The sequence below is a fragment of the Rhizobium sp. 25PS6 genome (genome assembly GCF_032464655.1).
GTDB lineage: Bacteria > Pseudomonadota > Alphaproteobacteria > Rhizobiales > Rhizobiaceae > Rhizobium > Rhizobium laguerreae.
The window spans coordinates 1-104,210 of sequence record NZ_JAWDIV010000027.1 but is presented as its reverse complement, the minus strand read 5'-3'; the positions used below and the strand labels follow the sequence as shown (position 1 = coordinate 104,210).

General features: G+C 61.5%; 105 protein-coding genes, 2 tRNA genes and 1 pseudogene. 56 read left to right on the top strand and 52 right to left on the bottom strand.

Going from position 1 to position 104,210, the window contains the following annotated elements; all coding sequences use genetic code 11:
• From RWK44_RS30740 to RWK44_RS30710, 7 genes are all read left to right on the top strand, one after another.
• The coding region (locus RWK44_RS30740) for an aminotransferase class I/II-fold pyridoxal phosphate-dependent enzyme (protein ID WP_316029537.1) at positions 1 to 388 on the top strand (388 nt) is incomplete at its 5' end.
• Between the two features lie 360 nt (positions 389 to 748).
• Entirely contained in the window at positions 749 to 1,711 is a 963-nt protein-coding gene (locus RWK44_RS30735; RefSeq protein WP_168344750.1) for a LacI family DNA-binding transcriptional regulator, read from the top strand.
• A gap of 69 nt (positions 1,712 to 1,780) precedes the next feature.
• The gene (locus tag RWK44_RS30730) at positions 1,781 to 3,019 is read left to right on the top strand and encodes an ABC transporter substrate-binding protein (RefSeq protein WP_017962338.1); all 1,239 of its coding nucleotides are present in this window, start codon (positions 1,781 to 1,783) and stop codon (positions 3,017 to 3,019) included.
• A 75-nt stretch (positions 3,020 to 3,094) separates the two neighbouring features.
• Positions 3,095 to 4,012, top strand: coding sequence for a carbohydrate ABC transporter permease (locus RWK44_RS30725; protein ID WP_316029889.1), 918 nt, complete (start codon positions 3,095 to 3,097; stop codon positions 4,010 to 4,012).
• Positions 4,009 to 4,872: a carbohydrate ABC transporter permease gene (locus RWK44_RS30720; RefSeq protein ID WP_072640387.1), complete on the top strand. Its 864-nt coding sequence runs from the start codon at positions 4,009 to 4,011 to the stop codon at positions 4,870 to 4,872. The genes RWK44_RS30725 and RWK44_RS30720 overlap by 4 nt, the downstream gene beginning before the upstream one ends.
• 20 nt (positions 4,873 to 4,892) lie before the next feature.
• Positions 4,893 to 6,815 carry a glycoside hydrolase family 127 protein gene (locus tag RWK44_RS30715; protein WP_316029888.1) on the top strand — a complete coding sequence of 641 codons (1,923 nt, stop codon included), beginning with the start codon at positions 4,893 to 4,895 and terminating at the stop codon, positions 6,813 to 6,815.
• A gap of 24 nt (positions 6,816 to 6,839) precedes the next feature.
• Positions 6,840 to 7,913: an ABC transporter ATP-binding protein gene (locus RWK44_RS30710; RefSeq protein ID WP_206111596.1), complete on the top strand. Its 1,074-nt coding sequence runs from the start codon at positions 6,840 to 6,842 to the stop codon at positions 7,911 to 7,913.
• Positions 7,914 to 7,965: 52 nt separating this feature from the next.
• Here the strand turns inward: RWK44_RS30710 and dxr are convergent, their stop codons facing one another.
• Positions 7,966 to 9,156: a 1-deoxy-D-xylulose-5-phosphate reductoisomerase gene (gene dxr / locus RWK44_RS30705; protein WP_132611283.1), complete on the bottom strand. Its 1,191-nt coding sequence runs from the start codon at positions 9,154 to 9,156 to the stop codon at positions 7,966 to 7,968.
• 318 nt (positions 9,157 to 9,474) lie between these two features.
• Here dxr and RWK44_RS30700 point away from each other — a divergent pair.
• Together RWK44_RS30700 and RWK44_RS30695 are read left to right on the top strand one after the other, a co-directional pair.
• Positions 9,475 to 10,186, top strand: a pseudogene (locus RWK44_RS30700) (hypothetical protein).
• Positions 10,187 to 10,249: 63 nt separating this feature from the next.
• A complete protein-coding gene (locus tag RWK44_RS30695; RefSeq protein ID WP_131661267.1) occupies positions 10,250 to 10,540 on the top strand; it encodes a BON domain-containing protein in 291 nt (96 codons plus the stop codon).
• A 75-nt stretch (positions 10,541 to 10,615) separates the two neighbouring features.
• Here the strand turns inward: RWK44_RS30695 and RWK44_RS30690 are convergent, their stop codons facing one another.
• Positions 10,616 to 10,768, bottom strand: coding sequence for a hypothetical protein (locus RWK44_RS30690; RefSeq protein WP_165503786.1), 153 nt, complete (start codon positions 10,766 to 10,768; stop codon positions 10,616 to 10,618).
• Between the two features lie 118 nt (positions 10,769 to 10,886).
• Positions 10,887 to 11,129 (bottom strand): hypothetical protein, encoded by a 243-nt coding sequence (locus RWK44_RS30685; RefSeq protein WP_168255896.1) that lies wholly within the window; start codon positions 11,127 to 11,129, stop codon positions 10,887 to 10,889.
• 143 nt (positions 11,130 to 11,272) lie between these two features.
• Here RWK44_RS30685 and RWK44_RS30680 point away from each other — a divergent pair, with 143 nt between their 5' ends.
• Positions 11,273 to 11,791 carry a DUF2937 family protein gene (locus RWK44_RS30680; protein WP_316029887.1) on the top strand — a complete coding sequence of 173 codons (519 nt, stop codon included), beginning with the start codon at positions 11,273 to 11,275 and terminating at the stop codon, positions 11,789 to 11,791.
• Between the two features lie 161 nt (positions 11,792 to 11,952).
• On the opposite strand, the gene eat is transcribed toward RWK44_RS30680, so the two are convergent.
• The 5 genes from eat to RWK44_RS30655 all read right to left on the bottom strand — a co-directional run bounded on the left by eat (position 11,953) and on the right by RWK44_RS30655 (position 17,399).
• Complete coding sequence (gene eat / locus RWK44_RS30675; protein WP_020051930.1) at positions 11,953 to 13,317, bottom strand: ethanolamine permease; 1,365 nt, start codon at positions 13,315 to 13,317, stop codon at positions 11,953 to 11,955.
• Positions 13,318 to 13,347: 30 nt separating this feature from the next.
• The gene (gene eutC, locus RWK44_RS30670; protein WP_316029886.1) at positions 13,348 to 14,094 is read right to left on the bottom strand and encodes an ethanolamine ammonia-lyase subunit EutC; all 747 of its coding nucleotides are present in this window, start codon (positions 14,092 to 14,094) and stop codon (positions 13,348 to 13,350) included.
• A complete protein-coding gene (locus tag RWK44_RS30665) occupies positions 14,091 to 15,488 on the bottom strand; it encodes an ethanolamine ammonia-lyase subunit EutB (RefSeq protein ID WP_131663255.1) in 1,398 nt (465 codons plus the stop codon). The genes eutC and RWK44_RS30665 overlap by 4 nt, the downstream gene beginning before the upstream one ends.
• Before the next feature lie 616 nt (positions 15,489 to 16,104).
• Positions 16,105 to 16,181: transfer RNA gene (locus RWK44_RS30660), tRNA-Arg, on the bottom strand.
• 54 nt (positions 16,182 to 16,235) lie between these two features.
• Positions 16,236 to 17,399 (bottom strand): M20 aminoacylase family protein, encoded by a 1,164-nt coding sequence (locus tag RWK44_RS30655; protein WP_316029885.1) that lies wholly within the window; start codon positions 17,397 to 17,399, stop codon positions 16,236 to 16,238.
• 157 nt (positions 17,400 to 17,556) lie between these two features.
• On the opposite strand from RWK44_RS30655, the gene RWK44_RS30650 reads away from it, so the two are divergent.
• A complete protein-coding gene (locus RWK44_RS30650; protein WP_316029884.1) occupies positions 17,557 to 18,690 on the top strand; it encodes a D-alanyl-D-alanine carboxypeptidase family protein in 1,134 nt (377 codons plus the stop codon).
• Positions 18,691 to 18,709: 19 nt separating this feature from the next.
• On the top strand, positions 18,710 to 19,900 hold the full coding sequence (locus RWK44_RS30645) for a CobW family GTP-binding protein (RefSeq protein ID WP_316029883.1): 1,191 nt from the start codon (positions 18,710 to 18,712) through the stop codon (positions 19,898 to 19,900).
• A 31-nt stretch (positions 19,901 to 19,931) separates the two neighbouring features.
• Here the strand turns inward: RWK44_RS30645 and RWK44_RS30640 are convergent, their stop codons facing one another.
• From RWK44_RS30640 to RWK44_RS30600, 9 genes are all read right to left on the bottom strand, one after another.
• The gene (locus RWK44_RS30640) at positions 19,932 to 20,705 is read right to left on the bottom strand and encodes a FadR/GntR family transcriptional regulator (protein WP_316029882.1); all 774 of its coding nucleotides are present in this window, start codon (positions 20,703 to 20,705) and stop codon (positions 19,932 to 19,934) included.
• 9 nt (positions 20,706 to 20,714) lie between these two features.
• Entirely contained in the window at positions 20,715 to 21,995 is a 1,281-nt protein-coding gene (locus RWK44_RS30635) for a TRAP transporter large permease (RefSeq protein ID WP_131663260.1), read from the bottom strand.
• A gap of 4 nt (positions 21,996 to 21,999) precedes the next feature.
• Positions 22,000 to 22,578 carry a TRAP transporter small permease gene (locus RWK44_RS30630; protein WP_221959435.1) on the bottom strand — a complete coding sequence of 193 codons (579 nt, stop codon included), beginning with the start codon at positions 22,576 to 22,578 and terminating at the stop codon, positions 22,000 to 22,002.
• A 148-nt stretch (positions 22,579 to 22,726) separates the two neighbouring features.
• Entirely contained in the window at positions 22,727 to 23,704 is a 978-nt protein-coding gene (locus tag RWK44_RS30625) for a TRAP transporter substrate-binding protein (protein WP_221947887.1), read from the bottom strand.
• Between the two features lie 608 nt (positions 23,705 to 24,312).
• Positions 24,313 to 24,537: a sulfurtransferase TusA family protein gene (locus RWK44_RS30620; RefSeq protein WP_017989572.1), complete on the bottom strand. Its 225-nt coding sequence runs from the start codon at positions 24,535 to 24,537 to the stop codon at positions 24,313 to 24,315.
• A gap of 5 nt (positions 24,538 to 24,542) precedes the next feature.
• Positions 24,543 to 25,769 (bottom strand): L,D-transpeptidase family protein, encoded by a 1,227-nt coding sequence (locus tag RWK44_RS30615; protein ID WP_221947886.1) that lies wholly within the window; start codon positions 25,767 to 25,769, stop codon positions 24,543 to 24,545.
• Between the two features lie 196 nt (positions 25,770 to 25,965).
• A complete protein-coding gene (locus RWK44_RS30610; RefSeq protein WP_017962320.1) occupies positions 25,966 to 26,919 on the bottom strand; it encodes an acetyl-CoA carboxylase carboxyltransferase subunit alpha in 954 nt (317 codons plus the stop codon).
• A 62-nt stretch (positions 26,920 to 26,981) separates the two neighbouring features.
• Complete coding sequence (xerD, locus tag RWK44_RS30605) at positions 26,982 to 27,935, bottom strand: site-specific tyrosine recombinase XerD (protein ID WP_316029881.1); 954 nt, start codon at positions 27,933 to 27,935, stop codon at positions 26,982 to 26,984.
• A 5-nt stretch (positions 27,936 to 27,940) separates the two neighbouring features.
• The gene (locus RWK44_RS30600) at positions 27,941 to 28,117 is read right to left on the bottom strand and encodes a hypothetical protein (protein WP_020051854.1); all 177 of its coding nucleotides are present in this window, start codon (positions 28,115 to 28,117) and stop codon (positions 27,941 to 27,943) included.
• A gap of 148 nt (positions 28,118 to 28,265) precedes the next feature.
• Between RWK44_RS30600 and RWK44_RS30595 the strand changes: the two genes are divergently transcribed.
• Genes RWK44_RS30595 through RWK44_RS30585 form a run of 3 tightly spaced genes read left to right on the top strand, consistent with a single transcriptional unit; the run spans position 28,266 to position 31,293 of the window.
• Positions 28,266 to 28,856 (top strand): shikimate kinase, encoded by a 591-nt coding sequence (locus RWK44_RS30595; protein WP_020051853.1) that lies wholly within the window; start codon positions 28,266 to 28,268, stop codon positions 28,854 to 28,856.
• On the top strand, positions 28,853 to 29,983 hold the full coding sequence (aroB, locus tag RWK44_RS30590; RefSeq protein WP_222062709.1) for a 3-dehydroquinate synthase: 1,131 nt from the start codon (positions 28,853 to 28,855) through the stop codon (positions 29,981 to 29,983). Before RWK44_RS30595 ends, aroB begins: the two co-directional genes overlap by 4 nt.
• Entirely contained in the window at positions 29,983 to 31,293 is a 1,311-nt protein-coding gene (locus tag RWK44_RS30585) for an HlyC/CorC family transporter (protein ID WP_222062710.1), read from the top strand. Before aroB ends, RWK44_RS30585 begins: the two co-directional genes overlap by 1 nt.
• 48 nt (positions 31,294 to 31,341) lie before the next feature.
• Here RWK44_RS30585 and RWK44_RS30580 read toward each other — a convergent pair whose 3' ends face one another.
• Entirely contained in the window at positions 31,342 to 31,626 is a 285-nt protein-coding gene (locus tag RWK44_RS30580; RefSeq protein WP_017962315.1) for a BolA family protein, read from the bottom strand.
• Between the two features lie 102 nt (positions 31,627 to 31,728).
• On the opposite strand from RWK44_RS30580, the gene RWK44_RS30575 reads away from it, so the two are divergent.
• The 5 genes from RWK44_RS30575 to RWK44_RS30555 all read left to right on the top strand — a co-directional run bounded on the left by RWK44_RS30575 (position 31,729) and on the right by RWK44_RS30555 (position 37,305).
• The gene (locus RWK44_RS30575) at positions 31,729 to 32,346 is read left to right on the top strand and encodes a J domain-containing protein (protein ID WP_011653732.1); all 618 of its coding nucleotides are present in this window, start codon (positions 31,729 to 31,731) and stop codon (positions 32,344 to 32,346) included.
• A 310-nt stretch (positions 32,347 to 32,656) separates the two neighbouring features.
• On the top strand, positions 32,657 to 33,649 hold the full coding sequence (gene cobS / locus RWK44_RS30570) for a cobaltochelatase subunit CobS (protein ID WP_003543345.1): 993 nt from the start codon (positions 32,657 to 32,659) through the stop codon (positions 33,647 to 33,649).
• Positions 33,650 to 33,661: 12 nt separating this feature from the next.
• Complete coding sequence (gene cobT, locus RWK44_RS30565) at positions 33,662 to 35,563, top strand: cobaltochelatase subunit CobT (RefSeq protein WP_003543344.1); 1,902 nt, start codon at positions 33,662 to 33,664, stop codon at positions 35,561 to 35,563.
• 13 nt (positions 35,564 to 35,576) lie between these two features.
• Entirely contained in the window at positions 35,577 to 36,608 is a 1,032-nt protein-coding gene (locus RWK44_RS30560; protein WP_221947884.1) for an esterase-like activity of phytase family protein, read from the top strand.
• Between the two features lie 130 nt (positions 36,609 to 36,738).
• Positions 36,739 to 37,305, top strand: a complete 567-nt coding sequence (locus tag RWK44_RS30555) for an ATP-binding protein (protein ID WP_168284972.1) — start codon at positions 36,739 to 36,741, stop codon at positions 37,303 to 37,305.
• Positions 37,306 to 37,311: 6 nt separating this feature from the next.
• Here RWK44_RS30555 and RWK44_RS30550 read toward each other — a convergent pair whose 3' ends face one another.
• Together RWK44_RS30550 and rpmB are read right to left on the bottom strand one after the other, a co-directional pair.
• Positions 37,312 to 37,947 carry a VUT family protein gene (locus RWK44_RS30550; protein ID WP_077977777.1) on the bottom strand — a complete coding sequence of 212 codons (636 nt, stop codon included), beginning with the start codon at positions 37,945 to 37,947 and terminating at the stop codon, positions 37,312 to 37,314.
• 112 nt (positions 37,948 to 38,059) lie between these two features.
• Positions 38,060 to 38,359: a 50S ribosomal protein L28 gene (rpmB, locus tag RWK44_RS30545; protein WP_027666808.1), complete on the bottom strand. Its 300-nt coding sequence runs from the start codon at positions 38,357 to 38,359 to the stop codon at positions 38,060 to 38,062.
• A 242-nt stretch (positions 38,360 to 38,601) separates the two neighbouring features.
• Between rpmB and RWK44_RS30540 the strand changes: the two genes are divergently transcribed.
• Complete coding sequence (locus RWK44_RS30540) at positions 38,602 to 39,384, top strand: DUF3108 domain-containing protein (RefSeq protein WP_020051844.1); 783 nt, start codon at positions 38,602 to 38,604, stop codon at positions 39,382 to 39,384.
• Between the two features lie 30 nt (positions 39,385 to 39,414).
• Positions 39,415 to 40,305 (top strand): aromatic amino acid exporter YddG, encoded by an 891-nt coding sequence (yddG, locus tag RWK44_RS30535; RefSeq protein WP_131663271.1) that lies wholly within the window; start codon positions 39,415 to 39,417, stop codon positions 40,303 to 40,305.
• A 3-nt stretch (positions 40,306 to 40,308) separates the two neighbouring features.
• Here yddG and RWK44_RS30530 read toward each other — a convergent pair whose 3' ends face one another.
• Both RWK44_RS30530 and gloB read right to left on the bottom strand, forming a co-directional pair.
• Complete coding sequence (locus RWK44_RS30530; RefSeq protein WP_131663272.1) at positions 40,309 to 40,731, bottom strand: cupin domain-containing protein; 423 nt, start codon at positions 40,729 to 40,731, stop codon at positions 40,309 to 40,311.
• Positions 40,731 to 41,501 carry a hydroxyacylglutathione hydrolase gene (gene gloB / locus RWK44_RS30525; protein ID WP_316029880.1) on the bottom strand — a complete coding sequence of 257 codons (771 nt, stop codon included), beginning with the start codon at positions 41,499 to 41,501 and terminating at the stop codon, positions 40,731 to 40,733. Before gloB ends, RWK44_RS30530 begins: the two co-directional genes overlap by 1 nt.
• 53 nt (positions 41,502 to 41,554) lie before the next feature.
• Here gloB and RWK44_RS30520 point away from each other — a divergent pair, with 53 nt between their 5' ends.
• The 4 genes from RWK44_RS30520 (at position 41,555) to RWK44_RS30505 (ending at position 45,015) form a co-directional block, all read left to right on the top strand.
• Positions 41,555 to 42,346, top strand: coding sequence for a class I SAM-dependent methyltransferase (locus tag RWK44_RS30520; protein ID WP_131663274.1), 792 nt, complete (start codon positions 41,555 to 41,557; stop codon positions 42,344 to 42,346).
• A gap of 223 nt (positions 42,347 to 42,569) precedes the next feature.
• On the top strand, positions 42,570 to 43,667 hold the full coding sequence (gene hisC, locus RWK44_RS30515) for a histidinol-phosphate transaminase (RefSeq protein ID WP_316029879.1): 1,098 nt from the start codon (positions 42,570 to 42,572) through the stop codon (positions 43,665 to 43,667).
• Positions 43,664 to 44,587: a prephenate/arogenate dehydrogenase family protein gene (locus RWK44_RS30510; RefSeq protein ID WP_168284969.1), complete on the top strand. Its 924-nt coding sequence runs from the start codon at positions 43,664 to 43,666 to the stop codon at positions 44,585 to 44,587. The genes hisC and RWK44_RS30510 overlap by 4 nt, the downstream gene beginning before the upstream one ends.
• Positions 44,588 to 44,595: 8 nt before the next feature.
• Positions 44,596 to 45,015 (top strand): GNAT family N-acetyltransferase, encoded by a 420-nt coding sequence (locus tag RWK44_RS30505; RefSeq protein ID WP_131663277.1) that lies wholly within the window; start codon positions 44,596 to 44,598, stop codon positions 45,013 to 45,015.
• A 10-nt stretch (positions 45,016 to 45,025) separates the two neighbouring features.
• Here RWK44_RS30505 and RWK44_RS30500 read toward each other — a convergent pair whose 3' ends face one another.
• A complete protein-coding gene (locus RWK44_RS30500; RefSeq protein WP_131663278.1) occupies positions 45,026 to 46,042 on the bottom strand; it encodes a DUF2125 domain-containing protein in 1,017 nt (338 codons plus the stop codon).
• Positions 46,043 to 46,092: 50 nt separating this feature from the next.
• Here RWK44_RS30500 and RWK44_RS30495 point away from each other — a divergent pair, with 50 nt between their 5' ends.
• Entirely contained in the window at positions 46,093 to 46,623 is a 531-nt protein-coding gene (locus RWK44_RS30495) for a gamma-glutamylcyclotransferase (RefSeq protein ID WP_131663279.1), read from the top strand.
• 2 nt (positions 46,624 to 46,625) lie between these two features.
• On the opposite strand, the gene RWK44_RS30490 is transcribed toward RWK44_RS30495, so the two are convergent.
• From RWK44_RS30490 to ftsE, 4 genes are all read right to left on the bottom strand, one after another.
• Positions 46,626 to 47,423 (bottom strand): lysophospholipid acyltransferase family protein, encoded by a 798-nt coding sequence (locus RWK44_RS30490; RefSeq protein ID WP_131663280.1) that lies wholly within the window; start codon positions 47,421 to 47,423, stop codon positions 46,626 to 46,628.
• A gap of 87 nt (positions 47,424 to 47,510) precedes the next feature.
• Positions 47,511 to 48,221, bottom strand: coding sequence for a YdcF family protein (locus tag RWK44_RS30485; protein ID WP_131663281.1), 711 nt, complete (start codon positions 48,219 to 48,221; stop codon positions 47,511 to 47,513).
• A gap of 73 nt (positions 48,222 to 48,294) precedes the next feature.
• Entirely contained in the window at positions 48,295 to 49,308 is a 1,014-nt protein-coding gene (locus tag RWK44_RS30480) for a cell division protein FtsX (RefSeq protein WP_131663282.1), read from the bottom strand.
• Positions 49,301 to 49,960, bottom strand: a complete 660-nt coding sequence (gene ftsE / locus RWK44_RS30475; protein WP_020051831.1) for a cell division ATP-binding protein FtsE — start codon at positions 49,958 to 49,960, stop codon at positions 49,301 to 49,303. Before ftsE ends, RWK44_RS30480 begins: the two co-directional genes overlap by 8 nt.
• A gap of 206 nt (positions 49,961 to 50,166) precedes the next feature.
• Between ftsE and RWK44_RS30470 the strand changes: the two genes are divergently transcribed.
• The 3 genes from RWK44_RS30470 to RWK44_RS30460 all read left to right on the top strand — a co-directional run bounded on the left by RWK44_RS30470 (position 50,167) and on the right by RWK44_RS30460 (position 52,074).
• Positions 50,167 to 50,826, top strand: coding sequence for a hypothetical protein (locus RWK44_RS30470; protein ID WP_131663283.1), 660 nt, complete (start codon positions 50,167 to 50,169; stop codon positions 50,824 to 50,826).
• Between the two features lie 127 nt (positions 50,827 to 50,953).
• Positions 50,954 to 51,496, top strand: coding sequence for a hypoxanthine phosphoribosyltransferase (gene hpt / locus RWK44_RS30465; RefSeq protein WP_003543314.1), 543 nt, complete (start codon positions 50,954 to 50,956; stop codon positions 51,494 to 51,496).
• 218 nt (positions 51,497 to 51,714) lie between these two features.
• Positions 51,715 to 52,074 (top strand): response regulator, encoded by a 360-nt coding sequence (locus RWK44_RS30460; protein ID WP_316029878.1) that lies wholly within the window; start codon positions 51,715 to 51,717, stop codon positions 52,072 to 52,074.
• A 137-nt stretch (positions 52,075 to 52,211) separates the two neighbouring features.
• Here the strand turns inward: RWK44_RS30460 and RWK44_RS30455 are convergent, their stop codons facing one another.
• The 4 genes from RWK44_RS30455 to argH form a co-directional block, all read right to left on the bottom strand.
• Positions 52,212 to 54,860, bottom strand: coding sequence for a TIGR02302 family protein (locus RWK44_RS30455; RefSeq protein WP_316029877.1), 2,649 nt, complete (start codon positions 54,858 to 54,860; stop codon positions 52,212 to 52,214).
• Positions 54,861 to 55,025: 165 nt separating this feature from the next.
• Positions 55,026 to 56,294: a diaminopimelate decarboxylase gene (gene lysA, locus RWK44_RS30450; protein WP_131663285.1), complete on the bottom strand. Its 1,269-nt coding sequence runs from the start codon at positions 56,292 to 56,294 to the stop codon at positions 55,026 to 55,028.
• Positions 56,295 to 56,305: 11 nt separating this feature from the next.
• Complete coding sequence (lptM, locus tag RWK44_RS30445) at positions 56,306 to 56,500, bottom strand: LPS translocon maturation chaperone LptM (RefSeq protein ID WP_026265471.1); 195 nt, start codon at positions 56,498 to 56,500, stop codon at positions 56,306 to 56,308.
• 155 nt (positions 56,501 to 56,655) lie between these two features.
• A complete protein-coding gene (gene argH, locus RWK44_RS30440; RefSeq protein WP_131663286.1) occupies positions 56,656 to 58,059 on the bottom strand; it encodes an argininosuccinate lyase in 1,404 nt (467 codons plus the stop codon).
• A gap of 40 nt (positions 58,060 to 58,099) precedes the next feature.
• On the opposite strand from argH, the gene tlpA reads away from it, so the two are divergent.
• Positions 58,100 to 58,762: a thiol:disulfide interchange protein TlpA gene (tlpA, locus tag RWK44_RS30435; RefSeq protein WP_316029876.1), complete on the top strand. Its 663-nt coding sequence runs from the start codon at positions 58,100 to 58,102 to the stop codon at positions 58,760 to 58,762.
• Between the two features lie 178 nt (positions 58,763 to 58,940).
• Here the strand turns inward: tlpA and RWK44_RS30430 are convergent, their stop codons facing one another.
• The 7 genes from RWK44_RS30430 to RWK44_RS30400 form a co-directional block, all read right to left on the bottom strand.
• Entirely contained in the window at positions 58,941 to 59,822 is an 882-nt protein-coding gene (locus RWK44_RS30430; protein WP_017966357.1) for a 3-hydroxybutyryl-CoA dehydrogenase, read from the bottom strand.
• A 148-nt stretch (positions 59,823 to 59,970) separates the two neighbouring features.
• Positions 59,971 to 60,912, bottom strand: coding sequence for an electron transfer flavoprotein subunit alpha/FixB family protein (locus RWK44_RS30425; RefSeq protein ID WP_316029875.1), 942 nt, complete (start codon positions 60,910 to 60,912; stop codon positions 59,971 to 59,973).
• Positions 60,913 to 60,937: 25 nt separating this feature from the next.
• Positions 60,938 to 61,687 (bottom strand): electron transfer flavoprotein subunit beta/FixA family protein, encoded by a 750-nt coding sequence (locus RWK44_RS30420; RefSeq protein WP_316029874.1) that lies wholly within the window; start codon positions 61,685 to 61,687, stop codon positions 60,938 to 60,940.
• A 188-nt stretch (positions 61,688 to 61,875) separates the two neighbouring features.
• Entirely contained in the window at positions 61,876 to 62,661 is a 786-nt protein-coding gene (locus RWK44_RS30415) for a rhomboid family intramembrane serine protease (RefSeq protein WP_221947939.1), read from the bottom strand.
• Between the two features lie 33 nt (positions 62,662 to 62,694).
• Complete coding sequence (locus RWK44_RS30410) at positions 62,695 to 63,273, bottom strand: cob(I)yrinic acid a,c-diamide adenosyltransferase (protein WP_131663291.1); 579 nt, start codon at positions 63,271 to 63,273, stop codon at positions 62,695 to 62,697.
• A gap of 21 nt (positions 63,274 to 63,294) precedes the next feature.
• Positions 63,295 to 63,498, bottom strand: coding sequence for a twin transmembrane helix small protein (locus RWK44_RS30405; RefSeq protein ID WP_020051818.1), 204 nt, complete (start codon positions 63,496 to 63,498; stop codon positions 63,295 to 63,297).
• 18 nt (positions 63,499 to 63,516) lie between these two features.
• Positions 63,517 to 64,350: an SDR family oxidoreductase gene (locus RWK44_RS30400; RefSeq protein ID WP_131663292.1), complete on the bottom strand. Its 834-nt coding sequence runs from the start codon at positions 64,348 to 64,350 to the stop codon at positions 63,517 to 63,519.
• A gap of 76 nt (positions 64,351 to 64,426) precedes the next feature.
• Between RWK44_RS30400 and RWK44_RS30395 the strand changes: the two genes are divergently transcribed.
• Positions 64,427 to 65,350, top strand: coding sequence for a YihY/virulence factor BrkB family protein (locus RWK44_RS30395; RefSeq protein WP_020051816.1), 924 nt, complete (start codon positions 64,427 to 64,429; stop codon positions 65,348 to 65,350).
• Here RWK44_RS30395 and gluQRS read toward each other — a convergent pair.
• Complete coding sequence (gluQRS, locus tag RWK44_RS30390) at positions 65,315 to 66,196, bottom strand: tRNA glutamyl-Q(34) synthetase GluQRS (protein WP_131663293.1); 882 nt, start codon at positions 66,194 to 66,196, stop codon at positions 65,315 to 65,317. The two genes, RWK44_RS30395 and gluQRS, sit on opposite strands and share 36 nt — an antisense overlap.
• Between gluQRS and RWK44_RS30385 the strand changes: the two genes are divergently transcribed.
• A complete protein-coding gene (locus RWK44_RS30385) occupies positions 66,195 to 66,887 on the top strand; it encodes a DNA-3-methyladenine glycosylase family protein (RefSeq protein WP_131663316.1) in 693 nt (230 codons plus the stop codon). The genes gluQRS and RWK44_RS30385 overlap by 2 nt on opposite strands.
• A 111-nt stretch (positions 66,888 to 66,998) precedes the next feature.
• Positions 66,999 to 67,556 (top strand): HNH endonuclease, encoded by a 558-nt coding sequence (locus RWK44_RS30380; protein WP_020051813.1) that lies wholly within the window; start codon positions 66,999 to 67,001, stop codon positions 67,554 to 67,556.
• Between the two features lie 75 nt (positions 67,557 to 67,631).
• On the opposite strand, the gene RWK44_RS30375 is transcribed toward RWK44_RS30380, so the two are convergent.
• Positions 67,632 to 68,147: a disulfide bond formation protein B gene (locus tag RWK44_RS30375; protein ID WP_316029873.1), complete on the bottom strand. Its 516-nt coding sequence runs from the start codon at positions 68,145 to 68,147 to the stop codon at positions 67,632 to 67,634.
• Between the two features lie 76 nt (positions 68,148 to 68,223).
• Complete coding sequence (locus RWK44_RS30370) at positions 68,224 to 68,814, bottom strand: YqaA family protein (protein WP_065281419.1); 591 nt, start codon at positions 68,812 to 68,814, stop codon at positions 68,224 to 68,226.
• A gap of 197 nt (positions 68,815 to 69,011) precedes the next feature.
• On the opposite strand from RWK44_RS30370, the gene RWK44_RS30365 reads away from it, so the two are divergent.
• On the top strand, positions 69,012 to 69,302 hold the full coding sequence (locus RWK44_RS30365; protein WP_077977752.1) for a hypothetical protein: 291 nt from the start codon (positions 69,012 to 69,014) through the stop codon (positions 69,300 to 69,302).
• 117 nt (positions 69,303 to 69,419) lie between these two features.
• Positions 69,420 to 69,749, top strand: coding sequence for a hypothetical protein (locus RWK44_RS30360; protein ID WP_077977751.1), 330 nt, complete (start codon positions 69,420 to 69,422; stop codon positions 69,747 to 69,749).
• Positions 69,750 to 69,800: 51 nt separating this feature from the next.
• Here the strand turns inward: RWK44_RS30360 and RWK44_RS30355 are convergent, their stop codons facing one another.
• Positions 69,801 to 71,549 carry a cation:proton antiporter domain-containing protein gene (locus RWK44_RS30355; RefSeq protein WP_316029872.1) on the bottom strand — a complete coding sequence of 583 codons (1,749 nt, stop codon included), beginning with the start codon at positions 71,547 to 71,549 and terminating at the stop codon, positions 69,801 to 69,803.
• Positions 71,550 to 71,763: 214 nt separating this feature from the next.
• Here RWK44_RS30355 and RWK44_RS30350 point away from each other — a divergent pair, with 214 nt between their 5' ends.
• Together RWK44_RS30350 and RWK44_RS30345 are read left to right on the top strand one after the other, a co-directional pair.
• A complete protein-coding gene (locus tag RWK44_RS30350) occupies positions 71,764 to 72,048 on the top strand; it encodes a hypothetical protein (RefSeq protein WP_077977750.1) in 285 nt (94 codons plus the stop codon).
• A gap of 169 nt (positions 72,049 to 72,217) precedes the next feature.
• Entirely contained in the window at positions 72,218 to 72,505 is a 288-nt protein-coding gene (locus RWK44_RS30345) for a hypothetical protein (protein WP_003543268.1), read from the top strand.
• A gap of 183 nt (positions 72,506 to 72,688) precedes the next feature.
• On the opposite strand, the gene RWK44_RS30340 is transcribed toward RWK44_RS30345, so the two are convergent.
• Positions 72,689 to 72,773: transfer RNA gene (locus RWK44_RS30340), tRNA-Leu, on the bottom strand.
• 124 nt (positions 72,774 to 72,897) lie between these two features.
• Positions 72,898 to 74,193, bottom strand: coding sequence for an MFS transporter (locus RWK44_RS30335; RefSeq protein ID WP_062941157.1), 1,296 nt, complete (start codon positions 74,191 to 74,193; stop codon positions 72,898 to 72,900).
• Positions 74,194 to 74,321: 128 nt separating this feature from the next.
• Here RWK44_RS30335 and RWK44_RS30330 point away from each other — a divergent pair, with 128 nt between their 5' ends.
• Positions 74,322 to 74,900 (top strand): TetR/AcrR family transcriptional regulator, encoded by a 579-nt coding sequence (locus tag RWK44_RS30330; protein WP_011653696.1) that lies wholly within the window; start codon positions 74,322 to 74,324, stop codon positions 74,898 to 74,900.
• 90 nt (positions 74,901 to 74,990) lie between these two features.
• Here the strand turns inward: RWK44_RS30330 and RWK44_RS30325 are convergent, their stop codons facing one another.
• Positions 74,991 to 75,971: an aldo/keto reductase gene (locus tag RWK44_RS30325; protein ID WP_316029871.1), complete on the bottom strand. Its 981-nt coding sequence runs from the start codon at positions 75,969 to 75,971 to the stop codon at positions 74,991 to 74,993.
• Between the two features lie 216 nt (positions 75,972 to 76,187).
• On the opposite strand from RWK44_RS30325, the gene RWK44_RS30320 reads away from it, so the two are divergent.
• A complete protein-coding gene (locus RWK44_RS30320) occupies positions 76,188 to 77,819 on the top strand; it encodes an AMP-binding protein (RefSeq protein WP_221947933.1) in 1,632 nt (543 codons plus the stop codon).
• A 26-nt stretch (positions 77,820 to 77,845) separates the two neighbouring features.
• On the opposite strand, the gene RWK44_RS30315 is transcribed toward RWK44_RS30320, so the two are convergent.
• From RWK44_RS30315 to secA, 3 genes are all read right to left on the bottom strand, one after another.
• Positions 77,846 to 79,123, bottom strand: a complete 1,278-nt coding sequence (locus RWK44_RS30315) for a GNAT family N-acetyltransferase (protein ID WP_131663297.1) — start codon at positions 79,121 to 79,123, stop codon at positions 77,846 to 77,848.
• Complete coding sequence (locus RWK44_RS30310; RefSeq protein WP_222062735.1) at positions 79,124 to 80,533, bottom strand: oligosaccharide flippase family protein; 1,410 nt, start codon at positions 80,531 to 80,533, stop codon at positions 79,124 to 79,126. It lies immediately after the preceding gene.
• 181 nt (positions 80,534 to 80,714) lie between these two features.
• Entirely contained in the window at positions 80,715 to 83,432 is a 2,718-nt protein-coding gene (gene secA / locus RWK44_RS30305) for a preprotein translocase subunit SecA (RefSeq protein WP_221947930.1), read from the bottom strand.
• Between the two features lie 246 nt (positions 83,433 to 83,678).
• Between secA and RWK44_RS30300 the strand changes: the two genes are divergently transcribed.
• The 6 genes from RWK44_RS30300 to RWK44_RS30275 all read left to right on the top strand — a co-directional run bounded on the left by RWK44_RS30300 (position 83,679) and on the right by RWK44_RS30275 (position 87,797).
• Entirely contained in the window at positions 83,679 to 84,560 is an 882-nt protein-coding gene (locus RWK44_RS30300) for a peptidylprolyl isomerase (protein WP_131663300.1), read from the top strand.
• Between the two features lie 112 nt (positions 84,561 to 84,672).
• Positions 84,673 to 85,914 (top strand): bifunctional glutamate N-acetyltransferase/amino-acid acetyltransferase ArgJ, encoded by a 1,242-nt coding sequence (argJ, locus tag RWK44_RS30295; RefSeq protein WP_077978064.1) that lies wholly within the window; start codon positions 84,673 to 84,675, stop codon positions 85,912 to 85,914.
• The gene (locus RWK44_RS30290; protein WP_316029870.1) at positions 85,895 to 86,701 is read left to right on the top strand and encodes a GNAT family N-acetyltransferase; all 807 of its coding nucleotides are present in this window, start codon (positions 85,895 to 85,897) and stop codon (positions 86,699 to 86,701) included. Before argJ ends, RWK44_RS30290 begins: the two co-directional genes overlap by 20 nt.
• On the top strand, positions 86,698 to 87,111 hold the full coding sequence (mutT, locus tag RWK44_RS30285; protein ID WP_131663301.1) for an 8-oxo-dGTP diphosphatase MutT: 414 nt from the start codon (positions 86,698 to 86,700) through the stop codon (positions 87,109 to 87,111). Before RWK44_RS30290 ends, mutT begins: the two co-directional genes overlap by 4 nt.
• A gap of 126 nt (positions 87,112 to 87,237) precedes the next feature.
• Positions 87,238 to 87,555, top strand: coding sequence for a hypothetical protein (locus RWK44_RS30280; protein WP_003543245.1), 318 nt, complete (start codon positions 87,238 to 87,240; stop codon positions 87,553 to 87,555).
• Positions 87,556 to 87,629: 74 nt separating this feature from the next.
• Positions 87,630 to 87,797 carry a Flp family type IVb pilin gene (locus RWK44_RS30275; RefSeq protein ID WP_026158900.1) on the top strand — a complete coding sequence of 56 codons (168 nt, stop codon included), beginning with the start codon at positions 87,630 to 87,632 and terminating at the stop codon, positions 87,795 to 87,797.
• A gap of 15 nt (positions 87,798 to 87,812) precedes the next feature.
• On the opposite strand, the gene RWK44_RS30270 is transcribed toward RWK44_RS30275, so the two are convergent.
• Complete coding sequence (locus tag RWK44_RS30270) at positions 87,813 to 88,697, bottom strand: methyltransferase domain-containing protein (protein ID WP_222000723.1); 885 nt, start codon at positions 88,695 to 88,697, stop codon at positions 87,813 to 87,815.
• Between the two features lie 77 nt (positions 88,698 to 88,774).
• Between RWK44_RS30270 and RWK44_RS30265 the strand changes: the two genes are divergently transcribed.
• From RWK44_RS30265 to RWK44_RS30250, 4 genes are read left to right on the top strand one after another with little or no spacing between them, the layout of a single operon-like run.
• Positions 88,775 to 89,551 carry a ComF family protein gene (locus RWK44_RS30265; protein WP_017962259.1) on the top strand — a complete coding sequence of 259 codons (777 nt, stop codon included), beginning with the start codon at positions 88,775 to 88,777 and terminating at the stop codon, positions 89,549 to 89,551.
• Positions 89,552 to 89,582: 31 nt separating this feature from the next.
• A complete protein-coding gene (gene grxC / locus RWK44_RS30260; protein WP_011653683.1) occupies positions 89,583 to 89,840 on the top strand; it encodes a glutaredoxin 3 in 258 nt (85 codons plus the stop codon).
• Between the two features lie 10 nt (positions 89,841 to 89,850).
• Complete coding sequence (locus RWK44_RS30255; RefSeq protein ID WP_151519858.1) at positions 89,851 to 90,708, top strand: carbon-nitrogen hydrolase family protein; 858 nt, start codon at positions 89,851 to 89,853, stop codon at positions 90,706 to 90,708.
• Entirely contained in the window at positions 90,705 to 91,133 is a 429-nt protein-coding gene (locus RWK44_RS30250; protein WP_017962257.1) for a DUF1178 family protein, read from the top strand. Before RWK44_RS30255 ends, RWK44_RS30250 begins: the two co-directional genes overlap by 4 nt.
• Positions 91,134 to 91,218: 85 nt before the next feature.
• Here RWK44_RS30250 and ubiG read toward each other — a convergent pair whose 3' ends face one another.
• Positions 91,219 to 91,965, bottom strand: coding sequence for a bifunctional 2-polyprenyl-6-hydroxyphenol methylase/3-demethylubiquinol 3-O-methyltransferase UbiG (ubiG, locus tag RWK44_RS30245; protein WP_316029869.1), 747 nt, complete (start codon positions 91,963 to 91,965; stop codon positions 91,219 to 91,221).
• 298 nt (positions 91,966 to 92,263) lie between these two features.
• Here ubiG and RWK44_RS30240 point away from each other — a divergent pair, with 298 nt between their 5' ends.
• From RWK44_RS30240 to clpB, 6 genes are all read left to right on the top strand, one after another.
• The gene (locus RWK44_RS30240) at positions 92,264 to 93,538 is read left to right on the top strand and encodes an aspartate kinase (protein ID WP_011653679.1); all 1,275 of its coding nucleotides are present in this window, start codon (positions 92,264 to 92,266) and stop codon (positions 93,536 to 93,538) included.
• 88 nt (positions 93,539 to 93,626) lie between these two features.
• The gene (gene ptsP, locus RWK44_RS30235; RefSeq protein WP_316029868.1) at positions 93,627 to 95,894 is read left to right on the top strand and encodes a phosphoenolpyruvate--protein phosphotransferase; all 2,268 of its coding nucleotides are present in this window, start codon (positions 93,627 to 93,629) and stop codon (positions 95,892 to 95,894) included.
• A gap of 28 nt (positions 95,895 to 95,922) precedes the next feature.
• Positions 95,923 to 97,002, top strand: coding sequence for a peptide chain release factor 1 (gene prfA, locus RWK44_RS30230; RefSeq protein ID WP_221947926.1), 1,080 nt, complete (start codon positions 95,923 to 95,925; stop codon positions 97,000 to 97,002).
• The gene (gene prmC, locus RWK44_RS30225) at positions 96,999 to 97,859 is read left to right on the top strand and encodes a peptide chain release factor N(5)-glutamine methyltransferase (protein WP_221947925.1); all 861 of its coding nucleotides are present in this window, start codon (positions 96,999 to 97,001) and stop codon (positions 97,857 to 97,859) included. Before prfA ends, prmC begins: the two co-directional genes overlap by 4 nt.
• A gap of 342 nt (positions 97,860 to 98,201) precedes the next feature.
• Positions 98,202 to 98,963, top strand: coding sequence for a DUF4167 domain-containing protein (locus RWK44_RS30220; protein ID WP_132611461.1), 762 nt, complete (start codon positions 98,202 to 98,204; stop codon positions 98,961 to 98,963).
• 251 nt (positions 98,964 to 99,214) lie between these two features.
• Positions 99,215 to 101,815, top strand: coding sequence for an ATP-dependent chaperone ClpB (clpB, locus tag RWK44_RS30215; protein ID WP_132611463.1), 2,601 nt, complete (start codon positions 99,215 to 99,217; stop codon positions 101,813 to 101,815).
• Positions 101,816 to 101,916: 101 nt separating this feature from the next.
• Here the strand turns inward: clpB and RWK44_RS30210 are convergent, their stop codons facing one another.
• Complete coding sequence (locus tag RWK44_RS30210) at positions 101,917 to 103,857, bottom strand: M23 family metallopeptidase (protein WP_316029867.1); 1,941 nt, start codon at positions 103,855 to 103,857, stop codon at positions 101,917 to 101,919.
• A gap of 143 nt (positions 103,858 to 104,000) precedes the next feature.
• Positions 104,001 to 104,210 (bottom strand): hypothetical protein (locus tag RWK44_RS30205; protein WP_316029866.1); only part of this gene is annotated, 210 nt, incomplete at its 5' end.

Genomic DNA, 104,210 nt, shown 5'->3' with positions numbered 1-104,210 from the left:
CACGGCGCTGCCGCCGGCACTTGCTGCCGGCGCGGTTGCCTCGATCCAGCACCTGAAGGTCAGCCAGTTCGAGCGCGCCCGCCATCAGGACCGTGTCCGCAAGCTGAGAGCACTGCTCGACCAGCGTGGCATTCCGCATATGCCCAATCCGAGCCATATCGTGCCGGTGCTGGTCGGCGATGCGGCCAAGTGCAAGTGGATCTCCGATCTGCTGCTCGACAATTGCGGCGTCTACGTTCAGCCGATCAACTATCCGACAGTGCCGAAGAAGACGGAGCGCCTGCGCATCACGCCGACGCCGCTGCATTCCGACGCCGATATCGCCCATCTGGTCGAGGCGCTGCATTCGCTCTGGTCGCGTTGCGCGCTCGCAAGACACGTCGCCTGATTTTTCGATGATCGCTCGGTTCGAACCGTAATTCAGGGCCTCCACTGGAGGCTCTGACAGCGATCGGTCTTGCTCCCGCAAGACGCCGCAGCAGACCTCCCTTGCCCGTCCAAGATCATCCGCTCCACGCTTGGTCTCAACACCGATGGCACATCGCAATCGGCCTGACCGATGCGCATCGATCTTTCCCCGCGCTTGCCCCTCCCGCAAACTGCGTTGACGATCCGAGCCTTGGGGTCGCGTGAGAAAACCTTTTCTCACTTGACATAGAGATTGGTAAAAGCTTTTCTCAGATCACTTCAGAAGGAGGACGTTCTGAACATATCGGGAGGAAAAAGAGGCAGGATCACCATCCACGAGGTGGCGGCGGCTGCCGCGGTGAGCATCTCGACGGCGTCGAAGGCTCTCAATGATACGGGTCGGATGGGGTCGGAAACGCGCGAACGGGTGAAACGGATAGCCGCCGAGATCGGATACCGGCCGAACGCGCTGGCGAGAGGTCTTCTCAGCAAGCGCAGCTTCACCATCGGGCTGCTGACGAACGATACTTACGGCCGTTTCACGCTGCCTGTCATGGCGGGTATCTCGGATGCTCTCGTCGATCACGGCGTTTCGGTCTTCCTGTGCGCCATCGAAGACGATCCGGCGCTCGCCCAGATCCATGTCGATGCGATGCTGGACAAACAGGTCGACGGCATTATCGCAACTGGAAAACGCCTGGATCGGCGCCTGCCTGTCGATCTGTCGAATTTGCATGTGCCTGTCGTCTACGCATTTACGGAGGGGGCGCAGAACAGTGTCACCTTCCGGTCGGACGACGAACAGGGTGCGAGACTGGCGGTGGAATGGCTCGTGAAGATCGGACGGCGGCGGATTGCGCACATCACCGGGCCGGAGGAGTTCTTCTCGGTGCGGGAGCGTGCCGGCGCCTATCACGAGGTGGCCGGTCACCGCGAGCCGGTGCTCTACGGCGTCTGGTCGGAAAGCTGGGGGCATGAGGCGGTCGAGCAGCTTTGGAAGAGACCGGGAGAAAAACCGGATGCGCTCTTCTGCGGCAATGACCAGATCGCCCGCGGCGCGGTGGATGCGTTGCGCGAGCGCGGCGTCAAGGTGCCGCAGGACGTCTCGGTCATCGGCTTCGACAATTGGGAGATTGTCGCGGCCCAGACGCGGCCGCCGCTGACGACGGTGGACATGGAACTGAAGGAACTCGGGCGGCAAGCCGGTTTGACGGTGCTCGCGCTTGCGGAAGGACGGCCTGTCGAACCGGGAGTGAGGAAATTGCCGTGCCGGCTGATCGTCCGGCAGTCATGCGGGGGGTAAAGCCCCCGGGGATGAGAACAAGAGAATGAGCAAAGGCGCGAGGAGATGCGCCATATCGGGAGGAGTGTCATGATCAAGCGTCTTTTGGCGGCGACCAGCATCGCTACCTTATGTCTGGTGTCGGCCGCGTCGGCTGCCGAAAATGTCGAAATGTGGGTTCGCTCGGGGATCGGCGACGCCTTCAAGAAGGTCGTCGAAGCCTATAATTCCGGTCACGAGAACAAGGTCGTGATGACCGAGGTGCCGTTCTCCGAGCTCGTGCAGAAATATGCGACGGCGATCGCCGGCGGACAGGCGCCGGACGCGCTGTCGATGGATCTCATCTATAACCCTGCCTTTGCCGCGGCCGGCCAGCTGGAAGACCTGACGGACTGGGCAAAGTCTCTGCCCTATTTCAACTCGCTTTCGCCATCGCATGTTCGCCTCGGCACCTATCAGGATCGGATTTACGGCCTGCCGCTTTCAGTCGAGACCTCCGTCTTTGCCTGGAACAAGGATCTCTACAAGAAGGCCGGTCTCGACCCGGAAAAGGCACCGGCGAATTGGGACGAAATTACCGCCAATGCCGAGAAGATCCGGGCGCTGGGTGACGATACCTACGGCTTCTATTTCTCCGGCGGCGGCTGCGGCGGCTGCATGATCTTCACCTTCACGCCGCTGGTCTGGGGTGCGGGCGCGGATATCCTGTCGGCCGACAGCAAGACGGCGACTCTCGATACGCCTCAGATGCGCAAGGCCGTCGATATCTACCGCAACATGATCAAGAAGGACCTCGTGCCGGCGGGAGCCGCCAGCGACAACGGCGCCAACTTCCTGACCTTCACCAACGGCAAGATCGGCCAGCAGAGCCTTGGCGCCTTTGCCATCGGCACGCTGGTGACCGAGCATCCCGATATCAACTTTGGCGTGACCCTCATTCCTGGCGTCGACGGGAAGCCTTCGTCCTTTGCCGGCGGCGACAACTTCGTCATCACCAAGGGCACGAAGAAGATCGACGCGGTGAAGGAGTTCCTCGAATATGTGTATTCGATGGACGGCCAGAAGATCATGGCGAAGTATGGCAGCCTGCCAACGCGCGGCGATATCGCCGACAAGGTGCTTGAGGGCCTCGATCCACGCATGCAGGTCGGCCTGAAGGCAATCGGTGTGGCCAAGACCCCCTATACGTTGCAGTTCAACGACCTGATCAACAGCGCTAACGGGCCATGGGCCAGCTTCACCAACGCCGCGATCTTCGGCGACGACGTCGACGGCGCGTTTTCGAGTGCGCAATCGGAAATGCAATCGATCATCGATAGCGGCCAGTAAACTCTCCCTCGGCCGCGGCCGGGGAGCGGTGGCAGCTTCCCGGCCAATTTCACTCGACAGATACGGAGCGTTTTGATGACCGGTTCCGGTTCAGAGATTCTATTGCCTCGACGCAGGCGACGGCGCAGATCGAACTGGCGCGGCCTCGTCTACATCGCGCCGGCCATGGCGCTGGTCATCGTCTTCTTCATCATGCCGGTTCTCTTCACCGGATGGATGAGCCTGCATAACTGGCCGCTGATGGGGGGGTCACGCTGGATCGGTTTCAACAATTATTTTCGCATGGCCAACGACACCCGTTTCATGACGGCGCTGAATTTCACGGCCTATTATACCGTGATCGTCACCATCGCGATCTTCGCGATCGCCTTTCCGCTGGCGATCTTCGTCGAAAAGGAACGGCAGTTCGTCGGCGCCTACCGCACGATCATCTTCCTGCCCGTCGTGGTCGGCCTTGCCACAGCCTCGCTGCTCTGGGTCTGGCTTGCCAATGTCGATAGCGGCTTCATCGGCCCGGCCTTGAAGGCGCTCGGCCTTGTCGAAAAGAGCCCCAATCTGCTTGCAACTTTCGACACCGCCTTTCTGACGATCGTGGTGATGGTCGTCTGGAAGATCGCCGGCTTCACCATGATCATTCTCCTGACCGGGCTTCAGGCCATTCCGTCCGAGCTGACGGAGGCCGCCCGCATCGACGGCGCCGGCCGCTGGCAGTGTTTCCGGCATCTGACGCTGCCGCTGATGCGCAAGACGATCGCGCTGGCGCTGATCGTCTCCGTCACCGGTTCGATCCTCGCCTTCGACCAGTTCTACATCATGACGTCAGGCGGACCGCAGAACAAGATGATCTCGGTGGTCTACTACATCTTCAATCAGTCCTTCGTGTCGTTCAATCTCGGCTATGGCGCAGCACTGTCGATCGTGCTTCTCGCCATCCTGGTGGCGATCAGCATCGTGCAGCTCTGGCTGCTTCGCGTCGGGGAGGAGCGCTCATGACCACGTCAAGGGAACGCCGCGCCCGCAAGGCCATTCGGACAAAGTCGGCCTATCATCTGACCGGCATCGCTATCTCGATCTTCTTTCTCGCCCCCTTCGTGATCACGCTGTTGTCGTCCTTCCGGCATGGCACGGAGGCCAGCCTGCCACCCTTGCCGCCGTGGCCGACCTCAGGCGTAAGCATCGATTCTTACGCGCTGCTCGATACGTTCGGCGCCGGCATCTGGCGGCACATGATCAATTCGCTGTTCGTTTCGGTCGCCACCGTGGTGCTGACCGTCGCCGTCAGCCTGCTCGCCGGCTACGGTTTCTCGCGCTACCGGTTCCCGATGAAGAATGCGCTTTTCGTGCTGATCATCGCGACGCTGATGATCCCGTTCCAATCGATCCTGACGCCGCTCTTCATCATCCTTGCAAAGCTCGGCCTCAACAATTCGCTGCTTGGGCTGACGCTCGTCTATGTAACGCTGCAACTGCCCTTCTCGGTGTTCATGATGCGCAACGCCTTCGACGCCGTGCCGAAGGAGATCGAAGAGGCCGCGCGCATCGACGGGGCGCGTGACCTCAGGCTTCTGGTGCGGGTTCTTCTGCCGCTGGTGCTTCCCGGTGTGGCGACGGTGGCGATCTTTGCCTTCCTCAATGCCTGGAACGAGTTTCTCGCCGCACTCGTGCTGCTCTCCAGCAATGAGAAATACACCCTGCCGGTGCTGATGACGGCGGTTCGCGCCGGACGGCTCGGCGCCATCAATTGGGGAGCGGTCCAGGCCGGTGTCGTCGTCATGACGATCCCCTGCCTGATCGTCTTCCTGCTCCTGCAACGCTACTACATGCGCGGGCTGATGGCCGGCGCGGTGAAATGATCTTAGAGAAAGTGGAACCCATGAACAAACCAAGCAACGACCGCCAGTTTCGTCCCGTCGCCGTTCCCGATGTGGAGCTCGGCGGCTTCTGGGGCAAATGGCAGGACGCTGTCTGCAATTCCACTGCCGAGACCCTGCTCGACCGCTGCGTCGAGGCCGGCATGCTCAAGGCGATCGATGTCAGTCAGCCGAGCCCCGGGGTCGTCATTCCCATTCAGCCATGGGGCGGCACGACGCAGATGTTCTGGGATTCCGACCTCGGCAAGTCGATCGAAACGATCGCCTATTCGCTCTATCGCCGGCCGAACCCGAAGCTCGAGGCGCGCGCCGACGAGATCATCGACATGTATGAGAAGCTGCAGGACGAGGACGGTTATCTGAACGCTTGGTTCCAGCGCGTCGAGCCGAACCGCCGCTGGACCAATCTGCGCGACCATCACGAACTCTATTGCGCCGGCCATCTCATGGAAGCCGCGGTCGCCTATTATCAGGCGACCGGCAAACGCAAGCTGCTCGACATCATGTGCCGCTATGCCGATTACATGATCAAGATTTTCGGTCACGGCGAAGGCCAGATACCAGGCTATTGCGGCCATGAGGAAGTTGAGCTGGCGCTGGTCAAGCTCGCCCGCGTGACGGGAGAGAAGAAATATCTCGAGCTATCGAAATACTTCATCGACGAACGCGGCACCGAACCGCATTTCTTCACCGCCGAGGCAAGCCGCGATGGGCGCGATGTCTCCGAGTACCACCAGAAAACCTATGAATATGCGCAGGCGCACCAGCCGGTGCGCGCGCAGGCAAAGGTCGTCGGTCACGCCGTGCGCGCCATGTACCTCTATTCGGGCATGGCCGACATCGCCACCGAATACAAGGACGACAGCCTGACGGCAGCGCTGGAAACGCTTTGGGGCGATCTGACGACCAAGCAGATGTATATCACCGGCGGTATCGGGCCGGCGGCGTCCAACGAAGGTTTCACCGATTATTTCGATCTGCCGAACGATACCGCCTATGCGGAGACCTGCGCCTCGGTCGGCCTGGTGTTCTGGGCAAGCCGCATGCTCGGCCGCGGTCCGGATCGACGCTATGCCGACATCATGGAGCAGGCGCTTTACAATGGCGCGCTGCCGGGGCTTTCGACCGACGGCAAGACATTCTTCTACGACAATCCGCTCGAAAGTGCCGGCAAGCACCACCGGTGGAAGTGGCACCATTGCCCCTGCTGCCCGCCGAACATCGCCCGGCTGGTGACCTCGATCGGCTCCTACATGTACGCCGTTTCCGACAACGAGATCGCCGTGCACCTCTATGGCGAAAGCACCGCGCGGCTGAAGCTGGCCAACGGCGCCGAGGTCGAACTCGAGCAGACCACCAATTATCCGTGGGAAGGTGCCGTCGCCTTTACCACCAGGCTGGAAAAACCGGCGCGCTTTGCGCTGTCGCTGCGCATTCCCGACTGGGCCGAAGGCGCAACCCTCAGCGTCAATGGAGAGATGCTGGATCTCAACGCCAATATGCGGGACGGATATGCCAGAATCGATCGCGAGTGGGCCGCGGGTGATCGTGTCGCTCTCTACCTGCCGCTGGCGCTTCGGCCGCAATATGCCAACCCGAAGGTGCGCCAGGATGCCGGTCGCGTCGCATTGATGCGCGGCCCGCTGGTCTATTGTCTGGAAACCACGGACAACGGCGAAGACCTCAACGCGATCGTCCTGCCCCGCGAACTCCCGGCGGCCGAAACCGTCGTGCTGAAGGATCTCAATGATGCCGTCGCCCTCGATCTCAAGGTCGAGCGCGAGGAAACATCGAACTGGGGAACAGCGCTTTACCGCAAGGCGCCGGCCGAAAGGCAGGTCGCCACCGCACGTTTCGTGCCCTATCATCTCTGGGACAACCGCGCGCCCGGAGAGATGCTCGTCTGGGTCCAGTCGGACAGATAGGTCTTTTTGGGGATGACGAACGGTATGGGTAACAAGAGCGTCGTGCTCCAGGACGTGCGAAAAAGCTATGGCAATCTGCAGGTGGTCCACGGGATCGACCTGACGATCGCGGAGGGCGAATTCGTCGTCTTCGTCGGCCCTTCCGGCTGCGGAAAATCGACGCTTCTGCGCATGATAGCCGGCCTGGAAGACGTGACCGACGGGGAGGTCGAGATCAAGGGACGTATCGTCACCGATCTCGATCCGTCCGAGCGCGGCATCGCCATGGTCTTCCAGTCCTACGCGCTCTATCCGCATATGAGCGTGCGCGACAACCTGGCCTTCGGCTTGAAGATGGCGCGCACGAATGCTGCGGAGATAGAGACGCGCGTCAAGGCCGCCTCCGCGATCCTGAAGATCGACCATCTTCTCGACCGGCGGCCGGGACAGCTTTCCGGTGGCCAGCGGCAGCGCGTGGCGATCGGCCGGGCGATTGTGCGCAAGCCGGATGTCTTCCTGTTCGACGAGCCGCTGTCCAATCTCGATGCGGAACTGCGCGTTTCGATGCGCATCGAGATCGCCCGCCTTCACCGCGAACTCGGCAACACGATGATCTATGTCACGCACGACCAGACGGAGGCGATGACACTCGCCGACAAGATCGTCGTGCTGCGCGACGGCCGCGTCGAACAGGCCGGAACGCCCCGAGAAATCTATGAAAATCCCTCGAATACCTTCGTGGCCGGCTTTATCGGCTCGCCCAGGATGAACCTCCTAAACGCCCGCTGGGGTGAGGGCGGCCTGGTCGAGGTCGCCGGCCGGCAGATCGAAAGCGGCCTGACGCCGGCGGACAGGCCGGTTGGTGGCGCGGTGACGCTCGGCCTGCGGCCGGAGCATCTGATGGTGGCCTCCGATCTATCGGGCAGCCTGACGGCGAGGGTGGATTTTTCGGAGTATCTCGGGGGAACGCAATATCTCTATTGCCAGCTTGCCGATGGCCAGTCACTGACCGTCGAGCATCGGTCACCGATCAGTATCGCGGCGGGCGAGCAAGTGAGCCTGCTGTTTGAACCGTCGGATTGCCGGTTGTTCGACGAGGGTGGGAACCGGTTGCGCTAATCGCGGCAGTCACGGTCACAAGCGGACGACCACTCGGCCGCCCGTGCGAACTTCACTCAGCAATCGCTAGTGTCATGAGCTCCGCCGCCCTTTGCCGGGCTTCCCTGTCGGCGGCGAAGACATCATCCATGCCGGAAGCCGGCGGCAGGCCGGCCAGATCGTCCATGACCCTCTCGGTGACCTCGGCCATGGCGAGGAAGGAGAGCCGCCCTTCGATGAAGGCTTCGAGCGCCACTTCCTTGGCGCCGTTCAGCACCGCGCCCTGAACACCGCCGCGCGTCATCGCCAGGCGCGCGAGCCGCAGCGCCGGAAACCGCACCTCATCCGGCGCCTCGAAATCCAGCCTGGCGAGCTTGGCGAAATCCAGCCGCTCGACCGGCAGGTTCGACCGGCGCGGAAAGGATAGGGCATAACCGATGGCGGTGCGCATATCGGGCGCGCCGAGCTGCGCCAGCACCGATCCATCGGTATAGCCGACCATGGAGTGGATAATCGATTGCGGATGAAAAATGACCTCGATCTGTTCGGGCCTGAGGCCGAAAAGGTGCCGGGCTTCGATCATCTCCAGCGCCTTGTTGAACATCGAGGCACTGTCGATCGAAATCTTCAAGCCCATCGACCAGTTCGGGTGGGCGCGCGCGGTTTCCACCGTCACATCCGCCATGTCACGCAGCGAGGCGGTGCGGAAGGGGCCACCCGACGCCGTCAGGATGACCCGCTCGACGGCGTGGCGCTGGTTCTCTTCCAGCACCTGGAAAATCGCGTTGTGCTCGCTATCGACCGGAAGCAGTCTGCCGCCGCCCGCCCGGATCGCTGCGATGAAGAGATCGCCGGCCGATACCAGGCATTCCTTGTTGGCAAGGGCGATATCGGCGCCGCGGCGGGCCGCGGCAAGCGTCGGCGCTAGGCCGGCAGTACCGACGATTGCCGCCATCACCCAGTCAGCTTCGCGGTCGGCGGCTTCCATCAGCCCGGATTTTCCCGAAGCGACCGCGATGCCGGTGCCGGAAAGTGCGCTCTTCAGTGATTCGTAATGCTGGTCGTTTGCCGTCACCGCCAGCCGCGCGCCGGATGATTTCGCCTGCCGGGCCAACAATTCGACATTGCCGCTGCCGGTCAGCACGGAGATTTCGAAGTTCTCCCGTCCGCCCAGATGATCGACGACATTGAGTGTATTCTGGCCGATCGAACCCGTCGAACCGAAGATGCTGAGGCGCCGCGGCGCGCTTTTGCCGGTCATCATGTAGAATTTCGCGAAAATTTCTCTCGTAGGCTCAGGCTCTACTAGGCTTTGGAGGGGGCGGCAAGTGTGCGGTGCAGCAGATTTCAACCCTTGAGGGGTTTACAGAGCGGCGGCCGGATGTGATCCTTATAACATTGCTGGCGGAATCGCTTCCGCCGCGGCCGGTCACGGTCGCATGGCAAGTCGGGCGCTGTGGCGTCCATCGAAGAACAGGCACCCGGTGCCGCCGGCCTTTGGGCCATACATTAAATCGAGGATGAAACCGGGATGGACGGCTTGGCCGTGATCCCTCATTGCGTTCGTCGCGAACGCTTTCATATGCGCTGCTGCGTCCACTCCGCGCCGCAGCCCTGTGACAGGTCAAAACGTTCTGAACTTCATGACGACATTCAAATTAGTATGCATCTTTTTCGCCATCCTACCCTCGCTCACAGCCGCAGCGAAGGCGGACGACCTGCTGATCTGGTCGCCAGCCAAGCTTTCGGACCGGTCCTACAAGGCGACGGTGGGTTTCCGCCTGCCGGCGGAATGGGAAACGAGCGCTGGCGCCGACATCGCGCTGGCCTCGACCAAAGGCGGAGCGCTGCTGCCCGATTCCGAACAGGCAATGCTTTGGGGCAGGATCACCAGGACGAGCGTTACCCCGGCAGGCCGGTCAGAGCGGGGTGCCAGCGTCAGCGTCGATACGCTGCGCGGCAGCGGCGCGCTAACCCTCAGCCGCTCGCGCAGCTGGATCCTGTCCGATTCGCTCGACATGCAATCGAGCCGATCCATCAGCGTGCAATATGACGCGGTCGAGGCCCGGCAGGCTTCGGTAACGGCAACGCAGGCGCTGAAGCTGATCCATCCCTGGACGGGAACCGCGCTTTCGGCAGGGACAGGCGTCAGCAATGCGAGCGGCGACTTCTCGAGCACGGTTGGGGTCAGCCAGGCCATTCTGCCGAACCTCAATTTCGATGCTTCGGTCAGCAATCCATTTTCAGGAGGTGAGGCGGGCAGCGTCAATCTCCGCTATCGCGTCAACTGGTAGCGGGTGCTGAACCAAACTCCGCCGATCAGCGTTTCCTACGAGGTTTTCACGGAGGAACGGATCATGGTTTTCAAGGAGCAGACATTTCACGGGCTCGAACCCGAGATTGAAATAGAGATCGCCAATCGTGCAGCGGTCGAGGCGGCCGTTGCCAATGCGCTGGCGATCGCCGGCGGCATCGATGCCTCCGATGTCGAGGTGACGATGGAGAACGACCAGATCGTGTTGAGCGGCACCGTCGGCACGGTCGGCGAAATCGAACGGGCAACTGCGGTCGCCAAGGCGGTCGAGGGTGTGCATGCGGTGCAGAACCGAATCCTGCTCGGCGGATCGTCGCTCGACGGTACGCATTAACCAGCGGCGGGCCGCTCCGAGCCCGGAGCTTGCCGGGCGAGAACTGTTTCCACATTGTCGCCTATAAGCCGCCGATCAACCGGCGAAGCGTTCGACGAGGAAGGACGAGCCGGCCAGACGATCCGTTTTCTGCGCGGCGCCCGACCCCTGCGGCTGGTAGGCGATGGCGAGCAGCAGGACACTGACGGCGACATAGGCGATTGTCAAAAGAGTCATCTTGATACGCATGATGAATACTCCTGTTTCGCGATAAACGCGGCTGATATGGCGAAGTTCCTCATCGGCGAAATCAGAAAGAAAAGCCCGGCCGGGGAGGATCGGCCGGGCTTTTCCTGCATGGATTGCCTTATCGGCAAATCCGGGTTTCCTTGACGAGCGTATGGCCGTGACGGCGGATTTTTTCGGTCCTGGTGAAGCAATCCTGGGAGACGTGGCGCGGCCTCATATGATGACGGTAATAGGGCCGTTCGGCATGACGGTAAGTAGGCCGCGCATCATCCGTGGTGATGGTCACACTTGCCGCCTGGGACGGCATTGCGGAAAAGATGGACGCAGCAGCGAGCGTGCAGGCAAGGACAAACCGTTTCATGACGAGCGCCTCTCTTTTCTGAGTTGGTCACGGCATCAACCCGCCGGAAGCCGTCGGTTCAATCACATAGGGTTACCGTGTCGAAGGCAGAAACCTTTGACGCGCCGGATCGTTAGCGCTGGGGATAGCCGGAGGCATCGAGCATGGGACCGATTGCAAGGATCATCACCATCGTCGCCGGGCTTGCCGGCGGCACGGTGTTTTCGCAGGCGCCGGAATTTGCGCAGCAATACCGCCAGCGGATCGGCGGGGCGATCGACGAATTGCGCGTCATCGTCGAGGATTTCAATACTCAGGCCGCCGAGCACCATCTCGATCGCCAGCAGGCGCTGAACACCTATGCGCAATCGTCCGACGATTTCCTGCGCGACCGCGGCGTCTCGATGCAGAGCACGATCACGCGCTACGAAACGCTGCTGTCGCAGCAGCTCCACCTCGGCACCGCCGCACCCGTCGCCAAGCCCTTTGTTCTGCTGGGGAATGCCGATGACGTCGTTTTCGCCAATACCTGGCGCGACTTCGTGCCCGGCGTCCCCGTCAGCTTTGCCGGTCTTGTCTGGGGCTCGATCGGCTTTGTCGGAGGTTGGGTCGTGGCGGCGCTGCTGGGATTGGGGGCGCGGCGGGTCGCGAGGACACGGCGCGTCCATCGTCAGGTGCGGTGAACCAATCGGTGGCGAACGTGGCACTGGCCCCGGAACATGATGATAAGATCAATCAAGCTTTGCGCTGGAATGACCCCCGCCACACTTTGGCGGGGGTCATTGATATTAATCGGAACCCGTTCGTCCGGTTGTCTTCCCGGTGATTGGGCCAGAGAGCCTTGTTACGTGGACGCTGCCGCTTCCTTGATGATGCCACCTGAAAGCAAACGCCAAATGCCGAATGCCACCACGCCCATCGCGAGGAAGATCACAAAGATCATGAAGTTGTAGTAGATCATCGCCGCCAGCGCGACGAGGGCGAGTCCGAGGGCAATGGCTGGCACCACGGGATAACCCCAGGCCCTGAAGGGTCGGGCGAGTTCAGGTTCGGCCTGACGTAGTTTAAACAGCGACGCCATCGAGACGATGTACATGATGATCGCGCCGAACACCGACATGGTGACAATATTGGCGGTCAGCGGCAAACCGCCGATCTGGATCAGGCTGTCGGAAAAGATGGCTGCGATGCCGACGGCGCCACCTGCAAGGACTGCGAGATAAGGCGTGCGGAATTTCGGATGGATTTTTGCAAGGACTTCCGGGAGGTAGCCGGCGCGGCCCAGCGCAAAAATCTGCCTGGAATAGCCCATGATGATGCCGTGAAAGGAAGCAATCAGGCCGAACAGGCCGATCCAGACCAGCATATGCAGCCAACCGGAGGATTCGCCCACGACCGCCTTCATCGCCTGCGGTAGCGGATCGTTGATGTTGGACAGCGCACGCCAGTCGCCGACGCCACCGGCGAAGATCATGGTGCCGAAGGCGAGGAAGACGAGTGTCAGAATACCCGCAATATAGGCAATGGGAACGGTGCGGGTGGGGTTCTTGGTCTCCTCAGCCGCCATCGCCGCGCCTTCGATCGCCAGGAAAAACCAGATGGCAAATGGAATGGCGGCAAAGATGCCTCCAATGGCACCGACCGAGAATTCAGGGGCGCCAGCCCAGCCATTGGCCGCGAAATTGGCAAAAGAGAAGCCCGGCGCGACGACACCCATAAAGATCAGCAGTTCGGCGATCGCCAGAATGGTGATAAGGAGTTCGAAGGTTGCCGCGATGGTAACTCCGACGATATTGAGCGCCATGAAAATGATATAGGCGCCGACAGCCGCCATTTTCGGATCGAGCCCCGGGAACTGCACATTGAGATAGGCGCCGATGGCGAGCGCGATGGCCGGAGGGGCGAAGACGAATTCAACCAATGTCGCAAAGCCCGCAACGAAGCCGCCGAGTGGGCCGAAAGCCCTGAGCGCATATGCAAAAGGGCCGCCGGCATGCGGAATGGCCGTCGTCAATTCCGTGAAGGAAAAGATAAAGGTGGTGTACATCACGGCGATCAGGATCGTGGTGATCAAGAAGCCGAGTGTGCCGGCGGCCGCCCAGCCATAGCTCCAGCCGAAATATTCGCCGGAAATGACCAGGCCGACGGCAAGTCCCCACAAATGCAGCCCGGTCAGGCTCTTGGCGAGCGTCGGTTGAGAATTTGACATGATTGTTCCCCTTTTTTGTAGCTTGAACTTTTATGCTTCTTGGTGTGGCAGCGCTTCTATGGCGCCTTCGGCGTTTTCCTTGAGATCGACGCCGGTCAGCTGCAAGCGAAGCGCCTCCCGGACGATCCAAACAATCTTGTCGGCTGCGACCTCGTAGCCGAGCCCGTCGGCATGAATATTCGAAATGCAGTTGCGCTCGCTGTCGCGCCGTCCCGATTGCGGGCGGAACGTGATGTAGGCACCGAGACTGTCAGGCACGCTGAGCCCCGGCCTCTCGCCGATCAGCACAATGGCAACTTCCGCACCAAACGCCGCCGCTGCCTCATCACCAAATGCCACACGCGCCTGTTCGCCCAATATCACCGGGGCGACGCTGAAGTCGCCGAGACGCTTCATGCAAGCCTTGAACAGCGGCACGGCGTGGTGCTCGACCGCCGAGGCTGAAAGCCCATCTGCAATGACGAAGGCGATATCATAACGATCGCCTGGGCTCGGGAGATCGGCTGCATGGGTCTGACGGCCGAGATCCGGGCGCGCCAGATAGATCGTACGGTCTTTGGCGCGAGACCGGATATGGACCGTGGCCACGGGCGCAAGTTCCTTGGCAAGGGCGACAAAATCCACTTGACCATGCACGGCATCCCGCGCCCGGGCATGGGCAAGCTGGAAGTCGAGAATTGCCGATGTCGGCAAGGCGTCGCCTGCTCTTCCAAGCCCAATCCGGGCGCGTGTGGCGTTGCGGAACCGCGCAAATGGATCTCGTTCGATGGAACTCATGCCGATGCCCTGTAGCTCAAGAGATTGCGAGAGAAAGTGCCCGAGGCGCTGGCCGGTGCAAGGCGACCCGTGTGGTCAAGCATGCCCATACGATGAAGCCAGGCTTCGAATTCCGGGGCGGGAGGACGATTGAACTGGTGCCTGAGGCCGACAATATCGTGGTAGGAAAGGCTCTGATAATTGAGCATGACGTCATCGGCGCCGGGCACCGCGATGAGAAAACTGACGCCCGCGACAGTCAGCAACACCATCAGATTGTCCATATCGTCCTGGTCTGCTTCCGCATGGTTCGTGTAGCAGACGTCGACCCCCATCGGCACGCCAAGCAGTTTGCCGCAGAAGTGATCTTCGAGCCCGGCGCGGATAATTTGCTTGGCGTCGAAAAGATATTCGGGGCCAATGAAGCCGACCACCGTATTGACGAGCAGCGGATTGAGTTCACGTGCAACGGCATAGGCCCGCGTCTCGATCGTCTGTTCGTCGACACCGTGATGGGCGTCCGCCGAGAGCGCGCTGCCCTGGCCGGTCTCCAGATACATGACATTGTTTCCGACCGTGCCGCGCTTCATGGAAAGGGCTGCCTGCTGGCCTTCCCTGAGGACGGCGAGATCGACGCCGAAACCCTTGTTGGCGGCCTCAGAGCCGGCGATTGACTGGAACACCAGATCGAGCGGCGCTCCGGCCTCGATTGCTTTGATTGACGTGGTGACATGGGTCAACACGCAGGATTGCGTAGGGATCTCGAACCGTTCGCGCAGCCGGTCGAAAAGAACCATCAATCTTGTGCAGGCCTCAAGATTGTCGGTCGCCGGGTTGATGCCGATCACCGCATCGCCGATCCCATAGAGAAGTCCATCAAGCGTCGAGCCGGCGACGCCTTCAGGATCATCAGTGGGATGATTGGGCTGAAGACGGCTCGATAGTCGGCCGGGCAGACCGATCGTGGAACGAAAGGCAGTGACCACGCTGCATTTGCCGGCGACGGTGATCAGATCATGGTTGCGCATGATCTTGGAGACCGCCGCCACCATTTCGGGGGTGAGGCCTGGTGCAATGGCAAGCAGTTTTTCGGAGGTCGCGTCATAAGAAAGAAGCCAATTGCGAAACTCACCGACCGTCATATGAGATACCGACGCGAATGCCATCCAATCATGGCGGTCGACGATCAACCGACTGACCTCGTCGGTCTCGTATGGGATGACGAGGTCTTCCAGGAAAGTGTTGAGAGGCATATCCGCGAGCAGGTAGCGGGCGGCCACCCGCCGCTCGTTGCTGGATGCTGCGATCCCGGCCAGCACGTCACCGGATTTCAGCGGCGAAGCGCAAGCCAATACCGATTTCAGATCCTGAAAGACATGGCGTTCGCGTCCTAGAACGATCGAATATGTTGTCATCTGCTCCTGGCCGTCGGCCGGCCTATTCTCGATGCCCGAGAACTCGTCCGATTTTTGTGGGCATTCGCGGGCTTCCGCCGAGCATGTTTGCTCGGCCCTACACTAAGCAAGGCAAGAAGCGTGCCATTCTTGTTGGCTAAGATACCGAGGCCGCCGTGCCGAAGGCTTCGCATGGCTGGACCATGACCGCTTACGCTGGCGTGGCTATCGCAGAGACTGTTTTCAATTTAGGGCGGTTAATTCGCTAGGGTGGTTGTATCCACTTTACGATAACGTGCTCCGATGTGCGCAGATTTGCGCCCGGCTCGACACCGATTGCGCAAATATTCGTTGATCGTCCTGATCCAGTGGTTCTGGCTCGAGTGCTTTTTCGGTGGGGCGGTCTGCACTGAGACGCGATCGTCCATTTTGAGCGAACTGACCGTGGATCGACGCCGATGTTGAAAAACTAGCCAGTTGAACGAGTCTAATCGATCGCCAATTTCTTCGTCCCAAGAACTCGGTCGTGCGGCCTCGCCACTACCGGTCAAAGGCCGGTTCTCATGAGATCATAATTGCATTTCTTGCATGTCTGCAGGAACGTGCGTTCTGTCGAGGGAGAAACCATCTGATTGACTGGTGATCCCGGCGCGATTCGAACGCGCGACCCCCAGATTAGGAATCTGGTGCTCTATCCTGCTGAGCTACGGGACCACTTGCATGCCATGCATACAAAAGGCTTGGCGGGAAGCCAAGCCTTAATTGTTGTCAAAGGCCGAGGCGCTGTTCGGCGAGGCGGACCCAGTAGGAGATGCCGTGGGCGATGGCTTCGTCGTTGAAGTCGTAGGCCGGGTTGTGGAGGCCGGCGCTGTCGCCGTTGCCGATGAAGATGAAGGCGCCGGGGCGGGCGTTCAGCATGTAGGAGAAATCCTCGCCGCCCATCATCGGATCGATCTCGGCGTTGACGTTCGCCTCGCCGGCGATGGCGCTGGCGGTGGCGACCGCGTGCTCGGTCTCGTCGGGGTGGTTGACGGTGACGGGGTAGTTGCGGTGGAAGCTGATTTCGGCCTCGGCGCCGTGGGCTGCGACCAGGCCCTCGATGATCTGCCGGAACCGGGTTTCGGCGAGCGTGCGCACCTCGGGGTCGAGGGTGCGGACCGTACCGGCGAAGGTCGCATCGTTCGGAATGACGTTATGGGCGAAACCGGCATTGAACTTGGTCACCGAGACGACGACCGAGCGCAGCGGATCGGCGGTGCGCGAGGCGATCATCTGCAGGTTGGCGATGATCTGGGCGCCGATGGCGATCGGGTCGATCGTCTTATGCGGCTGGGCGGCGTGGCCACCGCGGCCCTTGACGGTGACGGTGAATTCGTCGGTCGCCGCCATGATGGCGCCCTTGCGGGTGGCGAACTGGCCGACCGGCAGGCCCGGCAGATTGTGCATGCCGTAGACCTCTTCGATAGCGAAGCGCTCCATCATGCCGTCCTTGACCATCAGATTGCCGCCGCCGCCGCCTTCTTCGGCGGGCTGGAAGATGACGGCGACATTGCCGTTGAAGTTTCGGGTCTCGGCCAGGTATTTCGCAGCGCCGAGCAGCATGGCGGTGTGGCCGTCATGGCCGCAGGCATGCATCTTGCCCGGCGTCTTCGAAGCCCAGGGCTTGCCGGTGATCTCCGTGAGTGGCAGAGCGTCCATGTCGGCGCGCAGGCCGACCGTGCGGCCGCCTTCGCCCTTGCCCTTGATCAGGCCGACGACACCGGTGCGGCCGATACCGGTGACGATCTCGTCGACGCCGAATTCCTTGAGTTTTTCGGCGACGAAGGCGGCCGTATTTTCCACCGCGAAGAGGAGTTCGGGCCGGGCGTGGATGTGGCGGCGCCATTCGGCGACCTCGTCCTGCAACTCCGCGGCTCTGTTCAAAATCGGCATATCGGCGTTCCTGTTATGAAATCTCGACAATCTTTCATCGCATCACAAGGGTGTGAGGCTGTGGAAATTACTTAGTCAATGACCTTTGCCATGTCATAGCCATATAGGCTAAATAGGGGAAGATTTCGAGATTTTCCTGATATCCGAAGGACGAACCGTGTCGACGAGCCACTTCCGTTTGTTTGCTGCCTTGCGGCCGCTTTCTTTCGTGTCAGCGGCGACTGCCGTTTTTCTGGCCTCCGTTCCGCTCGCCCAGGCCAATCCGCACATTCTCGTCGATGTCCAGACCGGCCGCGTGCTCGAGCATGAAGAAGCCTTCCGCAAATGGTATCCGGCCTCGCTGACCAAGCTGATGACCGTCTATACCGTGTTCGACGCAATCCGCGCCGGTCAGATCAGCCTCGATACGCCCGTCGTCATCAGCAAACGCGCCGCCGCGCAGCCGGCCGCCAAGATGTATTTCAAGCCGGGCCAGAAGCTAACGCTCGACAGCGCATTGAAGATCCTGCTGGTGAAGTCGGCCAACGATGTGGCGGTCGCGGTTGCCGAAGCCATCGGCGGCACGCAGGAAGGCTTCGTGACGCGGATGAATGGCGAGGCCCTGAAGCTCGGCATGACGGATTCGCACTTCGTCAATCCGAACGGCTTGCCCGGCAAGGGCCAGTATACGACGGCACGCGACCTGGCGGTGCTGACAGTGGCGCTGCGCCGCGATTTTCCGCAATATGCCGGTTATTTCTCGCTGGAAGGTTTCACCAACGGCCAGCAGAACGTGCCGAGCCTCAACATGCTGATCGGCCGTTTCGCCGGCGCCGACGGCATGAAGACCGGCTTCATCTGCGCTTCGGGCTTCAACCAGATCGGGTCGGCGACGCGCAACGGCCGCACGCTGATCTCCGTCGTGCTCGGCACCGACAGCCTTGCAGCCCGCGCCGATGCGACGGCGAACCTTTTGCAGAAGGGCTTTACCACGCAGCCTGCCAGCAACGACACGCTGGGTTCGCTGAGACCCTATGGGTCGGGGCAGGACCAGGTGACCGACATCAGCGCCGATATCTGCAGCGCCAAGGGCGCCAAGGTGCGCAGCGAAACGCGCGACGAAGTCGGCCGCATGAAGGTGCAGTCACCCTATATCCAGCCGATGGACCACGATCCGCAATTCGTCTTTGCCGCCCTGATTCCCGGCCAGGATCCGCAGCCGGCCGCGCAGCCGGAAAAAATGGCGCGCGGGGATACCGCGGCCGCGATCGCCAACGTGCCGGTGCCGATGCCGCGCCCGACATCATTTTAAGCTTTTAAGGTAAAATAACATGAGCGCGCTCAACGACAGGATTCCGGTCACCATCCTGACCGGCTTTCTCGGCGCCGGCAAATCGACGCTGCTCAACCGCATCCTCAAAGATCCTGTCATGAAGGATGCGGCCGTCATCATCAACGAATTCGGCGATGTCGGCATCGATCATCTTCTGGTCGAAAGTTCCGGCGATTCGATCATCGAGATGTCCGATGGCTGCCTCTGCTGCACCGTGCGCGGCGCGCTTGTCGATACGCTGGCGAACCTGATGGACGCCGTGCAGACGGGCCGCGTCAAGCGGGTCAAGCGCGTCGTCATCGAGACGACCGGCCTTGCTGATCCTGCACCGGTCATGCAGGCGATCATGGGAAATCCCGTCATCGCCACGAATTTCGAGCTCGACGGCGTCGTCACCGTCGTGGACGCGGTGAATGGGCTACAGACGCTCGACAATCACGAGGAAGCGCGCAAGCAGGCGGCGGTCGCCGACCGGCTGATCGTCTCGAAAAAGACGATGGCCGAGGCAGCCGAGGGGCTGGAAAAGCGGCTGCGGGCGCTCAATCCGCGTGCGACGATGATGGATGCCGACAGCGCCGAGGCGGGCAGTGCCGCGGTGCTGGTCAACGGGCTCTACGATCCGGCGACGAAGATCGCCGATGTCGGCCGCTGGCTGCAGGACGAGGATGCCCACGAGGCGCATCACAATCACGACCACGGTCGTGATGGACATCACCATCATGATGATGATCACCATGGTCACCACCATCATGATCATCACCATCTTGGTGATCAGGGGCATGCGCACCAGGACCCGCACGACGTCAACCGTCACGATGCCTCGATCCGTTCTTTCTCGATCATCGAGGAGAAGCCGATCGATCCGATGGCGCTTGACATGTTCATCGATCTGCTGCGTTCGGCCCATGGCGAGAAGCTGTTGAGGATGAAGGCGATCGTGTCCGTTTCCGACCGGCCGGATCGGCCGCTGGTGCTGCATGGGGTGCAGAGCATCTTTCATCCGCCGGTGCGGCTTCCCGCCTGGCCGGGGGAAGACCGGCGCACGCGCATGGTGCTGATTACCCGGGATCTGCCGGAAGCCTTCGTAAAGGATCTCTTCGACGCCTTCCTCGGCAAGCCGCGCATCGATATGCCCGATCGTGCGGTGCTGTCGGACAATCCGCTCGCCATCCCCGGCATGCGGATTTAAACCGTTGATTTTTGTCGCTGCGCGATCTTCTTCAGGTCTTGCGTTTAAGAATGCTTGACATCCACTTGGCCTGCTGGCCGCTGAGAAGGGTGCGATAGCGCTCCTGGCTTGCCGCCAGATGGGCGCGCATGGCGGCGCGGGCGGCTTCCGCGTCCCCGGCGGAAATCGCCTTCAAAATCGCCAGATGCTCGCGCTGCAGGCCTTCCTGATAGTTACGCGACAGCGTGCTGTCCGTACCCCAGGGCGAGGCGACGTCGCAGGGGATGGCCCGCATACCAAGCGCATCGAGAACTTCGACATAATATGAATTATTGGTGGCAGCCGCGATTTCTCGGTGGAAAGCGAAGTCGCTCTTGCCGGTTGCTTCGCCGCGCTCGAGCAGCCGGTCGAATTCGAAGAATGCTTCCTGAATCTGCGCTTCTTGAGCCGCATTGCGCCGTAGCGCAGCAAGCCCTGCGCTCTCGATTTCCAGCCCCATGCGCACCTCGATAATGTTGAGCGCATGGGAAACCTTATTGCCGACATCGCCGCTGATCGAACCGAAGGCAATCGTCGGATGGTTTTTGACGAAGACGCCGGCGCCTTGCCGCGCCTCGACGAGGCCGTCGGCGGCAAGCGTTGCAACCGCCTCACGGACAACCGTGCGGCTGACGCCGAAGAGTTCGCCCATCCGGGTCTCGGTCGGCAGCTTTTGGCCGGGCGCGTATACTCCGGACACGACCTGAGCGCGGATGGCCGAAACGACGCCTTCGGAGAGTTTCGGCCTTCGCTCAACCCTGAAATCTACGGCTGTGTCGGTCGCCATCTCGCACTCCTATTTGAACACGCTCGGCAGCCACAGCGAAATCGCCGGGATGTAGGTGACCAGCCCGAGCACCACGATGCCCGCACCGTAGAACGGCCAGATCGAGCGCATGGCTTCCCAGACAGAGATCTTGCCGACTGCACAAGCCACGAATTGCACCGCGCCGACTGGAGGCGTGTTCAGCCCTATGCCGAAATTCAGGATCATGATCACGCCGAAATGCACCGGGTCGACACCGTAGGCTTGCGCCACCGGCAGAAAGATCGGCGTGCAGATGATGATGGTCGGCCCCATGTCCATAAAAGTACCGAGCACAAGCATGAGGACATTGAGCAGGAGCAGCACCGTCAGCGGGTCGTCGGCGACGCTCTTCATCCAGATCACCAGCGAGGCCGGCACCTTGAGGAAGGCCATCAACCAGGAGAAGGCGGCGGCTGTGCCGATAATCAAAAGCACCATTGCCGTCGTGCGCACGGCTCCCTGCGTGGCGTGAACGAAGTCTCTCCAGCTCATCTGCCGGTAGACCAGGAGCGTTATCAGCAGCGCGTAGAGCACCGCGATGCAAGAGCTTTCCGTCGCAGTGAAGATGCCGGACCTCACCCCGCCGAAGATGATGGCGATCAGCAGCAGCCCGGGGAGTGCGACCGCGAGCAAATGAGCCACCATGACAAAGCCCGGAAAGGGTTCTGTCGGATAGCCGCGCGAGCGCGCAACGATGTAAGCGGTCACCATGAGCGCGACCGCAAGCAATATTCCGGGCAACACGCCGGCGGTGAACAGGTCGGCGATGGAGATCTTGCCGCCGGCGGAGATCGAATAGATGATCATGTTGTGGGAGGGCGGCAGGAGCAGCGCGATCAGCGCTGCCATTGAAGTGACGTTCACCGCATAATCGGCGCCATAGCCGCGCTGCTTCATCTGCGGGATCATCAGGCCGCCGACGGCTGCGGCTTCTGCCACCGCCGAACCGGAGATGCCGCCGAACAGTGTGGCGGTGACGATGTTGACCTGGCCGAGGCCGCCGCGTACGTGGCCGACCAGGGAAGCGGCGAAGGCGACGATGCGGCTGGCGATGCCGCCGCGCACCATCAGGTCGCCGGCGTAGATGAAAAAGGGGATGGCGAGGAGCGAAAATACGCTCATGCCGGAATTCAGCCGCTGGAAGATGACCAGCGGCGGCAGGCCCATGTAGAGCACCGTGGCGAAGCTGGAGACGCCGAGGCAGAAGGCGATCGGCGTGCCTATCAGCATCAAGGTGGTGAAAACACCGAACAGGATCCAGAGTTCCATCGTGCTACACCTTCAATTTGACGTTCGGATCGGCATTGATGTTTTCGATCTCGACGGCGATCTCCGCCGGCAGAATCTCATCCAGCGCATCGTCAATCGGTTCGCCGGCGAGGCGGAGCACGATGCGCTCCAGCGAGAAGATGACGGCAAGCATGCCGCCGCCTGCGAGCGGCAGATAGTCGAACGCGCCTGAGATACCTAGCGACGGCAAGGTTGTGTTCCAGGTCAGGCTTATGAGCGCGCCGCCGTACCAGACCATGCCGGCGCCAAAGGCGAGAATGACGACGTCCGAGATCATGCGCAGGACGCGCTTGCCGGATTTCGGCAGCACATAAAGCAGCACGTCGAAACCAAGATGATTATTCTCCCGGATGCCGACGGCGGCGCCGAGGAAGATGAACCAGCTCATCAGCATGACCGAGCCCGGCTCCGTCCAACTCGGCGAGTCGTTCAGCACATAGCGGCAAAACACCTGCCAGGCGACAAAGACCGTCATCAGCACCAAGCCGGTGCCCGCCAGCCAAAGGGCGGCGTTGCTCAGGCGTGTCAGAAAATTGACGACGGGTGTCAGGTTGTTCGACATAAAGGCCTCGTCGAATTTGGGCGCTCACTCTCCCTTGGCGGGAGGAAACGAGAAAGATGTGCACGAAGCGGCGGGTGAACCGGGGTGGCGATAATTGTCCACCCCGATAACCGACGCCGCTTTCTGCAAAAAGGAAGGCAGGCTATGGCTATTGCACAGCCTTTACATCCTCGACCATCTTCTTCAGCACGTCATCTTTCACGTGCTTTTCGTAAACCGGGGCCATGGCGTCGATGAACCCCTGCTTGTCCGGCATGGTGATCTGAGCGCCGAGCTTTTCGACGTTGGCGCGCGATTCAGCGACCTTGGCTGACCACAGCTCGCGCTGCTTGGCGACGCTGTCCTTGGCCGCCTGTTTGAAGACCGCCTGATCCTCCGGCGTCAGCTTGTCGAACGCCGCCTTGTTCATGACGAACACTTCCGGCAGGATCGTGTGCTCGTCCAGCGAATAGTTCTTCGCCACTTCGGCGTGCTTGGCGGTGTCATAGCTCGGGAAGTTGTTTTCCGCGCCGTCGATGACGCCCGTTTCGATCCCCGAATAGACCTCTCCATAGGGCATCGGCGTGGCATTGGCGCCGAGGGCCGCCACCATGTCGACGAAGATATCGGACTGGATGACGCGGAACTTCAGACCTTTCATGTCGGCAACCGAATTGATCGGCTTCGTCTTGTTGTAAAACGAGCGCGCGCCGGCATCGTAGAAGGCAAGCACCACGAGACCGGCCGGTTCGAACGCCTTCTTGATCTGGTCGCCGATGGCGCCGTCCATGACCTTGTGCATGTGCTCTTCCGACCGGAAGATATAGGGCAGAGCTGGAACGATCGATTCCTTCACGGTGCCGTTGAAGGGCGCCATTGACACACGGTTCAGCTCGATGACGCCGGAGCGCACCTGCTCGATCGTGTCCTTCTCCTCGCCGAGCTGGGCGGAATGATACACTTCGAGGGAATAACGGCCCTGCGTGCGCTCCTTCAACAGCTCGCCAAAATATTTGACGCCTTCGACTGTCGGATAGCCGTCCGGATGCGTATCGGACGATTTCAGCACCGTTTGAGCGCTGGCCGCGCCGCTCATGAATGAAGCGGCAACCATAAGACTGGCCGCCAGTTTAACAAAGTTTTTCATGCTCTCCTCCCGTTTTGCATGACGATTAATTCTCAGAGTCGGTATCCCGGCTTTGCGACTTAGAGGAAGGTCCTCTGTGCGCTTCGCCTTCCAGCGATATTTCCACAATCGGGCACTGATGGTCCGGCCCGAAAGGTTGCGCGCGTTGGAAGATGCTCATCGAGACATAGGAACATGGCTCAACGTGCCCATCGGATCCGATGAAGCAGTTGCATACCTCTGCACGCGAACTCTGTCGCTCTTCTCGCGGAACAGAAGACTTGGATCGGTAGCCTCCTCTATTCTTGCCGTTCCTCCAACGGCTCACTATGGCTAGAACCTGTAAAGTATAATGTCAACATACAAAAGCTGTGTAGTTGTATGATGAATTTTCGCCGCTGCTTGCTCTCCTGTCGACGCTGTGAAAGCGCGAGCAGGCAAGGTCGGAGGCGCGGACGGCAGCTGACGGTGAAGCCTATCGTGAACCGTCAGGCTCGTTTAATTACGCTGGTTTTGCCCGATGGTTTGCTGGTCCCATGCTTCGGCAAGATATGCGCCGCAAAGAGCATGGGTCAGATACCCAACCGCGTGGCTCTTTTAGAGCTGCTTACTGGTTTGGGAGACGCGCTTCAGCGCTTGCGGATCAGGAAGCGGTGGCCGCTTTCGGTCTTTTCCGTCTCGACCAGTTCGTGGCCGTCCTCATTGCAGAAGTGCGGCATGTCGATCACAGCAAGCGGATCGGTGGTGTCGACGCGAATGAGCGTGCCGCTCGCCATGGCGGCGAGCTTCTTGCGTGTCTTGATCACGGGGAGTGGGCATTTCAGGCCGCGAAGATCGTAGAGAACGGGGTTCAAGCCGTTCAGTTCCTCGCCCAGAATTTCCAGAACGGCTTCTTTGCCGTGGCGTCTGCCGTTTCCTGCGGTTCGGGCGCCGCAAAGGCCAGCGGGTTCTGCATCGGCACCGGCACGACCGCGGGTGTCGCCGCAGCGACGGCTGTTGCCTGAGGCTGGGCAGGGGCTGCAGGCGTGGCGCCCGGCGCGGTTTTGGCGGCGAGGCCCTGCGCGGTGCGCTTGGCCATCAGGTCTTCAAGTTCGGCGACCTTGACCATGCGACCGGCTTCCAGCGAGGTGCCGGTCGGAGCGTAAGCAAGTTCACGGCCCTTGCGCAGCTTGGCGACCACGGCCTTGCGCTCGGCTTCCGTGGGATCGTACCAGGCCATGCCGTCAAATTTGCTCATCGCCTTGGCATAATCGGCATCGTAGGTCTTGCCGTAGGCGGCAAGGGCTGCCGTCAGCGCCGGCGGCGTCGACATAACAGGGCACTTGCCGGCGGCATTGAAGGCGCCGCCGTCGGCTGCCTGCTGATTGAAGACGTATTTCTTCTCGCAGACGTTCACCTCAGGCGGGCGCTTCGTCACTTCGAAATTGTCGTAGCCGACCTTCAGCATCTTCCAGAAGTCGTAACTGCTGTCGAGGCGGTGCTTGACCATGTTTTCCGCCGTCATGCGGAAGGGGAAGGCCTGCAGCTGCACGGTCGACTGGCCGCCCTTGAAGGCGTCGCGGGCGAAGGCGTAGATCTCCAGCACCTGCTGATCGGTCATCGAGTAGCAGCCGGAGGAGGAGCAGGCGCCGTGGATCATCAGATCGGAGCCGGTGCGGCCGTTCGCCGCGTCGTAGCGGTTCGGAAAGCCGGTGTTGATCGCCAGATAATATTTGGAATTGGGGTTCAGGTTGGCGCGCGTCAGGTCGTAGAAACCTTCCGGCGCCTGCCGGTCGCCGGTCTTTACCTTCGGGCCGAGACGGCCGGACCAGGCGCAGATCTTGTAATCGGCGATCTTGTCGAAACGGTTGTCGGTCTTCGCCTTCCAGATCTCCATGGCACCTTCTTCCTTGAAGATGCGGATCATGATCGGCGAATTGCGGTCCATGCCCTTGGCGGACATCTGAGCGAGGATATGGCTGGGAAGCGGCTGCTCGACCTTGTTCTTGACCTTGGAAAGATCGACCTGCGCGGTTTCCAACGCGTCATTGCAGCCGGACAGAGCCAGCGCCATGAGGGAAATATAGGCAAAATGACGTATGCGCATCCCAACTAGCCCATAAAGATAATGCGACCCGGTCCGCCCATGGAGCCCGGGCATCAAACGGAATCATAGACGGTTTATACTTTACAAGTCCTTACCAGCCTATGACGTGCCTGGAACATCCCCGCAAGCGCGAATGCTACAGATAACATCAATGTGGCCAAGATTTGGCCCCAATCGGTGAAGAGCCGAATGTCCGTTAGAGATTACGGCCCATGGCGAGGAATTTCTGGCGGCGGTCGTTGCGCAGCTGCTCGCCCGAGCGGGACGCCATTTCGGCCAGAGCACTGGCGATCACGTCACCGGTTGCTGCTATCACGCTGTCGGGATCGCGATGTGCGCCGCCGAGCGGCTCGGAAATGATGCCGTCGATGACGCCGAGCGATTTCAGGTCCTCGGCGGTGATTTTCATGTTGGTCGCCGCTTCCCGGGCGCGGGTGGAATCGCGCCAGAGAATGGAGGCGGCTCCTTCCGGCGAGATAACGCTGTAGATCGAATGCTCGAGCATATAGACCTTATTGCCGGTGGCGATGGCGATGGCGCCGCCCGAGCCGCCTTCGCCGATGACGACGGAAACCAGGGGAACCTTGACGCCGAGGCACATTTCCGTCGAGCGGGCGATCGCCTCGGCCTGGCCGCGCTCTTCGGCACCGACGCCGGGATAGGCGCCTGCCGTATCCACCAGCGAAATCACCGGCAGGCCGAAACGATCGGCCATTTCAAGAATACGGATCGCCTTGCGGTAGCCTTCCGGGCGGGGGCTGCCGAAATTGTGCTTCAGGCGGCTCTTGGTATCATTACCCTTTTCCTGGCCGATGACGGCGACGGGCTGGCCGCGGAAACGGGCAAGGCCCGCCTGGATCGCGGCATCCTCGGAAAATTTGCGGTCGCCGGCAAGCGGCGTGAATTCCTGGAACAGCGTCTTAGCGTAATCGACAAAATGCGGGCGCTGCGGATGGCGGGCGACCTGCGTCTTCTGCCAGGGATTAAGCTTGGAATAGATTTCGACGATCGCGTCGCGGACGCGAACCTCCAGCCTGCCGATCTCATCGGTGGTGTCGATGCTCTCGTCTTCCGTTGCGAGCTTCTTTAGCTCGATGATCTTGCCTTCGAGGTCGGAGATCGGCTTTTCGAAGTCGAGATAATTGTGCATGAGGTGCGTTTCCGTTCCTTGTGCCCGGGGCGTTTTCCTGGCTCCGCCCCTTGTCGCCGGTCCTATTCGTGCTTTTTCGCCTGTTTGGCAAGGGGGTGATGCGTCTGGACAAGCTGCTGCAGCCTCTCTTCGAGGACATGTGTGTAGATCTGTGTGGTCGAAATGTCCGAATGGCCGAGGAGTTCCTGTACGACGCGCAGATCGGCGCCGTTGGCCAGCAGGTGGCTGGCAAAGGCGTGGCGCATGACGTGCGGCGAGATCAGCGACGGCGTCAGGCCGGCGCGGATCGCCAGGTTCTTGAGGTCGCGGGCAAAAACCTGGCGCGGCAGGTATCCTTCCTTCGAGACGGAGGGAAACAGCCAGGGGCTTTCCTGCGGCTCCTTCGCCGCTGCATTTTCGGCCGCCAGCAGGCGCCCGTAGGATTTCAGGGCTGATATCGCCGATTGCGACAGCGGCACCAGCCGATCCTTGTTGCCCTTGCCGCGGATCATCAGGAAACGGCCTTCCTGATCGAGCACGCGGGCAGGAAGCGAGACAAGTTCGCTGACCCGCATTCCGGTGGCATAGAGCAGTTCCAGCAGAGCCAGCATGCGCAGGCGCTGCAACTGGCCCGGGCTTGCATCCTCCGCCTCGGCCTCTGCCTGCGAAAGCAGCCTGCCGACCTCTTCGACGCCCATCGTCTTCGGCAGCGGACGGCCCTTCTTCGGTGCGTCGAGTATGCCGGTGGGGTCGTCGGTCCTCAGTCCCTCGGCGTAGAGGAACTTGTAGAACTGCCGCATGGCGGCAAGCCGGCGCGCCTGGGACGAGGGTTTGAAGCCCTTTCGGGCGAGCGAGGAGAGATAGGCGGCGAGATCGGCGGAAGCGGCTTCGGTGAGCCGTATGCTGCGCTCCTTGAGGAAGGATCTGATGTCGTCGAGATCGCGTTCATAAGACTGCAGCGTGTTGGCGGCAGCGCCGCGCTCGGCGCTCATCATCTCCAGGAAGGATTCCACGTGGGCGCGGCCGAGATCCACCATGCCGGTCACTTCCTGGTCGTGTCGATCGCGCCCGTGGGAGGCGGATTGACCCGCTCGGACGGAATGCGGATGGTCACGTCGCGCGGCTCGGGCTCCACGAAGGTCACAAGCGCCAGCATCGCTCCGTAGACCGTCCCGGCGAGGATCGCGCAGACGAACAGGAAACGGAACAGGGTCGGCATCCAGCAACTCCTTCATGCTCTGCTTCTGTTATAAGAAGCCTATCTGCAAGTGCAAGAAGCGGTATTCAAGCCATGATTCCCTTGCCTGCGACTTGACGCTCCATCTGCATTTGTCGATACCGTTTGCAAACAAAGTGTGAATGGACCGATGAGTGAACAACTGCTGACCGTTGCTGAAAGCTTGAAAGACAGAGCTCGCGCCGCGCTCGGTTCACGCAATCTCATCCTTGTCGGCCTGATGGGCGCCGGCAAATCCTCTGTCGGGCGCATCGTCGCCAGCCAGCTCGCCATTCCTTTCATCGACAGTGACCTCGAGATCGAGCGGGTGTCGCGCATGACGATCGCCGAACTTTTCGCCGCCTATGGCGAGCAGGAGTTCCGGGCGTTGGAAGCGCGGGTGATCAAGCGGCTGCTGAAGAGCGGGCCGCGCGTCGTCTCCACCGGAGGCGGCGCCTTCATCAACGACCGGACGCGCAAGCATATCAAGAAGGGCGGCCTTTCCGTCTGGCTGAAGGCCGATCTCGACGTGCTCTGGGACCGGGTCTCCAAGCGCGACACGCGGCCGCTGCTCAAGACCGAAAATCCGAAGCAGACGCTCGAGGGCCTGATGAATGCGCGTTATCCGATCTATGCGCAGGCCGATCTGACCGTGCTTTCGCGCGACGTCCGCAAGGAAATCATGGCCGACGAAGTCTTAAAGGCCTTGATCGAAGCTCAGAAGGAAAGTGCAGCGTCATGAATGCGATAACCTCCGCCTCCGCCATCCGAACGGTGCATGTGCCGCTCGGCGAGCGCGCCTACGACATCCTGATCGGGCCGGGGCTGATTGCGCGGGCCGGCGCCGAGATCGCCTCTCGCCTCAAGGGCCGCAAGGCGGCTGTTGTCACCGATGAAAATGTCGCGCCGCTCTATCTCAAAGCACTTGTCGCAAGTCTGGATGAAGCAGGTATCGCCTCGGCTGAGGTCGTCCTGCCGTCCGGCGAGAAGACCAAGAGCTTCGAACATCTGATGACGGCCTGCGACAAGGTGCTGGAGGCGCGCGTCGAGCGCAATGATTACGTCATCGCGCTTGGTGGCGGCGTCATCGGCGATCTTTCCGGATTTGCGGCCGGCATCGTCCGTCGCGGCGTGCGCTTCGTGCAGGTACCGACCTCGCTGCTGTCTCAGGTCGATTCCTCCATCGGCGGCAAGACCGGCATCAATTCCCGCCATGGCAAGAATCTGATCGGCGTCTTCCATCAGCCGGATCTGGTTCTGGCCGATACGGATGTGCTGAATTCGCTGAGCGAGCGTGAATTCCGCGCAGGTTACGCCGAGGTCGCGAAATACGGGTTGATCGACAAGCCGGATTTCTTTGCCTGGCTGGAAGCGAATTGGAAAGCGGTTTTTACCGGCGGCTCCGCGCGCATCGAGGCGATTGCCGCCAGCTGCCAGGCAAAGGCCGATGTCGTCGTTGCCGACGAGCGTGAGAATGGTCAGCGGGCGCTGCTCAATCTTGGCCATACATTCGGCCACGCGCTGGAAGCGGCGACTGCCTATGACAGTTCTCGCCTGGTGCATGGCGAGGGCGTTTCGATCGGCATGGTGCTGGCGCACGAATTCTCCGCACGGATGAACCTTGCAAGCACGGACGATGCGCGGCGCGTCGAGCGGCATCTGAAGGAGGTCGGCCTGCCGACCCGCATGTCCGACATTCCAGGCGACCTGCCGCCAGCCGAAACGCTGATGGACGCGATCGCCCAGGACAAGAAGGTCAAGAGCGGCAAGCTCACTTTCATCCTGACGCGCGGCATCGGCCAGTCCTTCGTCGCCGACGACGTTCCGGCGTCCGAAGTGATCAGCTTTCTCCGGGAAAAACACGCCTGATGTCGGTCGAAGGCGCTCTGGCATTTCTTTCGACATACTGGCCGGAGATCCTTTCGATCACGGCGCTGGTGCTCATGTCCGCCTTCTTTTCCGGCTCCGAGACCGCGCTCACCGCCGTTTCGCGCAGCCGTGTCCATACGCTCGAAGTCAACGGCGACGAACGCGCCGGCCTCGTCCGACAGCTGATCGAGCGACGCGACCGGCTGATCGGCGCGCTGCTCATCGGCAACAATCTCGCCAATATCCTGTCCTCCTCGATCGCCACCAGCCTCTTCCTCGGGCTGTTCGGCAGTTCCGGCGTGGCGCTGGCGACGCTCGCGATGACTGTCATCCTGGTCATCTTCGCCGAAGTGCTGCCGAAGAGCTGGGCGATTTCGGCGCCCGAGCGCTTCGCACTCGCCATCGCGTTGCCGGCCAGGCTGTTCGTTGCCGTCGTCGGCCCGGTTTCCTCCTTCGTCAATGCGATCGTACGGCAGATTCTTTCGCTGTTCGGCATCAATCTCTCACGCGAGATATCGATGCTGACGGCGCATGAGGAGCTGCGCGGCGCCGTCGATCTGCTGCACCGCGAGGGATCGGTGGTGAAGGCCGACCGTGACCGCCTCGGCGGCGTGCTCGATCTCAGCGAGCTCGAACTGTCCGACATCATGGTCCACCGCACTGCGATGCGGGCGATCAACGCCGACGATGCGCCGGAAGCGGTGGTGCGCGTCATCCTCGAAAGCCCCTATACGCGCATGCCGTTGTGGCGCGGTACGATCGACAATATCATCGGCGTCGTCCACGCCAAGGATCTGCTGCGGGCGCTCGCCGAGCCGAACATGGAGCCGCAGAACCTCGATATCGTGAAGATCGCGCAGAAGCCGTGGTTCGTGCCCGACAGCACCAACCTCGAGGACCAGCTCAACGCCTTCCTGCGGCGCAAGCAGCATTTCGCCGTCGTCGTCGACGAATATGGCGAGGTGCAGGGCATCGTCACGCTGGAGGATATTCTCGAGGAAATCGTCGGTGACATTTCCGACGAGCACGATATCGAGATACAGGGCGTGCGTCAGGAAGCCGACGGTTCCGTCGTCGTCGACGGCGGCGTGCCGATCCGCGACCTGAACCGGGCGCTCGACTGGAACCTGCCCGATGAGGAAGCGACGACGATCGCCGGCCTCGTCATCCACGAATCGATGACCATCCCGGAAGAGCGCCAGGCCTTCACCTTCTACGGCAAGCGTTTCGTCGTCATGAAGCGCGAGAAGAACCGCATCACCAAGCTGCGCATCCGCCCGGCCGGGGAAGACGGCGCAAAGCCAGCCTAATTCGGCTTGGGTTTTAGGCGGCGAATATCCATATAGGCTTCGGTGCCGCTACCAGCGGGTCGGTTCATCAGGTGCAGCCGGTTCAACGGCCAGCGCATGCAGGCCGGCATCGAGCTCCGGTTTCAACAGGTCGGTGATCGCCCGGTGGCGCGCCAGCCGCGACATGCCGGCGAATTTTCCGGAAACGATCCTCACCCGCATATGGGTTTCGCCGGTGCCTGTGATATCAGGCTGGTGGCCGGCATGCAGATGGCTTTCGTCGATGACGCTCAGGCGTTCGGGCGCGAAGGCTTTAACAAGTTTTTCTTCGATGCGGGTTCGCAGGGTCATCATCCGGTCTTGCTGGTTCGCGAAAAGGGTTCCTACCAAGCCTGCAACATTCCCGTTTGTCAATTCTTGTTGTCGCTTCGCGACAGCCTCATAATTAGCGCCGTCATGAGACTTGATTCCAAATATTTCGATCGCATCCGAACACGCCGCAAACGCGAACCGGAGACAGAGCAGGCGCCGCCTACCTGTCAATGGGACGGCTGCGACAAGAAGGGGGCGCATCGCGCTCCCGTCGGCCGCAATGCGGAAGGCCAGTTCTTCTTGTTCTGCTTCGAGCACGTCAAGGAATACAACAAGGGCTACAATTATTTCTCCGGTCTTTCGGACGGCGAGATCGCGCGTTACCAGAAAGAGGCGATCACCGGCCATCGGCCGACATGGACGGTCGGCGTCAACAAGGCGGCCAAGGACAGTCCGCTGCATTCGGAGATCCGCTCCGGCGCCTATACCCGCGTTCGCGATCCCTTCGGCTTCGTCAAGGAAGGCGGCAAGGGCAGCGGACCGCGTTTCCCCCAGGCGCGCAAGCTGAAATCGCTTGAGACCAAGGCCTTCGAAACGATGGGCCTCGATGCCAATGCGACATCGGCGGAGATCAAGAGCCGCTACAAGGAACTGGTGAAGAAACACCATCCGGATGCCAATGGCGGCGACCGCGGCTCGGAGGAGCGTTTCCGCGCGGTCATCCAGGCCTATCAATTGTTGAAGCAGAACGGTTTTTGTTAATTCCCGTCCTTGCTCTTGGGCTTCAATCGGGTATGGTCCCAATCGGCTGAGGCCGCAGGCAAACGCGGCTCATATTTGTGCGTTTTCCCGACATCGCCTCCGCCGACCTTCCGGACGCGGCGTTTCTTGTCCGGGACTCTTTCAAGAATGCTCGCACGCGGTCATTATCCCGCCGAGGTTTCGTTTCAGTCCCGGAGAAGTATCGCCGACGTTCCGACCTGGACGGGCGCGGAATAAAAAACGCGGCGTCTGGGTTGCGACATGGCCTGAGACAGTATGGCCGGGTGGCATCACCCGCCTTGGAGACATGATGAGCAAGATCGACCTGGATATATCAGAACTGCCCGATACCACCGTTTCGGTTCGCGAGGCCTTCGGCATCGATTCCGACATCCGCGTTCCCGCCTACAGCAAGGGCGACGCCTATGTGCCGGACCTCGATACCGACTACCTGTTCGACCGCGACACGACGCTCGCCATTCTCGCTGGCTTCGCCCATAACCGCCGCGTGATGATCTCCGGCTATCACGGCACGGGCAAGTCCTCGCATATCGAGCAGGTGGCGGCGCGGCTCAACTGGCCTTGCGTGCGCATCAACCTCGACAGCCATGTCAGCCGTATCGATCTCGTCGGCAAGGATGCGATCGTCGTCAAGGACGGGCTGCAGGTCACCGAATTCAAAGACGGCATCCTGCCCTGGGCCTATCAGCACAATGTTGCGCTCGTCTTCGACGAATATGACGCCGGCCGTCCCGATGTGATGTTCGTCATCCAGCGCGTGCTCGAATCCTCCGGCCGCCTGACGCTGCTCGACCAGAGCCGCGTCATTCGGCCGCACCCGGCCTTCCGTCTGTTTGCGACTGCGAACACGATCGGCCTCGGTGACACGACCGGCCTCTATCACGGCACGCAGCAGATCAACCAGGCGCAGATGGACCGCTGGTCGATCGTCACCACGCTGAACTATCTGCCGCATGATCATGAAGTGAATATCGTTTCCGCCAAGGTGAAGAGCTTCGGCAAGGACAAGGGCGGCCGCGAGACCGTGTCGAAGATGGTGCGCGTCGCCGACCTGACGCGCGCTGCCTTCATGAACGGTGATCTGTCCACCGTGATGAGCCCGCGCACGGTCATCACCTGGGCCGAAAACGCCGAGATCTTCGGCGATCTCGCCTTCGCCTTCCGCGTCACATTCCTCAACAAGTGCGACGAGCTGGAGCGTCCGCTGGTCGCCGAGCACTATCAGCGGGCCTTCGGCGTCGAGCTGAAGGAAAGTGCCGCCAATATCGTTCTCGGAGCTTGAGACCGACCGATCATGGCAGCTCGCGGTGACAATTCGAAAGCAAAACCCGGCGCGCCTGTCGACGTCGAGCCATTGCGCCGGGCGATAACCGGCTGCGTGCGCTCGATCGCCGGCGACGGCGACGTCGAGGTGACCTTCGCCAATGAACGGCCAGGGATGACCGGCGAGCGCATTCGGCTGCCGGAACTTTCCAAGCGGCCGACAGCGCATGAGCTGGCGGTCACTCGTGGTCTCGGCGATTCGATGGCGCTGCGGCTCGCCTGCCATGACGAGAAGGTGCATGCGACGATGGCGCCACAGGGCTCGGATGCCCGGGCGATCTTCGATGTGGTCGAGCAGGCGCGTGTCGAATCGATCGGCGCGCTGCGCATGGAGGGCATGGCGTCGAACCTGCGCTCCATGACGGATGAGAAATATTCGAAGGCGAATTTTACCGGCATCGAGCGCCAGGAAGACGCACCGGTCGGCGAAGCGGTTGCGATGATGGTGCGCGAGAAGCTGACCGGCCAGCGCCCGCCGGCCTCCGCCGGCAAGGTGCTCGACCTTTGGCGCGACTTTATCGAGGACAAGGCAGGGTCCGAGCTCGACAATCTGTCGAGCGCGATCAACGACCAGCAGGCCTTCGCCAAGGTCATCCGCAACATGCTGTCGGCCATGGAAATGGCCGAGGAATACGGCGACGATGACAGCGACGCCGACAATGACGACCAGTCGGAGCAGGAAGACCAGTCGAGCGGCGACGAACAGGACCAGGACGAGGTCGACGAGGATGCCGGCACCGACGCCGCCCCCGTCGAGGACAGTGAAGTTGCCGACGAGCAGATGGAGGACGGCGAAACCGAAGGCGCCGAAATTTCCGACGACGACATGATGGAAGAAGGCGAGGACGATTCGGAAACGCCGGGCGAGACCCGCCGGCCGAATACGCCCTTCGCCGATTTCAACGAAAAGGTCGACTATCACGTCTTCACCGAAGAATTCGACGAGATCATCACCGCCGAGGAACTTTGCGACGCCGCCGAGCTGGAGCGCCTGCGCGCCTTCCTCGACAAACAGCTGGCGCATCTGCAAGGCGCAGTCGGCCGTCTCGCCAACCGGCTGCAGCGCCGCCTAATGGCGCAGCAGAACCGCTCCTGGGATTTCGACCTGGAAGAGGGTTATCTCGATCCGGCGCGGCTGCAGCGTATCATCATCGATCCGATGCAGGCGCTCTCCTTCAAGATGGAGCGCGACACCCAGTTCCGCGATACCGTCGTTACCCTGCTCATCGACAATTCCGGCTCGATGCGCGGCCGGCCGATCACGGTTGCCGCCACCTGCGCCGACATTCTCGCCCGCACGCTGGAGCGCTGCGGCGTCAAGGTCGAGATCCTGGGCTTTACGACCAAGGCCTGGAAGGGCGGGCAGGCGCGTGAAAACTGGCTTGCCGGCGGCAAGCCGCAGACGCCAGGGCGTCTCAACGACCTGCGTCATATCATCTACAAGTCGGCCGACGCGCCGTGGCGGCGCGCGCGCGCCAATCTCGGGCTGATGATGCGCGAGGGGCTGCTCAAGGAAAATATCGACGGCGAGGCGCTGATCTGGGCGCATAATCGCCTGCTCGCACGCCGCGAGCAGCGCCGCATCCTGATGATGATCTCGGACGGCGCGCCGGTGGACGATTCGACGCTGTCGGTCAATCCGGGCAATTATCTCGAGCGGCACCTGCGCGCCGTCATCGAACAGATCGAGACGCGCTCGCCTGTCGAACTGCTGGCGATCGGCATCGGCCACGACGTGACGCGCTATTATCGCCGTGCCGTGACCATCGTCGATGCGGACGAGCTTGCCGGTGCGATGACCGAGCAGCTTGCTTCACTGTTCGAGGACCAATCCGTCCAGCCGCGCGGCGGCCGGATACGCCGTGCCGGCTGACATCGCGGGAAGAATGACGGTCAAGCGCCTCTGTCGTGCGATCGCGCTCTGTATCGCAGCCGGTGCTTCCTCGTCATGGGCCGGCGACGACGTGCCTGTCATTAGCCGGCAAATCTCCGATTTTAGGATCGGCTCTTCGGAGACGCAATTCGGATCGCTGGAATTTCTCGGCGGGCTGGAGATGGTCTCCAGCAGAGCGCTGTTCGGCTCGCTCTCCTCCATCCGTTTCCGGCCGGACCAAAAACATTTCGTCGTCGTGCTCGATACCGGCCAGTGGTTGACCGGTGGCATCGAGCGCGACGTCAAGGGCAGGCTTTCCGGCCTTTCGGATGTCGAGATCACGCCGATGAAGAACAGCGCTGGGCGCAGCTTCGAAGGCAAGGGACATATGGATGCCGAGGGCCTGGCGCTCGACGGCGACCGGATCCTGGTCTCCTTCGAGCAGGCTCATCGCGTCGATGTCTATCCCGATCCCGGCTTTGCCGGCTCGGGAGCGATCGCCACTTTGCCGATCCTGATCCCGCGGAGAATGCTGAGCGACAACCGCGGCATCGAAACGATCACCGCGGCGCCGGCATCCAGCCCGCTACGGGGCGGCGTGGTCGTCGTTTCCGAACGGGGTCTCGACAGCGACGGCAACCGGCTGGCGGCCATTCTCAGCGGGCCGCTGAAAGGCCGTTTCTCGGTTAAGCGGGACGGCAGCTTCGACATCACCGACGGTGCCTTCCTGCCGAACGGCGACCTGCTGCTGCTGGAGCGCCGCTTCAACATGGCCGAAGGCATCGGCATGCGCCTTCGGCGCATCAAGGGCGCCGACATCAGGCCCGGCGCCGTCGTTGACGGTGACTTGCTGCTGGAGGGCAATTTCAACTCGCAGATCGACAATATGGAAGGGCTCGATGCTTTCCAGGCCGCCGACGGCACGACCCATATCATTCTGGTGTCGGACGACAATCATTCGATCCTGCAGCGCAATCTGATGCTGGAATTCCGGCTTTCGGAAGAGGCGGCGTGGTCAGCGCCGAATTCCCGGAAGCGGAATTGATCCTAGCCATCGGCCCGAAAATCGGAATCGATTTTCGGAAAGCACGATGCGTAGATTCAAAATGTTAGAGCGTTGTCATATGCCTCGGCTATCCCCGTGACATCGGGAAAACAGCCTCGGAGGGAAGTTCGTGGTGCATATTCATGTCATGGGCGCGTCCGGTTCCGGCACGACATCACTCGGCCGTGCGCTTGCCGAACAGCTCGATATCGCCCATCTCGACACCGACGATTTCTTCTGGTTACCGACCGATCCGCCGTTCACGACGCCGAGGAACGCCGACGAGCGCATCGAGTTGCTGCTTGATGAGGTGGCGCGGCACGAAGGCTGGATCCTCTCCGGATCGGCGCTGAAATGGGGAAGGCCGCTCGAGCCGCTTTACCATCTGATCATATTCCTCAGGATCGAGGCGGAGCTGCGGATGGCGCGCATCCGCGCGCGGGAGATTGCCCGATATGGAAACAGGATCGGGCCGGGCGGCGACATGGCCGTAAAAAGCGGGGAATTCCTGGAATGGGCGGCGAGTTACGATACGGCCGGTCCCGAACGCCGCAGCCTTGCGGCACATGAGCAATGGCTGGAAACACAGACAGCGCCGGTGCTGCGGCTCGATTCATCGCTAGGTATCGACGATCTGACGGCAGAGGTGCTGCTGCATCCGGCCCTCGCCGCCGGCGCGGTCCGGCGGCGTCCGTAACTTCAATTAGCTGGCGCGAGCAGCCCGCATCGGCCGCAGCACGTTCATCAGCGCGCCGTAGGGCAGCAGCATGACGAGGCCGACGATCATCTTCACAGCGAAATCGCCGATCGCCCAGGAAATCCAGCGTGGAGCCTCGGTGGCGAAGACACCGAGGATGGGGGCCGCTTCCAGCGCAAAGGGATCATTCGGGCCGAGGAAGATGAAAAAGGCGGCGAAGGACAGCGAGAAGAACATCACCGTATCGAGCGCCGAGCCGATCAGCGAGCCGACCAGCGGCGCGCGCCACCAGGCCTGGCGGCGGAGGCGGTTGAAGACGGCGATATCGAGCAGCTGGCCAGCGAGATAGGCCGAGCCGGAGGCGATGGCGATGCGCGGCACGGAGGTGAAGAAGGAGAGCGTCACGCCGACGACGAAGCCGGCAAAGACGACCTTGCGGGCTGCCTGCGGGCCGAACTGGCGGTTGGTCAGATCGGTGATGAGGAAGGCTATCGGATAGGAGAAAGCGCCCCAGGTCAGGATGTCCGCGAGGTTGATGCCGGCGACTTCGGCGTTCAGCGGAAACTGGACGAGGAAGTTGGAGGCAACGACGACGAGCGTCATCAGCGCGACATAGGCAATGGTATAGCGGGTCTTCAGCATTTTTTTATCCTGGGTGATGCCACCAGTTGGAGGAGCAAACCGGCAAAGCAAAAGGCTTGTCCGGTATTATCCGTTCAAGCCTTTTGAAGCCGTATGAAAGAAGGGCAGAAGCTTACGCAGCAGCAGCGGCTTCAGCGGTCTTCTTGGCGATCTGACGGCGCAGCAGGCGAGCGCGCATCGACAGTTCGTTTTCGCTGGCCTTCAGCAGGAAGGCATCGAGGCCGCCACGATGCTCGACGGAGCGAAGAGCGGCAGCCGAAACGCGAAGACGATAACGCTGGTTGAGAGCGTCGGAAATCAGCGTTACCTGGCACAGGTTCGGCAGGAACCGGCGCTTGGTCTTGTTGTTGGCATGGCTGACATTGTTACCAGTCAGGACGGCCTTGCCGGTCAATTCGCACACGCGGGACATGGAACACCTATTCTTGTTTTTCTCGGGCCATCGAATTGCCATTCCCGGCAAAGCCAGGCGCGCAATCCAACGGGCATGATTGGAAAGTTGCGGTTCTATAGTCAGACAGGCTGCTCGCGTCAAGCCAAACCTTGGCCTTTCCCGCAATTCTGTCAAAAAGCTGCTGTTTTCTTCCCTTCGCGGCAGGAGTATAGAGCGCTCAGCAAGGGCCTGCCAGCGCGCAGCAAGACAAGGCTTTTTCCATGGCTCATTCGGGCAGACGGATTTTCATTTTGGCCATCGCCGCACTTCTTGCCATACCGGCATCGGCGGCCGAAATCCAGCATCGGACGGAATACCGGGTGGCGCTCGCCGGCCTGCCGATCGCGCGCGCCGCGTTCCTGACGCAGATCGAGGACGACCACAGCTACAAGATCGCTGGCGACATCAATTCTGCCGGTCTTGCCGATCTCGTCACGACGATTTCGGCCAAGACCAGCGTCACCGGCGTCGTGCGCAAGAACAGGCTGCAGGCGTTGAAGTATTCGCTCTACTACAAGAGCGGCAAGAGGAAGGCCCGCGTCTACGAGGTCAGCTACCGCAACGGCAACATCATCTCGGCGACGACGACACCGATGCCGAAGCGTCCGAAGAACTGGATCGACGTCTCGCCGCGCGACATGCGCTCGGTGCTCGACCCGATCTCCGGCCTGGTCTTCACCGGCGATACCAAGGTCTGCTCGCAGACGCTGCCGATCTTCGACGGCGAGACGCGCATGGATCTGGTGCTGTCGCCGAAGGGCGACGAGGATTTTTCCACCAATGGCTTCAAGGGCAAGGCAACCGTCTGCAGCGTGCGCTTCGTGCCGCGCTCGGGCTACAAGAAAGGCCGCAAGGACATCGACTATCTCAGTAAGAGCAACCGCATGGAAATCTGGTTTGCCAAGTCGGACGCGGCAAATGTATACGCTCCTGTCTATGTGCGCATTCCAACCGAGTATGGAATGGTGACGATCACTGCCGTCAAATACGGCAGCAACAGCTGACGGGGCTTCTGTCTCCGTGAAGGGGGACAGGTGAAGCTTCGCGCGACGTTGATCGGTTTTACGGCCATTCTGATGTGGTCGTTCCTGGCGTTGTTCACCGCCGCCTCCGGCAAGATGCCGCCGTTCCAGCTTTCGGCAGTCTGCTTTGCGACCGGCAGCATTCCCGGCCTCGTCGTGCTCTCCCTCAATCCCGCGCGGCTGGCGCTGCTGAAGCAGCCGGCCAAGGTCTGGATGACGGGCATTTCAGGACTGTTCGGTTATCACTTCCTCTATTTTACCGCGCTCCGGAACGCGCCGGCAGTGGAGGCGGGGCTGATCGCCTATCTCTGGCCACTGCTGATCGTCGTCGGTTCGGCGCTGCTGCCGGGCGAACGGCTGCGCTGGTATCATGTGGCAGGTGCGCTTGCCGGGCTTTGCGGCACTTTCCTGATCGTTAGCCGCAACGGCATCGATTTCGACGGCGCCTATGCCGTCGGCTACGGCGCTGCCTTTCTCTGCGCCTTCACATGGTCCGGCTATTCGCTGCTGACGCGGCGTTTCGACGCCGTCTCCACGGATGTCGTCACCGGCTTCTGCCTTGCGACCTCCATCCTGTCGTTCTTCTGCCATCTCGGCCTGGAGACGACCGTCTGGCCGGCAACGGTTTTCGAATGGGTCGCCGTCGCCGGGCTCGGGCTCTTTCCGGTCGGTGCTGCCTTCTACGCGTGGGACTACGGCGTCAAGAACGGCGATATCCAGATTCTCGGCGCGGCAAGTTATGCCGCACCTCTGCTTTCGACGCTTATTCTGGTGCTGTTCGGATTTGCCGAGCCGAACTGGCGCATCGCCCTTGCCTGCCTGCTCGTCACCGGCGGGGCAGTGCTCGCCGCACAGGACATGTTCCGTCGCAAGAGCCAGGCGCAGCCTGCTGCGGCGGAGTAGGCCTCAACCGCCGGGCTTCCAATCGGGTAGCGCCATCTCGAAGCTTGAAAATTCGAAGCCGGGCGAGACGGTGCAGCCGACCAGGGTGAAATCGCCAAGGGTTTCGGCCGATTGCCACCAATTGGCGGGAATGATTGCCTGCGGCCGCTCGCCGGCAGAAAGATTCGTTCCAAGCGTCAGGGTCTCGCTCGCCGTTCCGTCTTCCGAGCGGTGCAGCGAGAGCGGCGCGCCGGCATAATAGTGCCAGACCTCTGCCGCGTCATGGACACGATGCCAGTGCGAGCGCTGTCCCCTGGTCAGCAGATAATAGATCGCTGTCGAATGGCCGCGTTCTCCGCCCGCCGTATCGCGGAATGTCTGCACGTACCAGCCACCTTCGGGATGCGGCTGCAGGCCGAGTTCGCGGATGATGTTCTCGGGCGACATCAGAAATGGTCCTTGCGTTTGCGGATTTCCGCAAAGACTTCCTCGTTGGTCTTGCCTTCCATCACCAGATTGCGGCGGATCGCCGGGTCGGCGGCGCGCAGGAACGGGTTGGTTTCCTTTTCCAGCCCCAATGTCGTCGGGATGGTGAATTTGCCGTCGGCGCGCAAGGCCTCGATCTCGGCGACACGGCTTTTGAGGCGCTCATTGTCGGGGTCCACGGTCAGCGCGAAGCGGGCATTGGACAATGTGTATTCATGGCCGAAATAGACGGCGGTCTCATCGGGCAACACGGCGAGTTTCTGGAGGGAATGCCACATATCGGCGGCCGGGCGTTCGAACAGCCGGCCGCAGCCGAGCGCAAACAGCGTGTCAGCGGCAAACAGCAGCTTTTCGTCGACAAAGTGATAGCAGATGTGGCCGGCGGTGTGGCCGGGCGTTTCGATCACGTTGACCGTGTGATCGCCGAAAAGGAAGCTGTCGCCATCGGCCATCGCCCGATCGAGGCCAGGAATGGCGACGGCCTCGTTGATCGGGCCGATGATCTCGCAGCCGAACTGCTCCTTCAGTGCCAGGTTGGCGGTGACATGGTCGGTGTGATGATGAGTGGTGAAGATATGGGTGATTTTCCAGCCGCGACGTGTCGCCGCTTCCAGGATCGGCGCCTCCTCCGGTGCATCGATCGCCGCGGTAAAGCCTGTCTCCGGATCGTGCACGAGAACGCCGAAATTGTCGGTGCGGCAGAGAAAAACGTCTAATTCCAAAGGTTTCATCGTTCAATAATCCCTTATCCCAGGAGTCTCGCGGAAATGTAGAGGTTCCGGCCTTGAAGTCCAACCGCCCGCTGATAACATTTGTCGCAATGCACGCCGATATCGTCGACTTACGCCAGTTCTATCACTCCGAGCTCGGACGTCTTGCCGAGCAGTCGATCGCCATGGCGCTGTCCTCGCTCTGGGTGCGGCTGCCGCAAGAGCGTCTGGTCGGCCTCGGTTATGCCGTGCCCTTCCTCGACCGCTTCCAGGCCGATACCGAACGCACCTTCGCTTTCATGCCGGCCGGGCAGGGTGCGGTGAACTGGCCGATGGGCTTGCTCTCGACGACGGCGCTGATTTTCGACGAGGAGCTGCCGCTGCCGGACTCCTCGATCGACCGGGTGCTGATGGTGCATTCGCTGGAATTCGCCGAAAGCCCGCGTGAGACGCTGAAGGAGCTCTGGCGGGTGCTGGCGCCGGGCGGACGGTTGGTCATCGTCGTGCCGAACCGGCGCGGCGTCTGGGCACGCATGGAGCATACGCCCTTCGGTTCGGGCCGGCCCTATTCCCGCGGTCAGTTGACAAATCTGCTGCGCGAGACGAATTTTACGCCGGGCGCGACGGCTGAAGCGCTGTTCTTCCCGCCCTCGAAGCTCAGGACCATATTGCGCCTTCGCCGCGCCTTCGAGCGGATCGGCCGAACGCTGTGGCCGGCATTCTCGGGCGTCATCATCGTCGAAGCGCAGAAGCGCCTCTATCAGGGGCTGCCGGTGGCGGCGCGGGCCTCGCGCCGCGTTTTCGTGCCGGTTCTCGCACCGCATGGCGTGCCGACCACACGCACGACAGCGCCGCGGGTCTTTTAAGACGCGCAAAGGACGCTGTAGCACTTTGAATGCTGCATAATTTTATCCTTAAATCGATTCCGATTTAAGGAATTATGTAGAAGCTGACGCTGCTCCCGGCGGTCTCCAACTGCTTGTGTCACGCCCATAGCTCTCGACAACAATCGCATTCCGCTTTAATGCCACTTGGTGTTTTTCAGCCCGGATTTCCGGCAATTCCAAGGTCGAACCCATGAGCGTTGAGATGAGCAAGCCCGTTCCGCGTCCCGGTATTCTCGATATCGCAGCCTATGTGCCGGGCAAGGAACATGCACCGGGCGTCGCCCGCGTCTACAAGCTGTCGTCCAACGAAACCCCGCTCGGCGCCAGCCCGAGGGCAATCGAGGCCTTCAAGGCGGTTGCCGACAATCTGGGGCGTTATCCTGACGGGCAGGCGATCGAACTGCGCGAGGCGATCGCCGCTGTGCACGGCCTCAATCCGGCAAACATCCTCTGCGGCAACGGTTCCGACGAACTGCTCGGCCTGCTCTGCCATGTCTATCTCGGCGCCGGCGACGAGGGCATCATCACCGAGCACGGCTTCCTCGTCTACAAGATCCAGATCCTGGGCGCAGGCGCTACGCCCGTCGTCGTCAAGGAGAAAGATTATACCGTCGATGTCGATGCGATCCTTGCCGCGGTGACGGAGAAGACGAAGATCGTCTTCATCGCCAATCCCGGCAATCCCACCGGCACCTATGTTTCCGTCAGCGAGATCCGCCGCCTGCAGGCCGGACTGCCGAAACATGTCGTCCTCGTGCTCGATGCCGCCTATGCAGAATATGTGCGCCGCAATGATTATGAAGCCGGCATCGAGGTCGTGTCCTCCAATGCCAACGTGGTGATGACCCGCACCTTCTCGAAGGCCTACGGCCTTGCGGCGCTGCGAGTCGGCTGGATGTATGCACCGGCCGAGATTGTCGACGGGCTAAACCGCGTGCGCGCGCCGTTCAACTTGAACGCACCGGCAATTGCCGCCGGGGCCGCGGCCATCCGCGACCAGGCCTTCATCCAGCAGGCCGTCTCCTTCAACCAGATGTGGGTCGAGAGACTCACGCAGGCGTTCGAAGCGATCGGCCTGAAGGTGACGCCGTCGGTTGCCAATTTCGTCCTCATCCATTTCCCCGAGATCGACGGCAAGCGCGCCGCGAATGCCGATGAATTCCTGACGAGCCGCGGTTACATCCTGCGCGCCGTGCGCGGCTATGGCTTCGCCAACGCGCTGCGCATGAGCATCGGTCCCGAAGAGGCCAACCGCGGCGTCATTGCCGCGCTCACCGAATTCATGGGACATCAGGCATGAGCGTGCAGTTCGATCGGATCGCGCTGATCGGCATCGGCCTGATCGGCTCTTCGCTCGCCTATGACATCAGGCGGCTTGGTCTTGCAAGGGAGATCGTCGTCGCCACACGCAGCGCCGATACGCTGAAGCGCGCCGAAGAACTCGGGCTCGGCGACCGCTATACGACGTCGTCGCAGGATGCCGCCAGGGATGCCGATCTGGTGATCGTCTCGGTGCCGGTCGGCGCTTCGGAAAGTGTGGCGAAGGAGATCTCGGCAAGCCTGAAGCCCGGGGCGATCGTTACCGACGTCGGTTCGACAAAGGCCTCGGTCATCGCGCAGATGCAGCCGCATATGCCTGATAATGTGCATTTCATCCCCGGCCATCCGCTGGCCGGCACCGAAAAATCCGGCCCGGATGCCGGTTTCCCTGGCCTCTTCGAGGGCCGCTGGTGCATCTTCACGCCGGTCGCCGGTACCGACGAGGCGGCGCTGAAGCGGCTGCGCAGCTTCTGGGAAGCGCTGGGCTCGAAGGTCGACGAGATGGATGCCGAGCATCACGACAAGGTGCTCGCCATCGTCTCGCACCTGCCGCATATCATCGCCTACAATATCGTCGGTACGGCTGACGATCTGGAGACGGTGACGGAGTCGGAAGTCATCAAATATTCCGCCTCGGGCTTTCGCGATTTCACCCGCCTTGCTGCGTCCGACCCGACGATGTGGCGCGACGTCTGCCTGCATAATCGCGATGCGATCCTCGAAATGCTGGCGCGTTTCTCGGAGGATCTCGCCTATCTGCAGCGCGCCATCCGCTGGGGCGAGGGTGACAAGATTTTTGAACTCTTCACCCGCACACGCGCCATCCGCCGTTCGATCGTCCAGGCCGGCCAGGATGTCGACGCGCCGGATTTCGGCCGGCACGCGCTGGACAAGAAGTAGCCACCGCGATGGTGGAGGTGGCAAACGCGAGCCAGGCGGATATCGACTGGCTGGTGCGCGAGGATGGCAGCGCCGGTGAGGCATGGGTATCGCGCTGCGTCGCACTTGGAGAATATCTGGTTGCCAGAGAGGCCGGCGAGATCGTCGGCTTCCTGCGCTTCTCCCGCTTCTGGGGCAGGGTTCCCTATATGGAAATGATCCGCGTCCTGCCCGGCCACCGCCGGTCGGGCGTTGGAACGGCGCTGTTTCTCGCCTGGGAAGACGCCATGCGCGGCGACGGCGCCCGTCTGCTGATGACGTCGAGCGAATGCGACGAAAGCCGGCCTCAGGACTGGCATCGCCGCAACGGATTTTTCGAAACCGGCGCGATCGAGCTGCCCGGCCTGCAAGCGGTGCCGGAAGTCTTTTTCATCAAGCAGATAGCCTGAGGCGAGATATTCAGATCGGCGGAATCCGGCCGAGCGGGATAAAACCGCTGACGGTGGCATTGCCGCGATCGACGACGAGATCGACGGAGACCTTGTCGCCGCCGCCGGCAAGCGCCTTCAAGAGCTTCGTCGCCGTGTTGACGGTCGAGGCGATATCCGGAAAGGCCTGTTTCAGGCTGTCCCCCCAGGGGCCGAGCTGTTCGATTTCCAGCTTGAATTTTCCCGAGAGGAAGCCCTGTTCGTCGAAAGAGAAGGGTCCGGTGAGCGTCATCACCTTGCCGTCGCCGATGTCGGCGACGATGCGGCGCAGGTCGCCGGTGGCACCATTCAGGCCGTTCCGGTCGCTGCCGTCGATCAGACCGGCCTTGCCAACGACGGTCAGATCGATGCTCGCCGACAGTTTCGGAAAGATCTGCGGCCAGTCCTTGATCGCTGCGTTGGCGTTCTGCACGGAGATCGCACCGTCGAGATCGGCGCCGTTCTGGCGCAGATGGATTTCAGTGCGAGCCGCATCGAAGCTCATGGTCTGGCCGGTGTAGGAGGAGACGGCCATCGCCTTCAGACCTTCGATGACGGTCGAGCTGTGGTCGACGCCCTGCAGCCTGGTCGCAAGCCTTGCCTGCAGGTTCGTCCATTGGGCCGAGATCGAAAGGCCGTTGCTGGTGCGGATTTCGGCCGGCGAATCCAGTTCCCAGACGATATCGCCGGGCGCATAGACCTGTGCTGCCGAGCGCAGCGCGCCGAAGGTGGCGGAGACGCCGTTGACATTGTCGTCAACATCGATCTTGGAGCAGAACAGGCCGATACGGAAAGGATAGCCGCGGAATTCGATATCGGAGCATTCGCCGCTGACGCCTGCCTGATCGCGCGGCGCGATCGCTTTCAGCACCGTGGTCTTCAATGCCGACGCCGCATAGAACCAGCCGCCGGTATAAATCGCGATCGCCAGGAGGATACCTCCGCCCAGCAACCAGAATTTCTTGCCGCTGCCTGATTGGCTGCTGCCGGATCGGCTTGACGCTGCCATGATGTTCTCCAATGGTGAATCGCAAATGTGATTCCGGTCTGGCGTGCGATATGGACGAATTTTGGGTATTTGGCTACGGTTCGCTGATGTGGAATCCGGGCTTCGAGTTCACGGAGCGGGCAGAGGCCCTGGTCTACGGCTACAGGCGATCACTTTGCGTCCGCTCCTTTGTCCATCGCGGCACCCGCGACAATCCGGGCCTGGTTCTCGGCCTCGACAGGGGTGGCGCCTGCCGCGGCATGGCTTTCCGCATTTCGCCCGAAAAACGGGATGAGGTGATCGATTATCTCCGCGCCCGCGAGCTGGTCACCAATGTCTACCTGGAGCGCCGAGTGCGGCTGCAGCTTGCCGGCCGGCGCCGGGTGGAAGCGGTCGCCTACATCATCGACCGCGAGCATGAGCAATATGCCGGCGCACTCGATGCGCTTGCGGCGGCACGGGTGGTGAACGAAGCAAAAGGCCAGTCTGGCCCGAATGACGCCTATGTCTTCAACACGCTGATGCATCTGAAGCAGATGGGCATTCGCGACCATTGGCTGGAGCAGGTCGTCAACGAAGTGGAGCGGCTGCGCGCCGCCTGATCTCAGCCAGTTGCCGTGTTCCGCTTGCGCAACTCGACCAGTCTGTCGGCCGCCGTCGGCGGGAGCGGCAGATGCGGATTTTGCGCGACGGTTTCGAGCAGAAGCTCGTCGCTTGCCCGCTCCGATACCTCGATCAGATGGGCGAAAAAGGCGTCCGGATCCATTCCCGGCATGATCGGCGGCAGGATCTTCACCTTGAAATGGCCGGGATAACGACGAATGCTCCGCCGAGGCCAGAAGAGGCCGGGATGCATGGCGATCGGCACGACGGGGAGGTTAAGGTCGCGGTACATGCGGGCGATGCCGTATTTATAGAGCGGCTCTGCGCCCGGCGGACGGCGGGTGCCCTCGGGATAGATGATGAGCTGGCGGCCGGTTGAAAGCTCTTCCTTCGTGCGCTTCAGCACTTCCACCATCACCTTGCCGCGGGCGCCGCGATCGACCGGGATCATGCGCTGTTTCTTCGCATACCAGCCGAAGAGCGGAATCCACATCAGCTCGCGCTTCAGGATGTAAACCGGATCCTTCAGCCAGGGCAGCAGTGCGTAGGTATCCCAGAAGGACTGATGCTTCGGCGCCAGGATGTAACTGCCGTCAGGCAGGTTCTCCAGGCCCTCGATCTCGAAGGTGGTGCCGACGATCACCCGCATCAGCCAGTGGTTGGAGCGCGCCCAGTTCTTCGGAATCGCATAGGCGATCTTGCGCGGCACGACGAAATAGTAGGGCGAGAGCACGATCATCCGGATGATGAGGTTGGCGTAGAAGATCGTGTTGAAGAGAACGGAACGCAGGGCGATCATGAAACTTTCCCGAGGCATGCTCACGCGACCGGCCTACACGATATTGCCCGCCATAAAAAGCGTTTGATGCTGCCCTGATGTAAAAGCTCAGTCTGAGGCGGCTACGCCTGCCGAGCGCAGCCCGGTGTGGCGGCCGAAGCCGGTGATGTTGCGGGCGCCGGTCAGCAGCACCTTCACATATTCGGCCAGCATGACGCGCATCGCATTCGGGTCGGTGAACCAGTTGCGGCTCTTCAAATCCGAATTGACCACGGGATAAGCGATGAACTCGATGTCGGGATCGACATAGGAGAGCTCGGCGAGGCTTCGCGGCATGTGGTAGTTGTTGGTGACGATCAGAACGCTGCGGTATCCCTTGGCGTGAATCCAGTTCGAAGCTTCCTCGGCATTGCCAATCGTGTCGATCGCATCGTAGCCGATATCGACACAGCAGGAGAAGAGATCGGCCGGGCCCTGCGTCATCTTGCGGATCTGTGCCGGCGTCGTCGTCGGGTGGGCGCCGGAAATGAGCAAGCGCTTGCCGGCACCCTGCTGCAGCAGCTCCACGGCCTGGTCGATGCGCTGGTAACCACCCGTCAGCACCACGATGGCATCCGCCTTCGGTTCGGCCGGGGGCTTCAGCGTCGTCACGGAATCGGCAAAACGCAGAAAACCCCCGAACACCAAGGCGATTGCCAGCAAGCAGGCAAAGCCGCCCCAGCGCAGCAGGCGGCGGATCGGCCCGCGCCGCGGCAGCAAACCTGCCGGGCGATCAAGCTCCGGGTCCTGATGAATCGGGTTGGGTGTCGTGTGTCCCATCGTCATGAATCGTGATTATACGCTGATTGCGGCGCGGAACAGACGCTTTCATGGCAAAACGGCACGGTCGCGATCAACTTCCGATGCCGTCGGTGCGTGTCGGGTCCGAGCGTAGAGTATCGATTTCGTAGATCGTCCGCATGACGGTCAGCCGCGCGGTGAAGGTGGTCAGGAGTGCGATGACGATCATCGTCGCGAAGATGCCGGCATAACCGAGCACGCCGACGGAAAAGGTGCCGAAAAGCGCGGTCGCCTGGTCGGTCTCCGGGGTGGCGAGGGTGCGGCTCTGCCAGAAACCGGCGGTGGCGAAGAAGAGCGCGGCAAGCGCGCTGCCGATCGCCGAGCCCTTGAGGCTGATCTTCAGGAAATGTTTCTGGAATTCGGTGGCGACGAAGGAGCTTTCGGCGCCGACGAAATGCAGCACTTCGACGACGTGACGATTGCCCGACAGCGCGCCGCGCGTAGCGAAGACGACGGTCAGCACCATCGCCGTGAAAACCAGGAGCAGGATGCCGGTGCCGATCATGACAGTCGTGTGCGCCATGGACACCAACCGGTCGACCCAGGTGCGGTGATCGTCGAGGGTGGCCTGCGGGATACTATCCTTCAGCAACGCCCGCATCGAACCGAAATCCGGCGGATTGCTCTCGTCGATGGTGATGATGACGAGGCGGGGAACGGGCAGATCCTTGAGATCGAGACCGGGGCCGAGCCAGGGTTCGAGCAGGCGAGCGGTCGCCGCCTCGTCGACGATCTGGCCGCTCTTGGTGCCGACGAAGGTCAGCGCCAAGTCGCGCGCCTGGGTCAGCGCCTTTTCCATGTCAAGATTGTCGTCTGGCTTGATCTGGATTGTGATCTCGCGGGAGATTTGGCTCTCCCAGCTGGCCGCCGTCGAGCGCACCATGCTGACGCCGCCGAGCGTCAGGCAGGCGAGGAAGGCCATGATCGATATCACCACCATCAAGGCACTGCCCTGGATGTTGGAAGGCGGCAGGATGGGCGCGGTCGGGCGCACGCGCAATTCCGGCCGCTTCTGCTGGGCCTTGGCCGGCGCCTTCTCGCGGTTTCTGGACGGAGGCTCAGTCATAGATATCGAGATGCCCCCCTGAGAGGATCATGCGGCGGGCTTCCACCTGTTCCATCAGCGCCAAGTCATGCGTGGCGATCACGACCGCCGTGCCGAGGCGGTTCAGCTCAAGGAAAAGGTTGAGCAGGCGCTTGGCCATCGGCGGGTCGACATTGCCTGTGGGTTCGTCGGCCAGCAGCACTTCCGGCCGATCCATCAGCGCCCGGGCGATTGCGGCGCGCTGCTTCTCGCCGCCGGAGAGTACGGGCGGCAGCACGTTGATGCGTTCGCCGAGGCCGACCCATTTCAAAAGTTCCAGGACGTCGGTCTTGTAGGAGCTCTCATCCTTGCCACGCACCCGTAAGGGCAAAGCGACATTCTCATAGGTGGTGAGATGGTCGAGGAGGCGGAAATCCTGGAAGACGATGCCGACGCGGCGGCGCAGCAGCGGCAGTTCGGGCCGGGGGATTTCGGAAATGTCGCGCCCGAACATGCGGATCAACCCGCGCGTCGGCTGCAGCGACATGAAAAGCATCCGCAGCAGCGACGTCTTGCCGGCGCCGGATGGACCCGTCAGGAACTGAAAGGATTTCTTCGGAATGTCGAAGGTCAGGTCCCGGAGGATTTCCGGGCCCATACCATAGCGCAAACCGACATTCTCGAAGTGGATCAACGGGCAGCTCAGTCTGTTGTGGGTTTCACCGCACGACTTGTTAACCAACACCGTTAACAGCCGGTAAATTTTGCTGGAAAGACGCCCGTTTGATGGCGATCTTTGCGAAGCATTAACCATTAAAATTTACGACTGAGCAGGATTCGTTTCAATGCCAAGATTTCCCCTGGCGGCGAAACCATGTGGACATCTGCGAGGCAGCCACCATGGAAGCATCCTCCTTCAGTCGCCGGACGCCAGGCCAGGCCTATGATTTCCTGCCGCCGGAACCTGCCAACCGTCGGTACCGCTCGGCGCGTCCTGCCGATATCTCCGACGCCGAATTCGTCACCCTCGGCAAAGTTGGGCCCAGGGAATTCAATGCAAGGACCTATAACGACAACCGCAAGCGTATGGCTGCCGCAAACGCCGCACCGCCGCCGTTCATGCCGGCAATGGCTGCTTCCGTTCTGCACACCGTGGAATCCTGGCTGCAGCGCGCGTCGATGCGGAGCTTCGCAGCGCTGGTGCTGGCGCTCGTCGTGCTCGTCTTCGGGCTTGCGGGTGGTTTTTCCGGCCTTTCCGGCGAGCGAGCCACCTCCGGAGCATCGCTGCATTTCACCCATGTCACGGTGACGCCGCGTGATGCGAACGGCATGCGCGTGCTCGTCATCAACGGCATCATCGAAAACGAGAGCGGCGCCACGCAAACGGTGCATCCGATCCGTGCCGATCTCGTGACCGACGAGCGGCTGACCGCAAGCATCGTCATCAACCCGCCCGCCGACGTGATCTATGGCGGCCAGAGCAGGGGCTTCTCGGCTCGCGTCCAGCATGCCGGCGGAGAAATGCCGGAAGTCCGGCTTTCCTTCCTGCCACAGACGTAACAGGACATGGAATGCCGACTTTCGCGCCACAGGTCGCGCCAATCCCGTTAATTTCATAGCCGGCGAGGCTGTTTCAGGCTCGCATATGTGCTAACGGCTTACCCTTCTTTTCATGGAGCAAGCCCTTATGCCTGTCGTGCGCGGAAAAAATATCGAGCCGCTCTTCACCGCCGAGCAGATCGCCGAGCGCAATCATTCGATGGCGCGGGAGATCGCCAGCGGCCCGACCAAGGACCTGCTCGTCATTGCCGTGCTCAAGGGCTCCTTCATCTTCGCCGCCGATCTGATCCGCGCCCTGCATGATAGCGGGCTTGCCCCGGAGGTCGAGTTCATCACGCTGTCGAGTTACGGCATCGGCACGGTTTCGCAAGGCGTGCGCATCGTCAAGGATATCGACAGTGACGTGCATGGCCGCGACGTCCTGCTGATCGACGATATCCTCGAATCCGGCCGGACGCTGCTCTTTGCCAAGGAGCTGCTCTTCGAACGTGGCGCGCGCAACGTCACGATCGCCGTGTTGCTCGACAAGCGCGTCAAGCGCAAGGAAAAGCTGGAGGCTGATTATGTCGGCTTCGAATGCCCTGACTATTTTGTCGTCGGCTACGGCATGGATGTCGCCTATGCCTTTCGCGAACTGCCCTTCGTCGGCGTGGTGACCGGGGACGCCTGAGCTACTGCATAATTCCTTAAATCGGAATCGATTTAAGGATAAAATTATGCAGCAATTAAAAGTGTTACAGCGTCCTTTGCGCGTCTTAAAGACGCGCGGCGCTGTAATGCCTTCGAGACGGGTTGTTAACCATCTCGTCCATCGCTTCCTCATCTTTACCGATCGAAAAGGAAAGTCTGGTGATTTCCGTCACGGGGCTGATACGGAGCGATGCACATATGGCAAGAATTCTGATTACGGAAGACGAGGACTCCCTGCGGTCCTTCGTAGCCCGGGCCCTGCGGCTTGACGGCCACGAGACCGACGAGGCTGCCGACGGGGCTGAAGGCCTGGAGAAGCTCAAGGACGGGGTCTACGATCTGCTGCTTTCAGATATCCGCATGCCCGTAATGGACGGCATTGAACTCGCCCATCAGGCAAAAGACGCCTTCCCGGGTCTGAAGATCCTGCTAATGACCGGTTATGCCGAACAGCGCGAACGGGCCGGCGATCTTGCCGAAAAGATCATCGACGTCGTCGCCAAGCCATTCGCGCTTCCCGATATCCGCAAGGCAGTCGCCCGGGCGCTCGTCTCTTAAAACATGACGCCGACAGTGTGAGCGGTTTTCGGACGGCATCCGGCTCACCCTCCTTGATTTGGAACGGGATTCAGATTTAGGCCGGATCGGCCTAAAACCATCCCGTTCGCGCCTGTTATTGTGCGGCGGCGGAAGGATTATTGGATGTCCAGCAGCCGCTCGAGATAGCGCCGTTCCATTTCCTGCGGCGGATTGTTGCCGAGTTTCTCGCGGATCGCGTCGAGGATTTCTCGCGCCCGTTGAACGTCGATTTCGTCAGGCACCTTCACGTTATCGCCGAAATCAGGTCCCTGGGTCCGGCGTGGCCGGCCGAGCGGGTCGCGACCGTTCTGGTCGCCCTGGCCCACCTGGCCGTTCGGGCCTTGACCCTGCTGACCCTGCTGCGCCTGCATCATCTGGTTCATCATGTCGCGGGCGCCTTGGCGAAGTGCTTCGAGCGCGCGGCCCTGGCCCTCGACGGCCGGTTGACCGCGGCCCTGGCCGAGTTCACGGCCGGCACCTTCCATTTCGCGTTGCGCTTGGCCGAAGCCCGGGCCGGGCTTCATGCCCATCTCGCCAAGGCTCTTCTGCAATTCGCCGAGCTGCTTGCCGAGCGCATCCTGCTGGGCGCGCAGCTGTTTCAGCGCCTCGCGCAGCTGCTCGGCCGTCATCTGGTCGGAGGGTTGCTGGCCTTCCTTGCCTTGCTGGCCCTGCTGCTGGTCCTGCGGCTCGCCGTTCTCTCCGGGGTTCATCTCGTCGAGCAGCGGATCGTTTTCGCCCATGTCAGTTTCACCGCGCTGCATGCGGTCCCTGAGCTGCTGGTCGAGTCGGAAGGTCTGTTCCATCAGCTTCTGCTGGTCGCGCAGGATTTCGCCGAGCTTGTCGATCTGCTTGCGGGCTTCGCTGTTTTCCTGGCCCTGCTGGCCGCGCTGCGGACGGCCCGCCTGCAGGTTGTTCATCATCCGCTGCAATTCCGACAGCATCTGCTGGGCCGCGTCACGATTGCCGGAGCGAGCGAGATTCTCGATCTGGTCCATCATCCGTTCCAGATCCTGCTGGCGCAGGATGTTCTGCGCATTCTGGTTCTGCTGCATCGGCGCGTTCTGCATGCGCTCTGCAAGTTCGGTCATATAGTCCTGCATCGCCTTGCGCAGCTCATCCATCAGCTTCTTGATTTCCTCGTCGGGAGCGTTGCGATCCAACGCATCGGCGAGGTTCTGCTGGGCCTCGCGCAGCTTGCGCTCGGCCAGCGAAAGATCGCCATCCTCCATGCCGAGGGCGATCTCCCAAAGATATTGGGCGGTATCCTTCAGCGCATCCTCGCTCTTTGCGAGCTTCATGCGCGCCAGGGCGGATTCGAGCAGCAGATAGTTGGTGAGCTTGGGGATGGTCTCTTCGGGGCGGATGGTCAGCGCCTCATTCAGCGCGATTGCCTGCGGCATCTTGCGCGTATCGAGCGCAAAGACCTGCCGTTCCTCGGCGACGGCTGCGGCAAGCGGCTCGTTGAAGGGCCGCGACGGCAGCGTCATTTCGTGCGGTGGGCTGCGGCCGGTCTGGCCGGCGGCATCCTTGGCGACGAGGGTGATGCGCACGCGCTTGCCGGCAAGCGGATGTTCGGTCAGGTTCCGGCTGGTCACGCCCTTGGCGTCGCGGGCGTTGCGGCGGGGAATATCCAGCCGGTATTCCGGCAGCGGATAGAGCGGCGTTGCCGTCGGATCGGTTTCGACCGGAACGATCTCCGCATGCGCCTCTTGGACCCCGTAATCGTCCTTGACGGTGAAGCCGATTTCAAGCGCGCCGTTGACGCTGCGCTTCGGCAGGCCGTCAAAAGCAATTTCCGGCGCCTTGTCGGGGAGCACGTCGAAGCTCCAGCGGCGGCCATTGACCTCGAGTGCGCCGTTCTCCTGCAGCTTCATCATATGCGTCTGCGCGAGGGCTTGTCCGACGGGTGCCGCCGTCTGTTGCTCGCTGCCTGATGCCACCGTTTGTTGCGGTTTGGTATCGGCCTGCACGGCAATATCCTGCGCCTCGCCGTTCGCCTTGCGGAACACGACCTTTTCGGTCGTCTTTCCGCCGCTGACGCGGACAGTGAGGCCTGAAAACTGCGGAATGCCGATCGGCGCCTGCTCGCTGCCATCGGCCGTCAGATAAATTGGCGCGCGGCCGGTATAAGAAGGCGGTGTCACCCAGGCATCGATGCGTACCGCCGGATTGCTGACCACCTGCTCGGGTGCTGCCTGCAACGCGTCGCGGATCGAGCCGCCGTTGATCGACAGCGAATAACCGAAGGCAGTGACAAGCAGCAGCGCCGGGACGGCGCGGAGCGCGAAACGGTCATGCGCGGCAATATCAGGCCGCGGCAGTCCGGCATCGAGCGCTGCGATCTTTTCGGCCATGCGCGTCTGGTGCTCGCGCCAGAGCGCCCGGCCGAAGGGGGTATCGAAGGCCGGCTCGTCTTCCTGGACAGTAACCGGCTGGTGCGGCAGGCCGTTGCGCTCTTCCAGCATGCGGTCGGCTTCTCCCGCCCTCGGCCAGCGCAGGGTGCGGAACGGGAGAAGCGAAACTAAAAAAGCGGCGGCAAAGGCAATCAGCAGCAGGATGCGCAGCCAGTCCGGCGCGCTGCGGAAGAGGCCGAACCAGGAAGCGCAGAGATAAAAGGCGACGACGGACAGTACCGGCATCAAAGGCGGCAGCAGCTGCTCGAAAAACAGCACCACGCGCGCCAGCAGGCGTTTCGTCGTCACCAGCCGGGCAAGCGACGGACGGACCGCAAATGCACCTTTCTTCTGCCGCGAGGGGCTTGTCATCGGTCCGGTCTCCGCGATCTGGCGTTCTGGAACAGAGGGCGCTTCCGGCGATTGCAGTGCAATACGCTCATGAACGAAAGGATAACACTCTTTGTGGCGAAGGCGAGGGCGAGCGGCCGGTATTACCGGCTTTTCACGTTAATTCGCCAAAAAGTGATGGCCTGTTCAGTCGAGCCAGGCCGGAACGGAGTCGAGGCTGATCAGTTCAGCATAGGTTCTGCGCGGGCGAATCGTATGGAAATCGCTGCCCCTGACCAGAACTTCCGGCACCAGCAGGCGGCTGTTATAAGTGCCGGCCTGGACTGCGCCGTAGGCGCCGGCAGTGCTGACGGCCATCAGGTCGCCGGGCTTCGGCATTGCCATCTCGCGGTCAAGTGCCAGATAATCGCCGGTCTCGCAGACGGGACCGACGACATCGGCGCGGATGCGAGGCGCGTTGGCCGCCGAAATCGTCACCGGGCGGATCTCGTGATAGGCCTCGTAGAGCGTCGGGCGGATGAGATCGTTCATCGCGCCATCGACGATGACGAAGGTCTTTTCGCCGCCATCCTTCACATAGAGGACTTCGGTCACGAGGATGCCGGCATTGCCGACGATCAGGCGGCCGGGTTCGGTGATGATCTTGCAGTCCAGGCCGCGCAGCTGGTTCTTGACGATTGCCGCATAGGCATCCGGCAGCGGCGGCGGATTGTTGTCGTCCTTGTAGGGGATGCCGAGGCCGCCGCCGATATCGACGTGATGGATGGTGTGGCCGTCGGCGCGCAGCGTCGCGACAAGGTCGTGCAGCAGTTTGAAGGCGTCGTCGAAAGGCTGCAGCTCGGTGATCTGGCTGCCGATATGCATGTCGATGCCGGTGACCTCGATGCCGGGCAGCTTGGCGGCATGGGCATAGATGGCGCGGGCGCGCTCCCAGGAGATGCCGAACTTGTTTTCCTTCTTGCCGGTCGAGATCTTGGAATGCGTCTTTGCATCGACATCCGGGTTGATCCGGAAGGAGACCGGCGCTTTCTTGCCCGCGCTGACGGCGCGCTGGTTGAGGATCTCGAGCTCGGGCTCGGATTCGACGTTGAAGCAGTAGATGCCGGCTTCAAGGGCGAAATCCATTTCGGACGGCGTCTTGCCGACGCCTGAGAACATGATGCGGTTTGCCGGAATGCCGGCGGCAAGGGCGCGGCGCAGCTCGCCCTCGGAGACGACGTCGATACCGGCGCCGAGGCGGCCCAGCGTCTTCAGCACCGCCTGGTTCGAATTCGCCTTCATCGCATAGCAGACCATGGAGTCCATGTCGGCGAAGGCTTCCGAAAAGACGCGGTAATGACGCTCCAGTGTTGCAGTGGAATAGACGTAAAAGGGTGTGCCGACCGCCTTGGCGATCTCGGGAACGGGAACGTTCTCCGCATGAAGGACGCCGTCACGGTACTCGAAATGGTTCACGGGCTTATGCCTTAAAGAAGGGGATCGAGAAGGAAGGGCTTGTCGACGGTTCCCGGCCGTTTCGTCGGCTTGGAAACGTCGCCTTCCTTGGTTGCCGCAGCGCTCGGCGGATCGAGGTCGCCCTTGCGCCCGCATCCGGCAACGGCAAGACCGATGACGGCGAGAACCGCCGTCAGGCGGACGAGGTGCGGCAAGCTCTTCTGCATGGATATCCTCTTCTGCGGCATGCGATGGCATCATTCATATCGAATGATTGATATCTTCATAGCGAAGTTTATCCGCCTTGTGCACCCTGATTGTTGGACGGTCTCTCCGCGCCAGCAGGAAGGGCGCGGCCGCCTTTCGCCACGCCTGGTATCTCCTAGTTGCGGGCTCGCCAGAAGGCGATCTGCCTGCGCACTTCGGACGGCGCGGTGCCGCCGAAGCTCTTGCGGCTGGCGACCGAAGCCTCGACAGTCAGCACGTCGTAGACCTTGTCGGTGATGTCGGCATGGATCGCCTGCAGATCGGAGAGCGGTAGCTCGGCAAGGTCGCAGCCTTTGCTTTCGGCGAGCGCTACGGCGCGGCCGGTGACGTGATGGGCGTCGCGGAAGGGGAGGCCCGCTTCGCGCACCAGCCAGTCGGCAAGATCGGTCGCCGTCGAATAGCCTGAGCCGGCCGCCGCCTTCATGCGCGCGGTGTTGACGGTCATGTCGCGCACCATGCCGGTCATGGCGGCGATTGCCAGTTCCAGGCTCTCGGCTGCATCGAAGACCTGTTCCTTGTCTTCCTGCATGTCCTTGGAATAGGCGAGCGGCAGGCCCTTCATGATCGTCAGCAGCGCCACCAGCGAGCCGTTGATCCGGCCGGTCTTGGCGCGCACCAGTTCGGCGGCATCCGGGTTCTTCTTCTGCGGCATGATCGACGAGCCGGTCGAGAAGGCGTCGGAGAGACGCACGAAACTGAATTGCGGTGTCGACCAGATGACGATCTCTTCTGCCAGACGCGAAAGGTGCATGCCTGCAATCGCTGCGATCGACAGGAACTCGATGGCGAAATCGCGGTCGGAGACCGTATCGATGGAGTTGCGGGTCGGCTCGCGGAAACCGAGCGCCTTGGCGGTCATGTGGCGGTCGATCGGATAGCCGGTGCCGGCAAGGGCGGCAGCGCCGATCGGACTTTCATCCAGATGCTCGATGGCGTGGCGCACGCGCGAGCGATCGCGGCCGAACATTTCGACATAGGCCATGCAGTGATGACCGAAGGTAACGGGCTGGGCGGTCTGCAGATGGGTGAAGCCCGGCATGACGCTTTCGGCATGTTCTTCGGCGCGGTCGAGGAAAGCCGCGATTAGGCCGGTCAGCATCTGCTCGGTCTTCTGCAGCTCTTCCTTCACCCAGAGACGGAAGTCGAGCGCCACCTGATCATTGCGCGAGCGAGCGGTGTGCAGGCGGCCGGCCGCCGGTCCGATCAGCGTCGCCAGGCGTGCTTCGACATTCATATGGATGTCTTCGAGCTGACGCGAGAATTCGAAATTGCCGCTTTCGATTTCTGACAGGATCGTGTTTAGCCCGTGAACGATCTTGTCCTTATCGTCAGTGGAAATAATCCCCTGATGGGCGAGCATCGTCGCATGGGCAATCGAACCGCGGATATCCTGCGCGAATAGCTTCTTGTCGAAACCGATCGAGGCATTTATCTCCTCCATGATCGCGTCCGGGCCGGAGGCGAAGCGGCCGCCCCACATCTGGTTGGAAGATTTGGTGTCCGTGGTGTCGTCGGCCATGAAGGTGTCCGCCTTGAGGATGCATGTCCAGGAGAATGAAATGACGACAAGAAAACCCCTCGGGCTGCCATCCCTGAAGTGGATCGCGATAGCCGCCGTTGCGGGTGTCGTTGCCGGTGCGGCAGCGGTATACGTGAAGGAGACGGGGATTGGCAATGGCGGCGGCGAAACGGCATCAGTCGAATGCAAGCTTGCCAAGGATCGCATGGCCGGTATTACACCGCTGATGAGGGGACAGGTGGCCGCCATGGTCGCTGTCAATGAGCCGCGCAAGCTGACCGCCATTTCCTTCAACGGGCCGGACGGCAAACCGCTGACGCTCGATCATTTCGCCGGCAAGACCGTGCTTCTCAATCTCTGGGCGACATGGTGCGTCCCCTGCCGCGAGGAGATGCCGGCGCTGAATGCGCTCGAGAAGGAGTTGGGCAGCGACAGGTTCCAGGTCGTGCCGGTCAATATCGACGGTGGCGACGACGAGAAGCCGAAGACCTTCCTTGCGGAGACCGGCGTCGATGCGCTGCAGCTCTATCGCGACAATACGATTTCGGTGTTCAACAGCCTGAAGAAAGAGGGCCTCGCCATGGGGCTGCCGGTGACGCTACTGATCGATGACAAGGGATGCCTGATCTCCGCCATGAACGGCCCTGCCGCTTGGGACAGCGAGGATGCCAAGGCGCTGATCAAGGGTGCGATCGGGTCGTAAGAATGCCGGTCAGGAGTCTCCGTCTCCTTTTATGAGGAACACACCCGCAAGTCCGATGAGCACGAAGCATTGCAGCAGGAACATCGGAGTTTCGATCGACATTGCGTTTCCTCGCGTTCACGGCAAGGAAAGCATTTCGCGGGCGCTCGGTCCATTCAGCCTTTCTGATGATGTCAGCTTAGCGCGTCGGTACCGGCACTTCACCGCGATAGTCATAGAAGCCGCGCCCGGACTTGCGCCCAAGCCAGCCGGCCTCGACATACTTCACCAGCAGCGGGCAGGGACGATATTTCGAATCCGCCAAGCCGTCATGCAGCACCTGCATAATCGAGAGGCAGGTGTCGAGGCCGATGAAATCGGCAAGCTGCAGCGGTCCCATCGGATGGTTGGCGCCGAGCTTCATCGCCGTATCGATGGCGTCGACCGTGCCCACGCCTTCATAGAGCGTGTAGATCGCTTCGTTGATCATCGGCAGCAGGATGCGGTTGACGATGAAGGCCGGGAAATCCTCAGCGACAGTGATGGTCTTTTCCAGCGTGCCGACGAATTCCTTGGCGGCGGAGAAGGTCTTCTCGTCGGTGGCGATGCCGCGCACCAATTCGACCAGCTTCATGACAGGCACCGGGTTCATGAAGTGTATGCCCATGAAGCGTTCGGGGCGGTCGGTGGCGGCAGCAAGCCGGGTGATGGAAAGGGAAGAGGTGTTGGTGGCAAGCAGCGCTTCCGGCTTCAGGACCGGACAGACCTGGGTATAGATCTTGCGCTTGACCGTTTCATCCTCGGTGGCGGCCTCGATAACGAGATCGGAGGGGGCGAGGTCATTGACATCGGACGAGCCTGATATGAGCGACAAGGTCGACTTGCGTTCCTCTTCGGTCATCTTGCCGTTTGTCACCAGGCGGGCCAGGTTGCCGTTGATGGTGGCAAGGCCGGATTCAATGCGGTCCTGCGAGAGATCGTAGATGTGAACCCTGTAACCTGCGGCGGCCGAAACATGCGCGATGCCGCAGCCCATCTGGCCGGCACCAATAATACCAATATTCTTCAACACCGCATTCATCTCCAAACCCCCGCACGGCATTCGCCCCCGCGCCGCCGCATTTTTCTAGCAATACTGCCGGACGAAGGATCGCCCGGCAGCAGTAGTAGCCCGATAAAAGATAATTTTCCAGTCATTCGCACGTGCGAAAGAAAAGCATTTGACGCGGTCAGAGCGCCTTTTCCAATTCCGGCAAGACATCGAAGAGATCGGCGACCAATCCATAGTCTGCGACCTGGAAGATCGGCGCCTCCTCGTCCTTGTTGATGGCAACGATCACCTTCGAATCCTTCATGCCGGCCAGATGCTGGATGGCGCCTGAAATGCCGCAGGCAATGTAGAGCTGCGGCGCCACCACCTTGCCGGTCTGGCCGACCTGCCAGTCGTTCGGCGCATAACCGGCGTCGACGGCGGCTCTGGATGCACCAACGGCGGCCCCCAGCTTGTCGGCAAGCGGCAGGATGACTTCCCTGAACTTTTCCGGAGAGCCGAGTGCCCGGCCGCCGGAGATGATGATCTTGGCCGAGGTCAGCTCCGGCCGGTCGGAGGCCGACAGCGCATCGCCGACGAAGGTCGAAAGCCCCGGATCGGAAACCGCCGGAATTGCCTCGATCGTTGCCGAACCTCCCTCCGGCGTAGAGGCAAAGGATGCGGTGCGCACGGTGATCACCTTCTTGGCATCGCTCGCCTGCACCGTCTGGATGGCATTGCCGGCATAGATCGGCCGCTTGAAGGTGTCGGACGAGATCACCTCGATGATCTCCGAGACCTGGGCGACATCGAGGAGGGCTGCCACCCGCGGCAGCACATTCTTGCCGACCGAGGTGGCGGCAGAGATGATCGTGTCATAGCTGGCGGAGAGCGAGACGATCAGATCGGCCAGCGGTTCGGCCAGATTGTTGGCGAGTTCATCGCTTTCGGCCAGCAGTACCTTGGAGACGCCGGCAAGTTTTGCCGCTTGTTCGGCAGCAGGCTTGGCAGCCTTGCCGGCAACCAGCACATGAATATCGCTTGCCTGTTCCTTGGCGATCTTTGTTGCCGCCGTCAGCGCCTTGGCGGTCTGATCGGACAGGCTGGCATTGTCGTGGTCAGCCAGAAGAAGAATGGTCATGATGATGGCTCCTGTTCCAACCTGACTACAGCACGCCGGCTTCGTTTTTGAGCTTGTCGATCAGTTCGGCGACCGACTTGACCTTGACGCCGGCCTTGCGGCCGGACGGCTCCTCGGTCTTCAAGACCTTGAGGCGTGGCGTCGTGTCAACGCCAAAGTCTGCCGGACTCTTCTTGTCGAGCGGCTTCTTCTTCGCCTTCATGATATTCGGCAACGAGGCATAACGCGGTTCGTTCAAACGCAGATCTGATGTGACGACCGCCGGCAGCTTGATCTCGATCGTCTGCAGGCCGCCATCGACTTCGCGGGTCACCTGAGCCTTGCCATCGCCGATCTCGATCTTCGAGGCGAAGGTCGCCTGGGCAATTCCCATCAACGCCGCCAGCATCTGGCCGGTCTGGTTGCTGTCGTCATCAATCGCCTGCTTGCCAACGATGATCAGCCCCGGCTGTTCGGCATCGGCGACAGCCTTCAAGATCTTGGCGACGGTCAGCGGCTCGATCTGATCGTCGGTCTCGACCAGGATTGCCCGGTCGGCACCCATGGCAAGGGCGGTCCTCAGCGTCTCCTCGGCCTTGGCCGGGCCGATCGAAACGACCACCACTTCCTCGCACTTGCCGGCTTCCTTCAGCCGCAGCGCCTCTTCCACCGAGATCTCGTCGAACGGGTTCATCGACATCTTCACATTGGTTAGCTCGACACCCGTGCCATCCGGCTTTACCCGGATCTTCACGTTGTAATCGACAACCCGTTTGACTGGGACGAGTATCTTCATGGGGTCCTTCCTTCAGGAGAAACTGGCTTCAGAGACTTTTTTAGAAAATGCGCGCTCGAGCGCCGCTCCGATTGTCGAATGGCGACATGGATACGCGCTTTTCCTCCAAATTCAACGCTTCCATGACGGCGGGCAGGCGATTTGCCCGGCAATATATGGACGTTTACGTTCACGTCAATATGGGTCGCCTAGCGTCGACCCCAGGGAAAGCGTTGCGCCGTTCGCCCGTCCGTGCCGGCCGTGAGGGCAGGGCCGGCGCCCGGCTCGTTTCTGACGGCGCGGGGCGTGACGATCTGCCGGTCGAAGAGCGGCACACCAGGCCGGCGGAACACCAGGATCAGGAAAGCCCCGGCAAGGATGCCGCCGACATGCGCGCCCCAGGAAACGTCGCCGTCAGGTGCGATCGCCAGCATGAAGAACTGCTGCCCGATCCATAAAAGCAGCGGCACGAAGGCCGGCAGCGGCAGCGGCACGCGGAAGAACACCAGCACCCAGACCCGGACGCGCGGATGCAGCATGACATAGGCGGCAACGACGCCGGAGACCGCCCCCGATGCGCCGACCAGCGGCGCTTCCGAGGTCATGGTCAGCAGGCCGTGGCAAAGCGCGCCGGCAGCGGCGCAAACGAGATAGAAAATCAGGAAGCGCAGATGTCCCATCGCATCCTCGACATTATCGCCGAAGACCCAGAGGAAGATCATGTTGCCGGCCAGATGCCAGAAGCCGGTATGGACGAAGGCATAGGTGAGGTAGGTCAGCGGCTCCGGCACGATTTCGAGTCCCTGCGCCAGCACCGCGTGGCCGAAGGCGATTGCCGGGATGTAGCCGAGACCGACGGTCGTCGCCTGAGCTGCCTGCTCGCTCTCCAGGCTGGTCAAAAGCCAGAACGCGAAGTTCAGCGCGATCAGTGCGAGCGTTACCCACTGAACCTTGATATGTTTCAGCGTATTGGCATCGTGAAGTGGTATGAACATAAAGGCCCCTCGGCGATCGTGATCGCGACAAGCCTATCTGTTTTTTCCCGGAACCCAAAGCACATCCGCATGGCCCCGGTCATTTGCATGACGTGCTGCGACGAAGAGGAAATCGGAGAGCCGGTTGACATATTTCATCGCCGGCTCGCCGACGATTTCGCCGTCGGTGCGGGCAAGCGCCACCATCAAACGTTCGGCGCGCCGCGCAATCGTGCGGGCAAGATGCAGATGGGCGGCAGCCGGGCTGCCGCCTGGCAGGATGAAGGATTTGAGCGGCTCCAGGCCGGCGTTCAACCGGTCGATATCACGCTCGACGCGGTCGACCTGCGTCTCGACGATCCGCAGCGGCTCATAGGCCGGCGGCTCACCAATGTCAGGGGTGGCGAGATCGGCGCCGAGATCGAAGAGGTCGTTCTGGATAGACATCAGCATGGCGTCGAGTTCAGGCAAGCCGGCCGTGTGCAGCCGCGCCAGGCCGATCGCGGAATTGGCCTCGTCGATCGTGCCGTAGGCCTCGACGCGCAGATCGTCTTTCAGCCGGCGCGGGCCGGACACCAGCCCGGTCGTGCCGTCATCGCCTGTTTTCGTGTAGATCTTGTTGAGCTTGACCACGGTTTCCCCCTTGAAGTTCGATCAGGTCGGGCGGCCGCCGCCGGTGATCCAGAGCGTCACCATGATCAGGATGACGGCGATCGCCTGCAACAGCACACGAAGCTGCATCAGCTTGTTGGAACGGTTGGGATCGCCGCCCTTCATCATGTTGAAGAGACCGCGGATCAGGACGAGGGCGACGACGCCCATGACGATGATTGCGAGGATATAGGTGACCGTGGACATGGCGCTCAGCTTTCTCAGTCAGTCCGTCCAGCGCATCAGGCGGTAGAAGAGGTCTGCCGGAAGCAGCCGCTTCAGGAACATGCCCTGTTTAGCCGGAGTCGTTACGGGATAATGTGGCCTCGGATTCTTCGAGTTCAATGCGTGTTTCAACACGGAATAGACCGCTTCCGGGCCGAGTCTATGGCGGTTGACCGGCCCCGATCCGTCGAGTCTCGCCAATTGCCTGATATAATCGACCGCGTGCGGCGAATTCTCGATGTCGATATGTTCCTTGATCTTTGCGAGCGCATTGGCGGTAAAACGTGTGGCGATCGGACCCGGCTCGATCAGGCTCACATGGATGCCGCTGCCCTGCAGCTCCATGCGCAGGGTGATGCTGAGGCCTTCGAGTGCGAATTTGGACGCGGTGTAGGCGCCGCGATAGCGATAGGGAACGACACCGAGGATCGACGAGCATTGCACGATCCGCCCTTCGCCACGGTTGCGCATCGACGGAATGACCTGCCGCGTCAGCTCATGCCAGCCGAAGAAATTCGCCTCGAACTGCGCGCGTAGCGTTGCCGTCGACAGATCCTCGACGGCGCCCGGCTGGCCATAGGCGCCGTTATTGAAGAGCGCGTCGATGCGACCGCCGCTGCGTTCCAGGACCGCGCCGACCAGGTCGGAAATCGTCTCGGTCCTGGCATAGTCCATCAGGAAGGCTTCGATGCCTTCCGCTTCCAGCCCCTGGAGATCGTCCGGCTTGCGCACCGTCGCGAAGACACGCCAGCCATCGGCTTTCAGCGCCCGCGCGCAATGAGCGCCGATACCGGAAGAACATCCGGTCACGACGATGGTGCGCTCTCCCGCCATGGAATGATTCCTGTACAAAATGGGACTCGTTTCCCATATTCGGCCAGAGGATACAATCTGGAAAGCCGGAGACGGAATGCCGAAGGTGCTGCGCACGATCTACGACGTGGTCTATGACGCGATCTGTCATATGGTCGAGGACGACGGCTTTGCGATGGCGAGCCACGTGGCGCTGTCGAGCCTGCTTGCGGTTTTCCCCTTCCTGATCTTCGGCACCGCGCTTGCAAGCTTCCTTGGCGCCGATCAATTTTCCTCGACGGCCATCCATCTGATCTTCGACACCTGGCCCGAGGCGATCGCCAAGCCGCTCGCCGACCAGGTGCTGCAGGTGCTGACCATTCCGCGCGGCGGACTGCTGACGATCTCGGTGCTGGCCGCCGCTTATTTCGCCTCGAACGGCGTCGAGGCGCTGCGCATCTCGCTCAACCGCGCCTACCGGGTACAGGAAACACGGCCCTGGTATTTCACGCGTCTCGCCAGCCTCGGCTACGTGCTGATCGCGGTCATCATCTTCGCGGCGATCAGCATCCTGCTGGTCGCCCTGCCGCTGGCGCTCGATTATGCGCGCGGCTGGTTTCCGCTGTTTGCCGATACGCTCGACATCGTCTTCAGCTGGCGCATCTACGGTACGCTGGTGGTTCTGACCGTCGGACTGCTGGTCATGCATCTCTGGCTGCCGGCCGGCAAGCGGCGGGTCTTCGACGTCATTCCCGGCGTGCTGTTGACGCTGCTTCTCTGGCTCGCCGGCGCGCTGATCTTTGCCTATTATCTCGCGACCTTCGCCAATTATACCGCAACCTATGCCGGTCTTGCCTCTGTCATGATCGTGCTGATCTTCCTCTACATGGTCGGCGTCATCTTCATCATCGGGGCGGAGATCAATGCAGCGCTGATCAAGTTCCGCGTCTTCCGGATGTTTTCGCACACGCTTTCGATCGTCGGCAGAGAGCGTGTCGAAAGGCAATCAGAGCCCGACAAGGCGGCGAATATCCGCCCCTGACATGCCCTGGGCGCGCAATTCGCCAAGGCCGGTGTCGCCTTGGCTTTTCGAAAGCTTGCGGCCATCCGCGCCGAGAATGAGACGATGATGGTGATAGACCGGCTGCGGCAGGCCGAGCAGCACCTGCAACAGCCGGTGCACCGATGTGGCGTGGAAGAGGTCGAGCCCACGCACGACATGGGTGACGCCCTGCAGCGCATCGTCGACGACCACGGAAAGATGATAGCTCGATGGCGCATCCGAGCGCGACAGGATGACGTCGCCCCAGACGTCGGGCTCGGCGGCGATCTCGCCTGTCCTGCCGTCGCCGGTTTCCGTCCAGAACAGCAGTTCGCCGATCAGGTCGAGCGCTTTGCGCATATCGAGCCGCCAGGCATGTTTCTTCCCCGAGGTCAGCATGTCCCGCCATTCGTCTGCCGGACGCTCGCGATCACTTGCGGGATAATGCGGGGCGCCGTCGGGATCGCGCGGCCAGGATTCACCCGCTGCCTCGTAGGCGACGACGCGCGCCTTCACCTCGCCGCGCGTCAGAAAAGCTGGATAGACCAGCCCGCGCTCGATCAGAGCGTGCAACGCCGCCTGATATTCGGGAAAATGTTCCGACTGGCGCCGCACCGGGCTTTCCCAGCTGATATCAAGCCATTCGAGATCCCTCAGGATGCCGGCCTCGAACTCGGGCGTGCAGCGGGTCTGGTCGATATCCTCGATGCGCAGCAGCAGGCGGCTTTGTTCGGCCTCTGCCATGTCGCGGTTCAGAAGGGCCGAGAGGGCATGGCCGAGATGCAACGGTCCGTTGGGACTCGGCGCAAAACGAAAGACAGGTTTTTGACGCTCACTCGTGGTCATGCTTTCTTCTGCCATGGATTCGGCTTTTGAACCACTGCGAGGCAATGTGCAGATCATCCGCAACGACGATGACGTCAGGCAGGGGCTCGAAGCGCTGCTTCGCCTCGATCCGCGTCTTGTGCCGATCGTCGCCGACGCTGGACCCATTCCGCTGCGATTGCGCGAGCCAGGCTTTGCCGGTCTTGCCCATATCATCGTCTCGCAGATGGTATCGCGCGCCAGCGCCGAGGCGATCTGGCGGCGCATGCTGCCGGCGGACGGTTCGCTGACGGCCGAAGGCTACGCACTGCTTCACGCCGAGGCGTGGCGCGAATTCGGTCTGTCGCGCGCCAAGGCCGAGACGCTGTCGCGGATTGCCGAAGCGGTCGCTTCCGGCCGTCTCGATCTCTCCGGGCTCTGCCTGAAGCCGCCGGCCGAGGCGCTTGGCGAACTGACCGCGCTGAAGGGTGTCGGGCCGTGGACGGCAGAGGTCTATCTGATGTTTTGCGGCGGTCATGCCGATGTTTTCCCGGCCGGCGATGTCGCGCTGCAGAATGCCGTCGGGACCGCATTCAGTCTTGCCGCACGGCCGCAGGCGAAGATGCTTGCTGAGCTTTCGGCAGTCTGGTCGCCGTGGCGCTCGGTGGCGGCACGGCTTTTCTGGGCCTACTACGCCACGAAGATGCGCCGTGACGTGGTGCCGATCGGCTGATCGGCAACACTCTTCAAAATGCCTTTATCCTCTGAATTTATTGGACTTCACAATCCTGTAACAACCGGCCTAATATACAGGTGCAGATGCCGAATCGATCAGGAGAGTCCCTTGACGATTGCAGTCTCCCCACAGGCCCTGCCGGCGCTCGTCCTGAACGCTGACTACCGGCCACTGAGTTATTACCCCTTGTCGTTGTGGTCCTGGCAGGACGCGATCAAGGCGGTATTTCTCGACCGTGTGAACATCATTGCAGAATATGAACATTCGGTTTCCTCGCCGAGCTTTTCGATGCGGCTTCCGAGCGTCGTGTGCCTGAAGACTTACGTTCAGCCCTCCCGCAATCCCGCTTTCACCCGGTTCAACGTCTTCCTGCGCGACCGGTTCGAATGCCAGTATTGCGGCGCCCATGACGACCTGACCTTCGACCACGTCATCCCGCGCGCCCATGGCGGCGAGACGACCTGGGAGAATGTCGTGGCAGCCTGTTCGCCCTGCAATCTGCGCAAGGGCAGCAAACTTCCGAAGCAGGCAGCCATGTTTCCGGCGCAGAAGCCCTACCAGCCGACGGTGCAGGATCTGCACAATAACGGCCGGCTGTTCCCGCCGAACTATCTGCATGAAAGCTGGCTCGACTATCTCTATTGGGATACCGAACTGCAGCCCTGATCGAACGGCCTGCAGCGCCGCGCGTCCTTTCAGAGGCGCAAAGGACGCTGCAGCCCATTCGAATGCTGCATAATTTTACGAGGCGGCCTTGCGAACGCCGACAAAGGCGAAGGCTGCGAGCAGGATTCCGGCAATCACGTTCCAGCCCGCAAAAGACAGGCCGAGCACGCGCAGCGCCGCATCGGTGCAGGACGGGCCCTTGATGGTGTTGAGCTCACCAAGCAGATCGCCGGCATTGGTCGTCATGCTGCTTGCCGTCGTCGAGCAGGTGGCCGGGCCCGGCCAGAAGTGCCATTCGACACCGGCGTGATAAACACCCATGCCTGCCGTCACCAGCATCAGGGTGCCGGCGGCGAGAATGAGCGCCCGGGTGATCCAGTTCGGCAGGCCGACGAGCTCGGAGATTGCGGCCAGGATCGCGATCGGGATAGCGTAATAATAGGGCTGCCGCTGCAACAGGCAGAGCGCACAGGGAATATAGCCGCCGATATACTGGAAGCCGAGCGCCGTGCCGACGGCCGCCGCCATGCCGGTGGCGAGCAACATGGAATAGACAAAGCCGGGGCGGGCGAGCGGCGAGGAAATAGTCATGGCGGAGCTCCGCGAGTTTAGTAGAGCATGAGATGCGGATTGATTTTAGGCCTGTTCGGCCGAAAATCATCCTCGCCTAGTGAGCGAAAGAGCGGTAGCCGACATATAGCACGATCACCGTAGCGGCACCGATGCCAACGATCTGGCCGAGGCGCTTCTCGATGAAGTCACGGATCGGCTCGCCGTAGTGGCGCAGCAGCCATGCGAGGAAGAGGAAACGCGCGCCGCGTGCAATAATCGCCGAAACAATGAAAAGGCCCAGATTGACGTGAATGACGCCGGACAGGATCGTCACGATCTTGATCGGCGGCAAATGCGCAAGACCTGATGTGACAAGCAGCAGCAGGATCCACTCGTAGGTGACATAGGCCTTCATCTGCTCGAAGGCATCGAGCTTGCCGTAAAATTCGAGCACCGGCCGCGCCACCGTCTCATAGGCGTAAAAGCCGAGCGCCCAGCCGGCGATGCCGCCGAGTACGGAAGCGACGGTCGCGACCAGCGCGTAGCGATAGGAGCGTTCCGGCCTGGCAAGCGCCATCGGCAGGAACAGCACGTCGGCGGGAACGAGAAAGACGGAGCTTTCGACGAAGGCGATGACGGCGAGCCAGATTTCGGCCGATTTGCGTGCGGCCAGAGACATGGTCCAGTCGTAAAGTCTGCGGAGCATTCCGTTTCCTTCCTGTTGCAGTGCAAAAGAGCTTTAGGGGCCGTGCGCGGCGCTGTAAATGCTCGTCCGTGTCCTTCGTGCCACCGCCGTCAAAAAAATTTCGTGATGACGGGTGTCAGCACCTCTCCCAAGATTTCACGGGATTGCGAATCGGCCATTCTGCGGCAAGCTGATTTAGGGTCGACGTGCAGGGCGGCATGAGAATGTTCAAAGTGATCGAAGGTGGCCGTGGGCGGGCCGTGCAAATGGATGACCGGTCCGAGAAGGGGCGTGGACCGAGCAGAGACGACGTGCGCCGGGAGGCCGCGCGACGGATCGACGACAGCGGTTATCATCTGTCCCGCATCCGGGAATTCGCGACCGGCGTGCCGATGCTGGCCTCTCTCAAACACTTGTCGCTACAGATCGACTTCGCAGCCGAGGCGTTGTCGCGGCTCGACCCAATCCCGGACGATTTCCGCGCCGATGGTTATTGGCCGGCGGGCTGAGGCAATCACGCTTACGGCGCCGCGCGTCCGGGTACTTAATCCCGACGCCTGTCGGAACAACGGCTTGACTGCATGGTTTCCTTCTCATGATCAACAAATCCCGAGGAGGATATTCCCATGCGGATGAAACTTGCTGCCGCCTCGCTGCTCGCCCTTGGCATGGCGACGTCGGCTTTCGCACAGGCCAACCCGCCGCAGGCTCCGACCAACAGCGGCGCCAATACGCCGAGCAGCTCGGAATATGACAGCACCGGCAACAGCGGCAGCGGCACGACGGTACCACTGGATCCGAATGCAACGAACAGCACGACGAACAATGGCTCCGCCAGTTCGATGAACATGCCGATGAACAAGGCGAATTGCCCGGACCAACCGAGCGGTGAGTCGCTTCAGACGCAAGGCGGCAACAGCGGCACGACGACCAGCGAAGCCTGCCCTGACAAGTAGTCCACTATTTGCCGAAACGCTGCAGCTCCGTCGGGAGCTGCGGCTTCCTTTTCAGGACAGGTCCATCGACTTTTCCCATTGCTGCCGCAGGACGTTCATTTCCGTCCGCTTCTGGGCCATTTCGCTAACGGCGGCGCGCAGATGTGGGTGGTGCGACATGAACATGTTGAAGTCGCGCCGTTCGAGAACCTCGAACTGGCAGAAATCGACGGCAATGACGTCGGCGGTGCGCCGTGCGCCGGTCAGCAGTGCCATTTCTCCGAAGAAAGCTCCCGGCTCCAGGCGGATCGCGCCGCTGGCGAGCCGCACTTCCACCGCACCCGAAGAGATGAAATACATGCTGTCGCCGCGGTCGCCGCGGCGGATGACGCGTTCGCCGGGCGGCGCCGATTTCGCCTTGAAGAGCAGCAGCAGTTCCTCTTGCGCGTCCTCGTTGACTTGGGAGAACAGCGGGAAAGTCTCGATCAGCTGCTGCATCTTCAGTTGATGCTGGCGCTCGCGCTCTTCGCCGAGCGCCCTGATCTTTTCCAGTTCTTTGCCGAGCGCCTTCTGCCTGCTTCTGCCGTAGCTCTCCCAGAGGGAGGGCCACCTCGAATGGATAACTTTCTTCAGGCCGTCGGTTGCGAAGATCACGATCGGGTTGAGTGTGATCGACAGGATCGCGGCAGCCAGGATCAAATCCTGACCCTCATGCGGCAAAAGCCCGAGCGATACGCCGAGGCCGGCGAGGATGAAGGAAAACTCCCCGATCTGGGCAAGGCCGCCGGCTAATGTCAGTCCCATGCTGATCGGATATCTGAGCAGCATGACGATGAAGAAGGTGATGATGCCCTTGCCGAGGACGACGAGCGCCAGCGCGCCGATCACGGCCAGCGGCTCGCGCACCAGGATCGAGGGATCGAAGAGCATGCCGACGGAGACGAAGAACAGCACGGAGAAGGCATTCTGCAACGGCAGCGAGTCGGCCGCCGCCCTGTGGCTGAGCTGGGATTCGCTCATGACGACGCCGGCGAAAAAAGCGCCGAGTGCAAAGGAGACGCCGAAGATTGCCGCCGAGCCGAAGGCGATGCCGAGTGCGATCGCCAACACCGTCAGCGTAAAGAGTTCGCGCGAGCCGGTGCGGGCGATCATCGTCAGCAGCCAGGGCACGATGCGAGGGCCGAGGAAGATCGCCATGGCGGCGAAGGCCGCAACCTTCAGCAGCGTCAGGCCGATCGTCAGCGCCAGCGGCAGGTCGCCGAGGCCGTGGTTGGTCGTAGTGCTGGCGTTGCCGCCCAGAAGCTCTGCGAGGGCCGGTAGCAGCACCAGCGCCAGCACCATCACCAAATCCTCGACGATCAGCCAGCCGACGGCGACGCGTCCGCTTGCCGCGTTGACGAGATTGCGCTCCTCCAGCGCCTTCAAGAGCACGACAGTGCTCGCCACCGACAGGCTGAGACCGAGGACGATGCCGGCGCCGAGGCTCCAGCCCCAGAGTTTGCAAAGGCCGATGCCCAAGAGGGTCGCGAGGATAATCCGTCCGATCGCGCCAGGCACGGCGATGCCGCGCACGGCGAGCAGGTCGGAGGCGGAAAAATGCAGGCCGACGCCGAACATCAGCAGGATGACGCCCATTTCGGCGAGCTGGCCTGCAAGGGCGGTATCGGCGACGAAGCCCGGCGTGAACGGCCCCATCAGGATGCCCGCCATCAGGTAGCCGACGAGTGGAGGCAGCCGAAGCCGGTCGGCGCCATAGCCCAGGATCGCCGCGAAAACGAAACTGACGGCGACCGTCGCGATAAGTCCTACTTCCTGATGCACGTCCGCCCTCTCTTGTGATCGCGGCGGCCACTTTGGACGAAGCGCGAGCAAAATTAAACAGTTGATTTGGGGGATGGGCTACAGTTTGAGGCCTTTGTTCTCAATCCTGGCTAGTGAGGCGCAGACGTCGTTCAAGGCACCATCCGGCCGTCACCGATGTTGGAACCACCTGCGTCTTGTCTCGTTGCCTTTTCATCAAGAAAGGAGAAACGGCATGCGGAAGATCATCTTGAACTGTACTGTGGCGGCCCTTGCCGCCTGCTCGTTTGCAGCGCCTGTTCTTGCCGACAGCGTTTATGTCAGAGAGCGTTCCTATGACGATGGCTATCGCCACGAGCGGGTAAGACCCGGCATCACCATCAGCGAACGTGGCGTCACTTTCGGTGCCGTGCGCGAACGTGGGCACCGCCGCTATCGCGATAATGGCTGCGAAACCAGGAGCGTCACCCGACAGACCGACGAAGGCGAGGTCACCAGGACGGTCCGGCGCTGCTACTAACGAAAAAATATGCGATAAGGGCGAAGCCCGGTTCCGACGAGCCGGGTTTTCGCCTTTCGTGGCACGAATATCTCAATGCAGTGGTGAAAGTCGTCTGTCGGTGTTATGAGCACGCCTTTGGTAAAAGCGCATTCCTAGCGCAAACACCGCCCGCACAGGATTTTTTAGAATGATTGAGCTTACGCCGTCCCAGATCGCCGCACTTAAACTCGCCAGGGATGGAGACCTTTATCCTCAGCCAGCCAATAAATGGACGCACGAGAACGCGACAGTGACTTACGCCAAAACTGACCGGTGGAAAGAGCGGCCTCAGAAAATAAAGTCGGTCACTGCCAAGACGTTGGGCGAGTTGAAGGAGCCGGGTTTTCTCGAAAGGCGGCACCTGGATGACGACGCATCAAAAGACGTCTACGGCATCACGATGGCCGGCAAGATGTGGCTGCTGAAGAATAAGTAAGCTTCGCTTAGATGCGAAATTCGTTCCGTAGGACCATCGGTTCTTTGAGCCAGGCTAGCCATTTGAGATGATGGTGCAGCTAACCGGAGCATTATAGAACCGGTCCGCCTTCATTCCTGACGGAACTACGGCGCGACAGCCTCCGCTTAGCTGCTCTCTTCGGCTTGCTCGCAGAGCGTAGGCTGGTGCCCCATGCCGGAGTCGAACCAGCACTTCTTTCGAAACTCGATTTTGAGTCGAGCGCGTCTACCAATTCCGCCAATGGGGCAACGGATATGAACGGGCGGCTGTCTAACATGCGAGCGCCCGGACGCGCAAGACGGGCAAACGAAGTTATCGGACTGATCCGGTAGAGAGATCCGGCCTCGCTGGAGGCCGGATCCCGTCTAATATCAATGGGCGGCGGCGGGGGCCGGGCTGCTCAGGCCGGACTTCTTCAGCGTGATCGCCAGAATCGAGGCCAGCAGGCAGAAGGCACCGGCGACGAAGAAGGCGGGTAGGTAGCTCGAAAGCTCCGTGCGCGAGAGGCCGGCGCCATAGGCGGCAGTCGCGGCTCCCAGCTGATGGCCGGCAAAGACCCAGCCGAAAACGAGGCCGACCTTTTCAGGGCCGAAGCGGTCGGCGGCGATCTTGACGGTCGGCGGCACGGTCGCGATCCAGTCGAGGCCGTAGAAGACGGCAAAGATGGAGAGGCCGTAAAAGCTGAAATCGCTGAAGGGCAGGTAGAGCAGCGACAGGCCGCGCAGGCCGTAATACCAGAACAGCAGCCAGCGATTATCGAAGCGATCGGACAGCCAGCCGGAACCGATGGTGCCGAAGAAATCGAAGATGCCCATGACAGCCAGCACGCTGGCGGCGGCCACCGGCACGATGCCGAAATCGCCGCAAAGGGTGACGAAATGGGTCTGGATCAGGCCGTTGGTGCTGAGGCCGCAGATGAAAAAGGTGGCAAAGAGGATCCAGAAGGTCGAGGTCTTCGAGATTTCTCTGAGGACAGTGATCGGTGTCATCAGCGCGACGCCAAGCGAGGTGCTTGCCGGCGGCGGCGTTACCTGCGTTTCGCCGAAGGAGGGCAGGTTGAGGTCGGCCGGGCGGTCGCGCATGAAAGCCAGCACGGCAAGGGCTGCGACCATGATCATGGCGCAGACGAAAAACACCGTCGAGCGCCAGCCGTAGCGTTCCGTCAGCTCCGCCATCAGCGGCAGGAAGACGAGCTGGCCTGTGGCCGAGCTTGCCGAGAGCATGCCGACGACGAGGCCGCGGTGCTTGGTAAACCAGCGGGAAGAGACGGTCGCGGCGAGCACCATCGCCGTCAGGCCGGTGCCGAAGCCGACGACGATGCCCCAGAGCAGCAGCAACTGCCACAGCGTCGTCATGAACAGCGAACCGACGAAGCCCGCGCCGATCAGCGCCAGTGCGAAGACGATGACCTTGCGCACGCCGAAATAATTCATGAAGGCAGCGGCGAACGGACCCATGAAACCGAACAGGATCAGGCGGATCGCAAGGGCCGAGGAAATCTGCGAGGTCTCCCAGCCGAACTCGTCCTGCAGCGGCTTTATGAGCACGCCGGGTGCGCCCATGGCGCCGGCGGTGACCAGCATGGTGAGGAAGGTCGCGGCAACGACGACCCAGCCGTAGTGGATGTTGCGCCGGGCAAGGGTGGAGGCGAGGACGGTGGAAACCATGGGCAAGATTCCGGTTGAATTCAGGTTCGGGAAATACAGGACCGATTTACATGATGGTCATCATATTTCTTGCGTATTGATGATGGACGTCATATATTTTGTCAAGCGACTATTTCTGGAGATGACAAATGCGGGTCAGCCGCGAAAAATTTGCCGAGAACCGCGAAAAGATCCTGAGCGTTGCCGGCGTGCTTTTCCGCGAAAACGGTTTCGACGGGGTCGGCGTTGCCGACATCATGAAGGCGGCCGGGCTGACGCATGGCGGCTTTTACGGTCATTTCGGTTCGAAGGACGACTTGGCGCTTGAGGTCAGCCGCAAGCTGATCGACAAGGTCGAGACGCGCTGGAAGGAGCATATCGCCGAATCGCCGGACCGGCCGCTGGCAGCGCTTCTCGATCATTATATCCACTGGCGCACGGTTGACGATCCGGGCGGCAGCTGTGTCTTTGCAACGCTGATCCAGGAAGTCAGCCGCAGCCGCGGCGCGGTCCGCGCGGTCTTCAGCGATGGGCTGTCTGTGCTGGTCGACACGCTTGCCGATATCGTTCCCGGGGAAACGGAAGAGGAGCGCCGCGCCAATGCGACGACGACACTCTCATCGATGATGGGTGCCGTCATTCTTGCTCGTGCTGTCGAAGACAGAGCGCTTGCCGAGCAGTTTCTGGTGACGATGCGCCGGCAGCTCGATCCTGAAAGCCAGACATAATCTCAGTCGCGAATGGCGCTGGTTTCGATCTCCCTCTCCACGTGGAGAGGGATCTATCTTGCATGTGCCTGAGGACCGAGAAGCCAGCGGCTACTTGAAGCCGGCGATGGCATGCGGGATGTAGGGTGCCTCCAGTGCAGCGATTTCCTCGTCGGTAAGCTTGACCGAGAGCGAGGCAACGGCGTCCGTGAGGTGGTTCGGTTTGGACGCGCCGATGATCGGGGCGGTCACCGCATTCTTCTGCAGGATCCAGGCGGTTGCGACCTGGGCGCGGGAGATGTTGCTGGCCTTGGCGATTTCGGCCACGGCCCCGACGATCTTGCGGTCGGCATCGATGGACTGGGTGTAGAGCGTCTTGCCGAATTCGTCGGTTTCGCTGCGGGCCGTCGTCTCGTCCCAGTCGCGAGTCAGGCGGCCGCGGGCAAGCGGGCTCCAGGGGATGACGGCGATCTTCTGATCCTCGCAGAGCGGCAGCATTTCGCGCTCCTCCTCACGGTAGAGCAGGTTCAGGTGATCCTGCATGCTGACGAATTCGGTCCAGCCGTTCAGTCTGGAGACGTAAAGCGCCTTGGCGAATTGCCAGGCATACATGGAGGAGGCGCCGATATAACGGGCCTTGCCCGATTTGACGATGTCGTGCAGCGCTTCCAGCGTTTCCTCGATCGGCGTCGTGTAGTCGAAGCGGTGGATCTGGTAGAGATCGACGTAGTCGGTGCCGAGGCGACGCAGGCTGTTGTCGATCTCGTCGAAGATCGCCTTGCGCGACAGGCCGGCGCCGTTCGGGCCCGGCCGCATGCGGTTGAACACCTTGGTCGCCAGCACGATGTCCTCGCGTTTGGCGAAGTCTTTTATGGCCCGGCCGACGATCTCCTCCGAGGAACCATTGGAGTAGGTGTTGGCGGTGTCGAGAAAATTGATGCCGAGGTCGATCGCCTGCTTGATCATCGTCCGGCTTTCTTCTTCCCTGAGGCTCCAGGCATGATTGCCCCGGCCGGGATCGCCAAAGGTCATGCAGCCCAAGCAGATTTTCGACACTTCGAGACCGGTCTTGCCAAATTTTGCGTATTCCATGAAACGGCTCCGTGATGAATTTGATAACCCCAGGCGGCTTTCTATGATTTAGCGCGAGATGGCCAAAGTCGCAGGGCGGCAGATGAAGAATCTATGCTGCATGCGCACAATGATCCGTGATCGCCTTCTGAGGCTCATCGCTGTCGATTCCGGCTGCAGCTTGCACATCAGCGCCGCAAGATGTTAGCTGATGCAGCATTTTACCGGAATCCGACCATGCAACTGCCGTCCCACGATCGCTATGACGATCTCTATCGCGATTTCTCCTGGCGGATTCCGGAGGATTTCAATATCGGCCGCGCCGTCAGCGACGACTGGGCCGCGAGAGATCCGGAGCGCGTCTGCCTTGAGCATTTCAGCCCCGACGGCGATCACCGTGCGATGACCTATCGCGCGCTCGCCGATCGTTCCTCGGCCTTCGCAAATGCGCTCGTCTCACTAGATATCAAACGCGGCGATCGCGTCGCGCTGCTATTGCCGCAATCCTTCGAAACGGTGATCGCACATGTGGCGATTTACAAGACCGGCGCGATTGCGCTGCCACTGGCGCTGCTCTTCGGCGTCGAGGCGCTGGAATATCGGCTGAAGGCGGCAGGTGCCGCGGCCGTCGTCACCAACGGCTTTGGTCTCGAACGCATCCGGCAGATCCGCGGACGCCTGCCGGCGTTGAAGCATATCGTCAGCATCGACGGGACGTGTGCCGATGCGACTGCTTTTGCCGAACTGGTGGATGGCCATCCCCCTGTCTTCGACATCGCCAAAACTGGTCCGGACGACCCGGCGCTGATGATCTTCACGTCGGGAACGACGGGGCCGCCCAAGGGCGCGTTGCATGGCCACCGCGTCCTGCCCGGCCATATTCCGGGCATGCAGTTCGCCCATGAGGGGTTTCCGCGGCCGGGCGATAAGGTCTGGACGCCGTCCGACTGGGCCTGGGCCGGGGGGCTGCTCAACGCGCTGCTGCCAAGCCTTCTGCTCGGTGTTCCCGTCGTTTCGTCGCCGGCGCAGAAATTCGATGCCGGCATGGCTTATCGCATCATGGCCGAAATGAAGGTGCGCAATGCCTTCATTCCGCCGACGGCGCTGAGATTGATGCGGTCCGTGTCCGATCCGCGCTCGAAATATGATCTGGTGCTGCGCACCATCGGTTCGGCCGGGGAGGCGCTCGGCCGCGAGACCTATGAATGGGCGCGCCATACGCTCGGCATCACCGTCAACGAATTCTACGGCCAGACGGAGTGCAATTTCGTGCTTGCGTCGAGCGCTGCCTATGGCGTCACCACGGCGGGCGCCATAGGACGGGCGGTGCCCGGGCACCGCGTTGCGATCGTCAGCGAGACGGGCGACGAGTTGCCCGTCGGCGAACCGGGCCAGATCGCCATCGCCAGTCCCGATCCTGTCATGTTTCTCGGCTACTGGGACGACATGGCAGCGACGGAACGAAAATTCGTCAAAGGCTGGCTGCTCACCGGCGATATCGGCCGGCAGGACGCTGAGGGCTATATTACCTTCGACGGACGCGACGACGACGTGATCACCTCGTCGGGATATCGCATCGGCCCCGCCGAGATCGAGGACTGCCTGATCGGCCATCCCGCCGTACAGCTTGCCGCCGCCGTCGGCAAACCCGATGCCGTGCGCACCGAAATCGTCAAGGCCTATATCGTGCTTTCACCAGGCCATCATCCAAGCGAGGCGCTGGCCGCCGACATCAGGGAATGGGTGAAGACGCGGCTTTCGATGCACGAATATCCGCGCGAAGTGGAATTCATCGATGCATTGCCGCTGACCACCACCGGCAAGGTGATCCGCCGGCTGCTGCGCGAAAGGGCTGCCAGCGAAGGATAGAACCGCTACGCATTTTGCTGGAATGCTTAGCCCCGGCCGGCAAGCGACATGATCTTTTCGCGCAGCATCTTCGCCATATTGCGGGTGCTGCGGTACATGTGAAGCTGGGCGGTGACCTGGCGCATGTCGCGGTCGCTGTTCTGCGTCAGGCCGATCACCAGCGTTCCCATCTCCTCGCGCTCCTGCCAGAAGCGGCTCATGATCGGATGATCCGAGACGGCGCAGGAATCGGAGCGGACGATATTGGCATCGTCGAGATGCCATTCGGTGAGTTCGCTCATCAGCAGCTTGCCCGGCGAATAGCGGGCATAGTTTTCGTCGTAGGCGGTCTTCCAGGTATAGGCCTCGCCGCCCATCATCAGCACGACGATGGCGGCGATCGCCTTGCCGTTGAGGTCGATCGTGTGTATGCGCACGGCATCGCCGGCGGCAAGGTTCGACACCGCCTCGCGGGCGAATGCCGTGTGATAACGATCGGTGACGAGAGCGCTTCGCCGCTTGCCCTTCCAGCCACCGGCTTCCATCGCCAGGAATTCCTCGAAGCGGGTATGGATTTCGCGCGGCTGGCGGGCGACGGCATAGACCGCGGTTCCCTTTTCCTCCAGCAGGCGCCACTGGCGGCGCATCTCGCGCATATGCGAGGAGGAGATGGTTTTGCCGAGATAGACCGGCGCCTCTTCCTCGCTCTGCAGCATCGGGCGCAGGTATGGATTGGTAACGGTGACGGGAAGATTGCGGCTGAGCGCAACGGCCTTGACCATGCGCACGAAGATCCCGTTCAGCCTGAGATCCGGCAGGACCATTATGCTGGGCAGATTGAGATCACGCACGGTCAGCCCGTCGAAGAGGTTGTCGAGGGTTTCGGCGGCATCCTCGCCATCGACGAGCGGCGTGCCGAGCGGACCAAAGCTGTTCGACCAGCCGCGGATGATTGACGGGCCGACGGCAAAGCCCGGCTTGTCGACCGAAAATGGCAAGAGGAAGCGCATGCGGCTGCGGCCGGCATTGTGATCGCGGATCAGGGCGAAGTTCACCTGCCGGTCTTCGAGCCGCGGCATGGCGGGGGCGAGGAAACGGCCGGAGAAAAAGACGTTCGGTTCCATCGCCCGGTTGGAGAGGAAATCGAGCTCATCCTGAAGCTCATAGCCGAGCTTGCCCGGATAGAGGCAGAGCTCGCGCCCCGGCCGGCCGATCTCGGCGCGGGCCTCGGCCTGCGGCGCTTCGAAATGCAGCGCTGCGAGATCATGCACCATGCGGTTTGCGGCGCTGTCGGTGCTTTCGGTAACGGGTGGAACACGCACCATCTATCGAACTCTCATTTCTGGCGTTGCAGCGGAGGCGAAGGCGAAAAGAACGATGCCGAGCGTGCGGCGCACGGCGACATGCAGCAGGATTGCCTCAACGGCCATGGCGGAGGCCGTGGCGATCGCCGTGCCTTCGATGCCGTAATGCGGGATCAAAACGAGGTTGAGGCCGACATTGGCCGTCAGTGCGCCAGCATAGAGCGCGACGCAGAGGTTCTGCTTGCCCGCCATCATCAGCAGCGTTTCGGCCGGGCCGACCAGCGATTTGGCGAGGATGCCGGCGAGCAGGATCGCCATGACCAGATAACCTGATGTAAAAGCGCCGCCGAAGAGCGACAGCAGCAGATGGCCGGCCGCAAGCACGACAAGGCCGACCCCGAGCGCCGGCCAGAAGGTCCAGCGCGCGGCGTCGATGGCAGCTGCTGCCAACTGGTCTTGGTCGCCTTCGGCGATGATCGAGGAAAAGCGCGGGCCGGAGGCTGCTTTGACCGAGAAATTAATGAAATGCACCAGCGCCATCGTCTTGGCGGCGGCGAAGTAGATGGCGACATCGTGCGGCTCGAGGAAGATGCCGACGACGACGACGTCGGAATTGGTCAGCAGGAAGCTCACGCCCTCGATCAGGAAAATCGGAAAGGCGACGCTGAACCAGGCGAGGAAGTCGACCTTGCGCGGGCCGTCGTCATAATGCCGGCGAAGCCGGTAGAGCGTTGCGGCATATTGGCCGAGAGCAGTGACGTAGGTGGCGGCGAGCGCTGCCTGCATCGCGGTGACGGCCGTGTGCTCGGCGCCGATGGCAATCGCGATCAGCATGAAGAGGATGATGAGGATCGGGCGGACGATATAGACCGGGCCCAGCGCCATCACCGGCCAATGGTTTGCCCGTGACGTGCCTTCCAGAATGTCGCCGAGCGCGATCATCGGCATGGCGAGCAGGCCGATGAAGATCGGAACGAGATAATAGACCTGGATCATACCGCCGAAGAAATGCAGCCCGAGCATGCCGGCTGCGAGCACTGCCGTGCCGGACAGCAGCGCAAAGATGCGCGCCGTGCCGGTCAGGCCGCGGATTTCCTCGAAAGCGCCCGCTGCCCTGTATTGCGGCAGGAAGCGGACGATCGCGGTGTGGAAACCGAGGCATGAGAGATCGCCGAAGACGACGACCAGCACCCAGACGAAAACGAAGATGCCGTATTCATATTCTCCCATCAGCCGGGCGAGCACGATCTGCGAGACGAAGGCGAGGGCGGCGCTGAGGATACGGATCGAAAAGGCCGTCAGCGCCATGCGCTGGGCGGCCGCCCTCTCACCGCGTTCGGTGAGCACGGCAGCAAGCAAACGCAGCGTGCGGCCGCCGATCGGGCGCAGGCCCGCGGGCAGCATCTTCTCCGCTGTTTCTATGACCGCCATGATGAACACGCAAAACTCTGAGGTCAGGCAAATCGCCCCTGAAGTCTTGACAGAACAGGGTTAAGAAACGGTTCCGGATCGGGTCTGCCGCCCGACGCTGAAATTCCGGCTCTCCGGCATTGCCGCAGAAAAGAAAATGCCGCCCGGAGGCGGCATTTTCGCGGATCTTTGCGGGCTTGCCTCAGACCTGCTCGAAGGCGCCGTGGCAGTGCTTGTATTTCTTGCCGGAGCCGCACGGGCAGGTCTCGTTGCGGCCGACCTTGCCCCAGGTCGCTGGGTCATCCGGGTTGCGGTTTTCAGGAGAAACGATGACTTCCGACGCCTGGTAGATCGCCGGGGCGAAATCGTCCTCGCCGGTCGTCGGATCCAGGTGATGGGCCTGCATCAGCGGTGGTTCAGGCTCGGCAGGCGCCTGCTGCACCAGTTCGACGCGCATCAGCTGGGCGGTGACGGCCTCGCGCAGATTGTTGAGCAGCGCCGTGAAGAGCTCGAAGGCCTCCGATTTGTATTCCTGCAGCGGATCGCGCTGGGCATAGCCGCGGAAGCCGATGACGGAGCGCAGATGGTCGAGGTTGACGATATGCTCGCGCCAGAGATGATCGAGCGTCTGCATGACGATCGAGCGTTCGACATAATGCATGATGTCGTCGCCGAAACGCTCGGCCTTTTCCGTGAAGGCCGCATTGGCGGCTTCCGTCAGGCGCTCGCGGATGTCGTCCTCGCCGATGCCTTCTTCCTTCACCCAGTCCTCGACCGGCAAGTCGAGATTGAGGATGTTCAAAGCCCCGGTCTTCAGGCCGGCGGCATCCCATTGTTCGGCATAGGCGCGCTCTGGGATATGCTTTTCGACCATGTCCTCGATCACCTCGCGGCGCATGTCGGAAACGGTCTCGGAAATATTGGTCGATTCCATCAGTTCGAGGCGCTGCTCGAAGATCACCTTGCGTTGGTCGTTGAGAACGTCGTCATACTTCAGGAGGTTCTTGCGGATGTCGAAGTTGCGGGCTTCGACCTTCTTCTGGGCGCGCTCCAGGGCCTTGTTGATCCAGGGATGGACGATCGCCTCGCCCTCCTTGAGGCCGAGCTTGGTCAGCATGCTGTCCATGCGGTCGGAGCCGAAGATACGCATCAGGTCGTCCTGAAGCGAGAGGTAGAACTTCGAGCGGCCGGGGTCGCCCTGACGGCCGGAGCGGCCGCGCAGCTGGTTGTCGATGCGGCGGCTTTCATGGCGCTCGGTGGCGATGACGTAGAGACCGCCGGCTTCGAGCGCCTTCTGCTTGAGTTCCTTGATCTCCTCGATGATCGCCCGGATCCGGGCATCACGCTCCGGACCGGCTTCGACTTCGCCGAGTTCGCGCTCGATGCGCATGTCGAGATTGCCGCCGAGCTGGATGTCGGTGCCGCGGCCGGCCATATTGGTGGCGATGGTGATGGCACCCGGCACGCCGGCCTGGGCGACGATATAGGCTTCCTGCTCGTGGTAGCGGGCGTTCAGCACCTTGAAGTCGTCGAAGCCCTGCTTGCGCAGGCGCTCGGCGAGCAGTTCCGATTTCTCGATCGAGGTGGTGCCGACCAGCACCGGCTGACCGCGCTTATGGGCGTCGAGGATCTCCTCGATGATTGCCTTGAACTTCTCGTCGAAGGTCCGGTAGACCTCGTCGTCCTCGTCGAGGCGCTTGATCGGCAGGTTGGTCGGGACCTCGATGACATCGAGATTGTAGATATTGGCGAATTCTTCCGCTTCCGTCTGCGCGGTACCGGTCATGCCGGCGAGCTTATCGTACATGCGGAAGTAGTTCTGGAAGGTGATGGAGGCCAGCGTCTGGTTTTCCGGCTGGATCTGCACCTTTTCCTTGGCTTCGAGCGCCTGGTGCTGGCCTTCCGAATAGCGGCGGCCCGGCATCATGCGGCCGGTGAACTCGTCGATGATGACGACTTCGTCGTTGCGGACGATATAGTCCTTGTCGCGCTGGAAGAGCTTGTGGGCCTTCAGCGCGTTGTTGACGTGGTGGACGATCGCAACGTTCTCGATGTCGTAGAGCGCGTTGCCCTTCAGGAGGCCGGCCTGGCGGAGCAGGTTTTCCAGCTTCTCGGTGCCCTCTTCGGAGAAGTTGGCGGAGCGCTGCTTCTCGTCGATCTCGTAGTCGCTGGGCTCCAACAGCGGAATGTAGGCGTCGATCGTATTATAGAGTTCGGAGCGGTCGTCGAGCGGACCGGAGATGATCAGCGGCGTGCGCGCCTCGTCGACGAGGATCGAGTCCACTTCGTCGACGATTGCGAAGTTGTGGCCGCGCTGGACCATCTGGTTCTTCTCGTACTTCATGTTATCGCGCAGATAATCGAAGCCGAGTTCGTTGTTGGTGGCGTAGGTGATGTCGCAGGCATAGGCCGCGTGGCGCTCCTCGTCGGAGAGACCGTGGACGATGACCCCAGTGGTCATGCCGAGGAAGCCGTAGACGCGGCCCATGGTGGCGGCATCGCGCTGGGCGAGGTAATCGTTGACGGTGACGACGTGCACGCCCTTGCCGGAAAGCGCGTTCAGATAGACCGGCAGGGTGGCGACGAGGGTCTTGCCTTCGCCGGTCTTCATCTCGGCGATCGCATTCGAATGCAGGATCATGCCGCCGACCAGCTGTACGTCAAAAGGTCGCAGGCCGAGAACGCGGCGCGAGGCTTCGCGCACGACGGCAAAGGCCGGGATCAGAATGTCGTCGAGCGTCTTGCCCTCGGCGAGCAGGGCGCGAAACTCTGCGGTCTTGGCCGCGAGCTGCTCGTCCGTCAGCGCCTTCGTCTTCTCTTCGATAGAGTTGATGGCAGTGACGTTCGGCTGGTAGGACCGCACGCGGCGGTCATTCGAAGACCCAAATAACTTGCGGGCTATACCGCCAAAGCTGACCATATGACTGGCCCTTTCTCAATATTCATCCCCGGCGTTTCTTGTTCGCGGCCCAGCCGAAAATCAGGCGCGCGCCTTAAAACGCCCGGAAACTGTTCTGGACGCGAGGTTGCGTGACAGATAAGAGGGGGGTCGAATGATGTCAACGGATTTGGCGGATACAGAAAGGCCACAATCCGGTGTTGATGGCTATTTTGGGCTGGATTCAGGGGATGCTGAAACCGGCAATGTAACTGTGAAGGGTATTTCATGTTGAGCACCAACAAACTTGCCGTTCTGGCGTTTGCAACCTTTGTTGCGCTCCAGGCCCCGGCCTATGCCGATGACGCCGTCATCGCCAAGGTTGGCACCCTGGAGATCCATCAGTCGGAACTCGACCTCGCCGTCGCCAATCTCGACCCCCAGCTGGCGCAGCTTCCCGATGACCAGAAGAAGGTCGCAGCCCTTTCCGCCGCCATTGACGTGAAGCTGCTCGCCGCCGATGCTGCGGCCGAGAAGCTTGATCAGACCGACGAATTCAAGAAGCGCATGCAGTATCTCTCCGACCGCGAGCTTCACAATGCCTATTTCAAGAAGCATGTCGTCGACATCGTGACGCCTGACGAAGTCAAGGCCCGCTACGACAAGGAAGTCGCTGCCCTGCCGAAGCAGGAGGAAGTCCACGCCCGTCATATCCTCGTCAAGACCGAGGACGAAGCCAAGGACATCATCAAGCAGCTCGACGCCGGCAAGGATTTCGCCGAACTCGCCAAGGAAAAGTCCACCGATCCGAACAAGTCGGAAGGCGGCGATCTCGGCTATTTCTCGCGCGGCCGGATGGTCAAGGAATTCGAAGACGCAGCCTTCGCGCTTGAGAAGGGCACCTATTCCAAGACGCCCGTCAAGACCGATTTCGGCTTCCATGTCATCAAGGTCGAAGATAAGCGCGATGCCCCGCCGCCGCCCTTCGAGCAGGTGCAGGATCAGGTTCGTCAACTCGTCATGCGCGACAAGTATCTTGCGCTTCTGAACCAGGCGAAGGCGTCCGCCAAGATCGAGATCACGGACGAGACGCTGCGCAAGGGTTACGACCAGGCAAACAAACAGCCGGAGCCGGGCAGCGAGCCCGTCGCGCCGGTGCCGCAGCAGTAATAGTCGCATCAGGGCCCGGTTCTTCCGGGCCCTTCACTATCGTGGTTGTCGCATTTCCGGACGGCGAACCGGTTTCCATTTCGCCTGGAAATGCTCATTGGCAGGTCTCATCATGTCCGGTTCCGTCTCTCCGCTCGCTCCGAAATCCTTCGTCTCGATGCCGCCGCTGCGCGGCGTGCGCCTGGCGACGGCTTCCGCCGGCATCAAGTACAAGAACCGCACCGACGTGCTGATGATGGTCTTCGATAAGCCGGCGGCTGTCGCGGGCGTCTTTACCCGCTCGAAATGCCCGTCGGCGCCGGTCGATTTCTGCCGGGCCAATCTCCCCCATGGCAGCGCGCGTGCCGTTGTCGTCAATTCAGGCAATGCCAATGCTTTCACCGGCCTGAAGGGCCGCCAGGCGACCGCGCTGACGGCGAAGTCGGCTGCCGCTGCCGTCGGCTGCGCCGAAAACGAGGTCTACCTGGCCTCGACCGGGGTCATCGGCGAGCCGCTCGATGCCACCAAATTCGCAGGCGTTCTAGATCGGATGCAGGTCGAAGCGACCGGCGATTTCTGGTTCGAGGCCGCCAAGGCGATCATGACGACCGACACCTATCCGAAGGTTTCGACCCGCAGCGCCGAGATCGGCGGTGTGGCCGTGACGATCAACGGTATCGCCAAGGGTGCCGGCATGATCGCGCCTGATATGGCAACGATGCTCTCCTTCGTCGTCACCGATGCCGACATTGCGCCTGCCGCGCTGCAGGCGCTGCTGTCCGACGGCGTCGGCCCGACCTTCAATTCCATGACCGTCGACAGCGACACCTCCACCTCGGACACACTGATGCTGTTTGCGACGGGTGCGGCGGCCGAGGACGGCCAGGCCCGCATCGAACGCGCCGACGACCCGCGGCTTGCCGCCTTCCGGGCCGCGCTCAACGAAGTGCTGAAGGATCTGTCGCTGCAGGTGGTGCGCGACGGCGAGGGTGCCACCAAGATGCTCGAAATCACCGTGACGGGGGCCGAGAGCGATGCCGCCGCCAAGCGCATCGCGCTGTCGATCGCCAATTCGCCGCTGGTCAAGACGGCGGCCGCCGGCGAAGACGCCAATTGGGGCCGTATCGTCATGGCCGTCGGCAAATCCGGCGAGATGGCCGATCGCGACCGGCTCGCCATCTGGTTCGGCGATATCAGGGTCGCCGTCAATGGCGAGCGTGATCCCGATTATTCCGAGGCGGCGGCCTCGGACGTCATGAAGGCGCAGGATATCCCCGTCAAAGTCGATATCGGGCTCGGCACTGGTTCGGCAACCGTCTGGACCTGCGACCTCACCAAGGAATATGTTGCCATCAATGGCGACTATCGGAGCTGATCGTTCATTGGCGCAGGCATCCATTTCCTCACACAATCTGCCACTGGTGCGCAGGCTGGAGGCCGTTGGCTTCCGCGCCTGGCCGGCGGCTTCGGTGCAATATGACGGCAGCTGGCAGGTGCGGCTGACGGCCGGTCATCCGTCCAACCGGCTGAACTCGATCGTGCCGCTCGATCCCTCGGATCATCGCGACGTCGAAATCCGCCTGGAAAAGGCGAGCCGGAAGTTCGAGGCCTATGGCCGCGCCGCCGTGGTCCGCCAGACGCCGCTTGCCTCGCCGGTGCTGATCGAACTTCTGCGCGCGCAGAACTGGACGCGCTTCGACGATACGGTGGTGATGACCTGCGACCTCGCCGCGGCGGAGCTGCCGGATACGCTCGATCACCTGCCGACCCATGATGTCGGCCGTTTCGTTGACGCCAACCTCGCCGTCGACCGGGCGCCACTGAGGCTGAAGCCGGCGCTTGCCGAAATCATTTCGGCGATCAAGCCACCATCCGGCCTGTTCATGATCGAGAACGCGGTGGACGGCCCGCTTGCGACCGTGCTCTGTGTCCAGGATAACGACCTTGCCGGCATCATGTCGCTTTCGGTCTCCGAGGCACGGCGGCGCGAGGGGCTCGGCATCGAAATCCTCACCTCGGCGCTGCGCTGGGCGCGCATGCGCAGCGCCCGTTCGGCCTGGCTGCAGGTGAAGCTGTCCAACCGTCCGGCCATCGCACTTTATGAGCGCCTCGGTTTTCGCGACGCCTATCATTATTGCTATTGGCAGCAGGAGCCGCGATGAGCGAGGCGGGCCGGAAGATACTGCTGGTCGCTGCCTGTGCGCTGATCGATGCCGACGGGCGTATCCTGTTGGCACAGCGCCCCGAGGGAAAGTCGCTTGCCGGGTTGTGGGAGTTTCCCGGCGGCAAGGTCGAGCCGGGCGAGACGCCGGAGGAAACGCTGGTGCGCGAGCTCGAGGAAGAGCTCGGCATCCACACCAAGATCGCCTGCCTCGCGCCGCTTACCTTTGCCAGCCACTCCTACGAGACCTTCCACCTTTTGATGCCGCTTTATATCTGCCGGCGCTATGAGGGCATTCCCCTGGGCCGCGAGGGCCAGGCGCTGAAATGGGTGCGCCCGCAGGCGCTGCGCGAATATCCGATGCCTCCGGCCGACGAGCCGCTCATTCCGATGTTGCAGGATTTACTTTAGCATTATCTGATTATTATTGTGCCACACCATTTTCGGCTGTGGATATTAATGGATCGTTTAACACCTTCTGCCAAAGATCGGCCTCAATCAAGCATCTGGCGTGCGTGTATTAAAAGGCTTGACGTCATGGACGATGATTTCTGGAAAGCTGTCCGGGAAAAGGAACGGGCCTCGTCTGCCTCGCGCAGGACGGGTGCGCTGAATATCGCCCTCCTGTTCGGCACGGCGGTAGTCGCGCTGACGCTTATTCTGACGCCAATGCTTGCGGATTCCTCGAAGAAAAGCGTCTTTGCCAGTGCTCCGGCGGATTTCGATACGATCACGACGGGATCGATCCCCAAGAGCGAAAGTGGCAAGCGTTATACGATCCGCCGCAGTGTCCTCCAGGATACGCCCGGCTCGGTCTGTGTCGTCCAGGGCTACGGCGTCGGCGCCGGTTGCTGAAAAATACCGGCCGTCGCCCGATGGCCGTGGAATTGGTCGTTTGCCGTCGGTTTCGCTCAGAGGGTCGCGAAATAATGCGTATTTTGAAAGCATTTCTTGCAGATAACAGAGGTGCGACGGCAATTGAGTATGGCTTGATAGCCGCCCTCATTTGTGGCGCGCTCGTCTCTGGTCTCGGGGTCTTCACCGGCGCCTTGCAAGGCGTCTTCAACGTGATCAATAACAATATGACGGTGAATTGAAGAAGCCGCCGGCCCTCACTGCTTGAGCTTGTGTTCGTCCACCTTCAGTGCATCGGCAAGGCGCGCCTTGGCCGAACCCGGCTTGAGCGGCTTTTGCTGGCTCTCGTGGGCAGCCCATCCCGAGACATAGATGATCGAGAAGGTGGCGCGGATACGTCCGTCGGGATCGGCATAACGTTCGGCGTAGATCTCCGCTGCGCGCAGGAAGAAGGCGCGCGTCAGTGGCATCCGGGCGCGGGCTGCAAGCGGATTGCTCATGCCCATCGCTCTCAGATCCCGCATCAGCGGAAAGAGCGAATCATAGCGCACCGTATAATTCTCCGCATCGATCACCGGCAACGTGAAGCCGGCGCGCTGCATGAGGCTGCCGACATCGCGCACATCGGCGAAGGGAATGACACGCGGGCTTGCGCCACCTGTCATCTCGACATCGGCGGTCAGCAGCACGTCGCGCAGTTCCTGCAGGGTGCCGGCGCCGGGGATCGCGGCCAGGAAAAGGCCGTCCGGCTTCAGGGCGCGGCGGATCTGGATGAAGACACCCGGCGTATCGTTGGTCAGATGCAGGCTAAGCGGCGCAAGGATGAGATTGGCCGATTGCGGTTCGAGCGGCACGTCCTCGAGCGGCGCCTCGATCAAGATTTCGTCCGGCCCGGCATAGGCCTTCTCGCTTTCAACGCGGATCATCGTACCGATCTTGCCTGTTGCCAGCGCGGCCCGGGCGGCAGCACCGGTCGCGCCATGCAGTTCGACGGCGGTCCCGAAAGTCCGCTCGACCACGGAAAGCCTTTCGCCCATTTCCTCAGCGACGATGTCGAGCAGGAAGGCGGCTTTCGGATCGTTGTTGGCAAGCGCGCGATGGCGATGTGCGGCGATCAGGGCTCTGTCGAAGATCGTATCCATGGCGATGTCCTTAGTCCCGCGCCGTCTGTGCGGCAAGACGATTTTCCTTTCGTGGAGAACGCGCTAGTCTCTGCGGCATGGGGCCAATCGAATTGAAAAGACCGGCAGAATTCTTGCGCACGCATCTCTTGCGGCCGTTTTCGGCGCTTGCCGATTTCTTCTATCCGCCGGCCTGTTCCGTCTGCGGCATTTCGACCGGCGGCCATCGCGGGCTCTGTGCGAAATGCTGGTCCGGTATCCGCTTCATCGAACGGCCCTATTGCGAAGTGCTCGGCATTCCCTTCTCGCACGATCTCGGCGCCGGGATCCTCAGCGCCGAGGCGATCGCCAACCCGCCGCCCTTCGACCGGCTGCGGTCGGCTGCGACCCACGACCACGCGGTCCGCGATCTCGTCCATGGGCTCAAATATCGCGATCGCACCGATCTGGCGCCGATGATGGCAGCCTGGATGCTGCGCGCTTCCGACGGGACGGTCGAAAGCTGCGATGCGCTGATCCCGGTGCCGCTGCACCGTAGCCGTATGCTGGCGCGCAAGTTCAACCAGGCAGCCGAGCTTGCCCGCCATATGGCAAGGCTCTCGGGCAAGCCGCTGCTGGCTGCCACGCTTATGCGCGTCAAGCGCACCAGCCAGCAGGTCGGCCTTGGCGCCAAGGCGCGAGAAGACAATGTCAGGGGCGCTTTTGCGATCGCCAAGGGCTGCGAAAACGACATTTTCGGCAAGCGCATAGTCCTTATCGACGACGTCTATACAACAGGGGCGACGGTCGCTGCGGCAAGCCGGACGCTACGCAAGGCGGGTGCGGCCGACATAACGGTTTTGACCTTTGCAAGGGCTCTCTCCGAGCCTATATGACAGAAATACCCGGCATCGGTCTGGAGAGATTATGGTACCCGTCACAATCTATACACGGCAGTTCTGCGGCTATTGCACCCGCGCCAAGTCCCTTCTCGAGGAAAAGGGTGTCGAATATGTCGAGCACGACGCGACCTTTTCGCCGGATCTTCGCCAGGAGATGATCGGCAAGTCGAACGGCCGTACCACTTTTCCGCAGATCTTCATCGGCGCCGATCATGTCGGCGGTTGCGACGATCTCTTTGCGCTCGATCGGGCCGGCAAGCTCGACCCGATGCTGGCAGCCTGAGGAAGAACCGATGAGCTTCAAGGCCGCCGCCGTCCAGATGTGCTCCGGGGTCGATCCGGCGAGGAATGCCGCCGCCATGGCGCGGCTGGTACGCGAGGCCGCTGGCCAGGGCGCGACCTATGTGCAGACGCCCGAAATGACTGGCATGCTGCAGCGCGACCGTACAGCGGCACGCGCCGTGCTTGCCGACGAGGCGCATGACATCATCGTCAAGACCGGCTCAGATCTCGCCAGGGAACTCGGCATCCACATGCATGTCGGTTCGACGGCGATCGCCCTTGCCGACGGCAAAATCGCCAATCGCGGTTTCCTGTTCGGCCCCGACGGTAAGATCCTCAATCGTTACGACAAGATCCACATGTTCGACGTCGACCTCGACAATGGCGAGAGCTGGCGTGAAAGTGCCGCCTATACGGCCGGCTCGGAGGCCCGCGTCCTGTCGCTGCCCTTTGCCGAAATGGGCTTTGCAATCTGCTACGATGTGCGGTTTCCCGCACTCTTCCGCGCCCAGGCGGTTGCCGGCGCCGAGGTGATGACAGTTCCTGCCGCCTTCACCAAGCAGACCGGCGAGGCGCATTGGGAGATCCTGCTCAGGGCACGCGCGATCGAGAACGGGGTCTTCGTCATCGCCGCCGCGCAGGCCGGCCGGCATGAGGATGGGCGCGAGACTTTCGGCCATTCGATGATCATCGATCCCTGGGGCACGGTGCTGGCGTCGGCCGGTGCCACCGGCGAGGCGGTCATCGTCGCCGAGATCGATCCGAGTGCGGTCAAGGCCGCACATGACAAGATCCCGAACCTGAGGAATGGCCGGGAATTCTCGGTCGAGAAGATTGCGGGCGCAATCGCCGGAGGCGTCGCCGCTTGATCCGCTATTCCCTCACCTGTGACAATGCCCATGAATTCGAAGGCTGGTTTTCGGAAAGCGCCGATTTCGACCGTCAGCTCGAAACCGGTTTCCTGACCTGCCCGGTCTGTCATTCCGCCGCCATTTCCAAGCTGTTGATGGCGCCTTCGGTATCGACCGCGCGTGGGAAAGACAAGATGCAGACGCTGGCGATGGACGCCATGCGCCGCGAGGCCCTGCAAAAACTCAAGGAGGCCGTTGCGGCGGTCAAGGCCAATTCCGAGGACGTCGGCACGCAGTTTCCCGAAGAAGCCCGCAAGATCCACTATGGTGAGGCGGATGCCCGCGGCATCATCGGCCAGGCGACGGTCGACGAGGCGCAGGCGCTCTTGGAAGAGGGCATCGAGATCGCAGCCATTCCGGTTTTGCCGGAAGACGTGAACTGACATGCAGTCCGCGCGTCTGGCCGTCTGCAATTTCAGCCTGCATGTCGAGCTGCTGAAAGTGTAGCCGGCTTACTGGCGGAGGAAACTATGCCGGTCGCTTCGCCAGCAGCATATAATTTACGTCCATATCCTTGGACAGGTTCCACTGGTTCGACAGCGGATTGAAGAAGACGCCGGTGCGGTCGGTGATCTCAAGGCCGCTCGCCACCAGCGGCTTTTCCAGTTCTTCCGGGCGTACCAGCTTTTCATACTGATGCGTGCCGCGCGGCAGCCAGCGCAGAATGTTCTCGGCGGCGAAGATGGCAAGTGCTGCCGCCTTCATCGTGCGGTTGATGGTGGCAACGAAGATCAAGCCGCCGGGGCGGACCATTTTCGCGCAGGTGGTCATGAAGAATTCGACATCGGCGACGTGTTCGACAACTTCCATATTCAAGACGATATCGAAAGTCTCGCCAGCCTCAGTGAGTTCCTCAGCGGTGACGGCGCGATAGTCGACCGAGACGCCGGAGGCCTTCGCATGAGTGGAGGCGATGCCGATATTCTTCTCGGACGGATCGGCGCCGACGACGGAAGCGCCCATGCGGGCGACAGGTTCGGACAACAGGCCGCCGCCGCAGCCGATATCGAGCACGCGCAGCCCCTCCAGCGGGCGCGCGCTTTTCGGATCACGGCTGAAATTCTCGCAGGCCTTGTCACGGATATAGGCGAGCCGAACGGGATTGAACTTGTGCAGCGGTTTGAACTTGCCGGTCGGGCTCCACCACTCCGCCGCCATCGCCGAGAAGCGGTCCACTTCGCCCTGGTCGATCGTGCTTCTGGCGCCTTCCGTCATCGTCCACTCCTTCATTCGTGACATGTGAAGTCGGACGATCGGGGGCATAAGTCAAGGGGCGCAGATCAGAGGATTGGTGAGCGCGGAACCGCTCGCCAATAGCTTTTATCGCGCGTGCTTGCCTCCCCCCGCCAAACTCGCTAAGAGACGCCGCAACTTGGGGTCTTTGGGGCCTGGGCTTTTAGAGCGGTTCCGGAAGTTGGGAATCCGGCTCTCTGGCCCAAGCGGTCTGCCCCAAAGCTTTCGTGATGCCGGGTCCGGTTTTCCGCTTTCCCGGCGCCAGTCGTGGTAGAGGCATATGGCACGTATCGTAATGAAATTCGGCGGCACGTCCGTCGCTGACCTGGACCGCATCAAGAACGTTGCCCGCCACGTAAAACGCGAAGTCGATGCCGGGCACGAGGTGGCGGTGGTCGTCTCGGCCATGTCCGGCAAGACCAATGAACTGGTCGGCTGGGTCCAGGGCACGCCGAAGGTGATCGGCGCCAATTCTCCGTTTTACGATGCGCGGGAATATGACGCGGTGGTCGCATCCGGCGAGCAGGTGACCTCCGGTCTGCTGGCGATCGCATTGCAGGCGATGGATATCAATGCGCGTTCCTGGCAGGGATGGCAGATCCCGATCCGCACCGACAATGCGCATGGCGCGGCACGGATCATGGAGATCGACGGCTCCGACATCGTCAAGCGGATGGGCGAGGGACAGGTCGCCGTCATCTCCGGCTTCCAGGGGTTGGGACCCGACAACCGTATCGCGACGCTCGGACGCGGCGGATCGGACACTTCGGCGGTCGCAATCGCGGCAGCTGTCAAGGCGGATCGCTGCGATATCTATACCGATGTCGACGGCGTCTACACGACCGACCCGCGCATCGTACCGAAGGCGCGCAGGCTGAAGAAGATCGCCTTTGAGGAAATGCTGGAAATGGCCTCGCTCGGCGCCAAGGTACTACAGGTGCGCTCGGTCGAGCTTGCCATGGTGCATAAGGTGCGCACCTTCGTGCGCTCATCATTCGAAGATCCCGATGCTCCGGGCATGGGCGATCTGCTGAACCCGCCCGGAACGCTGATTTGTGACGAGGATGAAATCGTGGAACAGGAAGTAGTCACCGGCATCGCCTATGCCAAGGATGAGGCTCAGATCTCGCTTCGCCGTCTTGCCGATCGGCCGGGCGTTTCCGCGGCGATCTTCGGGCCGCTCGCCGAATCCCATATCAATGTCGACATGATCGTCCAGAATATTTCCGAGGACGGGTCGAAGACCGACATGACCTTTACCGTGCCGTCAGGCGACGTCGAGAAGGCGATCAAGGTGCTCGGCGACCATAAGGAGAAGATCGGCTACGATGTCGTGCAGAACGAATCGGGGCTGGTGAAAGTATCGGTCATCGGTATCGGCATGCGCAGCCATGCGGGCGTTGCCGCTACCGCATTTCGTGCACTTGCCGAAAAAGGCATCAACATCAAGGCGATCACCACCTCCGAGATCAAGATTTCCATCCTGATCGACGGTCCCTATGCAGAACTCGCTGTCAGGACTTTGCATTCCTGCTACGGTCTGGATAAGAATTGATTCCCAGCGGGCGGCCTGCCCCTTCAGGTTGAGGAGATGAGGCCGGCCCGCCGGGACTAAGTGCGTTGTTTCGGGAGCTTGAGACGCCATGAGAGACCTTTCCGGCGGTCCGCGCGTGCTGCTCAGGCGGCTGCGCGAGTTGATGGCGGAGCCGCTGGAGCCGCAGGAGCGTCTTGACCGGATCGTTCGCCAGATCGCCGGCAACATGGTGGCGGAGGTTTGCTCCGTCTATGTGCTGCGCGCCGACGGCGTCCTCGAACTCTATGCGACCGAAGGCCTCAACCGGGAGGCCGTACACTTGGCGCAATTGAAGATGGGGCAAGGCCTGGTCGGCACCATCGCGGCCTCGGCCCAGCCGTTGAACCTTTCCGACGCGCAGTCGCACCCTGCCTTCCGCTACCTGCCGGAAACGGGCGAAGAAATCTATCATTCCTTCCTCGGCGTGCCGATCCTCAGGACCGGGCGCTCGCTTGGCGTTCTCGTCGTGCAGAACAAGGCAAGCCGCAACTATCGCGAGGAAGAGCTGGAAGCGCTCGAGACGACGGCGATGGTGCTTGCAGAGATGATCGCCACCGGCGAGCTCAAGAAGATCACCAAGCCGGGCCTCGAACTCGACCTGACGCGTTCGGTCACCGTCGACGGCGATACTTATAATGACGGCATCGGCCTCGGTTACGTCGTGCTGCACGAGCCGCGCATTGTCGTCACCAATCTGCTGAACGAGGATGCGGAGAAGGAAATCCGGCGGTTGGCCGAAGCCATGGGCTCGCTCAGGATTTCGATCGACGACATGCTGTCGCGTCGCGACGTGTCGATGGAGGGCGAACATCGCGAGGTGCTCGAAACCTATCGCATGTTTGCACATGACCAGGGCTGGGTGCGCAAGCTCGAGGAGGCGATCCGCAACGGCCTGACGGCGGAAGCGGCGGTCGAGAAAGTGCAGAGCGACACCAAGGCGCGGATGATGCGGTTGACCGACCCTTATCTGCGCGAGCGCATGCACGATTTCGAGGATCTGGCGAACCGTCTGCTCAGACAGTTGACCGGCTATACCGGCCGGACGACCGGCGAAGGTTTCCCCAGCGATGCGATCATCCTGGCGCGCGCGATGGGAGCAGCCGAACTGCTCGATTACCCGCGTGCCAATGTCCGCGGGCTGGTGCTGGAAGAAGGGGCGGTGACGAGCCACGTGGTGATCGTCGCGCGGGCCATGGGCATTCCGGTCATCGGTCAGGCAGCGGGCGTGGTGGCGCTCGCCGAGAACGGCGATGCCGTGATCATCGACGCCGACGAGGGACATGTGCATCTGCGGCCGATGGCCGATCACCGGCGTTCCTACGAGGAAAAGGTCCGCTTCCGCGCCAGGCGGCAGGAGCAGTTCCGGGCGCTGCGCGCCGTCGAGCCGGTGACCAAGGATGGGCAGCGGATCGCGCTGATGATGAATGCCGGCCTGCTGGTCGACCTGCCGCAGCTTTCGGAATCGGGCGCCGAGGGCATCGGCCTCTTCCGCACCGAGCTGCAGTTCATGATCGCCTCCACCATGCCGAAGGCGGAGGAGCAGGAGCAGTTCTATCGCAATGTGATAAAACAGGCGGCGGGCCGCACCGTTACCTTCCGTACGCTCGATATCGGCGGCGACAAGGTGGTGCCGTATTTCCGTGGTCATGAGGAAGAAAATCCCGCCCTCGGCTGGCGCGCCATCCGGTTGTCGCTCGACCGGCCGGGGCTGTTGCGCACCCAGTTGCGCGCCCTGCTGAAGGCATCGGCCGACACCGAGCTGAAGCTGATGGTGCCGATGGTGACCGAGGTTTCCGAGCTGAAGATGGTGCGCGAGCTGTTGCAGAAGGAAGTGCAGCATCTCTCGCGCTTCGGCCACGGTCTGCCGCGCAAGCTGCAATTCGGCGCGATGCTGGAGGTGCCTGCGCTGCTTTGGCAGCTCGATGAGTTGATGGAGGCGGTCGATTTCGTCTCGGTCGGCTCGAACGATCTCTTCCAGTTCGCGATGGCGGTCGATCGCGGCAATGCACGGGTCTCGGACAGGTTCGATCCGCTCAGCAAACCGTTCTTGCGCATCCTGCGCGATATCGTGCGCGGGGCGGACAGGAACAAGACGCCGGTGACGCTCTGCGGCGAACTCGCCAGCAAACCGATCTCGGCGATGGCGCTGCTCGGCATTGGCTTCCGCTCGATCTCGATGTCGCCGGCCTCGATCGGACCGGTGAAGGCGATGCTGCTCGGGCTCGACGTCGGGGCACTGACGAAGGCGATGGACGAGGTGCTGGACGATCACCATGCCTTGATGCCGATGCGCGAGGTGCTTGCCCGCTTCGCCGAGAGCCACAATATTCCCCTTTAGACAGATAAAAGAAGAATCGGAGTGAAGGGTGGCGAAGCTTCCCGTTGAAAAGATGCGCGAACTGGAACGCCGTTTCGGCGAGATCGAGGCGCGCATGTCGGCTGGTCCGGCTGCCGATGTCTATGTGAAGCTCGCATCCGAATATTCCGAGCTGCAGCCTGTCGTGACGAAGATCCGCGTCTATGAGAAGGCCGTCGCCGAGCTTGCCGACTTGGAAACGCTGCTCGAGGACAGATCGGTCGACCGCGAGATGCGCGACCTCGCCGAGCTGGAGCTGCCCGAGGTGAAAGAGCAGATCGAGGCGCTGGAACAGGAGATGCAGATCCTGCTTCTGCCGAAGGACGCAGCCGACGAAAAGAGCGCGATCCTCGAAATCCGCGCCGGCACGGGCGGTTCGGAAGCCGCCCTTTTCGCCGGCGATCTGTTTCGCATGTACGAGCGCTTTGCGGCGGAAAAGGGCTGGAAGGTGGAGGTGCTCTCGGCAAGCGAGGGCGAAGCCGGCGGCTACAAGGAAATCATTGCGACGATCACCGGCAGGGGGGTCTTTGCCAAGCTGAAATTCGAATCCGGCGTGCATCGCGTGCAACGCGTGCCGGAAACCGAGGCGGGCGGGCGTATCCATACGTCGGCCGCAACGGTTGCGGTGCTGCCGGAGGCCGAGGAGATCGACATCGAGATCCGGGCTGAAGACATCCGCATCGATACGATGCGCTCTTCGGGTGCCGGCGGCCAGCACGTCAATACGACGGACTCGGCGGTGCGCATCACCCACCTGCCGAGCGGCATCGTCGTCACCAGTTCGGAAAAATCGCAACACCAAAATCGCGCCAAGGCGATGCAGGTGCTACGCTCCAGGCTCTACGATGCCGAGCGGCAGAGGGCCGACAGCGAGCGCTCTGCCGATCGCAAGAGTCAGGTCGGCTCCGGCGACCGATCGGAACGTATCCGCACCTATAATTTCCCGCAGGGGCGGATAACGGACCATCGCATCAATCTGACGCTCTATAAGCTCGACCGGATGATGGAAGGCGAGATCGAGGAGGTCGTCGACGCGCTGATGGCCGATTACCAGGCCAGCCAGCTGGCGCAGCTCGGCGAGCAACGATGAGTTCGACGGTCGCCGATATGCTTGCCGAAGCGCGCCGCCGCTTCACCGAAGCAGGTATCGTCGATCCGGCGACCGATGCGCGGCTGCTTGTCGCGGGCCTTCTGACACTGTCGCCGACCGAGCTGTTGACGCGATCGGCCGAGAGGCTTTCTGCCGAGCAGGCCGAATTGATTTTCAAGGCGCTGGAGCGGCGGCTCGGTCATGAGCCAGTGCATCGCATTCTCGGCGAGCGGGAATTCTACGGCCTGCCGCTTCGGCTTTCGGCGGAAACGCTGGAACCGCGGCCGGATACGGAAATCCTGGTCGATACGGTTCTGATCTATCTCAAAGACCTTGCAAAGGCGCAAAGCCATCTCCATATCCTTGACATCGGAACCGGGACCGGGGCGATATGCCTTGCGCTTTTGAGCGAATGTCCCGATGCGTCAGGCGTCGGCAGCGACATATCGGCGGATGCACTTTTAACGGCAAGATCGAATGCAGAAAGAAACGGGTTGCAGGATCGTTTTGAGGCCGTACAGTCAAATTGGTTCGAGAACATCCAGGGATCCTTTCACGCGATTGTCTCAAATCCGCCCTATATTGCTTCCAATGTCATTCACGATCTCGCTCCCGAAGTGACTAAATTTGATCCGGCTGCGGCTCTGGATGGCGGCCCGGATGGGCTTGACGGCTACAAAGCCATAGCCAAGGATGCGGCAAGGTTCATCAGGCCCGATGGGGTCGTCGGACTGGAGATCGGCTACGATCAACGAAACGACGTGACGGCGATCTTTGAAGCGAAAGGCTTCAGGTGCCTCAAATCCGTGAAAGATTATGGTCAGAACGACAGGGTGCTCGTGTTCGCGCTCGCGTGAAAGACGATAATGCGGCATTGGACGAGACATTATTGTTATTGCGAAGAAAAGGCTTGGATTTCCCGGTGAAGCAATATAGGTTGCGGTCACGTGTTGGGCAGAGAGGAATGAACGAGATTCGTTCGGTACTTGGTTTGCCTCGGGGGTCCGCTCTTTTAAACGAGAGTTTCAACGGTTGAACACGACCCAATGCGTGAATCAGTCAAACTGACTTGAGAACCAAGCGGCAGGTCGGCGCAAAGGCGCAGTATGCTCGCGGCACAAAGGTCCTGATCCGGTTTTCCGGTCATGGCGGTTGGTGCCATGTATCCATCACAAACAGAGAATTCAGGTGAACGATCTATGAGGCCAGGACAGCAGAACAAGCGCGGTCGAGGGCGTGGTAACAATAATAACGGCGGCGGCGGCGGCGGAAATAACAATAACAACAATTTCAACCGCAAGGGCGGCAATCCGCTGACCCGGTCCTATGACAGCTCCGGCCCCGATGTGAAGATTCGCGGTACGGCGCAGCATATCGCCGAAAAATACGCGCAGCTCGCCCGCGACGCCCAAAGCTCCGGCGACCGCGTGATGGCCGAGAACTATCTCCAGCACGCCGAACATTACAATCGTATCATCGCCAGCGCCCAAGCGCAGATGCAGGAACGCTTCCAGCGCGACGACCGCGGCGAGTACAATGATCGCGACGGTGCGGACCGCGACGGCGACGACATGGACAACAATGAGAATGAGAATGACAATGACGGCGACGATGTCGTTATCGTCCAGCCACCGCAGAGCAGGTCGCACCAGCCGCAGCAGAGCAGACAGCACCAGCCGCAGGCACAGCCTAAGCCGGTAGCCGCTCAGGCGCCTGCACCGGCACAGTCCGAGGTCAACGATGGAACCGGCCCGCAGCCGGAGATCGAAGGCATTCCGGCCGAAGTCGCGATGGACGAGGAAGGTGCCGGCGGCCAGCCGCGCGAACGCCAGCCCCGCCGCCGCAGCACCGGCAGCCGTCCCCGTCGCCCGCGTCGCGGTACTGAGGGCGAAGAAGCCGCCGCTGAAGGCGAGGGTGCCTCTGCCGAGGCGCCAGTGCTGGCTGACGTCGCCTCGGAATGAGGATTTCACTTTCCTTCAGGGGAGAGCCTGAAGTTCATGCCATCTACTCGAATTAGCTTGAAAATCCCCGGCCTTGTGCCGGGGATTTTCATTTTATGGGCTCTTTAAACTCGCAGAACAGGCTACCATATTCTCTTCGAACTGCTTCGCCCGAATCCCTTACGGGCAAAGCGCGACCTGCCTTTTCAGGGGGTCGATCTCAATCATCGGTCTGCGCCTCGTCAGGGCAGGGCGATCCATGGAGGTAGAATATGAATATCGAGAAATATTCGGAGCGGGTGCGCGGTTTCATCCAGTCCGCCCAGACCTATGCGTTGGCGCAGGGTCACCAGCAATTCACGCCGGAACATGTGCTAAAAGTCCTGCTCGACGACGATCAGGGCATGGCGGCGTCGCTGATCGAGCGCGCCAGCGGCGATGCCAAGGCCGCCCGTCTGGCCAATGACGCGGCTCTCGCCAAATTGCCGAAGATCTCCGGCGGCAACGGCAACATTTATCTGGCACAACCTCTCGCCAAGGTGCTTTCGACTGCCGAAGAAGCGGCGAAGAAGGCCGGCGACAGCTTTGTCACCGTCGAGCGCCTGCTGCAGGCGCTGGCGATCGAATCCTCGGCATCGACCTTTTCGACGCTGAAGAACGCAGGCGTGACGGCCCAGGGTCTCAACCAGGTCATCAACGACATCCGCAAGGGTCGGACGGCGGATTCCTCCAATGCCGAGCAGGGTTTCGACTCACTGAAAAAGTTCGCACGCGATCTCACTGCAGAAGCCCGCGAGGGCAGGCTCGACCCGGTGATCGGCCGCGACGACGAAATCCGCCGCACTATCCAGGTACTTTCGCGCCGCACCAAGAACAATCCTGTGCTGATCGGCGAACCCGGCGTCGGCAAGACGGCGATCGTCGAGGGCCTGGCGCTGCGCATCGTCAACGGTGACGTGCCGGAATCGCTCAAGGACAAGAAACTGATGGCGCTCGATATGGGCGCGCTGATTGCCGGCGCGAAATACCGCGGCGAATTCGAGGAGCGGCTGAAGGCCGTGCTCAATGAAGTCCAGGCGGAAAACGGCGAGATCATCCTGTTCATCGACGAGATGCATACGCTGGTCGGCGCCGGCAAGGCAGATGGAGCGATGGACGCCTCGAACCTGCTGAAGCCCGCCCTTGCCCGAGGTGAGCTGCATTGCGTCGGCGCGACGACGCTCGATGAATATCGCAAACATGTCGAGAAGGATCCGGCTCTTGCCCGCCGCTTCCAGCCCGTCGTCGTCGACGAACCGACGGTCGAAGACACGATCTCTATCCTGCGCGGCCTGAAGGAAAAATACGAGCAGCATCACAAGGTGCGTATCGCCGATGCGGCGCTGGTGGCGGCTGCGACGCTTTCCAACCGCTATATCACCGACCGTTTCCTGCCCGACAAGGCGATCGACCTGATGGACGAGGCGGCGGCGCGGTTGCGCATGCAGGTTGATTCCAAGCCGGAAGAGCTCGACGAACTCGACCGTCGCATCATGCAGCTGAAGATCGAGCGCGAGGCGCTGAAAAAAGAAACGGACGTCGCGTCTGCCGACCGTCTGAAGCGGCTTGAAACTGAAGTGACCGATCTCGAGGAACAGGCCGATGCGCTGACGGCCCGCTGGCAGGCGGAAAAGCAGAAACTCGGCCTTGCCGCCGATCTCAAGAAACAGCTCGATGATGCCCGCAACGAACTGGCGATCGCCCAGCGCAAAGGCGAATTCCAGCGTGCCGGCGAACTGACCTACGGCGTCATTCCCGACCTTGAAAAGCAGCTCGTCGATGCCGAGAAGCAGGATGGCGACCGCGGCGCGATGGTGCAGGAGGTGGTCATCCCCGACAATATCGCCCATGTCGTGTCCCGCTGGACCGGCATTCCGGTCGACAGGATGCTGGAGGGCGAACGCGACAAGCTGCTTCGGATGGAAGACGAGCTGGCGAAATCGGTGATCGGTCAGGGCGATGCGGTGCAGGCCGTGTCGCGCGCCGTCCGCCGTGCACGCGCCGGCCTGCAGGACCCGAACCGGCCGATCGGCTCGTTCATCTTCCTCGGCCCGACCGGCGTCGGCAAGACGGAGCTCACCAAAGCGCTCGCCCGCTTCCTCTTCGACGACGAAACGGCGATGGTGCGCATGGACATGTCGGAATATATGGAGAAGCACTCCGTTGCCCGGCTTATCGGTGCACCTCCCGGCTATGTCGGTTATGACGAAGGCGGGGCGCTGACGGAGGCGGTGCGCCGCAGGCCCTATCAGGTCGTGCTGTTCGATGAGATCGAAAAGGCGCATCCCGACGTCTTCAACATCCTGCTGCAGGTGCTGGACGACGGACGCCTCACGGACGGTCAAGGCCGGACAGTCGACTTCCGTAACACGATGATCATCATGACTTCGAACCTCGGTGCCGAATATCTGACGCAGCTGAGGGACGGCGACGACAGCGACACGGTTCGCGAGCAGGTGATGGAGGTCGTGCGCGGACATTTCCGGCCGGAATTCCTGAACCGCATCGATGAGATCATCCTCTTCCACCGCCTGAAGCGCGAAGAGATGGGCGCGATCGTCGATATCCAGCTGAAGCGGCTGGTGGCTCTTCTGTCCGAGCGCAAGATCGTCATCGATCTCGACGAGGAAGCCCGCCACTGGCTGGCGAACAAGGGTTACGATCCGGTCTACGGCGCAAGGCCGCTGAAGCGGGTGATCCAGAAGTTCGTGCAGGATCCGCTGGCCGAGCAGATCCTGTCCGGCCAGGTGCCGGATGGATCGACGGTGACGGTGACGAGCGGTTCGGACCGGCTGCAGTTCAGGACAAGGCAGACGGTGAGCGAAGCGGCGTAAATACGGTTTGCCGGATGAATGAGAATGGCGGCTTCGGCCGCCATTTTTCGTTAGGCGGGAGTAACGACCGGCGGGTCATCAGCTTGTCGGTTTAATGGAAATTACTTGCTCGCCACCTGGTCTGGCGTCTGGTTGTTCAGCAGCGTATCGATGCGCTTGCGCTCGTCTTCGAATTTCGCCAGCGCCTCGCCCTGCAGCGATTTGCCGCCCGGCAGGCGGATGCGCAGCGGATCGACCTTGGTGCCGTTGACGATCAGCTCGTAATGCAAGTGCGGGCCGGTGGATTCCCCTGTGGTGCCGACCCAGCCGATCACCTGGCCCTGGCGGATCTTGGCACCGGGGACGACGCCCTTGGCGATGGCGCTCTGGTGATTGTAGGAGGATTCATAGCCGTTGGCATGGCGCACGATCGTCTGATTGCCATAACCGCCGGAATCCCAGCCGGCTTTTTCGACCGTGCCGTTGCCGGCGGCGATGATTGCCGTGCCGCGGGGTGCTGCCCAATCGACGCCGGTGTGCATGCGGGCGAAACCGAGGATCGGGTGGCGGCGCATGCCGAAGCCCGATTTGAAGATGCCGTTCGGAACCGGGTTGCGCAGCAGGAACTGGCGGATGCTCTTGCCGTTCTCGTCGAAATAATCGACCGTGCCGTCTTCGGGGTCCTGGAAGCGGTAAAAGCGCGTCTGCGTATCGCCGAAACGGGCGTTGACGTAGAGCAGTTCGGAATCCTCGGTCGCCTGACCGGCGCTGTCGGCGACGGAGAAGAAGGCTTCGAGACTGTCGGTCGGCCTCAGCTGCGCCTGGAAATCGACATTGCTGGCGAGCAGCTTGATGATCAGCGCCGTCATATCCTTGGTCATGCCGTAGGAAAGCGCGGCGCGATAGATGCCGTCATAGACGCGCGGCAGGTTCTGGCCGGGGGGAGGTGCGAAGGAATTGTCATCGAAGGCGGTGGCGATGGCATCCAGCATCGGCGGCTCACTGCCGGGCACGTATCTGCCCTTGTCGTCGACGGCCACGGTGACGAGATGGCGCGTGCCGCGGTAGACGCTGGCTCGGATGATCTTTGCCTGTTCGCCCTTCTGAATGATGCCGATGCGCAGCACATCGCCCTTGTGGAGATCACCAGAACCCAGTTGCTGCGCGATATAGCCGGCGATGCCGTCGGCATATTGCTGCGGATAGCCTGACTCCGTCAGCGCCTTGGCGATCGGCGTGTCGATGCGCACCGGCAGGATGTCGTCGGCGAATTCTTCGGTCTGCGGCGTGATCGATTCCGATGCGGAGACGGTCATGTTCTGTTCGAGCACGCGGGCGGACAGACCGGCGGTCAGATCGACATCGGCGTCCTCGTTGGAGAAACGACGCGGATCGACGTAATAAAGGGCTGCGAGCTGCGTGTTGCCGTCGGTTAGCACCGAGCCGTTGGAGCGCACGTTCTCTTCGACCTCCTCAAGCGACAGGCCGGATGCCATCTGCATGCTGGTCTTGCCGGTCGGGAAGGGAATGGTCTTCAGGCTGACTTCGGATTCGACGTCGGAGCCGTAAAGCGCGCCTGTGCGGCTTTGCGGCGCGGGCTGCGGCTCGTCGGCGGAAAAGATCGCCAGAGGATCGAAGTCGGGATAGTCCTCCGTCGCCACATGGTTGGCGGCCAGCGTCATCTTCACGTGCGCGAAGGGCTGGCGGCGCACGACTTCCTTTTCGCCGTCGTGGACGACGGTTGAGACTTCCATGATGGCACGGTCGGACGGTTTTGCGGCGATGGCGGGCGCGATCAGCCGGCCACCGCGGACCACTGTCGTATCCTCATGCGCGTCTGCCGCAACACTCGCATAGGCTTCGGCGGGGATCGCCAATTGCTGGCGGCCGTCAAGTGCGGCAAAAAGGGCGACACCCATCAAGACGGATGATGTAATGCCGGTGAGGAACGTGCCCGAGAGCCAGCGCAAGGAAACTTCGCGCCGGTCGGGGGCGCGTCTGCCGTCGGCCAGAAGCGGAGGCTCGTTGCCCAACGAGCGGATCATCATTTTCTCCGTCATCATGGCAGTCGGGTCCGCGTCCTTACATCAGGCGTCTGTGGGAGCATGTATCGGCCATCCTGGCTGGGGCGAAAGATGTGCATATTTTGGGCATGGAAGTCAAATCACTCAGAAAAAGGCAGTCTGCCTGCATTTGCCTGTGTGAATCATGTGTCTCTTAAGACCAGCAGATTGTGATGATGTCGGGGCGCGGGGGACAAAAGAGCGTTCTTTCCACGAAAAGTCGAAAGACGTTCATCTTTCGTGGCCGTGTATGGCCGGTCGGAATCCGGGAAATGATCGCATTTGCGCGTCGTCCGAAATTTTTCCCGTAAAAACAATATCTTGAAAGAAAAATCAATTTTTTCGAAAAGCGC

Coding starts and splice junctions, on each gene's coding strand:
- RWK44_RS30300 (WP_131663300.1), top strand. CDS start 83,679: ATGTTGAGCACCAACAAACTTGCCGTTCTGGCGTTTGCAACCTTTGTT.
- dxr (WP_132611283.1), bottom strand. CDS start 9,156: ATGATGACCGGCAAAAGCGCGCCGCGGCGCCTCAGCATCTTCGGTTCG.
- RWK44_RS30615 (WP_221947886.1), bottom strand. CDS start 25,769: ATGCGCATACGTCATTTTGCCTATATTTCCCTCATGGCGCTGGCTCTG.
- RWK44_RS30490 (WP_131663280.1), bottom strand. CDS start 47,423: ATGATCGCCCTGCGTTCCGTTCTCTTCAACACGATCTTCTACGCCAAC.
- xerD (WP_316029881.1), bottom strand. CDS start 27,935: ATGGTGGATCTCGGCCGCGCCCACGTGGAATCCTTCCTGGAGATGATG.
- RWK44_RS30315 (WP_131663297.1), bottom strand. CDS start 79,123: ATGGTGCGTGTTCCACCCGTTACCGAAAGCACCGACAGCGCCGCAAAC.
- RWK44_RS30280 (WP_003543245.1), top strand. CDS start 87,238: ATGGACGATGATTTCTGGAAAGCTGTCCGGGAAAAGGAACGGGCCTCG.
- ptsP (WP_316029868.1), top strand. CDS start 93,627: ATGAGAGACCTTTCCGGCGGTCCGCGCGTGCTGCTCAGGCGGCTGCGC.
- secA (WP_221947930.1), bottom strand. CDS start 83,432: ATGGTCAGCTTTGGCGGTATAGCCCGCAAGTTATTTGGGTCTTCGAAT.
- gluQRS (WP_131663293.1), bottom strand. CDS start 66,196: ATGACCACGAGTGAGCGTCAAAAACCTGTCTTTCGTTTTGCGCCGAGT.
- RWK44_RS30415 (WP_221947939.1), bottom strand. CDS start 62,661: ATGTTCATACCACTTCACGATGCCAATACGCTGAAACATATCAAGGTT.
- RWK44_RS30330 (WP_011653696.1), top strand. CDS start 74,322: ATGCGGGTCAGCCGCGAAAAATTTGCCGAGAACCGCGAAAAGATCCTG.
- RWK44_RS30560 (WP_221947884.1), top strand. CDS start 35,577: ATGACGGTCAAGCGCCTCTGTCGTGCGATCGCGCTCTGTATCGCAGCC.
- RWK44_RS30695 (WP_131661267.1), top strand. CDS start 10,250: ATGGTTTTCAAGGAGCAGACATTTCACGGGCTCGAACCCGAGATTGAA.
- RWK44_RS30625 (WP_221947887.1), bottom strand. CDS start 23,704: ATGAAAAACTTTGTTAAACTGGCGGCCAGTCTTATGGTTGCCGCTTCA.
- RWK44_RS30425 (WP_316029875.1), bottom strand. CDS start 60,912: ATGACCATTCTTCTTCTGGCTGACCACGACAATGCCAGCCTGTCCGAT.
- RWK44_RS30255 (WP_151519858.1), top strand. CDS start 89,851: ATGAGCTTCAAGGCCGCCGCCGTCCAGATGTGCTCCGGGGTCGATCCG.
- mutT (WP_131663301.1), top strand. CDS start 86,698: ATGAGCGAGGCGGGCCGGAAGATACTGCTGGTCGCTGCCTGTGCGCTG.
- lptM (WP_026265471.1), bottom strand. CDS start 56,500: ATGCAGAAGAGCTTGCCGCACCTCGTCCGCCTGACGGCGGTTCTCGCC.
- rpmB (WP_027666808.1), bottom strand. CDS start 38,359: ATGTCCCGCGTGTGCGAATTGACCGGCAAGGCCGTCCTGACTGGTAAC.
- eutC (WP_316029886.1), bottom strand. CDS start 14,094: ATGAGTTCCATCGAACGAGATCCATTTGCGCGGTTCCGCAACGCCACA.
- RWK44_RS30600 (WP_020051854.1), bottom strand. CDS start 28,117: ATGCCGACCCTGTTCCGTTTCCTGTTCGTCTGCGCGATCCTCGCCGGG.
- RWK44_RS30635 (WP_131663260.1), bottom strand. CDS start 21,995: ATGGAACTCTGGATCCTGTTCGGTGTTTTCACCACCTTGATGCTGATA.
- RWK44_RS30405 (WP_020051818.1), bottom strand. CDS start 63,498: ATGTCCACGGTCACCTATATCCTCGCAATCATCGTCATGGGCGTCGTC.
- RWK44_RS30270 (WP_222000723.1), bottom strand. CDS start 88,697: ATGGATACGATCTTCGACAGAGCCCTGATCGCCGCACATCGCCATCGC.
- RWK44_RS30325 (WP_316029871.1), bottom strand. CDS start 75,971: ATGGAATACGCAAAATTTGGCAAGACCGGTCTCGAAGTGTCGAAAATC.
- RWK44_RS30345 (WP_003543268.1), top strand. CDS start 72,218: ATGATTGAGCTTACGCCGTCCCAGATCGCCGCACTTAAACTCGCCAGG.
- RWK44_RS30645 (WP_316029883.1), top strand. CDS start 18,710: ATGAGCGCGCTCAACGACAGGATTCCGGTCACCATCCTGACCGGCTTT.
- RWK44_RS30395 (WP_020051816.1), top strand. CDS start 64,427: ATGCCGAAGGTGCTGCGCACGATCTACGACGTGGTCTATGACGCGATC.
- RWK44_RS30365 (WP_077977752.1), top strand. CDS start 69,012: ATGAGAATGTTCAAAGTGATCGAAGGTGGCCGTGGGCGGGCCGTGCAA.
- RWK44_RS30375 (WP_316029873.1), bottom strand. CDS start 68,147: ATGACTATTTCCTCGCCGCTCGCCCGCCCCGGCTTTGTCTATTCCATG.
- RWK44_RS30430 (WP_017966357.1), bottom strand. CDS start 59,822: ATGAATGCGGTGTTGAAGAATATTGGTATTATTGGTGCCGGCCAGATG.
- RWK44_RS30360 (WP_077977751.1), top strand. CDS start 69,420: ATGCGGATGAAACTTGCTGCCGCCTCGCTGCTCGCCCTTGGCATGGCG.
- prmC (WP_221947925.1), top strand. CDS start 96,999: ATGAGTTCGACGGTCGCCGATATGCTTGCCGAAGCGCGCCGCCGCTTC.
- RWK44_RS30665 (WP_131663255.1), bottom strand. CDS start 15,488: ATGACAACATATTCGATCGTTCTAGGACGCGAACGCCATGTCTTTCAG.
- RWK44_RS30530 (WP_131663272.1), bottom strand. CDS start 40,731: ATGTCGCCCGAGAACATCATCCGCGAACTCGGCCTGCAGCCGCATCCC.
- grxC (WP_011653683.1), top strand. CDS start 89,583: ATGGTACCCGTCACAATCTATACACGGCAGTTCTGCGGCTATTGCACC.
- RWK44_RS30510 (WP_168284969.1), top strand. CDS start 43,664: ATGAGCGTGCAGTTCGATCGGATCGCGCTGATCGGCATCGGCCTGATC.
- RWK44_RS30460 (WP_316029878.1), top strand. CDS start 51,715: ATGGCAAGAATTCTGATTACGGAAGACGAGGACTCCCTGCGGTCCTTC.
- RWK44_RS30725 (WP_316029889.1), top strand. CDS start 3,095: ATGACCGGTTCCGGTTCAGAGATTCTATTGCCTCGACGCAGGCGACGG.
- RWK44_RS30210 (WP_316029867.1), bottom strand. CDS start 103,857: ATGATGACGGAGAAAATGATGATCCGCTCGTTGGGCAACGAGCCTCCG.
- gloB (WP_316029880.1), bottom strand. CDS start 41,501: ATGAAACCTTTGGAATTAGACGTTTTTCTCTGCCGCACCGACAATTTC.
- RWK44_RS30335 (WP_062941157.1), bottom strand. CDS start 74,193: ATGGTTTCCACCGTCCTCGCCTCCACCCTTGCCCGGCGCAACATCCAC.
- RWK44_RS30690 (WP_165503786.1), bottom strand. CDS start 10,768: ATGCGTATCAAGATGACTCTTTTGACAATCGCCTATGTCGCCGTCAGT.
- eat (WP_020051930.1), bottom strand. CDS start 13,317: ATGTCAAATTCTCAACCGACGCTCGCCAAGAGCCTGACCGGGCTGCAT.
- RWK44_RS30505 (WP_131663277.1), top strand. CDS start 44,596: ATGGTGGAGGTGGCAAACGCGAGCCAGGCGGATATCGACTGGCTGGTG.
- RWK44_RS30275 (WP_026158900.1), top strand. CDS start 87,630: ATGCGTATTTTGAAAGCATTTCTTGCAGATAACAGAGGTGCGACGGCA.
- RWK44_RS30265 (WP_017962259.1), top strand. CDS start 88,775: ATGGGGCCAATCGAATTGAAAAGACCGGCAGAATTCTTGCGCACGCAT.
- hisC (WP_316029879.1), top strand. CDS start 42,570: ATGAGCAAGCCCGTTCCGCGTCCCGGTATTCTCGATATCGCAGCCTAT.
- RWK44_RS30400 (WP_131663292.1), bottom strand. CDS start 64,350: ATGGCGGGAGAGCGCACCATCGTCGTGACCGGATGTTCTTCCGGTATC.
- RWK44_RS30480 (WP_131663282.1), bottom strand. CDS start 49,308: ATGACTGAGCCTCCGTCCAGAAACCGCGAGAAGGCGCCGGCCAAGGCC.
- RWK44_RS30720 (WP_072640387.1), top strand. CDS start 4,009: ATGACCACGTCAAGGGAACGCCGCGCCCGCAAGGCCATTCGGACAAAG.
- ubiG (WP_316029869.1), bottom strand. CDS start 91,965: ATGACGGAAGGCGCCAGAAGCACGATCGACCAGGGCGAAGTGGACCGC.
- RWK44_RS30420 (WP_316029874.1), bottom strand. CDS start 61,687: ATGAAGATACTCGTCCCAGTCAAACGGGTTGTCGATTACAACGTGAAG.
- RWK44_RS30655 (WP_316029885.1), bottom strand. CDS start 17,399: ATGCCGATTTTGAACAGAGCCGCGGAGTTGCAGGACGAGGTCGCCGAA.
- RWK44_RS30710 (WP_206111596.1), top strand. CDS start 6,840: ATGGGTAACAAGAGCGTCGTGCTCCAGGACGTGCGAAAAAGCTATGGC.
- RWK44_RS30715 (WP_316029888.1), top strand. CDS start 4,893: ATGAACAAACCAAGCAACGACCGCCAGTTTCGTCCCGTCGCCGTTCCC.
- RWK44_RS30595 (WP_020051853.1), top strand. CDS start 28,266: ATGAGTGAACAACTGCTGACCGTTGCTGAAAGCTTGAAAGACAGAGCT.
- argH (WP_131663286.1), bottom strand. CDS start 58,059: ATGGCCGACGACACCACGGACACCAAATCTTCCAACCAGATGTGGGGC.
- RWK44_RS30580 (WP_017962315.1), bottom strand. CDS start 31,626: ATGATGACCCTGCGAACCCGCATCGAAGAAAAACTTGTTAAAGCCTTC.
- RWK44_RS30370 (WP_065281419.1), bottom strand. CDS start 68,814: ATGCTCCGCAGACTTTACGACTGGACCATGTCTCTGGCCGCACGCAAA.
- RWK44_RS30310 (WP_222062735.1), bottom strand. CDS start 80,533: ATGGCGGTCATAGAAACAGCGGAGAAGATGCTGCCCGCGGGCCTGCGC.
- cobS (WP_003543345.1), top strand. CDS start 32,657: ATGAGCAAGATCGACCTGGATATATCAGAACTGCCCGATACCACCGTT.
- aroB (WP_222062709.1), top strand. CDS start 28,853: ATGAATGCGATAACCTCCGCCTCCGCCATCCGAACGGTGCATGTGCCG.
- tlpA (WP_316029876.1), top strand. CDS start 58,100: ATGACGACAAGAAAACCCCTCGGGCTGCCATCCCTGAAGTGGATCGCG.
- RWK44_RS30575 (WP_011653732.1), top strand. CDS start 31,729: ATGAGACTTGATTCCAAATATTTCGATCGCATCCGAACACGCCGCAAA.
- RWK44_RS30550 (WP_077977777.1), bottom strand. CDS start 37,947: ATGCTGAAGACCCGCTATACCATTGCCTATGTCGCGCTGATGACGCTC.
- RWK44_RS30485 (WP_131663281.1), bottom strand. CDS start 48,221: ATGGGACACACGACACCCAACCCGATTCATCAGGACCCGGAGCTTGAT.
- argJ (WP_077978064.1), top strand. CDS start 84,673: ATGTCCGGTTCCGTCTCTCCGCTCGCTCCGAAATCCTTCGTCTCGATG.
- RWK44_RS30385 (WP_131663316.1), top strand. CDS start 66,195: ATGCTTTCTTCTGCCATGGATTCGGCTTTTGAACCACTGCGAGGCAAT.
- RWK44_RS30630 (WP_221959435.1), bottom strand. CDS start 22,578: ATGTCGAACAACCTGACACCCGTCGTCAATTTTCTGACACGCCTGAGC.
- RWK44_RS30730 (WP_017962338.1), top strand. CDS start 1,781: ATGATCAAGCGTCTTTTGGCGGCGACCAGCATCGCTACCTTATGTCTG.
- RWK44_RS30240 (WP_011653679.1), top strand. CDS start 92,264: ATGGCACGTATCGTAATGAAATTCGGCGGCACGTCCGTCGCTGACCTG.
- cobT (WP_003543344.1), top strand. CDS start 33,662: ATGGCAGCTCGCGGTGACAATTCGAAAGCAAAACCCGGCGCGCCTGTC.
- RWK44_RS30500 (WP_131663278.1), bottom strand. CDS start 46,042: ATGGCAGCGTCAAGCCGATCCGGCAGCAGCCAATCAGGCAGCGGCAAG.
- RWK44_RS30350 (WP_077977750.1), top strand. CDS start 71,764: ATGCGGAAGATCATCTTGAACTGTACTGTGGCGGCCCTTGCCGCCTGC.
- RWK44_RS30540 (WP_020051844.1), top strand. CDS start 38,602: ATGGCTCATTCGGGCAGACGGATTTTCATTTTGGCCATCGCCGCACTT.
- RWK44_RS30470 (WP_131663283.1), top strand. CDS start 50,167: ATGGAAGCATCCTCCTTCAGTCGCCGGACGCCAGGCCAGGCCTATGAT.
- RWK44_RS30640 (WP_316029882.1), bottom strand. CDS start 20,705: ATGGCGACCGACACAGCCGTAGATTTCAGGGTTGAGCGAAGGCCGAAA.
- hpt (WP_003543314.1), top strand. CDS start 50,954: ATGCCTGTCGTGCGCGGAAAAAATATCGAGCCGCTCTTCACCGCCGAG.
- RWK44_RS30585 (WP_222062710.1), top strand. CDS start 29,983: ATGTCGGTCGAAGGCGCTCTGGCATTTCTTTCGACATACTGGCCGGAG.
- RWK44_RS30610 (WP_017962320.1), bottom strand. CDS start 26,919: ATGCACAATTATCTCGACTTCGAAAAGCCGATCTCCGACCTCGAAGGC.
- RWK44_RS30680 (WP_316029887.1), top strand. CDS start 11,273: ATGGGACCGATTGCAAGGATCATCACCATCGTCGCCGGGCTTGCCGGC.
- RWK44_RS30685 (WP_168255896.1), bottom strand. CDS start 11,129: ATGAAACGGTTTGTCCTTGCCTGCACGCTCGCTGCTGCGTCCATCTTT.
- RWK44_RS30320 (WP_221947933.1), top strand. CDS start 76,188: ATGCAACTGCCGTCCCACGATCGCTATGACGATCTCTATCGCGATTTC.
- RWK44_RS30220 (WP_132611461.1), top strand. CDS start 98,202: ATGAGGCCAGGACAGCAGAACAAGCGCGGTCGAGGGCGTGGTAACAAT.
- clpB (WP_132611463.1), top strand. CDS start 99,215: ATGAATATCGAGAAATATTCGGAGCGGGTGCGCGGTTTCATCCAGTCC.
- RWK44_RS30495 (WP_131663279.1), top strand. CDS start 46,093: ATGGACGAATTTTGGGTATTTGGCTACGGTTCGCTGATGTGGAATCCG.
- RWK44_RS30455 (WP_316029877.1), bottom strand. CDS start 54,860: ATGACAAGCCCCTCGCGGCAGAAGAAAGGTGCATTTGCGGTCCGTCCG.
- RWK44_RS30290 (WP_316029870.1), top strand. CDS start 85,895: ATGGCGACTATCGGAGCTGATCGTTCATTGGCGCAGGCATCCATTTCC.